The sequence below is a fragment of the Pedobacter psychroterrae genome (assembly GCF_004331695.1).
GTDB classification, from domain to species: Bacteria; Bacteroidota; Bacteroidia; order Sphingobacteriales; family Sphingobacteriaceae; genus Pedobacter; species Pedobacter psychroterrae.
Genome location: NZ_SJSL01000001.1, coordinates 230685 through 346027, shown reverse-complemented (window position 1 = coordinate 346027; position 115343 = coordinate 230685). Strand labels below are relative to the sequence as shown.

98 protein-coding genes and 1 riboswitch (2 of these 99 cut by a window edge) are annotated in these 115343 nt (G+C 41.7%); of the genes, 62 read left to right on the top strand and 36 right to left on the bottom strand.

Annotation, left to right across the window (positions count from 1 at the left end):
* The 18 genes from EZ437_RS01485 to EZ437_RS01400 form a co-directional block, all read left to right on the top strand.
* Positions 1–36, top strand: the 3' end of a protein-coding gene (locus EZ437_RS01485; protein ID WP_131592535.1) for a GumC family protein. It extends 2301 nt beyond the left edge of the window; 36 of the gene's 2337 nt are visible here — the last part of the coding sequence; its start codon lies off the left edge, out of view; it ends in the stop codon at positions 34–36.
* Positions 37–115: 79 nt separating this feature from the next.
* Positions 116–1141, top strand: a complete 1026-nt coding sequence (locus tag EZ437_RS01480) for a polysaccharide pyruvyl transferase family protein (RefSeq protein WP_165500317.1) — start codon at positions 116–118, stop codon at positions 1139–1141.
* Between the two features lie 2 nt (positions 1142–1143).
* Complete coding sequence (locus EZ437_RS01475) at positions 1144–2934, top strand: ABC transporter ATP-binding protein (protein WP_131592530.1); 1791 nt, start codon at positions 1144–1146, stop codon at positions 2932–2934.
* 37 nt (positions 2935–2971) lie between these two features.
* Positions 2972–4252: a UDP-N-acetylglucosamine 1-carboxyvinyltransferase gene (locus EZ437_RS01470; RefSeq protein WP_131592528.1), complete on the top strand. Its 1281-nt coding sequence runs from the start codon at positions 2972–2974 to the stop codon at positions 4250–4252.
* Between the two features lie 19 nt (positions 4253–4271).
* On the top strand, positions 4272–5129 hold the full coding sequence (gene murB, locus EZ437_RS01465) for a UDP-N-acetylmuramate dehydrogenase (protein WP_131592526.1): 858 nt from the start codon (positions 4272–4274) through the stop codon (positions 5127–5129).
* 6 nt (positions 5130–5135) lie between these two features.
* A complete protein-coding gene (locus EZ437_RS01460; RefSeq protein ID WP_131592524.1) occupies positions 5136–6131 on the top strand; it encodes a glycosyltransferase family 2 protein in 996 nt (331 codons plus the stop codon).
* 32 nt (positions 6132–6163) lie between these two features.
* The gene (locus tag EZ437_RS01455; RefSeq protein ID WP_131592522.1) at positions 6164–7159 is read left to right on the top strand and encodes a glycosyltransferase family 2 protein; all 996 of its coding nucleotides are present in this window, start codon (positions 6164–6166) and stop codon (positions 7157–7159) included.
* Between the two features lie 15 nt (positions 7160–7174).
* Positions 7175–7714, top strand: a complete 540-nt coding sequence (locus tag EZ437_RS22000; RefSeq protein ID WP_131592520.1) for an acyltransferase — start codon at positions 7175–7177, stop codon at positions 7712–7714.
* A gap of 123 nt (positions 7715–7837) precedes the next feature.
* Positions 7838–8317: an acyltransferase gene (locus tag EZ437_RS01445; protein WP_225869467.1), complete on the top strand. Its 480-nt coding sequence runs from the start codon at positions 7838–7840 to the stop codon at positions 8315–8317.
* On the top strand, positions 8314–9444 hold the full coding sequence (locus EZ437_RS01440) for a glycosyltransferase (RefSeq protein WP_131592516.1): 1131 nt from the start codon (positions 8314–8316) through the stop codon (positions 9442–9444). Before EZ437_RS01445 ends, EZ437_RS01440 begins: the two co-directional genes overlap by 4 nt.
* 10 nt (positions 9445–9454) lie before the next feature.
* Complete coding sequence (locus EZ437_RS01435; protein ID WP_131592514.1) at positions 9455–10495, top strand: glycosyltransferase family 4 protein; 1041 nt, start codon at positions 9455–9457, stop codon at positions 10493–10495.
* Complete coding sequence (locus EZ437_RS01430) at positions 10492–11742, top strand: glycosyltransferase family 4 protein (protein ID WP_131592512.1); 1251 nt, start codon at positions 10492–10494, stop codon at positions 11740–11742. Before EZ437_RS01435 ends, EZ437_RS01430 begins: the two co-directional genes overlap by 4 nt.
* A gap of 16 nt (positions 11743–11758) precedes the next feature.
* Positions 11759–12844 carry an acyltransferase family protein gene (locus EZ437_RS01425; protein WP_131592510.1) on the top strand — a complete coding sequence of 362 codons (1086 nt, stop codon included), beginning with the start codon at positions 11759–11761 and terminating at the stop codon, positions 12842–12844.
* Complete coding sequence (locus tag EZ437_RS01420; protein WP_131592508.1) at positions 12841–14133, top strand: hypothetical protein; 1293 nt, start codon at positions 12841–12843, stop codon at positions 14131–14133. Before EZ437_RS01425 ends, EZ437_RS01420 begins: the two co-directional genes overlap by 4 nt.
* A 49-nt stretch (positions 14134–14182) precedes the next feature.
* Entirely contained in the window at positions 14183–15304 is a 1122-nt protein-coding gene (locus EZ437_RS01415; RefSeq protein ID WP_225869466.1) for a glycosyltransferase family 4 protein, read from the top strand.
* A complete protein-coding gene (locus tag EZ437_RS01410; protein WP_131592504.1) occupies positions 15301–16449 on the top strand; it encodes an XrtY-associated glycosyltransferase XYAG1 in 1149 nt (382 codons plus the stop codon). The genes EZ437_RS01415 and EZ437_RS01410 overlap by 4 nt, the downstream gene beginning before the upstream one ends.
* 3 nt (positions 16450–16452) lie before the next feature.
* The gene (locus EZ437_RS01405; protein WP_131592502.1) at positions 16453–17019 is read left to right on the top strand and encodes a WcaF family extracellular polysaccharide biosynthesis acetyltransferase; all 567 of its coding nucleotides are present in this window, start codon (positions 16453–16455) and stop codon (positions 17017–17019) included.
* Positions 17010–18230: a WcaI family glycosyltransferase gene (locus EZ437_RS01400; protein ID WP_131592500.1), complete on the top strand. Its 1221-nt coding sequence runs from the start codon at positions 17010–17012 to the stop codon at positions 18228–18230. Before EZ437_RS01405 ends, EZ437_RS01400 begins: the two co-directional genes overlap by 10 nt.
* Here EZ437_RS01400 and EZ437_RS22030 read toward each other — a convergent pair whose 3' ends face one another.
* From EZ437_RS22030 to gmd, 6 genes are read right to left on the bottom strand one after another with little or no spacing between them, the layout of a single operon-like run.
* Positions 18231–19331 carry an acyltransferase family protein gene (locus EZ437_RS22030; RefSeq protein WP_225869526.1) on the bottom strand — a complete coding sequence of 367 codons (1101 nt, stop codon included), beginning with the start codon at positions 19329–19331 and terminating at the stop codon, positions 18231–18233.
* 42 nt (positions 19332–19373) lie between these two features.
* Positions 19374–20312, bottom strand: coding sequence for a hypothetical protein (locus EZ437_RS01390; protein WP_131592496.1), 939 nt, complete (start codon positions 20310–20312; stop codon positions 19374–19376).
* A gap of 3 nt (positions 20313–20315) precedes the next feature.
* The gene (locus tag EZ437_RS01385) at positions 20316–21770 is read right to left on the bottom strand and encodes an MBOAT family O-acyltransferase (protein WP_131592430.1); all 1455 of its coding nucleotides are present in this window, start codon (positions 21768–21770) and stop codon (positions 20316–20318) included.
* 31 nt (positions 21771–21801) lie between these two features.
* Positions 21802–22881 (bottom strand): mannose-1-phosphate guanylyltransferase, encoded by a 1080-nt coding sequence (locus EZ437_RS01380; RefSeq protein ID WP_131592428.1) that lies wholly within the window; start codon positions 22879–22881, stop codon positions 21802–21804.
* Positions 22881–23813 (bottom strand): GDP-L-fucose synthase family protein, encoded by a 933-nt coding sequence (locus tag EZ437_RS01375; protein WP_131592426.1) that lies wholly within the window; start codon positions 23811–23813, stop codon positions 22881–22883. Before EZ437_RS01375 ends, EZ437_RS01380 begins: the two co-directional genes overlap by 1 nt.
* Positions 23813–24925: a GDP-mannose 4,6-dehydratase gene (gene gmd, locus EZ437_RS01370; protein ID WP_131592424.1), complete on the bottom strand. Its 1113-nt coding sequence runs from the start codon at positions 24923–24925 to the stop codon at positions 23813–23815. Before gmd ends, EZ437_RS01375 begins: the two co-directional genes overlap by 1 nt.
* A 333-nt stretch (positions 24926–25258) precedes the next feature.
* On the opposite strand from gmd, the gene EZ437_RS01365 reads away from it, so the two are divergent.
* The 7 genes from EZ437_RS01365 (at position 25259) to EZ437_RS01335 (ending at position 34417) form a co-directional block, all read left to right on the top strand.
* Complete coding sequence (locus EZ437_RS01365) at positions 25259–26680, top strand: UDP-glucose 6-dehydrogenase (RefSeq protein WP_131592422.1); 1422 nt, start codon at positions 25259–25261, stop codon at positions 26678–26680.
* A 9-nt stretch (positions 26681–26689) separates the two neighbouring features.
* A complete protein-coding gene (locus EZ437_RS01360) occupies positions 26690–28084 on the top strand; it encodes an undecaprenyl-phosphate glucose phosphotransferase (RefSeq protein ID WP_131592420.1) in 1395 nt (464 codons plus the stop codon).
* Positions 28085–28385: 301 nt separating this feature from the next.
* Entirely contained in the window at positions 28386–30320 is a 1935-nt protein-coding gene (locus tag EZ437_RS01355; RefSeq protein ID WP_131592418.1) for a polysaccharide biosynthesis protein, read from the top strand.
* A 3-nt stretch (positions 30321–30323) separates the two neighbouring features.
* Positions 30324–30860, top strand: a complete 537-nt coding sequence (rfbC, locus tag EZ437_RS01350; protein WP_131592416.1) for a dTDP-4-dehydrorhamnose 3,5-epimerase — start codon at positions 30324–30326, stop codon at positions 30858–30860.
* Between the two features lie 13 nt (positions 30861–30873).
* Positions 30874–31734 (top strand): glucose-1-phosphate thymidylyltransferase RfbA, encoded by an 861-nt coding sequence (gene rfbA / locus EZ437_RS01345; protein ID WP_131592414.1) that lies wholly within the window; start codon positions 30874–30876, stop codon positions 31732–31734.
* 21 nt (positions 31735–31755) lie between these two features.
* Positions 31756–33594 carry a glutamine--fructose-6-phosphate transaminase (isomerizing) gene (glmS, locus tag EZ437_RS01340; RefSeq protein WP_131592412.1) on the top strand — a complete coding sequence of 613 codons (1839 nt, stop codon included), beginning with the start codon at positions 31756–31758 and terminating at the stop codon, positions 33592–33594.
* A 97-nt stretch (positions 33595–33691) separates the two neighbouring features.
* Positions 33692–34417: an outer membrane beta-barrel protein gene (locus EZ437_RS01335; protein WP_131592410.1), complete on the top strand. Its 726-nt coding sequence runs from the start codon at positions 33692–33694 to the stop codon at positions 34415–34417.
* Positions 34418–34423: 6 nt separating this feature from the next.
* Here the strand turns inward: EZ437_RS01335 and EZ437_RS01330 are convergent, their stop codons facing one another.
* The gene (locus EZ437_RS01330) at positions 34424–34888 is read right to left on the bottom strand and encodes an Lrp/AsnC family transcriptional regulator (RefSeq protein WP_131592408.1); all 465 of its coding nucleotides are present in this window, start codon (positions 34886–34888) and stop codon (positions 34424–34426) included.
* Positions 34889–35059: 171 nt separating this feature from the next.
* On the opposite strand from EZ437_RS01330, the gene EZ437_RS01325 reads away from it, so the two are divergent.
* Positions 35060–36112: a PLP-dependent cysteine synthase family protein gene (locus EZ437_RS01325; RefSeq protein ID WP_131592406.1), complete on the top strand. Its 1053-nt coding sequence runs from the start codon at positions 35060–35062 to the stop codon at positions 36110–36112.
* Positions 36112–37764 (top strand): protein-disulfide reductase DsbD family protein, encoded by a 1653-nt coding sequence (locus EZ437_RS01320; RefSeq protein ID WP_131592404.1) that lies wholly within the window; start codon positions 36112–36114, stop codon positions 37762–37764. The genes EZ437_RS01325 and EZ437_RS01320 overlap by 1 nt, the downstream gene beginning before the upstream one ends.
* A gap of 420 nt (positions 37765–38184) precedes the next feature.
* Here the strand turns inward: EZ437_RS01320 and EZ437_RS01315 are convergent, their stop codons facing one another.
* Entirely contained in the window at positions 38185–39159 is a 975-nt protein-coding gene (locus tag EZ437_RS01315) for a Crp/Fnr family transcriptional regulator (RefSeq protein WP_131592403.1), read from the bottom strand.
* A 20-nt stretch (positions 39160–39179) separates the two neighbouring features.
* Positions 39180–41111: a 1-deoxy-D-xylulose-5-phosphate synthase gene (gene dxs, locus EZ437_RS01310; protein ID WP_131592401.1), complete on the bottom strand. Its 1932-nt coding sequence runs from the start codon at positions 41109–41111 to the stop codon at positions 39180–39182.
* A 92-nt stretch (positions 41112–41203) separates the two neighbouring features.
* Here dxs and glyA point away from each other — a divergent pair, with 92 nt between their 5' ends.
* Positions 41204–42475 (top strand): serine hydroxymethyltransferase, encoded by a 1272-nt coding sequence (glyA, locus tag EZ437_RS01305; protein ID WP_131592399.1) that lies wholly within the window; start codon positions 41204–41206, stop codon positions 42473–42475.
* 18 nt (positions 42476–42493) lie between these two features.
* On the top strand, positions 42494–44893 hold the full coding sequence (locus EZ437_RS01300) for a PAS domain S-box protein (protein WP_131592397.1): 2400 nt from the start codon (positions 42494–42496) through the stop codon (positions 44891–44893).
* A gap of 363 nt (positions 44894–45256) precedes the next feature.
* On the opposite strand, the gene EZ437_RS01295 is transcribed toward EZ437_RS01300, so the two are convergent.
* The 5 genes from EZ437_RS01295 to EZ437_RS01275 all read right to left on the bottom strand — a co-directional run bounded on the left by EZ437_RS01295 (position 45257) and on the right by EZ437_RS01275 (position 51029).
* Positions 45257–46681: a hypothetical protein gene (locus tag EZ437_RS01295; RefSeq protein ID WP_131592395.1), complete on the bottom strand. Its 1425-nt coding sequence runs from the start codon at positions 46679–46681 to the stop codon at positions 45257–45259.
* Entirely contained in the window at positions 46656–47375 is a 720-nt protein-coding gene (locus tag EZ437_RS01290; RefSeq protein WP_131592393.1) for a ComF family protein, read from the bottom strand. Before EZ437_RS01290 ends, EZ437_RS01295 begins: the two co-directional genes overlap by 26 nt.
* A gap of 40 nt (positions 47376–47415) precedes the next feature.
* Positions 47416–48462 carry a 23S rRNA (adenine(2503)-C(2))-methyltransferase RlmN gene (gene rlmN, locus EZ437_RS01285; RefSeq protein ID WP_131592391.1) on the bottom strand — a complete coding sequence of 349 codons (1047 nt, stop codon included), beginning with the start codon at positions 48460–48462 and terminating at the stop codon, positions 47416–47418.
* Between the two features lie 75 nt (positions 48463–48537).
* A complete protein-coding gene (gene rluF, locus EZ437_RS01280) occupies positions 48538–49605 on the bottom strand; it encodes a 23S rRNA pseudouridine(2604) synthase RluF (RefSeq protein WP_131592388.1) in 1068 nt (355 codons plus the stop codon).
* Positions 49606–49766: 161 nt separating this feature from the next.
* On the bottom strand, positions 49767–51029 hold the full coding sequence (locus EZ437_RS01275; protein ID WP_131592386.1) for a sensor histidine kinase: 1263 nt from the start codon (positions 51027–51029) through the stop codon (positions 49767–49769).
* A gap of 109 nt (positions 51030–51138) precedes the next feature.
* On the opposite strand from EZ437_RS01275, the gene EZ437_RS01270 reads away from it, so the two are divergent.
* From EZ437_RS01270 to EZ437_RS01155, 24 genes are all read left to right on the top strand, one after another.
* Positions 51139–52821 (top strand): alpha-L-rhamnosidase-related protein, encoded by a 1683-nt coding sequence (locus EZ437_RS01270; protein ID WP_225869465.1) that lies wholly within the window; start codon positions 51139–51141, stop codon positions 52819–52821.
* Positions 52822–52944: 123 nt separating this feature from the next.
* Positions 52945–53985, top strand: coding sequence for an Atu2307/SP_0267 family LLM class monooxygenase (locus EZ437_RS01265; RefSeq protein ID WP_131592384.1), 1041 nt, complete (start codon positions 52945–52947; stop codon positions 53983–53985).
* Between the two features lie 98 nt (positions 53986–54083).
* Complete coding sequence (locus tag EZ437_RS01260) at positions 54084–55190, top strand: PQQ-dependent sugar dehydrogenase (RefSeq protein WP_131592382.1); 1107 nt, start codon at positions 54084–54086, stop codon at positions 55188–55190.
* A gap of 24 nt (positions 55191–55214) precedes the next feature.
* Positions 55215–56432 carry an alpha/beta hydrolase family protein gene (locus tag EZ437_RS01255; protein WP_131592380.1) on the top strand — a complete coding sequence of 406 codons (1218 nt, stop codon included), beginning with the start codon at positions 55215–55217 and terminating at the stop codon, positions 56430–56432.
* Positions 56433–57611, top strand: a complete 1179-nt coding sequence (locus EZ437_RS01250; protein ID WP_131592378.1) for an amidohydrolase family protein — start codon at positions 56433–56435, stop codon at positions 57609–57611.
* A gap of 7 nt (positions 57612–57618) precedes the next feature.
* Positions 57619–58566: an NAD(P)H-dependent flavin oxidoreductase gene (locus EZ437_RS01245; RefSeq protein WP_131592376.1), complete on the top strand. Its 948-nt coding sequence runs from the start codon at positions 57619–57621 to the stop codon at positions 58564–58566.
* The gene (locus tag EZ437_RS01240; protein ID WP_205942625.1) at positions 58563–58841 is read left to right on the top strand and encodes an acylphosphatase; all 279 of its coding nucleotides are present in this window, start codon (positions 58563–58565) and stop codon (positions 58839–58841) included. The genes EZ437_RS01245 and EZ437_RS01240 overlap by 4 nt, the downstream gene beginning before the upstream one ends.
* Position 58842: 1 nt before the next feature.
* Positions 58843–60342 (top strand): lipopolysaccharide biosynthesis protein, encoded by a 1500-nt coding sequence (locus EZ437_RS01235; RefSeq protein ID WP_131592374.1) that lies wholly within the window; start codon positions 58843–58845, stop codon positions 60340–60342.
* An 8-nt stretch (positions 60343–60350) separates the two neighbouring features.
* Positions 60351–60782: a dUTP diphosphatase gene (gene dut / locus EZ437_RS01230; RefSeq protein ID WP_131592372.1), complete on the top strand. Its 432-nt coding sequence runs from the start codon at positions 60351–60353 to the stop codon at positions 60780–60782.
* Positions 60783–60788: 6 nt separating this feature from the next.
* Positions 60789–62156, top strand: coding sequence for a tetratricopeptide repeat protein (locus tag EZ437_RS01225; RefSeq protein ID WP_131592370.1), 1368 nt, complete (start codon positions 60789–60791; stop codon positions 62154–62156).
* Positions 62134–62928, top strand: coding sequence for a DUF4292 domain-containing protein (locus EZ437_RS01220; protein ID WP_131592368.1), 795 nt, complete (start codon positions 62134–62136; stop codon positions 62926–62928). The genes EZ437_RS01225 and EZ437_RS01220 overlap by 23 nt, the downstream gene beginning before the upstream one ends.
* Before the next feature lie 22 nt (positions 62929–62950).
* Positions 62951–64204, top strand: a complete 1254-nt coding sequence (locus EZ437_RS01215; protein WP_131592366.1) for a murein hydrolase activator EnvC family protein — start codon at positions 62951–62953, stop codon at positions 64202–64204.
* An 82-nt stretch (positions 64205–64286) separates the two neighbouring features.
* Positions 64287–64679 carry a Sec-independent protein translocase subunit TatA/TatB gene (locus EZ437_RS21995; RefSeq protein ID WP_131592364.1) on the top strand — a complete coding sequence of 131 codons (393 nt, stop codon included), beginning with the start codon at positions 64287–64289 and terminating at the stop codon, positions 64677–64679.
* 10 nt (positions 64680–64689) lie between these two features.
* Positions 64690–64902: a Sec-independent protein translocase subunit TatA/TatB gene (locus EZ437_RS01205; protein ID WP_131592362.1), complete on the top strand. Its 213-nt coding sequence runs from the start codon at positions 64690–64692 to the stop codon at positions 64900–64902.
* 38 nt (positions 64903–64940) lie between these two features.
* Positions 64941–66383: an Asp-tRNA(Asn)/Glu-tRNA(Gln) amidotransferase subunit GatA gene (gene gatA, locus EZ437_RS01200; RefSeq protein WP_317126410.1), complete on the top strand. Its 1443-nt coding sequence runs from the start codon at positions 64941–64943 to the stop codon at positions 66381–66383.
* 11 nt (positions 66384–66394) lie between these two features.
* The gene (locus EZ437_RS01195; RefSeq protein WP_131592360.1) at positions 66395–67606 is read left to right on the top strand and encodes a lytic transglycosylase domain-containing protein; all 1212 of its coding nucleotides are present in this window, start codon (positions 66395–66397) and stop codon (positions 67604–67606) included.
* Between the two features lie 136 nt (positions 67607–67742).
* The gene (locus EZ437_RS01190; RefSeq protein WP_131592358.1) at positions 67743–70058 is read left to right on the top strand and encodes an NADP-dependent malic enzyme; all 2316 of its coding nucleotides are present in this window, start codon (positions 67743–67745) and stop codon (positions 70056–70058) included.
* 4 nt (positions 70059–70062) lie between these two features.
* Positions 70063–70647: a Holliday junction branch migration protein RuvA gene (gene ruvA / locus EZ437_RS01185; RefSeq protein WP_131592356.1), complete on the top strand. Its 585-nt coding sequence runs from the start codon at positions 70063–70065 to the stop codon at positions 70645–70647.
* Positions 70648–70693: 46 nt separating this feature from the next.
* Positions 70694–77839 carry a T9SS outer membrane translocon Sov/SprA gene (gene sov, locus EZ437_RS01180; protein WP_131592354.1) on the top strand — a complete coding sequence of 2382 codons (7146 nt, stop codon included), beginning with the start codon at positions 70694–70696 and terminating at the stop codon, positions 77837–77839.
* 90 nt (positions 77840–77929) lie between these two features.
* A complete protein-coding gene (gene gcvH, locus EZ437_RS01175) occupies positions 77930–78310 on the top strand; it encodes a glycine cleavage system protein GcvH (protein ID WP_131592352.1) in 381 nt (126 codons plus the stop codon).
* A gap of 3 nt (positions 78311–78313) precedes the next feature.
* The gene (locus tag EZ437_RS01170) at positions 78314–78721 is read left to right on the top strand and encodes a VanZ family protein (protein WP_131592350.1); all 408 of its coding nucleotides are present in this window, start codon (positions 78314–78316) and stop codon (positions 78719–78721) included.
* Positions 78722–78921: 200 nt separating this feature from the next.
* Positions 78922–79137 carry a FeoA family protein gene (locus EZ437_RS01165; protein WP_131592348.1) on the top strand — a complete coding sequence of 72 codons (216 nt, stop codon included), beginning with the start codon at positions 78922–78924 and terminating at the stop codon, positions 79135–79137.
* Between the two features lie 4 nt (positions 79138–79141).
* Positions 79142–81256, top strand: coding sequence for a ferrous iron transport protein B (feoB, locus tag EZ437_RS01160; protein WP_131592346.1), 2115 nt, complete (start codon positions 79142–79144; stop codon positions 81254–81256).
* A 19-nt stretch (positions 81257–81275) separates the two neighbouring features.
* Positions 81276–81890, top strand: coding sequence for a SprT-like domain-containing protein (locus EZ437_RS01155; RefSeq protein WP_225869464.1), 615 nt, complete (start codon positions 81276–81278; stop codon positions 81888–81890).
* Here the strand turns inward: EZ437_RS01155 and EZ437_RS01150 are convergent.
* The 13 genes from EZ437_RS01150 to pdxA form a co-directional block, all read right to left on the bottom strand.
* Positions 81839–82645: a hypothetical protein gene (locus tag EZ437_RS01150; RefSeq protein ID WP_131592344.1), complete on the bottom strand. Its 807-nt coding sequence runs from the start codon at positions 82643–82645 to the stop codon at positions 81839–81841. The genes EZ437_RS01155 and EZ437_RS01150 overlap by 52 nt on opposite strands.
* Positions 82646–82696: 51 nt before the next feature.
* Complete coding sequence (locus EZ437_RS01145) at positions 82697–84673, bottom strand: alpha-ketoacid dehydrogenase subunit alpha/beta (RefSeq protein ID WP_131592342.1); 1977 nt, start codon at positions 84671–84673, stop codon at positions 82697–82699.
* A gap of 2 nt (positions 84674–84675) precedes the next feature.
* On the bottom strand, positions 84676–86067 hold the full coding sequence (locus EZ437_RS01140; RefSeq protein WP_205942624.1) for a LutB/LldF family L-lactate oxidation iron-sulfur protein: 1392 nt from the start codon (positions 86065–86067) through the stop codon (positions 84676–84678).
* Positions 86068–86091: 24 nt separating this feature from the next.
* The gene (locus EZ437_RS01135) at positions 86092–87684 is read right to left on the bottom strand and encodes a M28 family peptidase (RefSeq protein WP_131592340.1); all 1593 of its coding nucleotides are present in this window, start codon (positions 87682–87684) and stop codon (positions 86092–86094) included.
* Positions 87685–87698: 14 nt separating this feature from the next.
* A complete protein-coding gene (rpiB, locus tag EZ437_RS01130) occupies positions 87699–88139 on the bottom strand; it encodes a ribose 5-phosphate isomerase B (protein WP_131592338.1) in 441 nt (146 codons plus the stop codon).
* A 32-nt stretch (positions 88140–88171) separates the two neighbouring features.
* Positions 88172–89053, bottom strand: a complete 882-nt coding sequence (gene tatC / locus EZ437_RS01125; RefSeq protein ID WP_131592336.1) for a twin-arginine translocase subunit TatC — start codon at positions 89051–89053, stop codon at positions 88172–88174.
* An 81-nt stretch (positions 89054–89134) separates the two neighbouring features.
* Complete coding sequence (gene accC / locus EZ437_RS01120; RefSeq protein ID WP_131592334.1) at positions 89135–90475, bottom strand: acetyl-CoA carboxylase biotin carboxylase subunit; 1341 nt, start codon at positions 90473–90475, stop codon at positions 89135–89137.
* Between the two features lie 81 nt (positions 90476–90556).
* Positions 90557–91036, bottom strand: coding sequence for an acetyl-CoA carboxylase biotin carboxyl carrier protein (accB, locus tag EZ437_RS01115; RefSeq protein ID WP_131592332.1), 480 nt, complete (start codon positions 91034–91036; stop codon positions 90557–90559).
* 150 nt (positions 91037–91186) lie between these two features.
* Positions 91187–92176 (bottom strand): beta-ketoacyl-ACP synthase III, encoded by a 990-nt coding sequence (locus EZ437_RS01110; protein WP_131592330.1) that lies wholly within the window; start codon positions 92174–92176, stop codon positions 91187–91189.
* Between the two features lie 8 nt (positions 92177–92184).
* Positions 92185–93126, bottom strand: coding sequence for a phosphate acyltransferase PlsX (plsX, locus tag EZ437_RS01105; protein ID WP_131592328.1), 942 nt, complete (start codon positions 93124–93126; stop codon positions 92185–92187).
* A gap of 98 nt (positions 93127–93224) precedes the next feature.
* Positions 93225–93416 carry a 50S ribosomal protein L32 gene (rpmF, locus tag EZ437_RS01100; protein ID WP_131592326.1) on the bottom strand — a complete coding sequence of 64 codons (192 nt, stop codon included), beginning with the start codon at positions 93414–93416 and terminating at the stop codon, positions 93225–93227.
* Positions 93417–93434: 18 nt separating this feature from the next.
* Positions 93435–93974 carry a YceD family protein gene (locus EZ437_RS01095; RefSeq protein ID WP_131592324.1) on the bottom strand — a complete coding sequence of 180 codons (540 nt, stop codon included), beginning with the start codon at positions 93972–93974 and terminating at the stop codon, positions 93435–93437.
* A gap of 66 nt (positions 93975–94040) precedes the next feature.
* On the bottom strand, positions 94041–95120 hold the full coding sequence (pdxA, locus tag EZ437_RS01090) for a 4-hydroxythreonine-4-phosphate dehydrogenase PdxA (protein WP_131592322.1): 1080 nt from the start codon (positions 95118–95120) through the stop codon (positions 94041–94043).
* A 102-nt stretch (positions 95121–95222) separates the two neighbouring features.
* On the opposite strand from pdxA, the gene rsmA reads away from it, so the two are divergent.
* From rsmA to EZ437_RS01070, 4 genes are all read left to right on the top strand, one after another.
* Positions 95223–96005 carry a 16S rRNA (adenine(1518)-N(6)/adenine(1519)-N(6))-dimethyltransferase RsmA gene (gene rsmA, locus EZ437_RS01085; RefSeq protein ID WP_131592320.1) on the top strand — a complete coding sequence of 261 codons (783 nt, stop codon included), beginning with the start codon at positions 95223–95225 and terminating at the stop codon, positions 96003–96005.
* A 6-nt stretch (positions 96006–96011) separates the two neighbouring features.
* The gene (locus tag EZ437_RS01080) at positions 96012–96941 is read left to right on the top strand and encodes a 2-hydroxyacid dehydrogenase (protein WP_131592318.1); all 930 of its coding nucleotides are present in this window, start codon (positions 96012–96014) and stop codon (positions 96939–96941) included.
* A gap of 294 nt (positions 96942–97235) precedes the next feature.
* Positions 97236–97709, top strand: a complete 474-nt coding sequence (gene greA, locus EZ437_RS01075; RefSeq protein WP_131592316.1) for a transcription elongation factor GreA — start codon at positions 97236–97238, stop codon at positions 97707–97709.
* Between the two features lie 11 nt (positions 97710–97720).
* Positions 97721–98122: an HIT family protein gene (locus EZ437_RS01070; protein WP_131592314.1), complete on the top strand. Its 402-nt coding sequence runs from the start codon at positions 97721–97723 to the stop codon at positions 98120–98122.
* 52 nt (positions 98123–98174) lie between these two features.
* Here EZ437_RS01070 and EZ437_RS01065 read toward each other — a convergent pair whose 3' ends face one another.
* The 3 genes from EZ437_RS01065 to rsgA are packed head-to-tail and all read right to left on the bottom strand — an operon-like array spanning position 98175 to position 99923.
* Positions 98175–98501: a nucleotide pyrophosphohydrolase gene (locus tag EZ437_RS01065; RefSeq protein ID WP_068888219.1), complete on the bottom strand. Its 327-nt coding sequence runs from the start codon at positions 98499–98501 to the stop codon at positions 98175–98177.
* Between the two features lie 44 nt (positions 98502–98545).
* A complete protein-coding gene (dtd, locus tag EZ437_RS01060) occupies positions 98546–98998 on the bottom strand; it encodes a D-aminoacyl-tRNA deacylase (protein ID WP_131592312.1) in 453 nt (150 codons plus the stop codon).
* Between the two features lie 4 nt (positions 98999–99002).
* Positions 99003–99923 (bottom strand): ribosome small subunit-dependent GTPase A, encoded by a 921-nt coding sequence (gene rsgA / locus EZ437_RS01055; protein ID WP_131592309.1) that lies wholly within the window; start codon positions 99921–99923, stop codon positions 99003–99005.
* Positions 99924–100463: 540 nt separating this feature from the next.
* Between rsgA and thrA the strand changes: the two genes are divergently transcribed.
* From thrA to thrC, 3 genes are all read left to right on the top strand, one after another.
* Positions 100464–102911 (top strand): bifunctional aspartate kinase/homoserine dehydrogenase I, encoded by a 2448-nt coding sequence (gene thrA, locus EZ437_RS01050; protein ID WP_131592307.1) that lies wholly within the window; start codon positions 100464–100466, stop codon positions 102909–102911.
* 7 nt (positions 102912–102918) lie between these two features.
* On the top strand, positions 102919–103854 hold the full coding sequence (locus tag EZ437_RS01045) for a homoserine kinase (RefSeq protein WP_131592305.1): 936 nt from the start codon (positions 102919–102921) through the stop codon (positions 103852–103854).
* A gap of 136 nt (positions 103855–103990) precedes the next feature.
* Complete coding sequence (gene thrC / locus EZ437_RS01040; RefSeq protein ID WP_131592303.1) at positions 103991–105307, top strand: threonine synthase; 1317 nt, start codon at positions 103991–103993, stop codon at positions 105305–105307.
* An 8-nt stretch (positions 105308–105315) separates the two neighbouring features.
* On the opposite strand, the gene EZ437_RS01035 is transcribed toward thrC, so the two are convergent.
* From EZ437_RS01035 to metH, 3 genes are all read right to left on the bottom strand, one after another.
* Positions 105316–105750: an META domain-containing protein gene (locus EZ437_RS01035; RefSeq protein ID WP_131592301.1), complete on the bottom strand. Its 435-nt coding sequence runs from the start codon at positions 105748–105750 to the stop codon at positions 105316–105318.
* 155 nt (positions 105751–105905) lie between these two features.
* A complete protein-coding gene (metF, locus tag EZ437_RS01030) occupies positions 105906–106862 on the bottom strand; it encodes a methylenetetrahydrofolate reductase [NAD(P)H] (RefSeq protein WP_131592299.1) in 957 nt (318 codons plus the stop codon).
* 41 nt (positions 106863–106903) lie between these two features.
* Positions 106904–110581: a methionine synthase gene (metH, locus tag EZ437_RS01025; RefSeq protein WP_131592297.1), complete on the bottom strand. Its 3678-nt coding sequence runs from the start codon at positions 110579–110581 to the stop codon at positions 106904–106906.
* Between the two features lie 155 nt (positions 110582–110736).
* Positions 110737–110850: riboswitch (SAM riboswitch) on the bottom strand.
* A 183-nt stretch (positions 110851–111033) separates the two neighbouring features.
* On the opposite strand from metH, the gene EZ437_RS01020 reads away from it, so the two are divergent.
* A complete protein-coding gene (locus EZ437_RS01020; protein ID WP_225869463.1) occupies positions 111034–112575 on the top strand; it encodes a L,D-transpeptidase scaffold domain-containing protein in 1542 nt (513 codons plus the stop codon).
* Between the two features lie 79 nt (positions 112576–112654).
* On the opposite strand, the gene EZ437_RS01015 is transcribed toward EZ437_RS01020, so the two are convergent.
* Positions 112655–113446, bottom strand: a complete 792-nt coding sequence (locus EZ437_RS01015; RefSeq protein WP_131592295.1) for a murein L,D-transpeptidase catalytic domain family protein — start codon at positions 113444–113446, stop codon at positions 112655–112657.
* Between the two features lie 185 nt (positions 113447–113631).
* On the opposite strand from EZ437_RS01015, the gene EZ437_RS01010 reads away from it, so the two are divergent.
* Positions 113632–114351 carry a 3-keto-disaccharide hydrolase gene (locus tag EZ437_RS01010; protein ID WP_131592293.1) on the top strand — a complete coding sequence of 240 codons (720 nt, stop codon included), beginning with the start codon at positions 113632–113634 and terminating at the stop codon, positions 114349–114351.
* 93 nt (positions 114352–114444) lie between these two features.
* On the opposite strand, the gene EZ437_RS01005 is transcribed toward EZ437_RS01010, so the two are convergent.
* Positions 114445–115197, bottom strand: coding sequence for a Bax inhibitor-1/YccA family protein (locus tag EZ437_RS01005; RefSeq protein WP_131592291.1), 753 nt, complete (start codon positions 115195–115197; stop codon positions 114445–114447).
* Between the two features lie 49 nt (positions 115198–115246).
* Positions 115247–115343: the final stretch of a hypothetical protein gene (locus tag EZ437_RS01000; RefSeq protein ID WP_131592289.1), read on the bottom strand. It continues 473 nt past the right edge of the window; only the last 97 of its 570 coding nucleotides appear in the window; its start codon lies beyond the right edge, outside the window; it ends in the stop codon at positions 115247–115249.

Sequence of the window (115343 nt, the reverse complement as noted above, 5' to 3'; positions counted from 1 at the left end):
TTCGCAAAGATGGCCGATAAGCTCAGAAAATTATAAACGGTAATCAATTAAAGCTAAGACAATGTTCCTTACAAGCACTCAAATCAAACATCTACTGAGAAATTTGAACCAAAAGATGATCAAGACACCCTTTGGTATTGTGGGAGGCTATCACGGGTATAATCTTGGTGACATGGCTTTGGGGGCATCAATCATCGAAGTGCTGAGTGCACAGGGTAAACCGAGTGGCCTGCAAACCATTTACAATTTAGAAAAATGGCCCACCACACAATTTGCCATAGTGGGAGGAGGTGCAGTAGGATACAATGATTCGCTGGGAAAGGTGGCGGCAAGGTATAAAGATCACTATGGCAAAGTTGCTTTGCTGGGAGTTGATTTTATGGAGGATACTTATGCCGAAGATTGTCTGGAACTAATCAGGGGAGCTGCCTTTGTTAGTGGCAGGAGCAAATCGCAGGCTGAAAAGCTAATGAAGTCTACCGGAAGGGCCGAAATTTTTCATCATCCTGATATCGCATTTTCCTTGTTTTCTGGTGTGCAGCCAACAAAAAGGAATCAGACCGCTAAAAAGAAATTGCTGATAAACGTGCTGCCACTCTATGGGTCTGTTAAAAATGGAAAATTACAGCCATTGGAGAAGTATAAATCGGAACGGCCTGGTTTGTTTGATAATTTTCATCAAATGCACGTGTCTTATAAACAGGGGCTTAGAAGATTGGTAAAGAATGCAGTTGCCGAAGGTTACAGTGTGGAAACCATTCCTTTTACCCTTCAGGATGAAGCCTATGGACATATTTTGCTGGATGATCTTCCGGTAAAACATCATCCTTATCATTCAAATGTATTGAAGATGTATAAAACGATTTCGTCTGCCGACTGGGTAGTGTCTACGCGTCTGCACGCCACCATCTTCGCGCTGAAGGCGGGAATTAAGGTAACGCCAATTGCTTATGCGACAAAAAACGAGCTGATGCTGGAAGAACTTGGAGTGGAACGGTCCAGTTTTTTAACAACACAAGACCTTGCGAATGGGAAAAATGTAATACCACCACCGATTGTGTACAATAAGGAGGTCTTGAAAGCATGGGGAGCTACCAGCAGGGAAGCAATAGAAAAGGCCATAGAATCTGTAATGAAATAAGCATGAACAGGGAAATCGATCATACCATATTGGGTTATTTTAAGTTCTTCTATAGGATCCTTGGCAACAAGCTCTTATTTACCATGTTGCTGGGCCTGGGCGTCAGCTTCCTGGATGGGATAGGACTTGCCATGTTCATTCCCCTGCTGCAGTTCATCGACAATGCTGCCGCTGTATCGAAAGAATCTATGGGGGGACTGCATTATATCATCAATCTGTTTCAATGGTTCAATGTCCCGGTAAATATTTATTCTGTGCTGGGGCTAATGGTTATCACTTTCTCAGTAAAAGGCTTGCTGAATTACTTCCAGCTGATGCAACAGGTGAACCTGAGGCAGCTATTTATGGTGAAGTTAAGAAATGAGCAGACGCTGGATTTGCAGGAGTTGAAGTATTCGGGGTTTTTAAACCTGGATGCCGGTAAGATTCAAAACACACTCACTACAGAAGTAAGCCGGGTACTTCAAGCCGTGATTAGCTTTATGGGTAGTTTTAAGGGCTTGGTAATGCTCCTGAGTTACCTCATTCTTGCGTTTCTTTCCAATTGGCAGTTTGCAATGCTGGTGGTTCTGGGGGGAGGATTGTCAAACCTAGTATTCAGGAAGATCTTTAATTCAGTGAAACAGTCTTCTGTGCAGCTTTCCTTTAAAGGACACGTCTTCAATGCCTACATTATACAGGCGGTCCATTCTTTTAAGTACCTCAAAGCAACCAATTACTTCAGGATATTTTCGCTTAAACTGAATGATATCATCAAACAGATGGAGCAGGTGAACCGTAAGATTGGTTACAACCAGTCCATCACAGCAAGTGTGAGGGAACCTCTGATTATACTTATTGTAGCCATCGTGATCATTTTACAGATCAAATTGCTTGGAAGCAATTTAGGTTCGATCATCTTAAGCATACTGTTGTTTTACAGGGCACTGGTCAGTTTGATATCTGTACAGGCATCATGGCAGTCATTTATGCAAAATGTGGGTTCTTTAAACTCCCTTGAAGACTTGAGAAATCAAATGCAGGAAAATAAAGAAGTTCAGATTGAAGCGGCACTTCCGGACTTTAAAAAGGAAATTTCATTGTCTAAGCTCGACTTCTGGTATGGTAATAACCATGTGTTAAAGAATATCAATATAGACATTGAGAAAAACCAGACCATAGCTTTAGTTGGCGAAAGCGGCTCTGGTAAGACTACGCTGGCAAACCTGATTACAGGTTTGATTAAACCTGTGAATGGTGATATCCTAATAGATGGCAAATCACTCTTTGATTTTAACCTGGATAGTTATCGTAGCCGCATCGGATATATCTCGCAGGAAGCCGTCATTTTTACCGATACGCTATTTAACAACATTACTTTTTGGGCCGAGAAAAATGATCGGAATTTACAGCGTTTTTGGGAGGTAATCGCCCAGACTTCCTTGACAAGCTTTATTGAGGAGCTTGAAAATAAAGAGGATACCCAGCTTGGAGACAACGGAATTTTGATATCAGGCGGACAGAAGCAAAGGATTTCCATTGCCAGGGAACTCTATAAAAATGCTGACATATTAATTTTTGATGAAGCTACATCGGCCCTGGACTCTGAAACTGAGCGGTACATACAAGATAACATTGAAAAATTACATGGAAAGTATACGATGGTAATCATCGCACACCGACTTTCAACGATTAAAAATGCAGATACCATATACCTTCTTGAGAATGGTGAGGTAACAGCGAAGGGCAATTTTAATGAAATGCTTGATTCATCTGTAAGGTTTCAGCGAATGGTGGCTTTACAGGACTTTTAACTATAAATGACAATGATCTCAACTTTATGCTTTTATTATGAAATCTAACTTAACAGCCACCATTAAGGGTGGGCAAATACCTCATGGGAAAGTGAGGGTAAGCGGGGCAAAGAATGCAAGCACACGACTGCTCGCTGCGGCGTTGATAGCAGACGAGCCAGTTACATTGATGAACTTCCCTACAGAGCTGGTCGATGCCAGGTACAAAATGGACTTTATCGAAAAGTGTGGTGGAAAGGTGCAGGTTGATGAAATCGAGCAGACGGTTACGGTAGATTCATCTAACCTGGAAGACAGATTGCTGGATAGTTATGATTTTCCGATAAGAACTACGTATCTGCTGGTAGCGGGACTGATCAAACGCTCAGGTATTGCAAGGATTCCGTACCCGGGTGGCTGCAAGATTGGGGACAGAGGATATGATTTGCACATGATGGTGTGGGAGAAGCTAGGTGCGACGGTGACAGAAAAGCCAGATTATATAGAAATTACTGCACCGAAGGGATTTAGTCCGGGTGAGATAAATTTCCCTATTTCAACGATTGGAGGTACAGAGAATGCACTGATATCTGCAGCAACCATAGATGGTGAAACGATCATAAAAAATGCCTATATCAGTCCTGAGATAGAAAGCCTCATTGAGTTCCTCAGAACATTGGGAGCCAAAATTGATGTAGTAGGGAATAGCTTTGTGAAAGTGACAGGGGCTAGTAAATTAAGGGGGTCATTATTTAATGTAATGCCAGATAGGATTGAGGCAATCACCTGGATTGTGTACGGCATCATTTCAGGAGGAAATATAGTGGTAGAAGATGTTCCATTCGATACGATGGAAATACCCTTGATTCACTTAAGTCACGCGGGAATAGATTTATACAGGAATAAAAACAATGTGATCATTTCACCTGAATGCCTGGTAAACGGAAAAGTACAGCCATTTGAACTCGCATGCGGTACGCATCCGGGAATAATTTCCGATATGCAGCCATTTTATACTTTATTAGGTCTTCATGCAGATGGTACAAGTAGAATTTTCGATTACCGTTATCCAGAAAGATTGAAATACTGTGAACAACTCAGTAAATTTTATCAGGGCGGCCTTAAATGGCAGCCGGGGACTATCACTACCTATGGGAATTCAAATATCATTGGAGCGGAGGCCACCTCGACCGATTTGAGAGGGAGTATGGCGCTTGTACTGGCGGCATTGCTGGCTGAAGGGGAGTCTACCATACACAATGTAGAGATGGCATTGAGAGGGTATAACAATTTAGAGCAAAAACTGAAGGGCCTTAACATCAACATCGAGGTATATTAGTCAGTTAAGAAATTTCACTATGAAAATTGTCAGCGATTTAGATCTTACACCTTATAATTCCTACCGGATTCCCGCAATCTGTAAAAGGGCCTTTTTTCCCGAATCAGAAGCTGAAATTCAGCAGATCTTTCAAGAATATCCTGAAACTAAGAAAATTATAATTGGTAGTGGCCACAACATTATTTTCTCCAGAGACCGCTATGAAGATGATTTTATTATTTTTTCGGGAAATTTTGAAAAGGTAGTATGTGAGGACGATAAAATCTCTGCTGAATCTGGAGTATCAATGTTGGACTTAAGTAATATCGCGCTGAGTTATTCATTGTCAGGCCTGGAACTATTTTATGATATTCCCAGTTCACTTGGGGGAGCCATTGTCATGAATGCTGGTGCCAGCGGGGAAGATATCCAAAGTCTACTTTTAACGGTAAGATATTACGATCCGCAGGCTGATGTCTTTAAAGAGGTAGAAAGAAAGGGACTGGATTTTGAATACAGGAACAGTTTTTTTCAGCAAAATCCACATCTGATCATTACCCATGCTTTCCTGCAATTGCGACATGGCGATAAACAGGAGATAGGGGATAAGATGGAAAATAATAAAAAATTAAGGTGGGCTAAGCAACCTAAAGAGTTTCCAAACGCTGGAAGCGTTTTTAAGCGACCGAAAGGACATTTTGTGGGCGTTATGATGGAAGAGATGGGTTTAAAAGGTTATACGATTGGCGGAGCCCGGATATCAGAAAAACATGGGGGTTTCATTGTGAATTTTGACAATGCTACCGGAAAAGATATCCTGGAAATTATAACCCTTGTTAAAAAACGTGTCCTTGAAACTTATTCATTGGATATAGAGGTTGAACAAAGAATTATTTAATCTGATATGGAAAAAGAAATGCCGCTTGTAAGTATTGTTTCGGGCTATTATAATAGGGTTAACTTTGTTGACGAGTCTGTTTCCAGTCTAATCAACCAAACCTATCAGAATATTGAAATTTTAATATTCGACGATTGTTCCAAGGACGGCACTTACGAAAAACTTAAGGCCTTTGAACAAATTGACTCGAGGTTAAGGGTGATCAGGCATGAAAACAACAAAGGTTTTGTCAGGGGAATGATTGATGCGGTAGCTATTGCTAAAGGTGAGTTCATTGCGGTGCATGGATCGGGAGATATTTCTCTCCAGGACCGCGTAAGTGAGCAAGTGGCTGCTTTGATCAATGATCCAACTCTTGGAGCAGTTGGATGTCATTATGAAAATGTAAAAATTGATGCTGCCAATCCTGTTTCACATGCAAAATCTAAAATTGTGAGAAGGGATTTTTCCGGTAATGCGCAGCAGACACTAACGAAAGAAAATATATTTACGCATGGTGAAGTGATGTTTAGAAAGGCTACCTACGAGCAGGCCGGTGGATATAGAGAACTATTCAAGTTTGCTCAAGACAGGGACCTATGGTGCCGGATGAGTATGATCTCGGATTTTTACATTGTGCCTAAGCAACTTTACAAAAGGTTTTCATTGCCTGATGGGGCTTCAGTAGTTGTAGAAAAAAGGGTGGTCCAGAAAGTTTTAGCGGAATTTGCAGTACAAAATCATGAATTGCGTTTAGCCGGAAAACCTGATCTTATTAAAATTTACGGCAACCAGGCGCTTATTTTCTTTAAGTATACCGACAGGTTCATCAGAAACATTTATCCGGTGATCATTGGCGGTTACATGGAGCACAACAATAAACCAAATCCGATAGTACTGGGGATTGTGAAGCAAGTTACCTCAAGATATTTTCTGAACCGGTTTTCCATCATGCTCTATCTTTTATATTTCGTGTTGCCCGAAAATGTAGGAAAATATATTGGGAGAAAAAGGAACTGGTAAACTTAATTAACAAATCCTGACTGTTTTTTGATATGAAAAAAGAAGATTTAAGCCCGCTGGTTTCCATTATTGTTCCCTGCTTCAATGCTGAAGCTTACCTGGCAGATGCAGTCAATTCTGTACTTCGGCAGAGCTATACGAATTGGGAGTGTCTCTTGATAGATGATAAGTCATCTGACAATACTTTTGGTCTGATTGAAAAATACGAGCGTGATTTTCCAGGCAAAATAAAGGGATTAGTGAATCCGGGAAAAGGGGCTTGCGATGCCAGGAATTTCGGACTAGAGCAAGCTAAAGGGGAATGTGTTAAGTTTCTGGATTCAGACGACGCAATGTTTGATGATGAGACATTGTTTAGTCAGGTTAACTTCTTAGAGGAAAACAAGCTGGATATCGTTTTTGGCGTAGAGCATTATTTTCAGGATAAGTTTGAGGCTGAAAATTTGGTTAAAAAGCGGGGTGCATTGTTGAATGACACGAATGTTAATAGCCAATTTTTTACGCGGTTCCCGATAACGTCGAATTTCTTGTTGCGATCTTCAGTTAGTTCGGAACTAAGATGGAACGGAAAATTGAAGTCGGGCCAGGAATTCCATTTTCTTTTCATGTGTTTGCTAAATAAGTTGAGGTTCGGATTTCAGGATATTCCTGCGGCAAAAATTCGCATACACAATTCTATTCACAGAATCAGTAATAAGACGCCAGAGGTATATGTAGCACAAACGTTTGACTTGATAAAACAGCTGTCCCACGAGTTAGAAAGATATAAGTATAGTAATCAGGAGTTTTTATCAGCATTTAATGTTTGGAAACTGCGGTGGTGTTTCTCTGCTTTAAGAGTTAAAAACTTTCCCGTTTTCAGGTCCATACAAAATCTTCTGCTTAAGCCATCGGCACTAAAGATTGGGAATGCTGAAGTACGGTTTCTATATCGATTGAATTTTTTAAGCCCATATCTGGCTTTCGCATTTTATGAAATATTTAAAAAGACAGTTAAACGTGATGTGCTGCGCGGCAGCCTCCAATAGAAATATATCCGAATTATGAAATTTAAATCAGCACTATCTGAATTTAACTTATTTATATGCAATTACGTAGTGGGTTATTTCCCGTCAAGAAGGGTAAGGCTTTTCTATTATCGAAATGTGATGAAATTTTCACTTGGACCACACACCTCTTTATTTATGGGCGCATGGTTTAATGCTAAAGGGGGATTGAAAATTGCCGGACAGACAATTATAAATGCAAATTGCCATATAGATACGAGGGGAGGCATTGAAATAGGTAAAAATGTTTCGATTTCTTACGGTGCAGCAATAGTAACAGGAGATCATAATGTTCAAGATCCTCATTTCAGAGCCCGTTTTAGAAAAGTTGTGATTGAGGATCATGTATTCATCGGGTTTAAAGCGATCATTTTAGGTGGAGTAACCATTGGATATGGAAGTGTTGTGTCGGCTGGTGCCGTTGTTACAAAAGATGTGCCTCCTCTTACAATCGTGGCCGGTGTGCCAGCCCGGAAAATTGGAGATAGAAAGGATGATTTTAAAAGACAGATGATTTATTCAAGGTTGTTTGCTTAGATAGACAGTTTTATGGGTTTAGTTAATAGTAGATTTTTTCAACACGCTTGTTTTCTTATCCGGTTCAGATACAAAAAGAGATTTTTAAGTAGTTTGAGGAAAGCTAAGTATAAACTTTTGGGAATGAAGGTTGGGGCCGGCACCAAATTGCCTGGGATGTATGTAACCTGGCCGCACCAGGTGTCTATCGGAGCAAATTGTCAACTTGAACATAGCATTTATTTTAAATTCGATGGAATCTGGAAAAAAGGTCAGACTATTCTCGTTGGGGACAACGTGTTTATTGGTGCAGGGTGTGAATTTAATATCAGAAAAGGCATAAGTATTGGAAAGGACTCTTTGATAGCATCAGGTTGCAAATTCATTGATCATGACCACGGAACTCAAGACGGGACAAGGATGCGTTTGCAAAGTGGGGAGGAGCGGGATATCAAAATAGGCAGTGATGTTTGGCTTGGATTTAATGTCATTGTGCTGAAAGGTGTGGAAATAGGTGAGGGAGCTGTAGTCGCTGCGGGAGCAGTTGTTACGAAGCCAATCTTGCCCGGAGAGATCTGGGCAGGCGTGCCTGCCCGTAAAATTGGAAAGAGGGGTATGGCATGAAGGTAGTATTTCTATGTGGTGCAATGGAAGCTGGAAGGGATGGTGTGGGTGACTATGTACGCAGGTTGAGTGCTGAACTCATCAGGCAGGGGCACCATCCTGCCGTAGTGGCGCTAAATGACAGATATATTCAGGATGTTTTTTTTGAGATCCAAAAAACAGAGGGAACAATCATACCCGTATTAAGAATTCCTGAGAACTGGTCAAACAAGAGGAGGTATGGAATAGCAAATAAATTTATAACGGATTTTGGACCTGAAATATTGAGCCTGCAATTCGTGCCTTATTCTTTTCATGTCAAAGGAATTCCTTATCACATGTTGTTTGGCTTGAAACACATCCTTACAGAAAAGCGGTTCAAATTTCACGTAATGTTTCATGAAATGTGGCTGGATACACCTGTTGGGGTGTTACAAAGAATTACAGCAATTGCGCAAAAAATGCTTGTTGCCAGATTGGTAAAAATGCTTAAACCTGCAATAGTCAATGTATCCATACCTTTTAATCAGATAAGATTAAAGAAAATGGGGATTACCTCCGCGATTTTGAATCTTTTTGGGAATATCTATAAGGAAGGGAGAATGGATGTGCCTTTGAAAACAGAATGGAGAAAACATATAGACGGAATCTCTCTGTTATACTTTGGGGCACCTCCTAAGGGTCGTTTTCTTAAGGAACTAACGGATAAACTTGAAGCTTTTTGTGAAGTTAGCAGGTTCAGTTTTACGATTTTTTTAGCCTGTGGGCGCTCTGGTGCTAAAGATAGATTTGTAGAGGAACTTCATGTGAAGCTGGATGTATTTGGTTGTGAGATTGTTGACTGCGGGTTTCTTGAAATAGACATGATCAGCTCCCTTATGACTCAGTGCACGGCTGGTATTTCAAGGTCTAGTGCCAATTTACTTGGAAAAAGCGGAGGTACAGTTGCTATGCTGGAGCATGGCTTGCCCGTATGGATGCCAAAATGGGATGGATCGGATAAGTTGGGACTGGGCTTTAGAGAAGAGTTGATATTTGCGGATTTAAACAGTGCGATTGCAACTATGAAAAAGCATAAATACCAACCAATACTGGAAGATGTTGCCAAAGATTTTTTAAAGCAATTTAATAGCCCGCAGGTAACTTAAAATATAGGACATGAGAATACTATTTATCACACATTATTTTTATCCTCAGATTGGCGGCATCGAAGTGAATTCTGAAATACTGGCCGGCGAATTTCATAAGTATGGCCATGATGTCCGCCTGGTAACCTGGTCTGAAGATCCTTATAAAAAGGTATTTCCTTATGAGGTGATCAGAAAACCAGGGAAAATGAAATTGATAGCTGAACATAAATGGGCTGAGGTAGTATTTGAAAATAACCCTAGTTTAAGGCTTGCCTGGCCGGCATTTTTTCTTGGTAAACCTTCTGTCGTTGCATTGAGGACATGGGTAAGGAGAAATGACGGGAGCATGGGCTGGCAGGACAGACTTAAAACCTTGTGGCTAGCACGGGCAAAACAGGTGATTGCTGTAAGTAAGGCGATCAGGGATGAATGCTGGCCTGCCGCTTCGGTAATAGGAAATCCTTATAGAAATGAAGTTTTCAAGAGCCTTTCAGATGACGATCGCCCGGGCGATTTTATGTTCCTTGGCAGGTTAGTGTCTGATAAAGGGGCCGACCTGGCATTGAAGGCTTTTAATGAGATTGTCAAATTTCAGGGTGCGGGAGTATCTACTAAAAGACAATTCAATTTTACAATCGTAGGCGACGGACCGGAACGAAAGAAGCTAGAAGCGCTAGTAGATAAATTTGGGATTAATACTTCAGTACACTTTACCGGGGCGCTGCGGGGAGATGCGCTTGTCGAGGCCTTGAACAGTCATAAATACCTGATAGTTCCCTCGGTATGGAAGGAGCCATTTGGTAATGTGGCACTGGAGGGATTGGGCTGCGGTTGTTTGCCGATAGTTGCAAATGGCGGAGGTTTGCCTGATGCCATTGGTAATGCCGGGATGGTATTTGAGAGAGGTAACCTGGACGCTCTTGTAAACACCCTGAAGAATTTGTTGCAGGATCCTAGGCTGGAAGCCAGCCTCAGGTCTAATGCAAGTGAACACCTGAAGAACCATGATCCTGGTGTAGTGGCTTCAAAATATCTTAAAGTTATTAATCAAGCACTTATTGAATCATGAAAGTAATCGTATCCCATCCACAAGGTAATAGAAATGTAAGGGCGATCATTTCCGCATTCGATAAAAGACAACAACTGGCGGAATTTGATACTACCATTGCGGTGGACGAGCAATCGGTCTGGCTTCAACTGTTGCCTGCAACATTGCGGACGGAACTCCTGAGGAGGACATTTCCATTGAATCCGGGAATGATCACCAGCCACCCGCTCCGAGAAATAGGTAGGATGGTGTTTCCGAGAATTGGTTTGAAAAGTATAACCAGGCATGAGGAAGGCTGGGCATGTGTAGATCAGGTATACCGTGATCTGGACAGGCGTGTGGCAGGAAGGCTGGCTGATTTGGTGAAAAAACAAAATATAAATGCGGTATATGCTTATGAAGATGGGGCAATGAAGACCTTTTCTGCAGCGAAAAAATTAGGGCTGGCTTGTATTTATGATTTGCCGATTGCCTATTGGGAAACCGGGAGAAAGTTGATGATGGAGGAAGCAGAGAGATTGCCCAAATGGGCGGTGACACTGGGTGGTGGAGTAAAGGATTCGGCTGAAAAACTGGATAGGAAAGTAAAAGAGATGGAGCTGGCAGATATTATTATAGCACCAGGTAGCTTTGTGTCTGATTCAATTCCCGCATGGGCAAAGGATAAAGAAGTGGTGATCTCTCCTTTTGGATCGCCATTGTTGCAGGGAGAAAATAAGAATCAGACCAGCAGCCCTCAAGGTAAACTGAGGGTGTTGTTTGTGGGTTCTATGGGACAGCGTAAAGGTTTGGGTGATCTTATTGAGGCGATAAGATTGTTGGATACTAATATGGTAGAATTAGTGGTGATGGGCTCATTACTCGCTCCCCTGGAGTTTTACAAGGAAGAGTTGCCGGGTCTGATCTACGAACCCGGACGATCACATGATGGGGTGCTGGAATTGATGAGGAGTTGCGATGTATTTTGCCTGCCATCTATTGTGGAAGGGCGTGCACTGGTAATGCAGGAAGCAATGAGTCAGCAGGTGCCTCTGATCATCACTAAAAATACCGGTGGATCTGACCTCATAATAGAAGGAAAGACGGGTTTTTTAGTTCCTATTCAGTCTCCTGAAAGTATAGCTGACAAAATACAATGGTTTGTCGATAACCGGGAAGCCATTCCTGAAATGGGTAGAAAAGCTCAAAAGCATGCCGCAACTTATACCTGGGAAAATTATAGTACCCGCGTAGTGGAGTCAATAAATAACTATCTGGAAAAAATATAATGATGAAGCAATAAATATGAGCAACAGTACGGCTGTAAAAAGTAATTCAGAAAGAAAATTTGGTTTGGACCTGATCAGGGCAATTGCAATTTGCCTGGTCCTGGTGTCGCACTTTTCCAAACAGAGTGAGGCACTGGGATTTTGGGGAGTAGAATTATTTTTTGCCTTGAGTGGATACCTAATCGGTCAGATCCTGTGGCGTAATTTTAATGCTTCAGAAAACTGGAGCCTAAAGAACGTAGTTAATTTCTGGTCGAGGAGATGGTGGAGGACCTTGCCAAATTATTATTTGTTTTTGCTAATTATGCTGCTATATCATTACTATATACGGCCTCCTTTCCCTTCTTTGAAAGAGTTTACCGACTTTCTATGGTTTGGACAGAATCTTTTGAGCCGGAATCACGGATTTTACAGTGTATCCTGGAGCCTTTGTATTGAGGAATGGTTTTATTTAGTTTTTCCGGTATTGCTGTGGCTCTGCACAAAAGCTGGCTTTAAAGATAAACAGTCCTTCAACCTGACATTCGCTTTTTTGATTTTGTTTTCCATTGCGGTCAGGTTTTACCTGCAGTATACGGGCACGAGTTCGATCAGGACGATTAGCCTCGCAAGGCTTGATGCGATTTGCTATGGGGTTGCGGCTGCTTACTTATCTGCTGTTTTCACGCTTAGTTACCGTCTCAAAGTATTGCTCTTTACGCTGGGACTTTCGATGCTTTTACTGTCCGGACTGGTCTTTTACGGAATGGGGTACACAGTTCACTTTCTTAGTAACAGCCAGTTAATGTTGATCGTGGTGCCTCTGGCTGCTGCAGTTTTGCTGCCCTTTAGTTCGTTGATGGAACGACCTGAAAGCAGAGTTTATAGTTGGTTTATCGTGATGGTTGAAAAGCTTAGTCTATGGTCATATTCTATCTATTTAAGCCATATTCCAATTATGTTTACTATTTACCTACTGTTGGACAATATCCGAGATCATATAATAGGTAATTTGTTTTCAAAGATCTTGGGACTTACTATAACCATTTTATTCTCAGGGCTGATATTTAAATTTTTTGAACTGCCCTTTACAAGAATGCGGCCGAAAGAACTTAAACCATGAATAGTACGAATATAGCAATTGAAGATAAGACACTTAAAAATATGGTATGGGCGTACCTCGTCCTGCTTATTTTTGAAGGTGCTTTGAGAAAATGGTTTTTACCGGGCCTTGCTACTCCGCTACTGTTGGTACGCGATCCCATAGCGTTATGGGTGCTTTTTAAACTATGGAATAGAAATATGCTGCCTGCTAACCCTATTATGAATTCTATGTTATTACTAGGGTCGATTGGTATATTAACTACGATGTTAGCGGGACATGGAAATTTACCAGTCGCGCTGTTCGGAGCAAGACCATACCTCATTCATTTTCCCTTAATATTTGCTTTCGGTGTATTGCTAAACAGAGCCGATGTAGAGAAAATGGGCAAGTTCTTATTGTACGTATGTATCGGCATGACAATAGTTATGGGGCTTCAATTTTTTAGCCCGCAATCTGCCTGGATCAACAGAGGAGTAGGTGGCGACACAAGCGGAGCAGGATTTAGCGGAGCACTTGGCTATTTGAGGCCATCCGGAACTTTTTCTTTCGCAAATGGGATAACGCTTTTTTACGGATTAACTTCGTGTTTTATCTTTTATTTTTGGCTAAAACAAGGTACTGTAGATCGAAAACTATTGGTTGCTTCCACTATAGCCTTATTAGCTGCCATTCCTTTCTCGATTAGCCGCGGATTATTTTTCTACGTGGCTGTCACAGGGCTGTTTGTGCTGTTCACAATTGTCCGAAACCCTAAGTTTCTAGGAAAGATACTGATTGCTGTGTTTGCTTGTTTCCTGGTGTTTATACTACTAAACCAAATTGAGACTTTCCAGACGGCAATGCATGTCTTCATGACTAGATTTGAGAATGCAAGTGCGTCAGAAGGAGGGCTTGAAGGCACGCTTGGTGAAAGATATCTTGGAGGATTATTGGGCGCATTTTCATTTAATGAGGAGATGCCTGTATTTGGGTTTGGATTGGGGATACTTTCCAACGTGGGAACGATGCTATTGTCGGGTAACATTGTAAAAGGAGTATCTGAAGGTGAATGGAGTAAGGGTATTTATGAGATGGGGATAGTAATGGGGGTAATATTAATTTTCATTCGTCTTATATTCAGTTTTCAGATGTTCCTGAAATGTTACAAGAAACTAAGCAGCGGCGACATATTACCTTGGATATTGTTGAGCTTTTTCCTGCTCAATATTCCTCAGGGAAATTGGTCGCAACCAACTTCACTAGGTTTCTCAGTAATTATCGGAGTATTCCTGATTGGTTCATTTAATAAGTTGGAGGAGGAAGAATGATATGAAGATTGTTTTATTCACACATCCTTCTTTTTTAACCTCCCAAAGCATGCCCCGTTTTGCTGCAATGCTTTCGGATGGAATGGAAGAAAGAGGGCATACGGTCGACGTGCTTTCTCCGAAACCTCTTTTCTTTAATATACCGGTTCCGGCCCAATTCAAAAAATGGTTTGGTTACATCGATCAATATATAATTTTCCCCGGTACAGTGAAAGCGAAGTTAAGCAGCTATCCGAAGGAGACCTTGTTTGTATTTGCTGACCAGGCTCTTGGTCCCTGGATCCCACTAGTAGCGGATAGACCACATGTAATTCACTGTCATGACTTTCTTGCGCAGCAATCTGCAAAGGGACAGATGCCAGAAAATCCGGTCGGCCGGACTGGAGTCCAATATCAAAAGTATATCAGAAGAGGGTATTTGTCTGGCAAGAATTTCATTGCTGTCTCCAGAAAAACACAGGCAGACCTGCATGACTTTTATGGCTCAGTTCCTACGGTATCTGAAGTCGTATACAATGGCTTGACCGGTGAATTTTCGAAAGGGGGTATGGCAAAGATGCGGGAAAGGTTTTCCCGTCAAACCGGCATTGATTGTAGTAAGGGCTACATACTTCACGTTGGCGGCAATCAGTGGTATAAGAACCGACAGGGAGTATTGGAGATTTATAGTGCCTGGCGAAGTTTGCGTGGGCCGGATATTCCATTGATATTAATTGGCGCAAAGCCAGATGAAAGGCTGATGGCTGCCTTAAAAAAAACAGGATATATGGATGAAATCCATTTTCTGTCGGGCATAGACGATGATCTGCTGAAGACCGCCTATGCCGGAGCTTCGGTTTTTCTTTTTCCTTCCCTGGCTGAAGGATTTGGCTGGCCAATAGCAGAGGCCATGGCGTCCGGAGTTCCGGTGATTACCACAAATGAGGCCCCTATGACTGAAGTAGCAGGAGATGCCGCATTTCTGATCGAAAGAAGGCCTGCAAATGCAGCGTTAAAAGGGCAATGGGCAAAGGATTCGGCCTTGGTACTGGATCAGGTTTTGAAGGCTGAAGAACAAGCGCGGGAAAACAGGATTGACATGGGACTGGAAAATGTTAAAAGGTTTGATAGTAAGAAAACCCTTGATTTAATAGAAAGTATTTATTTAAAGGTTTTAGAAAAGAACATATGAAGGTATTGCATATAGTGCCCTTTTACAAGCCGGCTTTTATTTATGGGGGTCCGATAGCTTCTGTAAGCAAACTGTGCGAGAGCCAGCAGCGCGCAGGTGCTCAGGTCACCGTAATTACAACGAATGCCAATGGTAAGGCATCCGATCTGAAAGTAGACACCGGGAATTTTGTTATGGTGGATGGCGTGAGGGTGAGGTATTTTGACAGCATTACCAATGACAATACGTTCGTTTCGTTCAAACTATGGCGCTATTTGTACACCTGCTGCAGGGACTATGATATCGTACATATCCATACCTGGTGGAATTTTTTGGTTTTGGGAGCTGCACTGATCTGCAGGGCCAGAAAGGTAAAAGTCGTGCTTTCCCCACGGGGTATGCTGAGTGAGTATATTTTTAATTCGACCAATAGCGGGATTAAAAAAGGATTGCACCGGATTTTCGGCCGTTCGCTACTAAAAACAACAATTTTTAATGCTACTTCACAACAGGAATACGATGAGTGTAAAGCGCTGATTCCGGGTTGGGCTGGATTTGTATTACCGAATGTGATCGATTTGCCGGCTATTGAGATTAACAAGCCGCATAAAGAGGTATTTACTTTAAGTTTTTTATCGCGAATTGATCGCAAAAAAGGGCTTGAGTTTGTATTTGAAGCCATAACATTGCTCAACTTTCCTGTGCAGTTCCGCATTGCAGGTAAAGGAGAAGGAAGCTATATCGCAGAATTAAAAGCCCTGACGGAAAAACTAGGTATTGCCGACAAGGTCGAATGGGTAGGCTGGATGGGGCAGGAACAGAAATTTGCCGAGTTGATGCAAGCCGACTTATTTGTATTGGCGTCCTACAATGAGAATTTTGCCAATGTTGTGATTGAGGCCTTATATGCCGGAACTCCAGTTCTGATATCTGAACACGTGGGGTTGGCAAGTTATGTGGCGGATAATGAGTTGGGCTGGGTAACGAGTCTGGATCCCGCTGAGATAGCCCGTGCTATCAATGAATGCCATGATAATCAGAAAAAAACAGCGCTGATAAATGCAGAAGCCCACGATAAGATTATGGGTCATTTTTCGCCAGAGATATTGTCGGTCAACTATTTAGGGAGATATTCCGACATTATTGAAGATCAGTTTAAAGGATAGCATATGGAAAATCACACAACATCGAAAGTAAGGTTAGGAGATTTTGATGCTTCAATAGGGTTAGATAGGGGTGCATCAAAACTTAAGGAGATCGGCTGGTATTTTGTGAAGATGCTTTTTTTTCTGACTTCTTTTCCATTTCCTAATTCACTGAAAAAGCTTTTGCTTAAGCTTTTTGGTGCACAGATAGGCTGCGGTGTGGTGATCAAACCTAGAGTGAACATACATATGCCATGGAAGCTTTCCATAGGCAACGATGTATGGATAGGCGAAGAGGCATTTCTATTGAATTTTGAACAGTTGACTATTGGACATAATGTATGTGTTTCTCAAAGGGCATTTCTTTGCTGTGGAAATCATGATTACCGGGTTCCTTCCATGCCCTACAGGAATGGCCCGATTACATTGATGGACGGCTGCTGGATAGGTGCGGGTAGTTTTGTAGCACCTAATGTGACGGTAGGTACAGACACGATTGTTACAGCCCATTCTGTGGTAACAAAATCCCTGGAAAGCAATGGCGTCTATAGCGGGAATCCTATAATTTATATAAAACCCAGATGGAAATAAAGAAAAGTGTATTGGTTTTAGGTATTAATTGTTTCCCTGAGCTTACGGGCATTGGGAAATATAGCGGAGAGATGGTTAAATGGTTTGCAGAAAACGGCCACCGTACAACTATGGTTACTACCCCTCCCTATTATCCGAATTGGAAGGTTCAGCCTCCCTATTCCGGAAAGTGGTATTTGAAGGAGAAGCCCGCGGATAATCTGACCATTTATAGGTGTCCGCTGTATGTGCCATCGGCTCCTACCGGATTGAAAAGATTGATTCATGAAATGACATTTTTCGTGTCGGCTTTTTTTGTGGTCTTTAAGTTGTTGTTTCATAAGAAGCACGACGTGATTATGGCAATAGCCCCGCCTTTTCACCTCGGATTTTTGGCATTGTTTTACCGGTTTTTTAAAGGAGGAAAAATTGTGTACCACATCCAGGATTTGCAGATAGAAGCGGCAAAGGAACTAAAGATGTTAAAGCCATGGATGTTTGGTCTGCTGTTTTCATTGGAGCGTTTTATTCTTAATAGGGTCAACATCATCAGTACCATATCAGCCGGTATGAAAAAGAAAATACACGCTAAAGTGAACCGTTCAATTACCCTGTTCCCAAACTGGGTAGATACAGATAGTTATTATCCGGTTTCCAGCAGGCATGCGCTAAAAGCAGGTTGGGGTTTTCTCCCGGAAGACCGGTTGGTACTCTATTCTGGCAGTATAGGAGAGAAACAGGGCCTGGATAGCATACTGCGCATAGCAAAAGAGTTGAGCAGCCATGAACGCCTGAAATTTATAATTTGCGGGACGGGGCCGTTTAAGGAAAAGTTACAACAAATGGCTGCACAAATGGAACTCAGGAATCTGAGCTTTCTCCCGTTGCAACCCAATGAAGTCTTTAATGATTTTATGAACATTGCGGATGTACATCTAGTATTACAGAAAAGTGATGCAAGTGATCTGGTAATGCCATCCAAGCTTACCACCATACTTTCCGTGGGAGGGTTGGCTTTGGTTACGGCTAAAGATGGGACTACTTTGTACGAAGTAATTAAAACATATAAAATGGGTGAAGTCATTTTTCCTGAGGATGATCTTTTGCTATCCCGGGCAATATTGAATTGTAGCACTGGTGATTTCTCTGAGGAGCGAATAAACGCCCGGCAATACGCGGAGAGATATCTTAATAAAGATAATATCCTGAGAGAATTGACCAGAAGTTTTTAACTAATACTCAGCTACAGCGTGTCGGGCAGGACTTCTTTTGAAAATTTTCCGCAGCGTCTTTATTGGGAAATCGAAAATGCGATCCCACCATTTACGTTTATTCTCCAAAAATAGTGCTATCGGGACAATTATCACCAAAATGCTGATCATCGCGATCCAAAACTGGATAATGTCGCCAGACCTAACCGGAAAAACAGCCTGCCATAAGGCTAATAATGGAAAGTGAAATAAATATAGGGGAAATGTTAAATTAGCAACTTTACGGAATCTGTCGAGAAATGCAGGTTGAATGTTTGTCTTAGTTGTTTCCGTAACGGAATATAATGCAACCGAAAGGAATAGACCAAGGATTATGTCCTTGATAAATTGATTCGCATAGTTAAATGGAGGCTGACCTAATTGGAAAGGCAGCGCAGGTAAATATTTTAGCAACACTATTGCTATAGCAATTGAGGTGGCAAAGACTAGTCCGTAACTTTTTGGTGGGGCTTTTCTAAGTGATAACTTATACGCAAGACGTCCGAGGAGCCAAATTGGCATCATCGACAATATTGATGGCCCAGCTATCAGACATGCAAAAGCTAGTAAAAGGTAAGATCCCCTGTTTTTCCTATAAAACCATGCTCCAAAAATAACGTAGTACCAGAATTCGTAACTTAATGACCAAAGAGGTGCGTTTAATTTGGGTGACGATGAAAAAAACCAAATGTCGTTTAGACAAAGTATGGAGATAAAGTATCGTACAACAGGAGATGAATTTGAATACTTGCTGTAAACAGAGGGGTTAATGTAATATATGATTATTTGTATGATAGCGGTAAATAGTATCGCGGGTAATAGTACCGAATATAGCCTGCTTAACCGGGCTTGTGCGTAATGGACTGCCCCGCGATTGTTTTTGGTTGTAGTATAAGAGATAACATAACCTGATAATACAAAGAAAGTTACGACACTGAAATGTGCCAAATCGAGATCAGGAAAAAAATTATAGCTTTTATACCAAACGGTATAACCATGCGTGAGGAATACGACGAGTGCTGCTAAAAGTCTAAGTATGTCAAGAATAAAACTGGTTTTCCAACTTAGGTAGTTTTTACTCATATTCCCGTCCATTTCATCGTTTAATTAAGTCACCCATAATTTTTAGTTTTTTGCATATTTAGCCAGAGGTTTTATATCGATTGTTTCCAATAACCTTTGATTAAAAACCACTACCCCGTACTGATTCAGATGATGATCATCATAAAAATAGTTGTCGGTCAGGGTTAGCATCTTGTTGAAATTGTAGTAAGTTCCCAGTTTTGAAATGACTCTGTCCATTTCTACATTGTTTTTAGTCAGGGCGTACTTTTCTTTGGTGACAGGCGACTGGACTAACGTGTATGTTAGATTGTTGCTTTTTATTTTATTGATTATCCGGACCAAGGCGTCCATCTGCATGTCTGATATTTCGACATCAAACTTAATGTCTTTTCCTGCTTTGGCTTTGTACTTTTTGTAGGATTCAGTAAAGCCACCAACTATATATTTGTCCGGACTAGCTATTTTTTTTACAGCTTTAGAGGGTTTTAAGATATTATTTATGGAAGAATAAATGGCAGCATTGATGACGATGATGTTTTTCTGTTTTAAAAACATTGCAGCGAAATTTTTGTCCAGGCAATCATTCGCTATCAGGTCCAGTGAAGATTCAATGCCATTGCTTGCCAGTAGCGCCGGGTACACATCTATAATAATGTGTTTTGGATTGAACTGGCTGAGATACTGATTGAATAGTATTTCTGTCTGGATGGGGGTTTGTGCGCTGGAGCCTAAGTTGAAGACTTTGATGCCTTCTTTTTTGAAGATTCTAGGGTCATACCCTCTATATGCATGTGATGACCCAAGAATAAGTAAATCGATATTTTTAGTGGTGTCTGCATCGCGTAATCTCTGATCAAGCTGACCGGTACTTGCTTCGCGATATTTTAAGTTCTTGCGATACTTGCCCGGAAAAATTTTACCCCAGGAGAACACAATAAGAGGATAAACTATCAGCACAAGGCAGGAAAAATAAAAGAGATTAATCAGGTACTTTTTCATAGCTCAGAATTGAAAATAAATGAATTCCGTTTCCTCAGTATGCATATACATGCCAATTAGAAAAACGATGAATATATAGAAACTCCACCTCAGTGGCCGCTTCCAGTTAAAGCCGATCTTTTCAATAGCATAATTGGTTTCTCTGCCCATCCATTCGACTAAAACAAAGGGAATGATCAGCATAATAATGGTTATAGAAGCCCTTAGTTCTGGATGGTAAAACGGTATTTTAAAAATGTCTTTCGAAAAAATGCCGGTTATATAACTCCATGCATGACCAACTGAACTGGCCCTAAAAAATATCCATGCAAAGACTGTCAACGCGAATGTGGTAGCTATTTGCCACAATTCATAAAGTGTGGGAAAGGTCCTGCCCTGGGCAACGATGTCGATGTTGTTCCTGTTGGTTTTGAATATGATGGATGGCATGATGAACAGCGCATTCAATCCTCCCCAGATGATAAATGTCCAGTTGGCACCATGCCAGAACCCACTCACGAGAAATATGATAAAAGTATTTCTGATCCTCATAGCCATGCCGCCTTTACTTCCGCCCAAAGGGATATATAAATAGTCTTTAAACCAGGTGGAAAGGGAAATGTGCCAGCGCCTCCAGAACTCTGCAATATCTCTGGAGAAATAAGGGAAATTAAAATTCTTTAATAGTTCAAAACCAAAGAGCCTAGCGGTTCCAAGCGCTATGTCTGAATACCCGGAGAAATCTCCATAAATCTGAAATGTGAACAGTATTGCACCCAATATCAATGTGCTTCCCGAATAGTCTGATGAGTTATTAAATATAAGATTGGCGTATTCGGCACAGCCATCTGCTATCACTACCTTTTTAAAGATGCCCCATAAGATCTGCCTTAAGCCATCAACTGCTTGCGCATACCTGAATGTTCTGGGTTTTTCCATTTGCGGAAGTAGATGTGTCGCACGTTCTATGGGGCCAGCTACCAGTAAGGGGAAGAAGCTTACGAATAATGAATACTCTATGAAATTTGTGGTCGGTGTTATTCTCTTATTATATATGTCAAACACATACGACAGACCGTGAAAAGTATAGAAGGATATACCTACAGGAAGTATTATATCCAATGAGGTTATGTTGGCATTGATGCCAATTTGTGACAACGCCTCACCAAAAGAATGGGAGAAAAAATTGTAATATTTAAATATACCTAAAAAGCCAAGATTGATCCCTACGCTAAGGATCAGCCAAATTTTTCTGAGTCTTTTATTGTCAGTACGGTGTATGGCAAGGCCTGAATAAAAGTCAAGAAAGGTGGAGAATGCGAGTAAAAAAAGAAAGCGCCAATCCCAACAGCTATAAAAAAAATAACTCGCGGCCAAGAGCAATATATTCTGATATTTTAGCGATCTGTTGACAACAAACCAGTATAATATAAATACTACCGGTAAAAAGATCAGGAAATTTAGCGAGTTGAAAAGCATAGTGCGGGATTAAGCAGGTGTAATTTTTCTTTTATTGGAATAAATCGCCGTATTCGGTACTCATGGTTTTTACAATTTCTTTGATCGATTGTTCTTCCTTCTTTGGATAGATCAGTAAGGCATTTCCTTCATCTACTACGATAAAGCCATCCAACCCTTTTAGTACAGCCATTTTATCGCTGTTGATATGGATGATGCTGTTGTGTGTGTCCTCTATGTGTATGTTTTTTGCTGAGATTACATTGTTCTGCTTGTCTTTTGGGACTGCTTCATAGAGCGAAGCCCAGGTGCCCAGATCTGACCAACCAAAATCCGAAGGAATGGTATATACATTGTCTGCCTGCTCCATTATCGCATAGTCTATAGAGATATTGGGACTGGTTGGATAGTGCTCATCTATAAAACTACGCTCAGCGTCAGTATTGTATAAGTCTATTCCTTTGGTAAACAGGGTGTGGATTTCGTTCGCGTATTTTTCGAGCGCCTTTAGTATAGAGCCGACTTTCCAGATGAAAATCCCCGCATTCCATACATAATTTCCTTCTGCCAGAAATTCCCTGGCTTTCTCTAAAGTAGGTTTTTCCTTGAACTGGATAACTTTGTGGATTTCGTCCGTATTTTTATGTTCATATTTAATATAACCGTAACCGGTATCAGGTCTCCTGGGTGATATGCCCAGGGTAACCAGCGCTTCTTGTTTTTCAGTGAAGCCAAGCGCTTTATTTATCTTGCTAAGGAAGATGTCTTCGTATAATATAAAATGGTCTGAAGGTGCTACAACGATATTGGCTTTTGGGTTTAATCCTTTAAGCTTAAATGAGGCGTATGCGATACAGGGAGCTGTGTTATTCCTGCTCGGCTCGCAGATAAGTTGAGAAGCAGCAATTCCGGGCAGTTGCTCAAGAATGATGCCCTCATACTGGCTGTTTGTGACGATGAAGATATTTTCAACCGGACATAACTTTAAAAATCTGTGGTAGGTGAGTTGAAGCAGTGACTTGCCGATTCCAAGGATGTCGATGAATTGCTTTGGAAAAGTGTTGCGGCTTTTAGGCCAAAACCGGCTGCCTACTCCGCCAGCCATGATCAATACGTAGTTGTTCTTATTCATTAATTCCATTTAAAGTCTTTTACTTCTTCATATACTTTTTTAATTCCCTCTTCCAGTGAAATGCGGGCCTTCCAGCCTTGCTTGTTTAATTTGCTGACATCCATTAATTTCCTCGGTGTGCCGTCGGGTTTGCTTGTGTCTGTTACTACCTGACCTTCGTAGCCTATAATTTTTACAACCAGTTCAGTTAGTTCCAATATGGATATGTCATCTCCTACACCTATGTTTACGAGGCCAGGTTCGTTGTATGTTTTCATTAAATAAAAGCAGGCATCAGCCAGGTCATCCACATATAAAAATTCCCTGCGGGGTATGCCGGTTCCCCAGATGGTCACCGTATCATCTCCATTGTTTTTTGCGGTAATTACTTTCCGGATCAATGCAGGAAGTACATGCGAATTATTTAAATCGTAGTTGTCATTGGGTCCGTATAAATTGGTAGGCATCACAGAAATGTAATTGCATCCATACTGGGCTCTGTAGGCGTCGCACATTTTGATCCCGGCAATTTTAGCAATGGCATAGGGCTCATTTGTAGGCTCCAGTTCGCCTGTTAACAGGTATTCTTCTTTTAATGGCTGCGGGGCCAGCTTGGGGTAAATACAGGATGAGCCCAGGAACATCAGTTTTTTGACATTATTTAAGTGAGCGGAGTGTATCACATTATTTTGGATCATCAGGTTCTCATAGAGAAATTCGCCGCGATAAATGTTGTTGGCCAATATTCCGCCAACCTTTGCTGCGGCAAGGAAGATGTATTCGGGCTGTTCAGTTTTAAAAAAATTACCTACCTGCTCCTGATTTCGCAGATCCAGCTCCTTTGAAGAACGGGTAATGATATTGCTAAAGCCTTCCATTTCCAATTTTCTGACAATTGCTGACCCAACCATTCCATTGTGGCCAGCTACATAGATCTTATCCGATTTATCCATTATTCAAATTGATTTTTAACAATGTATCCGGCTTCTTTAAGCATACGCTCTTTCTCAAAATATTGGATGTCTGATACCATCATATCGTTTACCAGGGCTGCAAGATCATATTTGGGCTCCCAGTTTAGTTTTGATTTACATTTAGATGGGTCGCCTATTAAAAGTTCAACCTCGGTAGGACGGAAATAGCGTTCGTCAACAGCCACTACTTCTTTTCCAATCTCGATCTGGAACCTTGGGTCACTGCATGAAACTACTACTGCCACTTCTTTGACGCCTTCTCCAAGAAAATCCAGAGAAATGCCAACTTCTGCAAAGGACATTTTTATGAAATCACGCACAGTAGTGGTGATACCTGTGGCGATGACAAAATCTTCAGGAACGTCCTGCTGGAGGATTAACCACATCGCTTTTACATAATCTTTAGCATGTCCCCAATCCCTTCTCGCGTCCAGATTTCCCAAATAAAGCTTGTCCTGCATACCTAAAGCTATTTTAGCGGTTCCCCGGGTAATTTTTCTTGTCACAAAGGTTTCTCCCCGCAAGGGACTCTCATGGTTGAAAAGAATTCCATTGCATGCAAACATTCCGTAAGCCTCCCGGTAGTTGACTGTGATCCAATAGGCGTACATTTTTGCTACTGCATAAGGCGAGCGAGGGTAGAAAGGAGTGGTTTCGGACTGAGGTACGGCCTGTACCAGGCCATATAGCTCAGAGGTAGAAGCCTGGTAGACCTTTGTCTTTTTTATCAGGCCGAGTATCCGAATGGCTTCCAGTATACGCAATGTCCCGATTCCATCTGCATTTGCGGTATATTCGGGAGTTTCAAAGCTCACTTGCACATGACTCATGGCTCCCAGGTTATAAATTTCATCGGGCTGTACCAGTTGGATAATCCGGATCAAGTTTGTAGAATCACTCAGATCACCATAATGTAAAATGAAGCGAACATTACTTTCGTGAGGGTCCTGATAGAGATGATCGATGCGATCGGTATTGAAAAGTGAGCTTCTTCTCTTAATTCCGTGTACTTCATAACCTTTTTTTAATAATAAATCGGCTAAATATGATCCGTCTTGACCAGTTACTCCTGTTATTAATGCTTTTTTCATTATTTTGTTGTGTTTTTTAGAAAACAGTTGCTTTTTTTGGTTAAAAAAAGATTTTATTGACTCTAATTTTGATATCACCACAAAAATATCATTTAAAATTAAATATTTGGTATATAAATTTGAAATATGTTGATTTAGTGCGTCAATAAGTATAATAAATTGATGATTAATTTGAATTTGTAGCTAAATAGCGGCTTATATTGTTATTTTTTGTGTTATTTTTAATAATTATCTTAAATAAATCAATGTAATGCGATATATTTGTAGTGAAATTCTGATTTTTTAGTTTTTCTGGTTATTACTTATTGAGTTTTTGCATTAAAATTTAGATTTATGAAGATCACAAGCATTTGTTGTATAGGCGCAGGATACGTAGGTGGACCCACCATGGCTGTTATAGCCAAACAATGTCCACATATCAAAGTAACCGTTGTAGATTTAAATGAAGTGCGTATTGCGGCATGGAATGACCCGGATGTAGATAAGCTACCGGTATACGAACCCGGGCTGGGTGAAATTGTAAAAGAAGCGCGGGGTAGAAACTTGTTTTTCTCGACCGATGTGGATGGTGCCATTGAAGAAGCACAAATGATATTCATTTCTGTAAATACTCCGACAAAAACCTATGGACTTGGAAAAGGTATGGGTGCAGACCTGAAATGGATAGAGTTATGTGCCAGGCAAATTGCACGTGTTTCTACTTCAAACAAAATTGTCGTGGAAAAATCTACCTTGCCTGTGAGAACTGCTGAAGCGATTAAGGATATCCTTCAGTATACTGGTAGCGGAGTTCAATTTCAGGTTTTGTCTAATCCTGAATTTCTGGCAGAAGGAACCGCGGTGGATGATCTGTTGATGCCAGACCGGGTACTGATAGGTGGTGATCCTTCTCCTGAGGGCGGGGATGCCATACAGTCGCTTGTCGACATTTATGCTACCTGGATTCCAACCGATCGCATTTTAACAACGAATGTGTGGTCTTCAGAGTTGTCTAAATTGGTGGCAAACGCATTTCTTGCGCAGCGGATCTCCTCTATAAATGCCATTTCAGAGCTTTGTGAAAAGACAGAGGCAGATGTGAACGAAGTTTCACGCGCAATAGGTGCCGACAGCCGGATAGGGCCAAAATTTTTAAAGGCATCGGTTGGTTTCGGAGGTTCCTGCTTCCAGAAAGATATTCTTAACCTGGTTTATATATCCCGTTCTTTTGGCCTAACCGAAGTGGCAGATTATTGGGAGCAGGTAATTATTATGAACGATCATCAGAAGCGTCGGTTTGCATTGAACATTGTTCGCAACCTATATAATACTGTATCTGGTAAGAAGATTGCTTTCCTGGGCTGGGCTTTTAAGAAAGATACCAACGATACCCGTGAATCTGCTGCAATATACGTAGCTGACTATTTGCTGAATGAACAGGCGGATGTGAAGGTATTTGATCCCAAGGTAAGTGAAAAGCAAATCTATGCTGATTTGGACTACCTGGGCTCCCGCGATCCTGATCAAAACAGATTGGGACTTTCGGTCATAAATGACCCCTATGAAGTATGCAAAAATGCACATGCTATTGCCGTATTGACTGAATGGGATGAGTTTAAGGATTATGACTGGCAGCGTATTTACGATTCAATGCTTAAGCCAGCGAAAATTTTTGACGGTCGTAACCTGCTAAATGCACAAAGGCTAAGAGATATAGGTTTTATTGTTCAGTCAATTGGCAGTGCGAATGTAAAGTCTCATACTGTCATAGCGTAATAAGAATTTATGGTTCAGACACGATACATTTATTTATTGAGATATGTTTTGCTGGTGTCAGATCTGATTCTTCTGAATGGTGTTTACTATATAGCTTATTTAATGACATTACATCTGGGCAAGTCTGCGCCAGCGCAACTGCATCAACATTTCGTGGTGGTCAGTAACCTGATCTGGCTGTTTAATTCTGCAGTCTGGGGATTGTATACCAGTTATGGGGTTAGAAAACTGGAAAGAATTTACAGGGGTACGTTCAGGAGTTTTGCCATGCATGTAGCGCTGTTTGGGGTTTATCTTGCCATTGCGGGCAACATCGATTTTTCAAAGGTATTCCTGTCTGCCTTTTACATTTCACTTTTTGTATTTTTTATCATGAGCCGCTTTGCCGGTACGGTAATTCAGTATGTATTTCTCAATCGGCTTAACCTCGCTAAAAAAATTGCTGTGATGGGCTCTAACGATACTGCTGTGAGAATTTCTAATTACTTTGACAAGCACCGGAGTGTTCAGTTTTACGGTTCTGTGGGCGATGATGACTCTATCTATGCGCAGGACGGAGATATCTTAACGGAGACTGTCTCTGAGAATCTTGCGCAGGCCGCGGCAAATGGGGTAATGGACGTATATGTGGCGGTGGCGCCTGAGCGGATGGGAGATGTAAAGTCGTTGTTGTCTGAAGCAGAAAAACAATGCGTGCGGTTAAAGTTTATTCCAGATTTTGGAGGTGCAATCGGTTCGCCTTATACAGTTAGTTATCTTGGTGGGGAATTCCCGATCATTACCTTGCGTCAGGAACCATTGGAGGAAATGGGCAGCCGGTTTAAAAAACGGATGTTTGACGTGCTATTTAGTTCCCTCGTGATACTTTTTATATTGAGCTGGCTGTATCCTTTAATTGCATTGATTATCAAGCTGCAAAGTCACGGGCCTGTGCTTTTTAAACAATTAAGAAGTGGTAGAAACGACGAACCATTTTGGTGCTACAAATTCAGGAGCATGACAGTGAACAGGGAAAGTGACAAAAAACAAGCCACCAGAGATGATGCCCGGGTAACTTCCATTGGAAGATTTCTGCGCAGGACCAGTTTAGATGAAATGCCTCAGTTTTTTAATGTTTTTTTAGGAAATATGACTGTGGTGGGGCCGAGACCGCATATGTTAAAGCATACTGAAGAATATAAAGCCATCATTGATCAGTACATGGTGCGCCAGTTTTTAAAGCCGGGAATCACCGGTTGGGCACAAGTAAATGGTTTCAGAGGCGAGACCAAAACCTCATTAGATATGGAAAACAGGGTGAAATGTGATATCTATTACCTCGAGAACTGGAGTACCATGCTGGATGTTAAAATAATTTTTATGACCATTATTAACGTTGTAAGGGGAGAGAAAAATGCTTTTTAGTCAGCCTTATAAATTTTTATTTTTTAAACATGATATGGATGATAATATGCCTTCCGGAATAAAGAAAGACCCGCCAGAAGTGAATAAAAGAAAAAATGATGGTCAATACGATGGTTTTGTATTCGCGACAGAAATCTTCATTACCATAGTTCTTTTGATACTCATTTACTTTTTAACCAGGTAGCAATAGGTCTTCCTGGCTTTAAATGTTTAATTCATAGGTATGCTAAATATACCCAGTATTGGGTATGACTTTATTTAATTTATTGTTAGCTTTGTAACGGAAATAAAACACCGATACATGTTCTCTAAATTAGAAATAGTACCTCGCTGGATTATATTTACAATTGACATTTGCTTAAGTGTCTTCGCTTTATTGCTTGCGGAAATTGTAAGGCATAACTTTTTGATAGACAGCATTGATGCATTGTCTTTGTATAAATCGGTTATTTTAACCATCATAATCAATACCCTTGTATTCTTCAACATCAAAACTTTTGCCGGAATAGTCCGATATACCAGTGCCCAGGATTCATTCCGGATTCTTTTTGCCATAACACTGGCTTCATTAGCAGTTTTCTTTTCAAATGCGCTGGTAGTTGTTTTTTTTGGACAGAGTCTGATCAGTAATGTCACGATTATCATCTACTCACTGTTTAGCTTTCTTTTTTTAATTACTTACCGGGTAATTGTTAAGTATTTTTTCATGTACATTAAGAATGCAAAACTGGACAAAATCCGCATTATTATTTATGGAGCCGGAGAAGCAGGGGTAGCGACAAAAAGAACCTTCGATCATGACAATAAAGTTAATAAGACGATTATAGCCTTTGTAGATGATGATTTACGCAAGGTAGGGAAAGCAATAGACGGAGTGAAAATTCTGGATGCAGCCAGTTTGGAGAATTTAATTATTAAGCATGAGGTGGACGAAATCATTTTTGCTTCTTACACCATTCCTTCCGAAAGGAAAGAGCAGATCGTAGATGTCTGCCTCGAAAATGATGTAAGGATCTTAAACATTCCTCCTCCGGATGTTTGGGCACGTGGTGATGTAAGTACCGCGCAAATACAAAACCTAAACATAGAAGACCTGCTGAACAGAAAATCAATCCAGATTGATATCGATGGAATACAGGATCAGTTGAAAGGAAAAAGGATCTTGATTACCGGTGCTGCAGGTTCCATAGGCAGTGAGATAGTCAGGCAGTTGATGAAATTTGAAACAGGGCTGATCATTATGTGCGACCAAAGTGAAACAGGGCTGCATACCTTGTACCTGGAATTGGAAGAGACCCATAAAAACACCAATTTTCATGCTTTTATCGGGGACGTAAAGGACGAGAAAAGAATGCAATTTCTTTTTGATCTTTTTAAACCCCATTATGTATATCATGCAGCTGCCTATAAGCATGTCCCAATGATGGAGGATAATCCGGCCGAAGCGATTAAGACCAATGTACTTGGAACAAAAACCATAGCGGATCTGTCTGTAAGGCATGGAGTGCAGAAATTCGTGATGATCTCTACCGATAAGGCAGTCAACCCGACTAATATCATGGGGGCTTCCAAAAGGATAGCGGAAATTTATGTGCAATCACTTAATAATTCCCTGAGCAATGATGGGGTGATTTTTTCTAATGGTTTAAGTTATTTGAATGAATCGGATGTGAAGCCTATTACAAAATTCATTACCACAAGATTTGGCAATGTATTGGGATCTAATGGTTCTGTTATACCCAGATTTAAACAGCAGATAGAAAAAGGTGGTCCTGTAACAGTAACGCATCCAGAGATTACCAGGTATTTTATGACCATTCCTGAAGCCTGTCGCTTGGTGCTGGAAGCCGGATGTATGGGAAAAGGAGGGGAAATTTTCGTATTTGATATGGGCAAGTCAGTAAAGATCGTAGAGCTGGCCAAGAAAATGATCCGTTTAGCCGGTTTGGTGCCCAATGAGGACATTAAAATCACCTATTCAGGACTGAGGCCTGGAGAAAAGCTATACGAGGAGCTATTAAATGACAACGAGAATACCATGCCAACCCATCATGAGAAAATTATGATCGGTAAGGTGAGGGAATATGTGTTTAATGAAATTGAAGCTCAGATTTACCAACTGTTGGATCACGCCATAATTAATGACAATAGAAAAGTGGTGATCCAGATGAAAACCATCGTCCCGGAATTTAAGAGCAAAAATTCCAAGTTTGAAGAATTTGACCAGATCGGCTAGCCAATGAAGATAGAGAAAACTAAGCTGGAGGGCTGTTTCATTATACAGCCACAGGTTTTTACCGATTCGAGAGGATATTTTTTTGAGAGTTTCAATCAACAGAAATTTGAATTGGCAACAGGGGCAAATGGATATTTTGTGCAGGATAATCAGTCAGCTTCCACTTACGGAGTTGTGCGTGGCCTTCATTTTCAAAAGGGTGAATTTGCTCAGGCAAAATTGGTCAGGGTAATAGAAGGCAGGGTTTTAGATATTGCAGTTGATTTAAGAGCAGGTTCAAAAACCTTTGGACAGTGGGTGGGAATCGAACTAACAGGTGAGAACAATTGGCAGTTTTATATACCCAGAGGGTTTGCACATGGATTTTCAGTGTTAAGCGAAACAGCAGTCTTTGCTTATAAATGTGATAATGAATACCATAAAGAAGCAGAAAGCGGAATCAGGTATGACGATCCAACATTAAATATTGATTGGGGAATACCTGCTAAGGATATGGTGATTTCAGAAAAGGACGCAATTCAACCCTATTTTAAACCATAAAATTAAATCAAGTATGAAAGGAATCATTTTAGCAGGAGGGAGCGGTACGAGATTGCATCCGCTAACACTGGTGATGAGCAAACAAATGATGCCGGTGTATGATAAACCGATGATCTATTATCCTTTATCTACCTTGATGCTGGCAGGCATTAACGAAATCCTGATCATTTCAACCCCCCATGATTTACCCAATTTTGAAAAGCTTCTGGGAGATGGGAGTAGTTTAGGCTGTAAGTTTTCTTATGCCGTTCAGGAACAACCAAACGGACTGGCCCAGGCATTCGTGATTGGGGCGGATTTTATTGGTAAAGATAAAGTTGCCCTGGTATTAGGAGATAATATATTTTATGGTGATGGGATGGCCAAATTGCTTCAGGCAAGCGCTGACCCGGAGGGTGGTATAGTTTTTGCTTATCGCGTTTCTGATCCTGAACGTTATGGGGTTGTGGAATTTGATGAAAATAAAAAGGCCATGTCAATTGAAGAAAAGCCACTGAACCCAAAATCTGACTATGCGGTACCGGGACTGTATTTTTATGACAATACTGTTGTAGAGATTGCTAAGAACATCAAACCTTCCCCCCGCGGAGAATATGAGATTACCGACGTAAACAAAGTGTACCTGGAACAGGACAAATTGAAAGTTGGTGTACTAAGCCGGGGAACAGCCTGGTTAGATACCGGCACATTTGTCTCCCTGATGCAGGCAGGACAGTTTGTACAAGTGATTGAAGAACGGCAGGGATTAAAGATCGGTTGTATCGAGGAAGTCGCCTATAGAATGGGTTATATTGATAAAGAACAATTACGCATTATCGCCACCCCGCTGGTTAAAAGTGGCTATGGTGCTTACTTATTAAAAATAATTAAATAAAAAAATACTTATACTTTACCTATGTGTGGAATTGTTGGTTATATCGGTCAGAGAGAAGCCTGGCCTATAGTACTTAAAGGTCTGAAAAGACTAGAATATCGTGGATATGACAGTGCCGGGATCGCGCTGATCAATAAAGACGATCTGAACATTTACAAAAAAGCCGGAAAGGTTAAAGAACTGGAAGACTTTGCCGAAGGCAAGGACCTGACTGGCACTGTAGGGATGGGCCATACCAGGTGGGCAACTCATGGTGCGCCTTCGGATAGGAATTCACATCCACATACTTCTGACAACGGAAAATTGAGCATTGTACACAATGGCATCATTGAGAACTACGCTACGCTTAAAGAAGAACTGGAAAGCCGCGGTCATGAATTTAAAAGTGATACCGATACGGAGGTTCTGATTCACCTGATTGAAGAGATCTATAAGAAGGATAATGTTGACCTTCTGGAAGCAGTTAGGCTTTCTTTACATGAAGTAAATGGTGCCTATGCCATTGTAGTGATGGATGAGGATCAGCCAGATCAACTGATTGCGGCAAGAAAAGGAAGCCCTATGGTGATTGGGGTAGGTGAAGGAGAATACTTTATTGCTTCAGATGCCACGCCAATTGTAGAATACACCAAAAATGTTATTTATCTGAACGACAACGAAATTGCCTATGTGACCAGGGAAGAACTGTTGATAAAGCGTTTAGACAATGTGGTACAGACTCCGTATGTTCATGAACTGGAGTTGAAGCTGGAAATGCTGGAAAAGGGTGGCTATGAGCATTTCATGCTTAAAGAGATCTATGAGCAGCCACGTTCGGTGCGCGATTGTTTAAGGGGCCGTATTTATCCCAATGAAGGACGTGTTCAATTAGGAGGTATCAGCGAATACGCCGATAAGTTAAAGAATATAGACCGGATTATCATCGTTGCCTGCGGAACTTCATGGCATGCGGGATTGGTGGGTGAATACCTGATTGAAGAGTATTCAAGAATTCCTGTAGAAGTTGAATATGCTTCAGAGTTTAGGTACAGGAACCCGATCATTACTGAAAAGGATGTGGTAATTGCCATTTCTCAATCTGGAGAAACTGCTGATACCATGGCTGCTATTGAAATGGCTAAGGAAAAAGGAGCTACCATATTTGGTGTTTGTAACGTGGTAGGCGCTTCCATACCCAGACTTACCCATGCGGGTGCATATACCCATGCCGGTCCTGAGATCGGGGTAGCCTCTACCAAAGCATTCACAGCGCAGGTAACGGTGTTGACACTAATTGCATTTCACCTAGCTCAGCAAAGGGGTACCTTAACAAGTTCCAAACTTTCGGAACTGCTGACGGAACTAGACAATATCCCTCAGAAGATTGAGAGAGCTTTAAAATCTGACAATCTGATCAAAGAAATTGCCCATAAATTTAAAGATTCCAGAAACTGCTTGTTCCTGGGAAGAGGAAGTGGTTTCCCTGTTGCTTTGGAAGGCGCTTTGAAATTGAAAGAGATTTCCTATATACATGCAGAAGGTTACCCTGCTGCAGAAATGAAACACGGACCTATTGCCCTGATTGATGAAGAGATGCCGGTAGTGGTTATTGCCACTAAGAACTCTTCTTATGAGAAGGTGATCAGTAATATACAGGAAGTAAAAGCCCGGAAAGGTATCGTATTGGCGATTGTGACTGAGGGCGATACGGAAGTAAAGAAAATGGCTGACTATGTAATAGAGATCCCTGATGCCAGTGAAGCATTTTTGCCCTTGCTTGCAACAATACCTTTACAGTTGCTTTCCTACCATATAGCTGTTTTAAGAGGCTGTAATGTAGACCAGCCACGAAACCTGGCTAAGTCTGTTACCGTAGAATAATATAAAAATCTATTTTCGGCTCTATAATTGTTAAGTTTGTATACTATTAACCAATTATTAATGTTAAGTACATAATAAGAATTATAGAGCCGCTATTTTGAAGTTTAAACATCCCTTATATAACTTTTTAGCCTTTTGCCTTGCCATTACTTTTGTTTTACTAAGTTCGCTGCGTTGTGCTGCACAAGCAGATTTCTATAAAATGAGTGTAGGTGCGGGAGGGGGCCTTACTCATTCCTACGCTGATATTTTTAACAATTCAACTGCTTTTGCGACTAAAGTTGAGTTTTCTTATTATTTGAACCAGTTTATAAATGTTGGCCTGAACTATCAGAAAGGTCAAATTGTGGGTGGAGACGTGTATACTGACAAGTACGAACGGCAGTTCATAAATGATTTTAATTCAATTGATATGAATGTAAAACTTCAGTTGGGCGCATTCGTAGCCTATGAAGAAAGTACGTTCTTAAATATTGTTAAAGGATTGTATGTAGGTACAGGTATAGGCGGAATTCAGAACAGGCATAATAATCCCGTTCGATATCAACGTTCAACGGGCATTAAATTTCCAGGCTATGACCGATCAAAAGAAATGTTTGTTCCATTAATGGCTGGGATAAATATACATATCCCTGATAAACTCGACGTTACCCGCGTAATGATCAATTTAAACTTCCAGGGCAACATTGTTTCTGGCGAAGGATTGGATAGCTATGATTTTAACGGTACATTGGAAAAACAAGGTGTGCCGGACATCTTTACTTTTATGAGTATTGGTGTAAGTTATCACTTTGGACGAACGGGCTGGTTTGGGGAGCAATGACAGTGTTTACAGCGGATAAGCGGTTTCGCTTTTAGTTTCAGACAATACAAAAAAACTTTGTACGGTACTGATGTTAGGCAGTGTTGCCAGTTTATTGCGTAAAAACAGATGATAGGTGTCCATATCACTTGTCGCTATGCGTAAAATGAAATCAAAGGCTCCTGTCATTTGAAAACATTCCATCACCTCACTGAACTTCGCAACCTCATGTTCGAATGCATACAGGGTATCTGCTGTATGCTCTTTTAACAATACCTGAGAAAAAGCAATAAGGCTTTTGTTTATTTTTTTTCTGTCGAGGATTGCTACTACTCGTTTTATATAGCCCTGATCTTTTAGCTTACGTATCCTTTCATGGACAGTAGCGATCGACTTATTGAGTTTAAATGCGAGTTCCTTATTGGTAAGGGTTGCATCAATTTGCAACAGCTTTAAAAGCTCAATGTCAGTAGGATCAAGTTCTGTTTGCATAGTCGAAAAAAAAACGGTAATGGGTAGTATCTAAATAGCCAAAGTGTAAATATGTGTAAAATAACTAATATTTTCCATAAAATTTACGGATTTATAGATAATCATTGTTATTATGAATTGAAATATGGAGTTTTACCGAATAACTAACTTATTATTCATAAATATACAGCCATGTCAACAAGCACGATGGAGTCAGCCTGTTTAACCGTAGATCTGGAGCATAAATTTGAAGACCTATGGCATTTGGTCGGCAATACACCCATGCTGGAATTACAGTACACCTACAAAGGAAGTAAAGGGAAGATCTATGTAAAGTGCGAACATTATAACCTTACCGGAAGTATAAAGGACAGAATAGCATTGTTTACTTTATACAATGCCTATAAGCATTGTAAAATTAAACCCGGCGATGTTGTTATTGAAGCTACCAGTGGTAATACAGGTATTGCATTTGCGGCAATAGGTAAAGCAATGGGCCATCCTGTTAAGATCATTATGCCCAACTGGCTTAGTAAGGAAAGGATTGATATCATTAAGAGCCTGGGAGCAGAGGTCATATTGATCAGCAAGGAGCAGGGAGGTTTTTTAGGTAGCATTCAGCTGGCTGAGGAAATGGCAAAAGAAAACAACCACACTTTTTTACCGCGTCAATTTGAAAATATTGACAACCCGCTGGCACATGAGCAGACTACCGGAGTAGAAATATGGGAACAGCTGAAACTGAATAATCTGATTCCAGATGCGTTTGTTGCCGGAGTAGGTACGGGAGGCACCATTATGGGTGCAGGCAAGTATTTGAAAGATCAGAATCCACACATAAAAATTCACCCTCTGGAGCCCGCTGAATCCCCAACACTTACTACGGGTTATAAAGTAGGCAGTCACAGGATTCAGGGCATCTCTGACGAGTTTATACCGCAGATTGTAAAGCTGGATGAACTGGACAGCGTAATACAGGCTAATGATGGTGATGCCATACTAATGGCCCAAAAACTGGCAAGTCAGCTGGGGTTGGCCGTGGGTATATCTTCCGGAGCCAACGTAATTGGCGCTATCAAGCTGCAGCAGGAGCTTGGATTTGACAGTTGTGTCGTTACGATCTTCTCAGACAGTAATAAAAAGTACCTCAGTACAGACCTGATGAGAGAGGAACCGGTTAAGGATGGTTATCTCACACCATACACAGAGTTTATCAATTATCAACCAATAAGCCGCCTTAAATAATGAAACCAATACTGTTATTTTTCTTTTGTCTGCTGATGTTTGTTGCTGTGCAGCCCTCCTTTGCCATGCAAACAGACACTATTTCAATGGATGACCTCGAGTTTACTGAGATCACTGATGCACCTGCAGACACGGCTGTTAAAACTGCTGTTAAAAAAGACACCACCACAATCACTTCGATCGTTCCTGCTAATGATGTAAATAGCACAAAGACAGAGAGTTCTCTGTGGGGGATCTTTCTTGCCGGATTTATCGGTGGGTTGGCAGCATTGCTGATGCCCTGTATCTTTCCTATGTTGCCACTTACGGTAAGCTATTTTACCAAGGGGGCCAATAAAGGGGGCGCATTCGGTAAGGCCTCTTTGTATGGGTTTTTCATTATTTTGATCTATGTAGTACTTGGACTGCTGGTGACCATAATTTTTGGGGCCGATGCATTAAACAGTTTATCTACAAACGGTATCTTTAATTTCTTTTTCTTCCTGTTGCTTGTTGTTTTCGGTGCTTCTTTTTTAGGAGCCTTTGAGATTACCCTACCATCCTCCTGGGTGAATAAAATGGATGCAAATTCAGATAAGGGAGGTGTAGCAGGATTGTTTTTCATGGCGGGTACACTTGCATTGGTTTCTTTTTCTTGTACAGGCCCTATCATAGGTACCCTCCTTGTTGATGCCGCTACAAGTGGAGCTTTGCTGGGTCCGGCGATAGGAATGTTTGGTTTCTCCTTTGCGCTTGCTATTCCCTTCGCTTTGTTTGCTTTGTTTCCTTCGGCAATGAACGCTTTGCCAAAATCAGGAGGCTGGTTAAATAGCGTAAAAGTGGTACTTGGATTTTTAGAGCTGGCATTCGCCCTAAAGTTTTTAAGTAATGTAGACCTTGCCTACCATTGGGAATGGTTTGACAGGGAGATTTTCCTTGTGTTATGGATCACAATTTTTACCCTTATGGGACTGTATTTACTTGGCAAACTCAGGTTTTCTCATGACAGTCAGCTGGCTTTTATTTCAGTGCCAAGGTTGATGATGGCGATTGTTGTATTGTCTTTTAGCCTTTATATGGTTCCAGGACTGTGGGGAGCGCCCCTGAAAGCAGTTTCTGCTTTTCTGCCTCCCCAGCACACTCAGGATTTTGACCTGTACACTGCATCATTATCGAGTGGAAATTCATCCGCGCAGAGATCATCCGGAACCCACAAATATGCTGATAAATTCCATGCTCCGTTAAAACTGGATGCTTTCTTTGATTATGAAGAAGGAATGGCCTATGCCAAAAAAGTGAATAAACCTGTCATGATCGATTTTACAGGGCATGCATGTGTAAACTGCCGAAAAATGGAGACCACTGTTTGGCCTGATAAGGAAGTATTAAAATTGATCAGCCAGGACTATGTGCTGATACAGCTTTACGTTGACGACAAATCAGAACTGGAAGAAGCTGATAAAATAACGACTCCTGAAGGTAAAATATTAAATACCATAGGGAAAAAATGGAGTGATCTGCAGACCAGGAAGTTTTTGTCCAATTCTCAGCCATTTTATGTGCTGCTGGATCCGGCCACCGGGCAGCAATTAGTAAAAGCCCAGGGAGCAAACTATGACGTTGCTAATTATTTGACATTTTTAAATAGTGGGCTTGTTGCCTATAATAAATAAGAGCTTATCTATATGGTGGATGCTGATAGATGAAATTTAGGTAAATAATAATTATAGAAGGGTTGGCAGGTTTTGCTGGCCCTTTTTAATTTATGCTTCCTGTTGAGTTTTGTTTATCAAATAGACCTTGCGGCCGCAAGAGCTGCAAGAATACCTTTTAAGGTCTAACCAAAACAGAAACGATTTAACAAGCTTGCCTCTTTTTATCCTGGTGTCAAGGTCCCCATTTTTACAGTATGGGCATTTTTTGTATTGCTTGTCAACATTCAAAAAACTGGTTTGTGAATTTGTCATTATGTTAAAGTTAACAGATGATTTTATTATGAAATCAGGGCGTTGATTATGAAGGCAAACTTAAGCTATTAATTAACCCAAAACAAAGATATTCAGAGTTATTGAGTCCCGATTTATAATATTGGACTAGATTGGTTTTTGGACTTTAGCATATTCAGCAGGCGTCATACCCACCAGATTTTTAAATTCTGAAAAGAATGAGCTTCTGGATGAAAAGCCACCTGCTATTCCCAGGGCCTCGATCTTTAAATGCTTCCAGTCAGACTCGTGTTTAAGTTTGTGTTTTATATAATTAACACGGTGCTCATTCACAAACGCGTTGAAGCCTTTTTTATAGTGAATATTTAGAATATGGGAAAGTTCGTGCGCGGGTGTAGATAGTGCTTCTGCAACCATAGAAAGCGTTAAACCCTGTTGTTTGAATGCCTGATGTTCCAGCATATACTTATCAATCAGATCGCATTTATGCTGAATGGTCACCTTGTTCTCCTTCTTCCGGTCTTTCAAGATCTTATTAAGTGTCTGGGGTTTGATGTCCAGGTAATCAGCAATATATTCTAAGGGTATGCGGTTTACATGGTTTGGTGCCATCGAAAGATAATACTGATATTTATCTTCTGCGGTTCCCATTCTTACCAGGGTAGACCGTTCATGTGCAGATTTATAAAAGGATTCCAGAATCTTCCGGATGATCACATTCATGTCAAACGAATTGTTCAGCCAGTAGACCAAATCCTGTGTAGGCAATCCGATCAAGTGTGAATCTTCTACCACATAAATGCTCTCTTCTGATGGACTCTCGCCATACATACCTGAAATTGACGAGACCGAATCTCCATCTGTACAGATATAAGTGGTGAGCTTTTTATTTTCACGGGTGGTATAGCCGATAATGATGCCTTTAATAATGAAATAAAAAAACTCACTTTTTTCACCTTGCTCCAGCAGGTACTCGCCTTTTTTTACCTTGAGGTCAAATAGCTTCTCTGCCAGGCCCGCCTTTAAAGGCTCAGGCATGGGGTAATAATAACTAAGATGATTGATAATGATTTCTATCAGTTGTGGGTCGGGTTTTACAGATGTTTCGTGTTTTAAACTCATCTCATCTAAAACTCATCTTGTTAAGAGGCTATTGTCTTTGTAGTCCGGCTTACCGCAAATTTCTTCACCACATTGATGATGGCATTTGTATCATAATTGCACAAAGCCCAGAGCTCTGCCTGTTCGCCATGCTCTATAAATTCATCCGGGATACCCAGTCGTTTTACCTGTGCGTGGTATTGATTGTCGGCCATAAATTCAAGTATGGCACTCCCTATACCGCCTTGTAAACAGCCGTCTTCAACCGTGACAACATGTTTGTACCGTGTGAAAACCTCATGAAGCATGGCCTCATCCAGGGGCTTTGCAAAACGCATATCATAATGTGCAGGATGCATTCCCTGACTGTTCAGCTCATGACAAGCCTCAACTGCAAAATTACCAACATGTCCTATCGTAAGTATCGCCACATCCTCACCGTCACAAATTTTTCTGCCTTTCCCTTTTTCAATGGTCTTAAGCGGACGTTTCCAGTCCACAAGTACACCATTACCTCTCGGATACCTGATCGAGAAGGGCCCCATGTTTTCCTGCTGTGCAGTATACATCATATTGCGCAGCTCCTCTTCATTCATAGGGGCAGCAACAGTCATATTTGGTATACAGCGCATATAGGCCAGGTCATAAGCGCCATGGTGTGTCGCGCCATCGGCTCCAGCCAGGCCTGCACGGTCCAGGCAGAACACCACATTCAGATTTTGGATCGCTACATCATGGATTACCTGGTCATAAGCCCTTTGCATGAAGCTTGAATAGATATTACAAAACGGAATAAGTCCCTGTGTTGCCAACCCGGCAGAAAAAGTTACTGCATGCTGTTCGGCAATTCCTACGTCAAAAGCACGGTTTGGCATGGCCTTCATCATGATATTCATCGAAGATCCTGAAGGCATGGCCGGTGTTACGCCCACAATTTTTTGATTAGCCTCCGCCAGCTCAACCAATGTATGGCCAAAAACATCCTGGTATTTAGGTGGTTGTGGCTTAACTGCTGTAGATTTCTTAATCTCTCCTGTAATCTTATCAAAAAGGCCCGGGGCATGCCATTTGGTCTGATCTTTTTCGGCAAGGGCAAAGCCTTTACCCTTTACCGTTACGCAATGCAACAGTTTGGGACCGGGAATATCTTTAAGGTCTTTGATCACCTGTGCCAGCCGCACTACATCGTGCCCGTCTACCGGGCCGAAATATCTGAAATTCAATGCCTCAAACAGATTGCTTTGCTTCAGCAAGGTGCCTTTTATACTTTTCTCAATCTTTTTAACAAACTTATGGGCATTCGGACCAAGCTCAGAGAGTTTGATCAGCACATTAGAAATGTCATCCCTAAAGCGGTTGTAAGATTTGGAGGTAGTTATATTGGTTAAGTATTCCTTTAATGCACCTACATTCGGATCAATAGACATGCAGTTGTCATTCAGTACCACCAGCAGATTGGAGTTTTCTATGCCGGCATGGTTCAGGCCTTCAAAAGCAAGTCCTGCTGTCATGGCACCATCGCCGATCACGGCCACATGCTGTCTGCCGGTTTCTCCTTTATAATGAGAAGCCACAGCCATTCCTAATGCTGCCGAAATTGAGGTAGAGGAATGACCTACTCCAAAAGTATCATATTCGCTTTCGCTGATCTTAGGAAAACCGCTGATCCCATTAAGGATCCTATTGGTATGAAATACAGATTTACGTCCAGTGAGGATTTTATGGCCGTAGGCCTGATGCCCAACATCCCAGACAAGCTTGTCATAAGGCGTGTTTAAGGCGTAGTGCAAAGCAACAGTTAGCTCAACAACCCCCAGGCTGGCTCCAAAATGCCCGCCGTTTACGCTCACCACATCAATGATAAACTGGCGTAGTTCCTTGCAGATTTGTTCCAGATCCTGTTCTTTATACTGCTTTAGATCAGCAGGATAATTAATATGTGGTAATAATAAGGGACTGTTAATGTCTTCCATGCAGTAATTATAGAATAGAAACTACAAAGTAAGGTATTTTGTTACCAAACTAAGAAGGAAAATCTTAATTTTACAAAAATATACTTCGATAAATGACAAGAGATACTTTAATTTTTGATTTGATTGACAGGGAATTGAACCGTCAGGAAAATGGACTTGAACTGATAGCTTCAGAAAATTTTGTAAGCAAGCAGGTGATGGAAGCGGCAGGTTCATGTCTAACTAATAAATATGCTGAAGGCCTCCCGGGCAAACGGTATTATGGTGGATGCCAGGTTGTAGATGAGGTAGAGACCATAGCCATCGAGCGTGCAAAGGAGCTTTTTGGTGCAGCATGGGTAAACGTTCAGCCGCATTCAGGAGCTCAGGCCAACGCCGCAGTAATGCTGGCAGTGATACAGCCCGGAGATAAAATACTTGGCTTTGACCTCTCTCATGGCGGTCACCTTACCCACGGTTCACCGGTTAATTTCTCTGGTAAATTATATCATCCGTTATTTTACGGAGTCAAAAAAGAAGACGGAAGGATAGATTATGCTAAATTGGAAGAGGTAGCTTTAGCAGAAAAACCCAAACTAATCATTGTAGGTGCTTCTGCTTATTCAAGGGAATGGGATTATGCTTTTGTACGCAGTGTTGCTGACAAAATAGGCGCGCTGGTTATGGCTGATATTTCTCACCCTGCCGGTCTTATCGCCCGCGGTTTACTGGCCAATCCACTTCCGCATTGCCATATTGTGACTACCACAACGCACAAAACTTTAAGGGGCCCGCGCGGAGGTATGATCATGATGGGCAAAGACTTTGAAAATCCTTTTGGATTAAAAACACCAAAAGGAGAAACCCGTATGATGTCATCAGTATTGGACATGGCAGTTTTTCCGGGTACACAGGGTGGTCCGCTGGAGCACATCATTGCAGCCAAAGCCATTGCTTTTGGCGAAGCCTTAAGCGATGAATACCTAACTTATATCACACAAGTAAAAGCCAATGCACAGGCCATGGCCAAAGCATTTGTGGCCAAAGGTTATGGGATAATTTCAGGTGGTACAGATAACCACTTAATGCTGATCGACTTACGTAATAAAAATATAACCGGAAAGCTTGCTGAAAATGCCCTTGAAAAAGCAGATATTACCGTGAATAAAAACATGGTTCCTTTTGACGACAAATCTCCATTTGTAACATCAGGAATCCGTGTGGGAACAGCCGCCATTACTACAAGGGGTTTTAAAGAAGAAGATATGCAGGTAATTGTTGATCTTATTGATCAGGTACTTACCAATGCCGAGGATGAAAATAATCTCCAGCAAGTAAAAAAACAGGTGCTAGAACTGGTAAGCCGGTTCCCTTTATATAAATAACGGGGTTACCAAAAATAAATGTCAGGAGCGCGCAGTAATTCTTCCTCAATCAATGAACATGACCGCGTAAAGGCGTTGCGCCAATACAATATTCTCGATACTCCGGCAGAGCATGAGTTCGATAATATTACCAGGCTGGCAAGTCTGGTATGCAATGTCCCCAACGCCTTAATTACATTGATTGATGAAGAGCGCCTCTTTTATAAATCCGTGGTGGGTTTGGACCCTCCTGACATGCCGAGAGGCAATTCCTTTTGCGATCATACCATTCGGTCTGAGGGAATATTGGAGGTCCCAGATACTTTAGCAGATGAACGCTTCAAAGGACATCCGGGTGTGACCGGGCCTCCTTATGCCCGCTTTTATGCCGGGGCACCCTTACTCGACGCACAAGGATATAAGCTGGGAGCAATCAGTGTGTTCGACACAAAGCCAAATAAGCTGACAGGAGAACAAGAAGCAGGTCTGCAGATTCTAGCGCGTGAGATCATTACCCACATGACCTTAAGGAAGAAAACCGCTGAACTTAAAGTCAATACCCAGCGTTTTGAAGATCTGTTAAACCTTTCTACTGTTTCTCCCGAAATTCATTGTATCCTCGACCGCAACGGGAAAATCTTATTCATTAATGACGCAGTTACCACAATCCTTGAATATTCTGTTGATGAAGCCATAGGGACAAGTATCTGGACATTTTGCAGTGAGGAAGATATCAGCAGTAGCAGGGGGCTTATTGAAGAGGGGCTGAGGCATGGACAAAAAGAGTTTAAGGTCGACTTCAGAATGACCGCTAAATTGGGTGCCTTACGCTGGATCAGCTGGAGCATGGTCACCAAGTCAGATCGCTGGTATGCCTACGGAAGGGATATTACAGAGGGTAAACGTGTTGAAAATGAGCTCATGAAACTGTCGTTCGTTGCCAGTAAGGTCAACAATGCAGTAGTGATCAATGACGCCAATAACCATGTAACCTGGGTAAACGATGCATTTGAGAATATCACTGGTTATACCCTCGATGATCTGAAAGGCAAAAGACTGGGTGATCTGATTGCCGGACCTCAAACCGATATTGAACTGCTCAATAAAGCCCGTCTGCTGACCAAGCAGAATCAATCCTTCACCGTCGACCTCTTATGCTATAGAAAAAACAATCAGCCAATCTGGCTCTCTATTTACAATACAGTTGTATTGAATAATGAAGGTAATATAGACATCGAAGTAGAGATCATTATTGATATTACAGACAAGAAAAAGGCCGAACAGGAAATGCTGGATGCCAAGGAACAGGCCCTGCAGCTGAGCGAAGCCAAGGAAATGTTTCTGTCCGTAATGAGCCACGAGATCAGGACACCATTAAATGCCGTTATTGGCATGACCCATCTGCTGCTCGAAAACGATCCTAAGGTTTCCCAGATAGAGGATCTGAATATCCTTAAGTTCTCTGGCGAAAACCTGCTGAACATCATCAATGATATCCTCGACTTCACCAAGATCGAAACCGGCAATCTGCAGCTCGAGTCTATTCCCTTCAGCATACACACGCTGACCACTGATATCATAAATTCACTGCAGATCAATGCCATTAAAAAGAGTAACAATATGATACTCGATATTGATGATGCTATTCCTGCAAATGTACTGGGTGATAAAACCAGGTTATACCAGATCCTGATGAACCTGTTGGGAAACGCCATCAAGTTTACAGATTATGGTAAAATAAAGCTCGTAGCAAAACAAATAGCCGAAACAGAAAAGGATGTACTGATAAATTTTGAAATAAAGGATACTGGTATAGGCATTCCGGAAGATAAGCAATCTTACATCTTCGAAGCCTTTACGCAGGCAAAGCCGGATATCTCCAGAAAGTATGGCGGAACAGGCTTAGGCCTTGCTATCACCAAAAAATTATTGAAGCTATACAATTCTGATATACAGGTAAAAAGTAAAGAAGGTAAAGGCACCGCATTTTCCTTCTCTATCTGCTTTAACAAAGTCTCAGATAAGGATAAAACCATCAGACTGCGAGATAAATTGCCTGCATTTATTAATAAAAAGCTATTGGTAGTAGATGATAATGAAATCAATATTTTAATAGCCAAAAGAATACTAAGTAAATGGGGTTTTGATCTGGATTTTGCTGCTGATGGCCGTCAGGCAATTGAAAAGGTAATGAAAAATACCTATGACCTGATCTTTATGGATATTAAAATGCCAGGAATTGATGGTTTTGAGACTGCTGCCATTATCAGGGATCTTCCAGGCAGTCATTTCAAATCTGTTCCCATTATTGCGCTCACAGCCTCCTCCCTGGAGGATGAACATGAAAGATATGAAGCTTCAGGAATAAATGGGCATATACTCAAACCGTTTCAGCCGGATGAAATAAAAGCTATGCTGATGGTCTATTTTTCTGTTTAATTATGGCGGTTTAAAAGCTATAAGGGCTATAAGTCAAATAAAATGAGGTAAAAAATAAAGGGCCGATATCCCATTGGCATGGAAGTATCGACCCTTAAATTAACGCTCTCAAGACAAAGGAACACATTTTTTTTTATTTAGCAAAATATTACTGAATTATTTGTGTGTTTTTATTGAGTTTATTTTACTAATACATTTTAGCATTGCTCAAAACCAATAAAAAAACTAAGAGCTTTTAGGAATAGCGTAATTAAAAGTAAAGGGCCGGTACCTCAATGAAGAAATGCCGGCCCTTACCATCTAAATTAACGCTCTCATCATATAAACGGTAAGGATGTAAAATTGTTTTAAGAATTTAGTTTTTTATTTTTTTTCATAACAACCCAGCGTAGCGGGGAAGATCCTTGGTACATTGTTCAGGTCTCTTGATAACAGGTTTACATGAGGGTCCATACTGAGGTCTGCACCTTTATTAAAGGCCGGGCTGCCTTCCTGAAGCTCAAAATTCCAGACATTTGTATTCGTAAACAGCGGATTGATGTTCAATTGGTTTAGCTGATCATCAAAATGCTGCAACAAAGTTTTCAGGATGTTGTTTCTTACATTGGTTTCCACATTAAAACCGGTCTTTTTATCAATCAATATTTCCTCGGCCAAACTGCCCCAGATAATATTGTTGACCAGTTCCACGCTCAAATCACCAGCTAAATACCCGACCGAAATGTCAGAAAAATACACTGCAGGTGTGCTGCGTGGAAGATGGTAATTATATCCTGCAAATGTGTTCTGCTTCAGGTTATACCTGCCGCCCCCGACCGCGTAAAAAAGATATTGTCCGCAGTTGTAAAATAAGTTATTAAAGGCATTGATCTCTGTTCCAAACCCTGCCAGTCCAGCTGCCTGCATGTTCTTCACAATGCTATTGCTAAGGGTCAGCTTAACGGAACTGTTTAAAGACAAAGAGTCTACTGTAATACCCACAATTGCATTTTTAATCAATGTATTACCAATACTCGAACTGTTACTGCTGCTAAAAAAACGGATCCCCTTCCACTGGCCGGGCTCTTCACTGTAATAAGGTTCCAGCCGGTCACTCGCAAATATTACCGGGCGGTCTTTTGTCCCTTCGGCCTTTAAGCTGCCCATAATATTCATCGCAGCGTTTCCATGAAATAAAACCCTTGTTCCCGGCTTGATGTTTAGTGTAACGCCTGCCGCTACCATTACAGATCTGGAGATGATATAAGGCAAAGTGCTGTTCCAGGTACTGCTTGTGGAAATCACCTGGTTGTCTATGAAAATTGCATTCTGCCCATAAGCTACCAAAGGCACAGACTGCTTGTTGCCGTTCGTATTAAATAATATAGAATCCTGTACAATAAAGGGCTGGTACTGATCGTCCGGATTAATGTTGACTTTTACATAAATGCTGATAGAATCATTTCCATCTATCTGAAGGTCACTTATCTGGTTGGCGGGAGTTCCATTAATAATCAGGCTAAAAAACGAACCTGATTCCCCGCTCAGTTTAATATGGCTCACCTTCACTGCCTTTTGTTCCTTATTATAGATCTTGATCCGTTTATTGGCCGAGCCTACAGAAGTAAATACCGTATCAAAAAACACGGTGTCTGTTGAAAAAAAGAGCTTTACGTTCTTGTCTGTGGTGATATCATTAGCTTTACGGCAAGCCATTAAGCCAATAGAAAGCAATACCATCAATGACACAATCAAACGCATAAATAAAACTACACAAAACTCCTTAGTCTGCCAAAGCTGCGGCTGCAATACTTAGCTTTTTAATACCACATTTATTTAGTTCATTGGCACAGGATTCGATGGTAGCGCCTGTCGTAATCACATCGTCTACCAGCAGCACATGTTTTCCGCGCAATGCACATTCGTCCATAATTTTAAACACATCTTTCATGTTCTCGTATCTTCCAAACCGGTTTTTATTGGTCTGGCTTTCCGTATCCATCTTTCTGATGAGGGCGGTATGAATGACGGGCACTCCAAGTACAGCCGCTATCCCCTCCGCTATGCTTTTACTTTGGTTGTAACCCCGTATTCGTTCCCTTTTTTTATGTAGGGGCACAGGTATGATCAGGTCTATGTGCTCAAAAGCTGCGGCAGTTTGTAGTCTCTCTGCCATCATCATGCCCAGTTTTATTCCGATACCGCTATTGTTTCCGTATTTTAAATGATGGATGATATTTTGGACGCGGCCTCCCTTTTTGAAATGCAGCATGGCCATTGTGGCATTAAACCTTATCCTTCCCCATAGTTTTTTCGCAGCTTTATTCTGCGGGTCAGTGTGGTGATCTGTATAAGGCAGATTGCTTATGCATCCTGTACAGAGATGAGCTTCTCCGCGATATAGCTGCAATCCGCAGGCACAGCATAAATTTGGAAATAGCAGACTGACCAAGTCCCTAATGAGCAGGGACAAGCTTTGGAATAGATGGTTTACAAAATGCATCAGCTAAGGTATATCATTTTAAGGCCCGGGCCCTAAAATTTTATTCCTGTTTTACTGCCAGTTGCCCGCATGCGGCATCAATGTCTTTTCCACGGCTTCGCCTGATATTGGTATTGATGCCCTGACTCTTCAGATAATTAGAAAAAGCGTCTATTTTGTCTTCTTCTGCATTGACAAAATCAGCAAACTGTATTGGGTTGTATTCTATCAGGTTTACCTTGCAGGGCACATGTTTACAAAACCTGGCCAGCTCCATGGCATCCTGAATTTCATCATTAAAATTGTTAAATACAATATACTCGTAAGTAATCGGGTTCTTCGTCTTTGAAAAATAGTACTTTAGTGCTTCTGCAAGTGCCTTTAATGAGTTTTGTTCATTGATTGGCATGATCTCATTCCGCTTGGCATCATTGGCAGCATGCAGTGATACCGCCAGGTTAAATTTAACCCCATCATCCCCAAGCTTTTTGATCATCTTGGCAATACCTGCTGTAGAAACAGTGATCCGCTTATAAGACATATTCAGCCCGTCGGGTGCCGTAATACGCTCTATTGATTTCAAAACATTGGCATAATTCAGCAATGGCTCGCCCATGCCCATATACACAATATTCGTAAGCGGCGCATTGTAGTTTTTCTTAGCCTGCTGATCTATCAGTACCACCTGGTCATAGATCTCATCGGCATTGAGGTTCCTTTTGCGGTCCATGTATCCGGTAGCGCAAAACTTGCAGGTCAGGCTGCATCCTACCTGCGAACTTACGCAGGCAGTCATGCGTTCATCCATCGGGATCAGCACACCCTCTACTATATTGCCGTCATAAAGCCTAAAGGCATTTTTAATGGTATGGTCGTTACTAAACTGTGAATTGTTTACTTCAACAGCATTGATGGTGTATTTCTCGTCCAGCTTGTGCCTCAGTTCTTTAGAGATATTGCTCATTTCCTCAAAGGAACGTGCAGACTTTTCCCAAAGCCATTGGTATACCTGTTTGGCCCTGTAGGCAGGTTCCTGCAACGCAATGAAGTGCGATTGCAGCTGTTCCAGGTTAAGAGAACGTATGTCTGTTTTTTTGATAGTAAGCATTTGTGCCTGCAAAGTTACCTAAAAAAAGATTAAGCAGGAATAGCGATGTTTTTACTGAATAAAGATGGCTATATATTACTTGCGCTTCGGACTTCTGGTCTTGGCACCAGGGGCGCCAGCCCGTCCATTGCCAGGCTTAACAGATCGCTTGCTTGGCCCGCTTCCTTTAAACCAGTCACTGCTACCTGTGGCCGGTTTAGCGTTGGCAGTAGATCTGGCTGCACCTCTAGGGGCGGCTTTGCCTTTCCCACCTGCTGGTCTGTCGGCCCTGCTTACCGATGCAGCAGCCCGGCTGGAAGGTTTTTTAAATCCAGGGGTTCTGGCAGATGACCTTTTTGGCGTTACATTTTCCATCAGGTCTTCCTCTTTTGTTGCCTTAGGTTTTTTAGTGACCCTTTTTGGCGCCGCCGATGCACCTTCCAAAGAGCTTGACTTAGCCACCATGTTATAGATCTCTGTCTGCTCTCCCGGTGTCAGTTCACGCCATTCGCCAAGTGGAATCCCTTTGATGCCGATGTTCATGATGCGCACGCGTTCCAGTTTGGTCACCTCAAATCCAAAATGTTCACACATCCTTCTGATCTGCCTGTTCAGGCCTTGTATCAAAGTGACCTTAAAAACATTGGGCCCTTCTTTGCTGACCTTACACTTTTTGGTCATCACGCCCAGTACTGGTACCCCTTTTGACATACCGGTCAGGAAAGATTCGGTAACAGGTTTATTTACTGTGACAATGTATTCCTTTTCATGGTTGTTGCCCGCACGAAGGATTTTGTTGACCAGGTCCCCATTGTTGGTAAGGAATATCAGTCCCTGGGAATCCTTGTCCAGACGTCCGATAGGGAAGACCCTTTCGCTATGGTTTACATGGTCTACAATATTGCTTTTTACACCGGCTTCAGTGGTACTAGTAATACCGACCGGTTTGTTATAAGCGATCAGTATGGTGTTTTCAACCTCCTTGGGTTCGATGGACTGCCCGTTTACAGTTACAATGTCCCCAAAGAAAACTTTGTCGCCTACTTTGGCTTTTTTCCCGTTAATATATACGTTCCCTTGCTCAATATACCTGTCGGCCGCTCTTCTTGAGCACAGACCGCTTTCACTTATGTATTTATTTAATCGGGTGGTAGAATCAGACATGTAATTGTAAATTGAATTTATTTTTACAAAGGAATCAATTAATATCGAATTTTTATTATTTTTATGTATTCGATCGCGGTGACATCTGCAAGCTGGTAGACCGGACAAGGCATGTAAGATACCTTTAAAGTGGTGGCACTAAGAAGGGATATAGGACTCAATCACTCCGCAAGAGGTACCCTTAGCGTAAAGCAGCTGCCTTCTCCTTCTTTACTTTTCAAATTGATCCGGCCACCGTTCTTTTCTGCAAATTCACTGCAAAACTTTAAGCCGAGGCCCGTTCCCTTTTCATTGAGGGTGCCATAGCTGGAGTAAAAAGAATGGCTTTGAAGGATAATCGCTGCATTTTCCGAACTGATCCCAATTCCAAAATCCTGGATGGAGATCTCCGCACAATTGTCCTTTTGTGCAGCGCTGATCATGATGGTGCCCTTAGGGAAACTAAATTTTATGGCATTGCTCAGTAAGTTTCTAAGGATGATCTCAAGGTGGTCTTCATCAGCATATATTTTAAGATCAGGCAGGTCACTGGTAACCATGGTCAGATCCTTGGATTCCAGTAATATTTCAAACGAAGAGATCAGCTTTAGTACTACAGGTTTCAATGAAATGTTTGCCTTATTTACTTTAATGCCATTGAGCTGGCTTTGGCTCCACATTAGCAGGGTATCTACATTTTCTCTTACATTGCTGATCTGCTGGTTAAGTTTTAAGGAGATCTCCTCAAACTCTTCTTTTGAGATCATCTTATTCTGGACCATGGCAAAAGCGGCTCCTGCACTGTTTATTGGTCCGCGTATGTCGTGGGCCAGAATGGCAAACAGTTTTTCCTTGTTCCTGTTGAGCAGCATTAATTTCTTGTTTTGCGCTTCAATTTGATGCTGATGATTTAATGTTTGTTTTTTAAAATAGTAAAGGAAGAACAGGAACAGCAGAATTCCATTGAGCAGCACGATAAAACGGTGGAGTTCTGAAACGGCAGGGTATCCTGATAAATAATGTGGGTTTGAAAAAATAAATAAAAACAGGACTGCATTTACTACGCTGAATAGAAGCAATGTCAGGAAGTCATTCAGCAAGATAAAATAAATACCCATGAAAAGCAGCAGGTAAAATTCCATATTGTTGTTGTACATCATCGCGCTTGTAGCGCAGCTGAGGGAGTAAATGAGGCCCACTATTACAGCAGGGTAGGTATAATAATGTTTGAAATTAAAATACAGGACACTAAATCCGGCCAGCATGGTAATGCCGTTTAATACAGCAAGGTCATTTAGCCCATTGTTGTAATTTTTAAGCATGAATATCATCGATGAGAAGCCGCCAATAAGTCCTGCGATATTGATTACAGAAATTTTCCGGCGTTCCCGATAAAACATACCGGGTTGGATCCCTATGGATAATAGTTTTTTAAGTGTTTGCATCAATAATTGATAATCCCTGTTCAAATGTAGTAAAATTAACCTTTTACCCGACTGTTTTTCAAAACATTACCCCAATCAGGAAAAGGAAGTATTGTTCAAATAGAAAAAAATGACAACATTTGAAAAAACAGTCATGTCGAAATTAAAATACGCATATATTGCCCTCTTTATCGCTTTCCTGCCTTGGTTGGCTTTTCAGAAAGTCAATGCCCAGGATTATTACGGACCGCAGGCTGCCAGCGAGTGGCTGACCGTCGCAGAAGCATTCAAACCAAAACTAATCGGGCAGGAAATACACCCTGTAGGTGTTGTAAAGCTCATTCCAGACACAAGTGCCTTTCAGGGCTGGAAAACCGGACCTGCAGGGACTTTGGAAGATTTTTATAGTAAGTCTTTTAGAACACAGTCGGGAACGGTAATTGATTTCGGCGCGCATTTGACCGGTTATTATACGTTTACCATCAAGGAGAGTCAGCGCGTTCTGGACGGTCCACTGCGGTTTAAACTTACCTTTGCGGAGGTTCCTGCTGAACTGTCCACGCCCTTCGATCCGTATCCGGGTACTTTGAGCAGGGCATGGCTTCAGGACGAGACCATAACCGTGATGGAACTGCCGGCTACGATCACGCTGCCGAGACGAATGTCTTTCAGGTACCTCAAAATTGATTTACTCGCCAGTCCCCGTGATTTTGATTTTAAGATCACAGAAATGAAATTTAGTGCGGTAAGTTCGGTTAACGTTACGCCGCCGCTGCTTAGTTCTAAGACCAGCGCAGTGATTTCCAAAATTGATGCTGTCGGACTGAATACGTTAAAAGAATGCATGCAGACCATTTATGAGGACGGGCCTAAGCGCGACAGAAGGCTTTGGATAGGAGATCTCTACCTTCAGGCGATGGCAAATAACTATTCTTTTAAAAACCATGACCTCACCAAACGGTGCCTGTATATGATAGCCGGGCTGGCAGATGATAAAGGGTTTCTATATCCCAATGCCTTTGAAACACCGGCGCCGCATCCGCAGCAGGGGGCTTTTTTGTTTGAGTATTCTTTATTTTTTAACACCACACTGAAGGAATATTTAGCCGCTACAGGCGATAAGAAGACGGCTACTGATCTTTGGCCCGTCGCTAAACAGCAACTTGAAAATATTAATAAGCATCTGGACCAGAAAGGATTATTTAATGCTGCTGAGGCCCAAAAGGAATGGTGGCTGTTTGTAGACTGGAGGGAGGGACTGGATAAACAAGCTTCCCTGCAGGGGATCATGATCTTTGCGCTGAAGGAAACATGGTTGCTAGCCAAAGAATTAGGAAAGGAAAAGGAAGTTTCGCATATACCAGCGCTGATCTCAAAGATGACAGCAGCAGCACGAGTGAATTTGTACGACAAGCAAAAAGGAGTGTATGTAAGCGGACCGGAAAAACAGGTTTCCTATGCTTCGCAGGCATGGATGGTGATTAGTGGCGTGGCGACAAAAGCAGAGGGGCAAAAGGCGTTGAAGTCGCTGGTGAATAATAAGAATGCTGTAAGGCCGGGTACGCCTTACTTGTACCATTATTATGTAGCGGCTTTGATCAAATCGGGATTGACGCAGGAGGCCAAAGCTGCATTGGAAAAATACTGGGGCGGCATGGTGCAGAAAGGGGCAGATACATTTTGGGAGGCTTATGATCCCGATAATGAGCTATTGTCACCTTATAATTTTTTTCCGGTTAATAGTTATTGCCATGCCTGGAGCTGCACACCGGTATATTTCATCAGGAAATACCCGGAGATTTTTCAGCAATAAACCTTATTTAAGTGCGTGGAACAGTGCTGATATTTCTTATCCTATATCAATGTGGATCGTGGCGGGTGTCATTAACTTTGAGGTATTAAAAAAAGAGTTTTTGACTTAATAAAAGGAGTGAATATGGAATTAGGTATCGGTATGTTTGGCGATTTGTCGTTTGATGCGGCAACAGGTAAACCAAGAGAAGCAAAGCAGAAGTTACAGGAGATTTTAGAGCAGATCAAACTGGCTGATGAAGTTGGCCTGGATGTATTTGGTCTTGGTGAGCACCACCGGCCGGACTATGCGGTTTCCTCGCCTGAGATCGTGCTGGCTGCTGCCGCGAGCATCACTAAAAATATAAAACTGACCAGTACCGTTACCGTGCTGAGTTCGGCGGAGCCGGTAAAGGTGTACCAGGATTTTTCTACCATCGACCTGATCTCTAACGGGCGGGCAGAAATAGGGGTGGGCCGTGGAAGTTTTATTGAGTCATTTCCCTTGTTTGGGTATAATTTGTCGGACTACGATCAATTGTTTGAAGAAAAGCTTGACCTGTTACTGAACATCAACAACAATGAGGTGGTAAACTGGCAAGGCAAACTGCGGGCACCATTACGTGATCAGCGGGTATATCCCAGGGCTACCAATAATGGTAAACTTCCAATTTGGATTGCCGTAGGGGGAACCCCTGCATCGGTGGCACGTGCGGCAAAGCTGGGCCTGCCGCTGGTGGTAGCCATTATAGGCGGGATGCCGAAGCAGTTTCAGCCATTGATAGAGTTTTATAAAGAGGAATATATCAATCATGGCCATGATCTGGCCGATATGCAGATAGGGATTCATTCTCATGCTTTTTTGAGTGATAATGAGGCGAATATAGACCAGTATTATTACAACTATGCTTCGCAAATGGACAGGGTAGGCGCATCGCGCGGCTGGCCTCCGTATGCTAAGACGCAATACGATGGGGGCCGCTCCAGGGACGGTGCGCTGTTTATGGGCGGGGCAGAGGAAGTGACAGAAAAGATCCTTTACATGCACGAGCTATTTGGCATTACGAGGTTCATAGGGCATATGGATGTAGGTGATCCTTCGCATGCTGAAATGATGAAATCTATCGAGATATTTGGTAACAAAGTTGCGCCACAAGTGAGAAAAGCACTGGATAAGGCAAAATAATCCCAATTATTTTTCGTATCTTAGGGTTTAATTGTAAGTCCGGTATTCTTAGGGGGATTCCGGACTTAATAGTTGTAAATCAATTACTTATATATTTTATGAAAAGAATTTTTCTGCTGTTGACACTCTTGTCGGGTTTCGTATTCTCTGCTTGTCAGGCCCAGGATGGAGTCAAGTCTGAAGTTACCCTTGAGAAATTGTACGATGGGTTAAAAAACCCATGGGGAATGGTGTGGTTGTTTGACGGGCGTCTGTTGGTTACCGACCGTTCGGGAGAGATTTTTGTATTTAAGAATGATAAATTTACAGGAGAAAAGCTGGTTGGCGTTCCTGCGGTAGTAGCTAAGGGACAAGGTGGACTGATGGACATCAAGTTGCATCCTGATTATAAAAAGAATGGCTGGATCTATATTACCTTTTCTAAACCTGTAGGTGACCTGGCAACTACTGCGGTAGTCAGATTTAAACTGAAAGGCAATCAGGTGATTGAAAAACAGGATATTTTTGAAGCAAAGCCGGCAATAAAAGCAGACTTCCATTTTGGCAGCAGGCTGGTATTTGACAAGGATAAATACCTTTTTGTAGGTGTTGGTGAAAGAGGGACACAGCCCAAAGTACAGTTGCTGGATAATGGCCATGGCAAGGTGCACCGTATTTTTGATGATGGAAAGGTGCCGACTGATAATCCTTTTGTAGGGCAGGAGGGTGCACATGGTTCTATCTGGACTTATGGTCACCGCAATCCGCAGGGTATGGTGTATGATGCAGCTACTAACCGGATCTGGTCGGTAGAGCATGGTCCTAAAGGTGGCGATGAGCTGAACCTGATTGAAAAGGGAAAGAACTATGGCTGGCCTAAGACTTCATACGGCATCAACTATGATGGTACAGTATTGACCCCTAACAAAGAACTGGAAGGGATAGAAAATCCTAAGCATTATTGGGTTCCTTCTATTGGGCCTTGTGGTATGACAATCGTGACCAGCAATAAATATCCGGGTTGGAAAGGCAATTTGCTGGTAGGTGCTTTGGCTTTTTCACACCTTAACAGGATCACACTTGATGGTACTACCTATAAATCGGAAGACAGGATGTTTCAGGGAAAAGGGCGTTTCAGATATGTAGCGGAAAGTCCCGATGGCTATATTTATGCTTTAACAGAAGGAGCTACAGGTACACTCTATAAGCTCATCCCTGCTAAGTAATAAAAGCGTATTTATTCTACTGTTATGACGAAACAAAATTGTAGACTCGTGCTTTTTTTCCTGCTAACAGTATCGCTTTCTCTGGGCTGCAAAAAGAAGCAACCAGTAGAAGCTGACCCGCCTGACACTACCGAAAGTAATCTTGTTTCTGCAAGTGTATCGGGATCTTACAGCAGCACCCAGCTTAAATTGCTGGCACAGCTGGGAGGTTATGAAGATGCTGTTCCGCTGGTTAAGTACGATGTGAGTTTTATCAAAATCATCTACAAAACAACTTATAAAGGAAATGAGATCACTGCTTCAGGCTCGCTGGTAATACCAAAGAATATGCCTGTTGTGCCTTCGATTATCAGTGCACAGCATGGTACTACCTTTTTGGCTGCAGCTGCACCTTCCAATGTGCCTGAAATGGCTGCATTTACCGGATATGAATTATTGTCTGCTGCAGGCTTCATTACGGTAATACCAGATTTTATAGGCTACGGAGTATCGAAAAGCATTGTTCATCCATATTACGATAAGCAGCATTCGGCACTTGCGGTAGTGGATATGCTAAAGGCGGCTACTGCTTATTTGAAAAAAGAAAAAACCGCTTTTAATGAGCGATTATTTATGATTGGGTATTCTGAGGGCGGATATGTAACAATGGCTGCACAACAATCTATAGAAGCCAGCCCGATTGCGGGCTTATCGCTAAAGGCGGTTGCTGCAGGAGCAGGAGGCTATGATATTACCAGTATGCTGAGCACCATTATTTCCAATGGAACGTATAGTGATCCGGCATACCTGGCATTTATTTTAAATTCCTATAATGTGACCTATGGCTGGAACCGCCCGCTTACAGATTTCTTTAGAGAACCCTATGCCGGTCGAATTCCTGCTTTGCTGGATGGTACTAAGGATGCAGGTGCAGTCAGTGCACAGTTGAGCGCCAACCCAACTGTGCTGTTGAATCCTGCTTTCTACGCCAATATGCAGCAGGCAAATGAAGAAAAAGTGCTGAAGGCCGCTTTTGTCAGTAACAGTTTTTTAAACTTTGTACCGGTGACCGCTACGAGACTGTATCATGGCACTGCAGATGAGACGGTCTTTTACCAGAGTTCGCAGGCTACATTTGACAAATTTAAGGCAGGTGGGGCTACTAAGGTCGCGCTGGTACCGGTACCGGGAGGTACACATGAATCGACTGTATTGCCGATGATGCTGAGTGCTTTGCCATGGTTTCAATCACTTGATAAATAGATGCTGACGTATATTTCAGCCGATTATGTATATCCTGTTGTTGCGGCACCAATAGCGTGCGGGGTATTAGCAATGGATGAAGAAGGTACAATTGCTGCTGTGTTAACTCCAGAAGAGGCCAGTGCCGGGGGTATTACAGATATTGTCCGTTATGAAGGCCTGCTGGTTCCCGGATTTGTAAATACCCATTGCCACCTCGAATTGTCTAATTTAAAGGGAGAGATTCCCCGGTATACAGGTTTGCCAGCCTTTGTGCAGGAGGTGATAAAGTTGCGTTCATCAGATGAGTATGCGATCAATCTGGCAATGCTGAAGGCGGATGTAGAGATGTTTGATAATGGGATAGTGGCGGTTGGTGATATTTCCAACCAGGCTGTCTCTGCCGGTATAAAAGCCGGAAGCCCGCTCTATTACCATACTTTTCTGGAGTTGCTGGGTTTTAATCCTGATACGGCAAAGCTATCGATGGAACGTGCACTGGAGTTTATAAATAAATTCCTGCCCTTAAAAGCATCTATTGTTCCCCATGCACCCTATTCAGTTTCACCAGAGCTGTTTGCTGAGCTTAAAGCTTATGGTGATGCGGTGCAGGGATTGTCGAGCATGCACAATCAGGAAACAACGGATGAAAATTCCTTTTTTAGAGATAAAACAGGTGCTTTTCTTGACTTGTTTAAGTTTCTGGGCCTAAATATCGAGTTTTTTAAACCATCAGGCAAAACATCGTTGCAGACTGTTTTGCCCCAGCTATCTGCCCGTCAGAAGTTGTTGCTGGTACACAATGTATTTACTTCTGCAGAAGACATTAAATTTGCAGAGGCAGTTCATCCTGATCTGTACTGGTGCCTTTGCCCCAATGCAAATCTGTATATAGAAAACAGGCTGCCGGATGTAGGGCTGCTAAGAGATGCGGGCCTGAAGATCACTTTAGGGACGGATAGTTTAGCCAGTAACGATGTACTGAGTATATTTGCTGAGATGCAGACCTTGCAGCTTCATTTTGATGTTTCTGTAGATGACCTTTTGAAATGGGCCACTTATAACGGGGCAGAGTTTTTAGAGATTACAGACAGGTATGGCAGTTTGGAAGCAGGTAAAAAACCAGGGATAAATCTGCTGGAATATAAAGATGTAGAGGGGGAATTGGTTTTAGGTGACCGCATGAGGCGGTTGTTTTAAACAGTATATGAAGAACAGGATCACAGAGCTATTTGATATTAACTATCCAATTATACAGGCTGGCATGGTGTGGTGCAGTGGCTGGCGACTGGCTTCGGCAGTGTCGAACGCAGGGGGACTGGGCATTATCGGGGCAGGGTCTATGTACCCTGATGTATTGCGCAGGCACATTGTGAAATGTAAAGCAGCTACGACCAAGCCTTTTGCAGTAAATATTCCGCTGTTGTATCCGAATGTGCAGGAGATCATGCAGATCCTGGTAGAAGAGGAGGTACAGATCGTGTTTACTTCAGCAGGCAATCCTGCAAGCTGGACCTCGTTTTTAAAAGAAAAAGGAATTGTAGTAGTGCATGTGATCGCCAATAGCAAATTTGCTTTGAAGGCAGAAGCATGCGGGGTGGATGCTATCGTGGCTGAAGGCTTTGAAGCGGGAGGGCATAATGGAAGAGAAGAAACTACTACGATGTGCCTGCTGCCAATGGTATGCGCGGCAGTTAACATTCCAGTGATCGCTGCGGGCGGCATTGGAAGCGGGGCAGCTATGCTGGCGGCTATTGCTTTGGGTGCTGAGGGGGTACAGATTGGCTCGGCCTTTGCCGTAGCTGAAGAATCATCGGCACACCTGAATTTTAAAGAAAGCATTGTGAATGCCGAGGAAGGAGATACCAGGCTCAGGATGAAGAAGCTGGTTCCGGTAAGGCTGCTGAAAAATGAATTTGCAGATAAGGTGGCAGCCGCAGAGGCTTCTGGAGCAAATGCCGAAACACTGGTAGCGCTTTTGGGGCGTGCAAGGGCAAAATTAGGTATGTTTGAAGGCGATATGGCAGAAGGTGAGCTGGAGATAGGTCAGGTATCGGCTATGTTGAAAGAAATTCGTCCGGCTGCCGTAATACTGGACGAGATATGGAAGGATTTTATCGTGGGAATAGGCAAGGTTAAAACATTTAATATATGAAAATAGTGCATGTAAATATTGTGCTGGTGGGCAGGGTACAGGGTGTGGGATTTAGGGAGACCACAAAGTATGTAGCCGATCAGTCCGGGATAAAAGGATTTGTACGAAATGAGCCGGACGGAACGGTTTATATAGAAGCAGAAGGTGAGCAATGGGAACTGGATTCGTTTATTGACTGGTGTAATGAAGGACCGGACAGGGCGAAAGTAGAGACTTGGAGTGTTAATGCAGGTGAACTGAAGGATTTTAAAAACTTTGTGATCTTAAAAAAATAGGATGTCGGTTTTGAAAAAGTTTATGGGTCAGACTGCGATATATGGTGTCAGCACTGTATTGTCGCGGTTGTTCGGGTTTATCCTGACGCCTATTTATACCCGTGCCTATGGTTCTGCCACCTACGGGATTCTGACCAAGCTTTTTGCGTATGCCTCGCTGATCAATGCTGTGCTTGCCTTTGGAATGGAAAGTACTTATTTCAGGTATTTGAACAAACATGAGGACAAAAAACAGGAGGTATATAACAATTCCTTTCTCTGCATTGCAGGTATAGCAACGTTATTTTTGCTGACGGGTCTCGTCTTTCGCAATTCCATAGCAGCTTATCTAACATCAGATCCCGCGCAACTGAATGATTACAAGAATTATGTAAGCTGTTTTATCTGGATCCTGTTTGTCGATGCGATTTGTGTAATTCCTTTTGCCAGACTGAGAGCTGAAGACAGAGCTGTGAAATACAGCATCATCAAATTTTCAAACATTGGTATTTTTGTAGCATTTAACCTCTTGTTTATTAAGGCGGTTCCTGCTATGGCAGCGAATGACTGGCCGCTGGCCGGATGGATGTCTGCCTGGTACAAGACAGAATGGGTAGGTTACGTTTTCATATCGAACCTGATTGCCAGTCTGGCAACATTTTTAATGCTGCTGCCTGAATTTTTGAAACTGCAGTTGAGGTTTGATAAAGAACTTTTTGCAAAGATGTTCACTTATTCCTGGCCGGTGCTGGTGGCCAATTTATCATTCATCGTCAATGAAAATTTGGATAAAATAGCGCTTAGCGAATTATTGCCGGTCGCCATTGCTGACAGAGACGTAGGGATATACGGAGCGGTCTGCAAGATTGCTATCTTTATGAGTATTTTCATAACGGCATTCAGACTGGGAGCAGAGCCTTTCTTTTTTAGTCACGCAAAGAATGAAAACGCGAAGAATACCTATGCGCTCATCTTGCGTTATTTTGTAATCGCACTTACGCTGATCTTTGTGGGACTGGTAGCGAATATCGAAATTCTAAAGTACTTTATCAGCAGGGATGCTGAGCATATCGCAGAATATTGGGTAGGGCTTCCCGCGGTGCCATACCTGTTATTTGGTTATGTCTGTTTGGGCATATATAGTAATCTGGCCATCTGGTACCGCTTGTCTGACCAGACGCGGTATGGACTTTATATTTCATTGGTAGGTGCTGCGGTGACCATTGGGCTGAACTTTGTCCTGATTCCAAGATATAGCTATATGGGTTCAGCTTGGGTATCTATGCTGGCCTACTTTGTTATGATGGTGATTTCATATGTTCTGGGGCAGCGTCACTACCCGATACCTTATGAACTGAAACGTATTTCTGCTTACCTGTTGGTATCGGTTGTGCTGGTGGTGCTTTCGTTTTGGGTATTTAAAAGGAATATTTATATTGGGAATATACTGCTACTGGTTTTTACGGCAGGTGTGTTCTATTTTGAAAAGGATCAGTTGAAACTTATATTAAAGAAGAAATAAATTTTAAAATGAACATTAACATCATTAATAATTCAGGGCATGCTTTGCCCCAATATGAAACGGCTCATGCTGCGGGCATGGATATGCGTGCTTTTACAGAAAGTGAGATCACGATTAAACCTTTGCAGCGTGTTTTGATTCCAACTGGTTTATATATAGAACTTCCGGTAGGTTATGAGGCGCAGATCAGGCCGCGCAGCGGACTGGCCTATAAACATGGGATCAGTATTGTGAATGCTCCGGGAACAATAGACGCAGATTACCGGGGAGAGATTAAAGTGTTACTTGTGAATCTTTCGGATACGGATTTTGTAGTAAACAATGGCGACAGGATAGCTCAGATGGTCATTGCAAAACATGAGACCATTAGCTGGGAGTCTGTGACTGAACTAAATGATACGGCACGGGGTGCCGGTGGTTACGGGCATACCGGTAAATAATTGAATATGAGAAACAGTTGGTTTTTATTGTTGTTGTTCTTTGTAGAGGTACCTGCTTTTGCACAGCAGCCTGTGCTTTCTGTTCTGGACAGCAACGTGATAAAAACATTGTTTTTTGCAGGGCTGAAAGATAAAATGAATGAGAATTATCCAAAGGCCCTGGAGAGCTTTAATAAGGTACTGGTAATGGATGCCAACAATGCAGCCGTACATTATGAGATCGCCACACTGAATTTCAGACAGAATAAGCTCAATGAATCTGAAATAGCTGTAAAACGTGCAACAGTATTGGACGCCAATAACGTATGGTACTGGAAGTTGCTGGCAGAACTGTACAAGCGAAAAGGTGATATGGAGGATCTTGTGCCGGTTTTTGATCATTTGATCAGGCTTGCTCCTGAAAATGATGCTTATTATTTTGACCGTTGCAATGCCTTGTTGCTTAGTGGTAAAGTGGAAGAGGCGCTAAAGGGCTATGAAGATCTGGAGAAGAAATTTGGTGCTTCTGAAGCGCTCAATCAGGCAAGGCAGCGTGTCAGCATGGAGAAAAAGGATGGACTGAGCAAGCAGGAGGTAAATAAGCTGATTTCAGAAGATGAGGATGTGAAAAGCCTTTTGTATGCGAGCAGTGTTTTATTGGAAAAAGGACAACATGAGGATGCATTAAACGTTCTTAAAAAAGCCAGGTCATTGGATGCAGATGCCTTTGAGGTTGATCTGGCAATTGCCGATGTTTATAAAGGTTTGAAAAAATACGCTGACGTACATGCAGCTTTAATGAATGCTTTTGGAAATCCGGAGATGCCGGCAGACCAAAAGGTAAAAATAGTCATGATGATGCTGAGCGGAACCAGGAGTCAGCAACTGGCGAATGAAGCCGCGGAACTGGCAAAGATTGCTGTAAAGGTACACCCAGGTGAGCCTGGAGTAATGGCACTATATGGTGACATACTATACAGGCAGGGGGATTTGAATGGCGCACTGGCACAGTTTAATGAAGTGTTGAAGCTGACAGATCAGATTTATCAGGTTTGGGAACAGGTTTTGAGTATCCAGACTACTTTGGGTAAGTATAAAGAAACCGTTAAGATAGCCGATGAAGCCTTGTCAATTTATCCAAATCAGGCGATTCTGTATTATTATATGGCATTGGCACTGGAAAATGACAGTAAATATGAAGCAGCATTGACCAATGTTAAAATCGCGTTGGAGCTGGATGCCGAAAACCCGCTTTATCTTGAACTGATGGGAGATATTTTGTATTTGACAGGAGATTCGGCACTGGCAATGACAAACTGGAAAAAAGCTAAAGCTGCAGGGAGAGATACTGAGCTATTAAACAAGAAGATCAATGAAAAGAAATATATTAAATAGCATTTTACTGGTACTACTGATTGTTGCGATAGCTGGGTGTAAAGCAAGAAAGCCAGCCGTTACTGTGACCGTTAGTCCGCCTCCTGTAAATGAGCTGAGCAAAAAAAAGTCTGAGAATATCAAGCTGCTGAAATCCAAGGATGTTTCTTTTAAGACCTTATCTATTAAGGTAAAGGCTAATCTGGATATTAACGGTAATAAGAACAATGCTGCGATGAACATCAGGATGGAAAATGATAAGCAGATCTGGGTCAGTATTACTGCTTTTGCCGGTATAGAAGTAGCGCGGGCTTTAATTACAGCAGACAGTATTAAGGTTAGAAATAATATCCAGGGAGTTTACCTGAAGAAGCCGTTTAGTTATATACATAGATATACCAGCAAGCAGGTAAATTTTCAATGGCTGCAGTCGATACTTGCAGGCAATACAATTACGGAGTTTTTAACCGAGCAGGCAGATATAGCGGAAGAGAACGGGGTATGGAAACTACAGGGAGAAAAAGAAACGCTGGCCTATAAAGTGCTTTTTGATGCGATGATGAAGATTAAAGAAACCAATATAAACGATGCTAAAAGCGGACAGGCTTTAAAGATAGTTTATAGTGGGGCATATCTTAATGTGGGTGGAACAAAGATTCCAAATGGATTAACCATCAATTCGATGGCTGGAACAAGAAGGGTGAATATTGAGTTGGAGTATACGGCTATAGAACGTAACCTTGTGCTGGAGTTTCCGTTTAGTGTTCCGGCTAAGTATGAACTGGTAAACTGATTTTTTTATACTTTTGATAGAGATGAAGCTATATAAATTATTATTTCTTGTGTTGTTTTTACTGTCTGCTTCTATTGCATTTGGGCAGAGCAGTGCAGAACTGAAAAGAAAAAAGGAAGCGTTGCAACGAGAGATCGACCTGTTGCAGAAGAATGCGAATAAGGTGGCAAACAATAAGCGGCTGACGTTAAGTCAGATCAATTCGCTGAATGCTAAGATTCGTTTGATGCAGAATAAGATAGGCGTAATAAATTCGGAAATGAAAAATCTGGATAACCAGATCCATGAGAACACCAATACCGTTCAGGATCTTAAAGGGCAACTGGGTCAGCTTAAAAAGGAGTATGCAAGTATGATCCGGTTTGCTCAGAGAAACAGGAGTTCCTATGATAAAATGATGTTCATTTTTGCTGCCCGGGATTTTAACCAGGCATATATGCGGATAAAATACCTCCAACAATTTGGACAGTATCGTAAAAAGCAGGCCGATTATATACAGGGTAAGCAAAAAGACCTTAACTATAAGATCGTTATCCTGGATAAGAACCTTAAAGAAAAGAGCAGCCTGCTGCATGAGCAGGAGAATGAAAAAAATAAGCTGGGCAAGAATAAGAATGAACAGTCAAAGGTCCTCAATAAATTTAGCAAAGAGGAGCGGCAATACAAACAAGACATCAGTGAACGTAAAAAGCTTCAGGTACAACTGGACAGGAATATACGTGCTGCAATTGCACGTGAGATTGAAATAGCAAGGAAAAAGGCGGAAGATGAAGAACGTTTGGCCGCAGCAAGTGCAAAAGCAGATAATAAACCGGCACCGGTTGCCAAAGCAAAGACAACTGCCGGATACCTGACTGCTACGCCTGAAGCTGCAAAATTGTCGACCGCATTTGAGAGTAACCGGGGGGCTTTGCCATGGCCGGTTGCTACAGGTTCTATTACTGAGCGCTTCGGAAAGCACATGGAAGGACAGGCATCTTATGTAAATGATGGTGTAAATATCGAAACTGCAGAAAATTCCCCTGTAAGAGCGGTATTTAATGGTAAAGTGACCACAGTAATGGATCAGTTTGGTAAATATTTCGTGCTGATCCAGCATGGGCAGTATTTCACGGTTTACCAAAACCTGAAATCGGTTACTGTTGCAAAAGGGGAAGAAGTAAGTACTAAACAAACCATTGGCACCGTTGCAAATTCAGAAGGGACACCGCAGTTACAGTTCCAGATCAGGCGGGGTATGGTAGCCCAAAATCCTGAAGCCTGGATTGCTAAATAAAAAAATTGAACAATAAATACTTAGAGATCGATAAAAATTTTATCTAAGTTTGTACACAATAAAATAAAAACCAGAGAAGAAGATGTATAGAGGAACGTTAATAGATTTCCTGAACATGGGCGGAGGCGAGATAATGCTTATCTTGGCTGTTGTACTTTTGTTATTTGGAGGTAAAAAATTGCCTGAACTGGCAAGGGGACTGGGAAAAGGGATCAGGGATTTCAAAGATGCATCAGAAGGTGTTAAAAGAGAAATCCATCGTAACATAAACTCCGTAGGTATAGTTGAAGAGGTTGATTCGATGATCAGTGATCATAATAATAACAATCGCCACCATCCTTCAGAACCTGAAGTAAGTGAGCATATGTATGCAGGGGATACTGAAAAAAGCGCTATAAATTTTGATAAAACAGAACCTGTGGCGGAAAATGATAACCAGAACACAAGAATAGAAACAGATAAAACTCAACTTTAACTAAAATATCATGTTAAATACAACAATATTAGCCCTGGGCCTTGGAGGCGCAGAAATTGCGATCATCCTTGTAATTGTATTATTGCTTTTCGGAGGTAGAAAAATTCCTGAACTAATGCGTGGTCTTGGTAAAGGGATTAAAGAATTTAAAGATGGTAAGGATGGTTTAGATGGTAATGATCCGGTAGATCGTAAACACACCAATACTGATAAACCTTTGTAGGGTTTTCCGAACAGAATTTTTAATCCTAAAATGTATTCTTGAAATTGAAGAAGTATAGCTCCTTAGCAGAGATACAAGCACTTATTGGTCAAAAAAAACTCAGTTTGCCTGAGTTATTGCAGTATTATTTCAAGCAAATAGAAACTCATCAACACCTCAACGCATTTAATGAGGTGTTTTTTTATTCAGCAGCTGAACGGGCAAGACTTGTTCAGGAAAAGATAGATAAGGGTTCTGCCGGAAGACTTGCTGGTATGGTGATTGGAATCAAGGACAATATTTGTTATAAAGACCATGAAGTTACAGCCTCTTCCAGGATGCTGGAAGGTTTTGTTTCGCCTTATTCTGCAACTGTAGTTGAACGTCTGCTCAATGAAGATGCAGTCATCATAGGGCGGTTGAACTGCGACGAGTTTGCGATGGGCGGTTCTAATGAGACTTCTTTTTATGGGGCAGTAAAAAATGCTGCAAATCCGGAGAAAGTTGCGGGGGGCTCTTCAGGTGGCTCGGCGGTAGCAGTACAGGCAGATATGTGCCTTTCTGCACTTGGGACAGATACTGGAGGGTCAGTAAGGCAGCCAGCTGCTTTTTGTGGCTGTATTGGTTTGAAACCAACCTATGGCCGTATTTCACGTTATGGAGTAATTGCTTACGCCTCATCTTTTGATCAGGTGGGTACCATTACCTCTTCTGTTGGTGATGCTGCATTGTTGCTGGAAGTATTGGCCGGAGCCGACGATCATGATAGCACTGTATCAAGGGAGGCAGTACCTGCTTATACTGCGGGTCTCAGCGCCGGATCAAAAAAGAAAATTGCGGTATTAAAAGAAACCCTGGAAAGTGAGGCGCTTGATAAAGACATTAAAGCGGCTATTTTGGAAGCCATTGAAGTTTTTAAAGCTCAGGGCCATTCCATAGAATATGTTTCATTTGATCTGCTGGATTATTTAGTGCCTGCGTATTATGTGCTTACTACTGCTGAAGCCTCGTCAAACCTGTCAAGATATGACGGGGTGCATTATGGTCACCGTAATCTGGAGGCTACTAATCTTAATGAATTATATAAGAAATCAAGGGCCGAAGGTTTTGGAGATGAGGTTAAGAAACGCATCCTGCTGGGAACATTTGTACTGAGTGCAGGATATTATGATGCTTATTATCAAAAGGCGCAACAGGTGAGAAGGCTGATCAGGGAAAAGATGGAATCCATGCTAATGGACTTTGACGTGATCATCACTCCTGTCACACCTACCCCGGCATTTAAGATCGGAGAAAATATTGATGATCCGCTGGTAATGTATATGGCAGATATATTTACAGTATTGGCTTCCTTGACAGGTATTCCTGCAATTGCGGTACCACTGGGCAATAATTCAGATGGTTTGCCGTTAAGTATTCAATTAATGGCCAAGCACTTCCATGAAAAAGAACTGCTTAGTCTTTCCAACGAATTTTTAAATACGCAAGATCAAGACAACTGATATGATTGCCTATGAAACTAAAAGTACACTTTACAGCCTGCTTATTTCTAATCTTAACCAGCTTCCTGGCAGTAGGACAACCGCATACAATTGAGCTGAATGATACAACTTCCGTGCCGTTAGTGCCGGAAGCAATGATGTTTACGGATTATAATTTCACCTATAAAAACCGGCTGGATTCTATTCAGAAGATCGTACCGCTTAGTTATAATGAACATGTTCAGAGATATATAGCTATTTATAGCAATCGTAAAGACATGATGGGTAAAATGCTTGGACTATCAGACTATTACTTTCCTATTTTTGAAAAAGCGCTGAACAGCTATAATATTCCCGAAGAGATTAAATATCTTCCAATCATTGAATCTTCTATGAACCCTCATGCTGTTTCGCGTGTTGGGGCAACAGGAATATGGCAGTTTATGTTTAGTACAGCAAAGGGCTACGGACTAAACATGGACAATTTTGTTGATGAGCGTAAAGATCCTATCCAGGCAAGCTACGCCGCTGCTGCTTATTTCAGGGATGCTTATGAAGAGCTTGGAGACTGGCTTTTAGCAATAGCCGCTTACAATTGCGGAATGGGTAATGTGAAGCGGGCAATGGAGAAGGCTGATTCGAGGGATTTTTGGGAGTTAAGAAGATTCCTTCCTTTGGAAACCAGAAATTATGTGCCTGCATTTATAGCAGCTATGTATGTAATGAACTGCTCTGATAAGCACCAAATAAAATCGCAGACAGCAACTTATACCAGGATTACTGATACGGTACAGGTAAGCCATTTTGTTTCTATTCCTGAACTGGCAAAAGCATTAGATATGGATGAACAGGAGCTCAGTCTGCTAAACCCATCCTACAAGAAGAAAATAGTAAACGGGACAGATGATAGTCCAAAACGGATCATTATACCAAAAGTAAGCTTTGAGGATTATGCTCAAATCTATGATATACTTAATACTGATATCGGTGGTAATATGAAAGTTGTGCTGGCATCGAATGATGATAGGAGATTGTCTAAAAAAGTTCTAAAAAAGCCATTGTTTTTCTTTCATAAGGTTGGTAAAGGCCAGAATTTGAGTACCATAGCTGATAAGTATAATGTAGAGGTACAGGACCTTAAGGTCTGGAACAAATTAAAGGGCACTACGATCGTACCCGGTCAAAAGCTAAAAGTATTTAGTGCTTCTGGTGAATCTGCAATTTCCGGCAGATTTAAGGGGTAATTTACAAAGCGGTAATTCTTGTTCAACTTGTTCATTAATGCAATTTCCACGCTGTAATTGGATATTTCAAAGGGCTTTTTTTATTTTAGGGCTAACTAAAAGAATTGTAACTTTGGCATTTTACAATTGACCATTTATGAGTAAAATAAACAGGAAACAGGATGCTTTAGATTACCACTCTCAGGGTCGGCCCGGTAAAATTCAGGTTGTACCGACAAAACCAACTAACTCCCAAAGAGACTTAGCGTTAGCTTACTCACCAGGCGTGGCCGAGCCATGTTTAAGGATAGCAGAAAACCCTGACGAAGTTTACAAATATACAGCCAAAGGTAATTTAGTTGCCGTGATCAGTAATGGTACGGCGGTATTAGGCTTAGGTGATATCGGGGCTGCAGCGGGTAAACCCGTGATGGAAGGAAAAGGTCTGTTATTTAAAATATTTGCAGACATTGATGTCTTTGACCTGGAACTGGATACTAAAAATGTAGATGATTTTGTTAAGATAGTAAAGGCCCTTGAGCCTACATTTGGTGGAATAAACCTGGAAGATATTAAAGCTCCCGAGTGCTTTGAAATAGAACGCAGACTGAAGGAAGAGATGAATATTCCGGTGATGCATGACGACCAGCATGGCACCGCTATTATTTCTGCAGCAGCATTGATCAATGCCTGTGAACTGCAGCGTAAGAAAATGGAAAAAATCAGGATTGTAGTGAATGGCGCCGGTGCTGCGGCTATCTCCTGTACCAGATTGTACGTGTCGTTGGGAGCTAAAAAGGAAAATATTGTCATGTGTGACCGCTCTGGTGTGATTAGAAACACCAGGGAAAACCTGGATGAGATAAAGGCTGAGTTTGCTACTTCAAGGAAGCTGGATACACTCGCTGAGGCGATGAAAGATTCGGATGTATTTATCGGCTTGTCGTCTGCCAACTGTGTAACAGAGGAAATGCTGAAGTCTATGGCAAAAAACCCAATTGTGTTTGCCATGTCAAATCCTGATCCGGAAATTGCTTATGAACTGGCCATTAATTCACGCAAAGACCTGATCATGGCTACCGGTCGCTCCGACTATCCAAACCAGGTGAATAATGTGCTGGGTTTTCCATACATCTTTAGAGGAGCCCTGGATGTAAGGGCTACCGGGATCAATGAGCCAATGAAAATAGCTGCGGTAAATGCCATTGCGGAATTGGCAAAAAAATCAGTACCAGAGGCTGTTAACATGGCCTATAATCAGAAAAACATCAAGTTCGGGAAGGAGTACATTATTCCTAAGCCGATGGATACGCGCCTGCTGACCAATGTATCACTGGCGGTTGCCAAAGCGGCAATAGAATCGGGTGTGGCACGTAAGGTGATAACGGATTGGGATGCTTATGAAGAGCAGCTAAAACGCAGATTGGGCGGAGATGATGCGATCATGCGTGCCATTACGAGTAAAGCTAAGTCTGATCCGAAACGTGTAGTATTTGCAGAGGCGGATAACTATAAAATACTGAAAGCTGCCCAGATCGTTAAAGATGAAAACATTGCCATCCCAATATTGCTGGGCAATAAAGAGATCATCAAAAAGATCATCGAAGAGAATGCACTGGATCTGGAAGGTGTAGTGATCATGGATCCTTTTGAAGAACCGGTTCGGATGGCTAAGTATGCAGATGCCCTGTATGAAAAAAGACAGCGAAGAGGGATTACGTCACTTGAAGCTAACAAATTTCTGCGTGACAGAAATTATTTTGGTGCCTCAATGGTAGAATTTGGTGAAGCAGATGCACTGATCTCAGGACTGACAAAAAACTATGCAACTACCATTAAGCCTGCTTTACAGATCATTGGGACTGAAGAAGGCGTGAACCGTGTGGCAGGGATGTATATGATGATGACTAAAAAGGGACCTGTATTTTTTGGAGATACAACGGTAAACGTTGACCCAACGGTAGAGGAACTGGTAGATCTGACTTTACTGCTGGAAAGATCTGTAAGGAAATTCAATATACAGCCAAGAATTGCTTTGCTTTCTTATTCTAATTTTGGCTCAAATGAAGGGACTGTGCCTGAAAAGGTAAGAAAAGCCGTTAAAATATTGCATGAACAACATCCGCATATTGTGGTTGATGGTGAAATGCAGGGTAATTTTGCTATTAATAATGAATTGCTGAAAGACAATTTTCCTTTTAGCAGACTAGTAGAGGCACCGGCAAATACCTTGATATTTCCTAATCTTGAATCGGGGAATATAGCTTACAAATTGTTACAGGAACTTGGAGAGGCCGAGGCAGTAGGCCCAATTTTGCTGGGTTTAAAAAAGCCGGTACATATTGTGCAGCTAGGCAGCTCTGTTAGAGAGATTGTGAATATGGTAACGATCGCAGTTTTAGATGTACAGGGGAAAGAGGAAGAGGCTAATTCCAAAAAAGGTGGTATATTAAAACGAATTTCTAAAAAGTAAACGAATGTATGATTATATTGATGGTAGGCTAACCTTTAAATGCCCTGCGTATATTGTAGTAGAAGCCGGAGGTATAGGCTATCATCTTAATATATCATTAAATACCTATAGCAGCCTGGCTAATGAGGAACGCTGTAAGGTGTACGTCTGGCTTCACATAAAAGAAGATGCACATACCCTTTATGGTTTTGCCGAAGAGGGTGAGCGCAGGTTGTTCCTGCACCTTATTTCTGTATCAGGCATTGGTCCGAATACGGGAAGAATGATGCTTTCCTCCATTACCCCCAATGAAATACAAACAGCCATCGTAAATGCTGATTTACCCTTAATACAGCGTATAAAGGGCATAGGAGTGAAATCTGCACAGCGTTTGGTATTGGAATTACAGGATAAGCTAAAGAAAGAAGGATCAGGATCGCTGATTGCCGCGCCGCTAAATAATACTATAAAAGAAGAAGCTTTATCTGCCTTAATGATGCTGGGATTTGCTAAGCCCGCTTCAGAAAAAGCGATAGAGAACGCATTAAAAACCGGGGGAACAGATTTGTCAATAGAACAAATGATCAAACTGGCTTTAAAAAATTTATAATCTTTTTAAACCCTTGAGAAACGCCTTAAAACTCATTTTCTTTTTAATGTTATCGGTTGTGGCGGGAGAAACTTTTTCGCAGACGATTCCATCAAGATCTGTGGGGGATACCTCAAGGAATTCCTTTGGGATAAAAGAAAAACAGCGATTGGGATTAAGGTCTTTGTCTAATCCCTTTTATCCGATGCCGGACAATATAAAAAGAGATGTTGAATACGATGTAGTCAACAAGAAATATATAGTGAGGCAGTTAATAGGAGACCGTTTGCTGGCACCGCCACAATACCTGACGGTTGAAGAATACCAGCGTCTGATCAGCAGCGAGATTAAAAGGGAAAACTGGCGTTCTCTTTCAAACCTGGAAATAGAGGATGTAAGAAAGACAGGGATTATTCCAAGTTTAAAGATCAACAGTAAAGCTTTTGAGCGGATATTTGGCGGCACAACCATCGACATTCAGCCGAGAGGTGAAGCTGAACTGACATTCCTGGGCAGGATAAATAAGAATGAAAATCCTTTATTTAATGAGCAGCAGCGGGTTCAGGGAAATTTCGATTTTAATCAGCGGATCCAGATGGATGTTATCGGAAATATCGGTACCAAACTGAAGGTTAATATGAATTACAATACTGAGGCTCAGTTTGATTTTGAAAACCAGGTTAAGCTGGACTATACAGGAGGTGAAGATGACATCATTAAAAAGATTGAAGCAGGTAATGTAAGCTTACCGCTCAACACGACGCTGATTAATGGTACCCAAACACTATTTGGTGTAAAAACGCAATTGCAGTTTGGTAAACTGAACGTAAACACTGTTTTTACACAGCAAAAATCCCAATCAAGAGAAATACAGATCAGCAATGGTGCACAGCAAAATGAGTATAGGATCAGTGCCGATAATTATGAAGCTAATAAACATTATTTCTTAGCCCAATATTTCAGGGAAAACTATAATAAGGCACTGTCAAATCCACCGACAATTACCTCTGGTATTATCATTACTAAAATTGAAGTATGGATCACCAATAAAACGGGTAATACCCAGGATTCGAGGGATGTGTTGGGCTTGATAGACCTGGGAGAAAACAGACCTTTTAATACGGTACAGATTGAAGGCGGAAAGTCAGCACTCCCATCAGGATTTAAAAACCCGCTTTTTCCAAGAGCGTCCAACAATTTATTGGATGTTCTGCCTGATGAAGCGCGACAGACCAATTCCAACGCAGTGATTTCATTCTTTCAGGCAAACGCCGGCACGGATAACTTTGCTAAGCTGACCTACGCAAGGAAGCTTGCCGACAGGGAATTTACATTTCACCCTAAACTGGGCTATATTTCTTTAAACAATTCATTGAATACCGATGAGGTGCTGGCTGTTTCTTACCGGTATACTTTTAACGGGGTAGAATACCAGGTAGGTGAGTTTTCTACGGATGTTCCTTTTGATCAGGCCACACCAAAGGTGTTGTTTGCAAAATTGCTGAAGAACGAAACAACAAAGACCAATTTGCCGACCTGGGACCTGATGATGAAGAATATTTATTCTATCGGCGGATATCAGATCAGTCAGCAGAATTTTAAGCTGGATATTCTTAGAATAGATGAGAAATCTGGAATTGAAAGACCTGTGATCACCGAAGGGGAAAAACTGGATGCATTTAAAAGGCCGCTGAAAGATAAATTGTGGATACAGGTGGCCAGCCTGGATCGCTTAAACCAGCAGGATGAACTTAAGCCAGACGGTATATTTGATTTTGAAGCAGAAGAAAACCCATTTGGTACAAACAGTGGTGCAAATTCTTTTGGAAACAGCAATTCTGCCAATAGTTCAGGTAATAGTAATGCTGTGCTGATTACCAATACAAAAAATGGTTACATAACTATTGACCCACTAAATGGAAGGATTGTCTTTCCGTTAGTCGAGCCGTTTGGTAAGGATCTGGCAGATCAGTTTTTGCCCTCTGAACAGGCTTTTATAGATAAATATACTTTTACTGCACTGTATGATTCCACTAAAGTGATTGCTCAGCAATTGTTTACCAGGCAGAACAGGTACGTCATAAAAGGGAGCTATCAGTCTGAGATAGCTTCTGAATTTAGTTTAAACTCCATTAATGTACCGGAAGGGTCAGTAAAAGTGTTTGCCGGAACCATCCCTCTACAGGAAGGAACCGATTTTACAGTCGACTATCAGGGAGGCAGGGTTCAAATATTGAATACGGCATTGCTGGTTTCGGGGCAACCTATAAGAATATCGACCGAGAATAACGAGCTGTTTGGTTTGCAGCAACGTTCATTGTTTGGGACCAGGCTGGATTATAAAGTAAATAATAAGCTGAATTTAGGTGGTACATTTATGAATTTAAGTGAGAAGCCGCTGACCCCTAAGGTGAATATTGGAGAAGAACCAATTTCTAACACTATCTGGGGGCTGGACGTAAACTACAGCTCGGCCTCGAGGTTTTTAACGAAGCTTGTTGACAAGTTGCCATTTATTTCTACCAAAGTTCCTTCAAATATTACTTTCTCCGGGGAGTTTGCGCAACTTGTTCCGGGACATCCAAAGGCGCTGGATTTTGCAGGACAGAAAAGCGGGATCAGTTACCTGGATGATTTTGAGGCTTCGAGATCAGTTATTGACCTTAAAAGTGCAATTGCCTGGCAGTTGTCAGGAACACCACAGCTATTTCCTGAATCTCAGTTGATAGATAATCTTGCTTATGGATTTAACCGTGCAAGAGTCGCATTTTATAACATAGATCCTACATTCTATAACCGGAATGCAAGTAATATACCTGCAAATTTGAGAAACAACCGGAACGAGCTTTCCAATCATTATGTAAGAGAGATCATTGAACAGGAAGTTTTTCCGTTTAAGGAGACAAGTACTGGACAGGCGATTACTTTACCAACGCTTGATATAGCCTTTTATCCTACTTTGAGGGGTCATTACAACTATACTACTACCGGTTTTGGAGCGGATGGATCATTGACAAACCCAAAATCAAGATGGGGGGGATTGTTCAGACGGATTGAAACCAATGATTTTGAAGCGCTGAATATTGAGTTTATCGAGCTCTGGGTAATGGATCCGAATATATATAAGCCAAATTCTGCCGGTGGAGATCTTTATTTTAACCTGGGTAATATTTCAGAAGATATTTTAAAGGATGGCAGGAAGTCATTGGAAAATGGACTGCCGGCCGACGGTGATCCAACAAAATATGATGAAACAAACTGGGGGAGGGTGCCTAAGCTGCAGCCTGTAGTACAGGCTTTTGATAATGATCCTGTGGCAAGAAGAAGTCAGGATGTGGGATTGGATGGCTTAGGTAATGCCGATGAAAAAGGTAAGTTCGCAGCAGTTATCAACCAGATAAAATCTCAACTGAATGCTGAGGCAGCAGCAGCTATTGACAATGATCCGTCATCTGATGATTATTCTTACTACAGAAGTGGTGCATTAGATCAGGCAAATGCCGGGATATTGAAACGCTATGAAAAATATAACGGAACGGAAGGGAATTCTAAAACACCTCAGCAAAGCAGAGAAGATTTTGGCGTAGATAATTCTGCATCCACATCACTTCCTGATGGAGAAGATATCAACAGGGATAACAATATGACGCAATCTGATGAGTATTTTCAGTACCGGGTATCTATGCGTCCGGGAGATCTGATGGTAGGCCAGAACTTTGTTACTGATAAAGTCACTTCAGATGTCAAGCTTGCCAATGGTGAGACCAAACCTGTCACCTGGTATCAGATCCGGATACCGTTGGCACAATACCAGCAAAAGGTGGGAAGTATCCAGGATTTTAAATCTATACGTTTTGTGAGAATGTTCCTTACCAATTTTGCAGATACTACTGTACTAAGATTTGGGAAAATTCAACTGGTAAGAGGTGAATGGCGACAGTACAATGCTAATAATGATGCTTCGCAGGTGATTGTTGACCAGGCCTTACAACCAGCAAATCCCGATAATTCTACCATTGAAGTGGCTACAGTAAATATAGAAGAAAATGGAAAAAGGGTGCCTATTCCATATGTGGTGCCGCCAGGGATTGAAAGGGAACAGGATTTTAGTAACTACAGGGGAGATACGAGACAAAATGAGCAATCACTGGCAGTTACCGTCAAAAATTTAAGGGATGGCTATGGCAGGGCTGCATTTAAAACTGCTATTAATGATTTCAGATCGTATAAACATCTGGAGATGTTTATACACCTTGAAGCACTTCCAAACACTACGATTAATGACAATGAGCTGAGTGCCTTTTTGCGAATAGGGACGGACAATCAGGATAACTATTATGAATATTCGCAGCCATTGAAAGTGACCAACCCCGGCACGAGTGATCCTTATGCGATATGGCCTGAGCAAAACCGGTTGGATATTGAACTGGAAGTATTTCAGAATGCAAAAATTGCGCGGAACAGGGCATTGCTGAATGGGCAGCCATGGCCTGTAAATATTCCTTTTGATTTTGTTGAAAATGGAAGAACGATAACCATAAAGGGGCAGCCCGATATGAGTAAGGTAAGGGTATATATGCTAGGTATTAAAAATCCACTTCGTAAACAAGCCAGTACCGGTGAGGATGATGGCCTGGATAAAAGTGCCCAAGTCTGGTTTAATGAACTTCGGCTTACCGAATTTGATGAACGCGGAGGCTGGGCAGCAACAGCAAGGATGAATGCCCAGCTTGCCGATTTTGCAGATGTTAATATATCAGGTAGTAAATCAACGATAGGCTTTGGTTCGCTGGAGAAGCGGGTGAGTGAACGAAACCGAGCGGATAATGTGTTTTTTGATATTTCATCAAGCATGGAGCTGGGTAAATTCTTACCTAAAAAGGCTGCGATAAAGATCCCTATGTTTGTAAGTTATTCCAATCAGATAAGTACACCTCAATACGATCCAAGGACTCCTGATGTTGAGTTGAAAAATGCACTTGATGGTGCCACAAGAGCTGAAAAGAAAGAGATCTTGAATTATGCTCAAGACTATACATCCAGAAACAGCATCAGCTTTACCAATGTGCGTAAAGAAAGAACAGACCCGGATAAAATACCAAAGCTGTGGGATATAGAGAATTTAAATGCCAGCTATGCGAATACAAAATTTGCACACAGGGATTTTATCAACCAAAATAGTATCCAACAGACTTACAGAGGATCGCTGGCGTATAATTATGCTGCTCAGTCGAGGAGCTATGAGCCTTTTAATAAAATTATAAAATCAAATATGCTGGCTTTATTGAAAGAATTCAATTTTAGCCTGCTCCCTAACTCAATTAATTTCAGAATAGATCTGGACCGTTATTATTCAGAGAATAGCCTTAGAAATAACGATCCTAATAATTCTATTCCAATTAATACCACTTATAATAAGAACTTCCTGGTGACAAGGGTGTATGGAATATCCTGGAATTTAACGAGGTCGCTGACACTGGATTTTGATGCAACAAACTATTCAATTATTGATGAACCTGATGGCCGTATTGAAGGATTAAAAAGAGATACACTTTGGCAAAATCTTAAAAGACTAGGCAGAACAACAGACTATTCCCACAACTTAAACATTACTTACAACTTGCCTATAAATAAGATTCCCGGACTGGACTGGTTGAGCGTTACAACGCGATACGGAACCAATTTTAACTGGCAGACAGAACCATTATCAACATTGAGAGATCCGTTGATTGATATGGGTAATACGATTCAAAATTCAAGAATAATACAGATCAACCCCAATCTGAACCTAAGCAGCCTATATAATAAGTTTGGTTTTGTGAGAAGGGCCAAGGATGCGGGGGATAAAAGTTCAAGTGCTGACTTTTTTGTGGGGTTGCTAACCAGTGTTAAAAATATTGTAGGCTCATATGTTCAGAATAAAGGAATCTTTTTGCCCGGTTACCTGCCAACTACAAATTATTTAGGCATAGATAATATAACGGGAGCACCGGGTCTGGGCTTTGTATTTGGCAGTCAGAAAGATATCAGGGGCATGGCCCTAAATAATGCATGGATTACCAGAGATACACTTCAGTCTCAGCTTTATATAAATACTTTAAGAGAGGACCTGAGTTTTAGCAGTATGGTAGAACCTATCCAGGATCTGGTAATCACCTTGACTGCCAATAAAAATAGGACACTAAATTATTCCACTAATTTTAGGTATGATACAAGCTTAAGCGGATTTGAAAATTTAAGCCCATACACAACCGGAGATTACAGTGTTTCCTTTTTATCATTAGGTACCGCATTTTCAGAGAAAGCAGGAGGTACGGCTTCAAGACTTTTTAGCCAGTTTATGGTCAACAGGCAGGTCATTTCTCAGCGGTTAGGTGCATTGAACTCAAATTCATCGGGCGCTAAGTCTTCAGGATATGCCGATGGATATGACAAAAGCTCACAGGATGTAGTTGTGTCAGCCTTCCTGGCGGCCTATACTGGTAAGGATGCCGCATCTTCTAGCCTAAGCTCTTTTCCTAAAATCCCATTGCCCAACTGGCGTCTGAATTATAGGGGGCTAACACGCTTGGGTTTTCTTGCCGAGCGATTTAGTTCTATCGACATCAGACATTCCTACAGATCAGTTTACAGTGTCAATAGCTTTAATTCTCTAGTAAGATATGAAGAAAGAAACGGAGCTGTAAACAGCCGGGATGTAAATGGCAACTTCCTTCCTTTTTATCAGTATGCCCAGGTTACCATTGCTGAGCAGTTTTCTCCGCTTATAGGAATTGATACACGTTTCAAAAATAATGTGTCGGCTAATTTTGAACTGGGCCGCTCCAGATTATTGGGTTTGAGTATGTCTAATAGTCAGTTAGCCCAACTATCGGAAAATAATATGGTTTTTGGTTTGGGTTATCGGACCAACAAGTTTAGATTTCCATTTGGAATGTTCAAGCAATTAAAGATGGAAAACAACATGGACTTTAAATTGGATATCGCACTCAGGGATAATAAAACGGTGATCTACAGGGCCGATATTGCTGAAGCTGAGGTATCTTCTGGAGCTAAGAACATTACTTTAAGGCCAAGTGTAGATTATGTATTGAACCAGCGGTTCAACATCAGGCTTTTCTACGATTCAAACATTACCAAACCCTACACTTCACAAACATTTAATACTGCATTCACTAATTTCGGATTTAGTTTAAGGATTACCTTGAATTAGCATTGGTATAAAGAGGTAGATTAATTACCTTTGGACACGCGAAGCGATGGGCTTCAAAAAATATTAACTCACGAAAAATAATTTAAACAAATGAATTTTCCATCAGAATTGAAGTACACAAAAGACCATGAATGGCTTAAAATTGAAGGTAATGAGGCATATATCGGCATTACTGATTTTGCGCAGCGTGAGTTAGGTGACATTGTATATATAGATATCAATACCGTGGGCGATGAGGTTACAAAAGATGAGGTTTTTGGTACAGTTGAAGCTGTGAAAACTGTTTCAGATCTTTTTATGCCAGTTACAGCTACTGTATTGGAAACAAATGCTGTACTTAATGACAATCCTGAATTGGTAAATTCTGATCCATACGGACAAGGATGGATGGTTAAGGTTACTTTGTCTGATACGGCAGAATTAGAAGGCTTATTGGATGCTGATGCTTATAAAGCGCTTGTAGGAGCATAATTAATGAATAAAATTAAAGAGTTAAAATATCAAAGTTGGGCCATTTTGTGGACTGTCTTTATTTTTATACTTTGCAATATCAAAATGCCTGATGACAATAATGAATCAGGCATTTTTTTTAAAGGCTTTGATAAGCTGGTACATGTAGGCTTTTTTTTTGTGCTAACGATATTTCTTTTCTACGGCAAAATCAGGCATCAGCATAATTATAGTTTCCGGTCTTTAACCATTTTTAAGATCATCATTTTTACAGGTGCCCTTGGGGGGTTGATAGAGTTGGCACAATGGAAGTTTTTTACCTACAGATCCGCGGAATGGTGGGATTTTGGCTGTGATATGATTGGTGTTTTTATGGGTGTTTTTAGTTATATTTTACTTCATAAATCAAACTATAATGAAAGAACGGATTAGTTTATTACTCTTATTGTTATTTATGGTGCTATTTGCTGGTTGTCGCATTTTCAAACCAGGCTGTCAATGTCCAAAAGTTAGCTATTCGAGCTATCCAAGAGGGATGTAAGCCGTTTTATTCCATAAATTTACATTTCTCTTATTTGGATTTATTATAAATTAAGGCTACCTTGCGACTTGATAATACTAACAATATATAAATGAAACTTTCACAGTTAAACCCCGGAGAACAAGGAACTATAGTAGCATTTACAGATCTTGAAATGTCCGTTAAATTAATGGAGATGGGTTGCCTGCCAGGTGAAACTGTGGAAATTGAACGTTTTGCGCCCCTTGGAGATCCTATCGCAATTCGTGTTGCGGGTTATCAGCTTTGTTTACGTAAAAATGAAGCATCCATTATTATAATTCAGTAGTAATTTGGCAAAGGATATTAAAATTGCCCTTGTTGGTAATCCAAATACAGGAAAATCAACCCTTTTTAATCTGCTTACAGGATTAAATCAGAAAATTGGAAACTTTCCCGGGATAACTGTTGATAAGAAAACAGGCTATTGTAAGCTAAGTGATAGTAAGCAAGCTGAAATCATAGATTTACCTGGCACATATAGTTTATATCCAAAAAGCAAAGATGAAAGCATTGTTTTTCAGGTACTGGCTGATAGCAAGAACTCCAGTCATCCTGATCTTGTAATTCTGGTAGTAGACGCAACAAATCTTCGCAGAAATTTATTGCTTTATACACAGGTTGCCGATTTGGGCCTGCCGATTATATTGGTGTTGAATATGACCGATATGGCTAAAAAGGAAGGAATCGATATTGATGTTGATAAACTTTCTGAACGGCTGGGGATACAGGTTGTAGCTATTTCTGCCAGAAATAATTCTGGTCTTTCAGAACTAAAAGAAGCGATTAGGAATACAACTGTTATAGCTACGCAGACAGAAGGTGCAGATATGCATGTTTTGGCTCCGGAAGCCATTGATTTTGTCAAATCGCACATAAAAACAGACAATAACTATTTAGCCCTGCAGTTGCTGCACCAGCATTTGCCGCTAAATATTTTTTCTTCAGCAGACCATGAGATCTTTGAACAGATAAAAAAGGACCATCATTTCGAATCTTCCAAGTTGCAGGCTGCAGAGACAATATCCAGATACCGGTATCTTGGGACAGTCCTCAGCGGCGTTGTAGAAGATACAGGAGCTGCCAGAAAATTTATTTTTAGTGATAAGCTTGATGCAGTATTAACGCACAGGGTATGGGGATTTACCATATTCATCGCCATATTGTTTTTTATATTCAATTCTATTTTTTCGTGGTCTTCCTATCCAATGGAGCTCATTGAATATTCTTTTGTATGGCTTACGGAATTCGGGCATCAGCATCTTCCTGCAGGTATGCTTACCGATCTGCTTCTGGACGGGGTGGTTGCCGGATTGGGTGGAGTGGTTATATTTATTCCTCAGATTGCTATATTGTTTGCTTTCATATCCATCCTTGAAGATACAGGCTATATGTCGAGAGTGACGTTTATGATGGATAAAATAATGCGTAAATTCGGGTTAAGCGGTAAGTCAGTAGTACCAATGATTGGTAGTTTGGCCTGTGCTGTTCCTTCCATTATGAGTGCTCGGAATATAGAGAGCTGGAAAGACCGGATCATCACCATTATGGTTGCCCCCTTGGTTAGTTGTTCTGCCAGGCTGCCTGTTTACACATTACTGATCTCATTGGTTGTACCGGAAAAAATGATTTGGGGATTCATCAATTTGCAAGGCCTTACTTTAATGGGGATGTATCTGATTAGCATTTTTGCGGCAGTGATTGTAGCTTTTATCATGAAGTTTCTTATAAAAGCGAAAGAGAAATCATACTTTATCATGGAACTGCCAGTGTATAGAATGCCCAGGTGGTCGAATGTACTGTATACGATGTATGAAAAATCCAAAACTTTTGTCTTTGAAGCAGGTAAAGTGATTATTGCAATTTCGATCATCCTCTGGGTATTGGCCACTTTTGGGCCATCAGATAAGTTCGAGGCAATTGATAAAAAATATGCAGCTATAGAAGCCCAAAAAGACAGCACGCAAATTAGTACGCTGGAGCGTGACAGATCGGCTGAGAAGCTTGAAAATTCTTATGCAGGGATTCTGGGGCACGTGATAGAACCGGCAATAAAACCCTTAGGTTTTGACTGGAAAATAGGAATCGCTTTGATTACCTCATTTGCTGCAAGAGAAGCGTTTGTGGGTACGATGGCCACAATTTATAGTGTAGATAACGATGGAGAAGTAGCTACCATTAGAAATAAGATGAGAGGTGCGAGAAACCCGGACACCGGATTGCCTGTATTTACATTTGCAACTGCTTTTTCATTAATGCTATTCTATGCCTTTGCCATGCAATGTATGAGCACGGTAGCTGTTGTATACAGAGAAACCAAGTCATGGAAATGGCCGGTGATACAACTCGTTTATATGACGGCTATGGCCTATGTGGCAAGTTTAATTGCCTATCAACTATTAAAGTAAATTCATTATCTTGGACAGTGTGGAAAAGGAGCATGTCTTATCACAATATATGCCTGTCGGGGCTGCACCGGTAATTGCAAGATGGATCGATTACTTTCAGTGCGAATTCAAAATTTCAAAGAACAGAACTACTAAACTTGGCGATTACAGGCATCCATATAATGGAACCGGGCATAAAATATCTGTCAACAATAATCTAAATGCTTATGCCTTCCTAGTTACTACTGTACATGAATTTGCACATTTACTTACCTGGAATGATCATAGAAATAAGGTAAAACCCCATGGAGACGAATGGAAACGTAATTTTAAACGAATGATGGTTCCTTTTATTGAAAAGAACATCTTTCCGGATGATGTCCATAAAGCAATAATCAATTACCTTGACAATCCTACGGCAGCAAGTTGTACAGATTTAAAATTGTCCAGAACGCTAAAGAAGTATGACAACGCTATTGGCCTTCTCCGTTTGGAAGAATTGCCAGTCAATACGTTATTTACAATTAAAGATGGCCGAAGGTTTAAGAAGGGTGAAAGGTTGCGAAAACGCTACAGATGCTTATGTCTTGATAATGGGAATCTTTATCTTTTTAATCCGTTAGCAGAAGTGACCCTGGCCGCTACCGGAACGTAAACAGCTTCCTTGTTCTCTATCTTCCAGTTAATATTAAGCTTTGTACCCTTAAAGAGCATAGGGTCAATCATAAGACTGTCCGTAAATGAATCGCTTTGGGTCACCAGGATGTTTGCATTATATCCATTTGGGATTTTACTTTTTAGCAAGATATATTTCTCATCGGGAGCGGATAGAAAGCTATCGAACACAAGGTCAAATTTTTCATTTCCCTCAATTGCATCATTGAATGTTTTGATATCCGAAGCATAGTTATCAGCAGAGAGATTAGTATGCTTTAGAGGGGAAAATTGTTTGTCTTTGAGCGTGGAAGATGATAATGCAGTACGTATATCTTTCCTGAATGCAATATTATTTCTAAAAAAAGTGCGTATTTCCTCTAAAACTTCAGTATTTGGTTTAAGCTGTTTTTTGCTTTCCCTTACTAATATCAAGCTGTCATTATTGAAGTAAAAATTATTCACAAGACTGCTGATGCCTTCATTGTCAATAAAAGTTTTGTATAAAACAGGAATACCGTTCATGCTATATTTTTCAACGTACATTGAGGTTTCATCGAGATGATAAACCAGACTGCTGCGTTTTTCCATCGTGATCAAGCTGGCGTCAACGGAATCTGCAAAATGCACAATTGACTGTTCCGTTACTGCTACAGGTATATTTCTATTGATCAGGTCTGCCTGAGGATGCTTAGAATTCTGAGTACAGCTACAGAGAATCGGTAAAAGTAAGAGAATTAAGTATGAGAATTTCATATGGCCAACTAGGTATCTGTAACAGATAGAGGCTATTATCGTGCCAAGTAACTAGTATTCCAGTAATCTTTTGGCAACGTCAGCCAACCTGCTTTTAGCAAGGAAATCATTTTCCAGCACCTTATTCATTGGGATGGCAGTATCCAGACTGGCACAGCGCATAACAGGGGCATCCAGAAATTCAAAGCAATGCTCAGCAATCCATGCAGCTAGTTCTGCTCCAAATCCGCACGTGAGCGTGTCTTCGTGGAGGATCAATACCCTGCCTGTTGATTGAACTGCTCCGGCAACCGCATCCTTATCCCATGGCTGCAGGCTTCGCAGATCTATTAAAGTTACAGAGCGTTCCGGATTATCGTTTAAATAGGACAATGCCCAGTGAACTCCGAGTCCGTAAGTAATGATACTGAACTGGGTGCCGGTTTTTAATATGTTTGCTTTTCCTATTTCCTGATTATAGTATCCTTTAGGTACAAAGCCACTTAGGCTTCTATACAAATATTTGTGTTCAAAATATATCACAGGATTCGGATCATCAATGGCCCCCAGCAGCAAACCTTTTGCATCATCAGGAAAGGCTGGATATACTATTTTTAAACCCGGTGTTTTAGTGAACCAGGCTTCGTTGCTTTGCGAATGAAACGGACCTGCCCCGGTACCGGCCCCAGTTGGCATACGGATTACAACATCAGCCTTTTCGCCCCATCTGTAGTGGGTCTTTGCCAGATTATTTATAATCTGGTTAAATCCACAGGTTACAAAATCAGCAAACTGCATTTCTACAATTGCTTTATAACCATTTATTGAAAGGCCTAGTCCGGCACCGACAATAGCCGATTCACAGATGGGTGTATTTCTAACTCTTGCTTTCCCAAATTCATTCACAAAACCTTCGGTGATCTTAAATGCTCCGCCATATTCCGCTATATCCTGACCCATCAAAACTAGGTTCTGGTATTTTTGCATACCAATTCTAAGCCCATCAGTAATGGCATCTATATAGCGCATTTCTACTAAGGGCTGAGACGGCCTTACAGGGTTTATTGCATCCGGATGGTACATGTCCAATAATTCTGTATTCGCATCTGCTATAGGCTCATCCTGTTCAAATGCACTTTCTATTTCACTTTCAATGGTTTTTTTAAAGTCCGCTTTTATTTGATGGATCATTTCAACATCAAGTACCCCCTGTTTAATTAAGTAGGCTTCGAAATTCTTAACAGGATCTTTTTTTGACCACTCATTGATCAGTTCTTCCGGTACATATTTAATGCCTGATGCTTCCTCATGTCCCCTCATCCTGAAAGTCAAGCATTCAACAAGTACGGGCCTGGGGTCTTTTCTGATCTTAACAGCAAGATCGACCAGGGTATCATAAACCTCCAGAATATTATTTCCATCTATCTGTATACCTTCAATGCCATATCCAATAGCCTTGTCGACAAGATGTTCACATTTAAATTGTTCGTTAACAGGAGTGGAAAGGCCATATCCATTGTTTTCTATCAGAAAGATAACGGGTAAGTTCCATACGGCCGCCACATTTACGGCCTCATGAAAATCTCCTTCGCTGGTGGCACCTTCACCGGTGAAAACCAGAGTTGCGGCTTCTTTATTTTCAATCAGATCTGCAAGAGCAATGCCATCTGCCAGCGCCATTTGCGGGCCCAGATGAGAGATCATACCGATGATTTTGTAGTCTTGTGTACCAAAATGAAAGGATCTGTCCCTGCCTTTGGTAAATCCGTTAACTTTCCCCTGCCATTGGGACATGAGTTTACTCAGTGGAATATCACGTGATGTGAATACACCCAGATTTCGGTGCATTGGCAGAATATATTCGGAAGCGTGCATAGCCAGCGTACTGCCCACTGCAATTGCTTCCTGACCAATTCCTGAAAACCACTTGCCAATACGCCCCTGACGAAGCAAGATCAACATTTTTTCCTCTATCAATCTTGGATAAAGCAACCTTTTATAAAGGTCTAATAAAATGCTATTGCTCTTGTCTTTTCTGTCAAAGATCATAATTATTCGCCTGTAGCATCCTTGTTTTTCTCTTCCCAAAGTTTAGCAAAAGATTTTGGGGCTATTTCGGGCATAGACCGATATTTACCCCATATTTTTCTAAACAGGTTTTTAAGGAAAAAGTTCTTGATCTTTCCGCTCAGCATATCCATCCTAGATCTTTTCAGCATTCCGGTACGCCAGATCGTCCATCCCAGTTTTTCTGTCCTTGTATTTTCATGCTGTTCAGCCGCATCTCTTCTGTTTAGCAGCAGCATTTTATGAATGTCAATTTTAACAGGGCATACTTCAGAGCATTTTCCACACAGACTTGATGCATAGCTTAAATGCTTGAAGTCTTTCATGCCCTTCAGATGGGGGGTAATTATAGAACCAATAGGGCCGCTGTAAGTAGTATTATAAGTATGTCCGCCAATGTTCTTGTAAACAGGGCAGGCATTTAAGCAGGCACCGCATCTAATGCAATACAGGCCCTGGCGTTGCTCTTTTTGCGCCAGCAGATTAGTGCGGCCGTTATCAAGCAAAATTACATACATTTCTTCCGGTCCGTCAGTTTCTTCTCCACGTCTGGGGCCACTAAGGATGGTATTGTAGACGGTTAAGTTCTGACCTGTACCATGGCTGGCCAGCAATGGCCAGAACAGATCCAGATCTGCCATAGATGGGATTATTTTCTCTATGCCTACTATAGCGATATGTATTTTAGGAAAAGTTGTGCAGAGCCGCGCATTACCTTCATTTTCTGTCAGGGCAATACTTCCTGTATCGGCAATTAAGAAATTGCCCCCACTGATGCCTATGTCGGCATTCAGGTATTTATCTCTTAAAAGTTCCCTTGCTTTTTGGGTTAGCTGTTCAGGAGTGAAATCCAAAGGAGTGCCAAATTTCTCATGAAAGACTTTTGCGATTTCCTCTTTGCTCAAATGCATGGCCGGTGTCACAATGTGATAAGGATGCTGGCCCAGCAACTGAACAATGAATTCACCAAGATCACTTTCCAACGATTCTATATCATTTTTCTGAAGAAATTCATTAAGATGAATCTCTTCGGTGGTCATAGATTTTGCCTTAATAACTGTTTTACCGTTATTTTTTTTGATGATGTTCAGGATTTCCTGCTGGGCTTCATTAATGTCATTAGCCCAGATTACCTTTCCCCCTTTGCGCTGAAAATTAGCTTCAAACTCGGGCAAAAACTTATCAAGGTTTTCCATCACCCTCCATTTGATCACATGAGCTTTCTTCTTGGAGTTTTCTAAGTTTTCAAATTTTGAAAGGCCCCGCTCCACGGCAACATTATATTTGCCGATGTTATGGTTAATTGTTTTACGGTGTCCCAGATCGAATGCCTTTTCATCCGCCTTCACTAAAAATTCTTCAGCAATCTTCGTCATAATCAAACTTAGCTAAAATTGTAGCTATTTCTTTATTGAGCCATCATCGTTTTTATCTACACGGGGTCTTTTGAGACCATTTGCAAGCTCCCAGGCGGTAAAGTATACCAATTTTCCTCTTTTTGCAAGCATTGGAAAATCTATTTTGCTAACCTCATCGCCTGGCTGGTGATAATCTTCATGCACCCCGTTAAAATAAAAAATAACCGGAATACCATGCTTTGCAAAGTTATAATGATCAGACCTGTAGTAAAATCTGTTGGGGTCCGTACGGTTATTATACCTTTCGTCCAGGTTGATATTTACATAATCCTTATTGGCTTTTTTGCCAATCCTGTCCAGATCAGTACTCAGCATGTCAGATCCAATAATGTATACAAAATTGTTGTCGCTGGCGTGCTCTTTATCACCCCTCCCTATCATATCAATATTCAGATTGGTGATGGTATTTTCCAGTGGAAATACCGGATGTTCAGCGTACCATTCAGAACCTAACAAGCCTTTTTCTTCACCGGCAACTGTCATGAATAATATACTTCTTTTTGGGCCTCTGCCTGCTTTCTTCGCTTTCGCAAATGCTTCCGCAATCATCAGTACCCCTGTTGTACCAGATCCATCATCATCAGCGCCATTGTTTATCTTATCATCACCTGGCGCATTAGGATTTACACCAATGTGGTCGTAATGTGCAGTAATGACCAAAACCTCTTTTTTCAACTTCGGATCAGAACCTTCCAGGAAGCCGAGTACATTGTCTGTCTTTACCTTTGTTTCGATTTTATTAGCGCTTGCGCTCAGGCTGATTTTCAGTTCCTGCGAGGCAGGCTTTCCACTCTCGGCTATTTTCTTTTTCAGCGCATCGGCGTTGGTACCTGCAGCAACAAAAAGTTTATTGGCAATAGCAGTGCTGATATTGATCACCGGCATAGGCTGAGGTTTATTCATTCTCTCCAGGTTTTCCTTCGTCTTCATCACCATTTGTTCAGATAGCAGGTAATTCTTCAGGTTTGCAGACATTTTGTCTACTGCAGCATCAATTAGCAGTACAGCAGATGCTTTATGGTCATTAAAGTATTTCAACTTTGCATTTAGTGCACTTGATGCATTTCCCGAAACTGTGCCGCCTGATGGATTCCCCTCTTTAAAGATCATCACCACCTTTCCTGTCACGTCTAGTCCGGAAAAATCATCGTAACCATCTGTCGCTAATCCGTACCCGGCAAATACAATGCTATTGGTATTAAAAGCAAAGCCACTTCCAGAAACAACCTGCTGGGCAACATAAAAATCCTGTAAGACTTCAGCTGGCTGCCCATCAATGGTCAGTACCTGTGAAAGACTTATGGTCACCATATCAATAGGCTGAAAGTAATCGCCCGCTACGGGCCCTTTTAATCCAAGACCCTTAAAATGATTTTTAATATAATCTGCAGCCATCCACCCACCTTTTTTGCCAGTTTCCCTGCCCTCATACGCGTCAGATGCGAGGACGGATAAGTGCTTGTGAGCATTGTCTTTTGTGATACTTTGGCCATACTTTATGGCATCTTTATTTTGCGCAGTCGCACTGCAGCCCATCAGCAGGACCAAGCCCAGATGTAGTAATTGCTTTTTCATCAGCGGAACAAATTTTAACATGATATTTTTTCAACCCTGCCCTCATGTCTTCCGCCTTCAAAAGCAGTGGTCAAAAATGTTGTAGCCATTTCATTTGCCAGGTCCTCAGAGACAAACCTTGCCGGGATGCACAAGATATTTGCATTATTATGTCGTCTTGCAAGTGAGGCAAGTTCATTCAGCCAGCAAATAGCAGCCCTGATGTGCTGGTGCTTATTAGCTGTGATGGCTACACCATTTGCACTTCCGCAAACCAGAATCCCAAATGTAAATTCTTTACTTTCCACTGCTAAAGCTACAGGATGCGCAAAATCAGGATAGTCAACAGAATCTGTACTGTATGTGCCAAAATCCTTAAGCTCATATCCTGTTAGATAAGACTTCAAAAGCTCTTTATATTCAAAGCCGGCATGATCAGCACCAATGGCTATTTTAATTTTTTTCTCTGTTGACATTTTTTAAATATTAATGAATCAAACTTATTAGTTTATGAAGCTGAACTGTTAAGCAGTCGGTTTCGCTTCCTTTCAATACTTGCTGAGATAAAGATACTTACTTCATATAATATTACAAGCGGAAAGGCAACTACAAGCATCGTAATAACATCAGGAGTTGGCGTTACCACAGCTGCTATAACCAATATCAATACAAACGCATATCTTCTGCTGGACCGCATAAATGCCGGTGTCATTATACCAAATTTTGACAAAATATAAATTACTACGGGCAACTGAAAAATTATTCCAGAGCCTATGGTAAGTGTGGCCACGGACGAAAGATAAGAAGTGATCGTAAAAGTATTTTCTATCTCAGGACTCACTGTAAAGTTTGTCAGGAAGTTAATCGATAAAGGACAGATGAGGTAATAGCCAAACATAATCCCGATAAAGAAGAGGGTAGAGGCAAACAATACAAATCCACTGGCCGACTTGCGTTCTTTTTCATGCAAGGCAGGTTTTACAAACAGCCATAGTTCAAATAGCAGGTATGGAATACCTAAGATAATCCCTACCATTACACAGGAGTTGATCTGTAGGGTAAACTGTCCGGCCATTTCCGTATTGATGATTTTTGCATCAATATGCGTGATACAGAAATCCTGCCCAACGAGATTTGGAAAAGCTACAACCATTTTACACATCATTCTGTAGGTCCAGAAGTCAGGGTTCTTAGGACCCATAATGATCTCATTGAAAATGAAATCAGAAAACCAAAAGGCTCCGGCAGTTAATAGCACGACCACCAGTAATCCGCGCAACAGGTGTTTTCTCAATACATCAATGTGGTCGAAGAAAGACATCTCTGCCTCTAAAGTTTTTCCTTTTTCTCTTATAGCACCAATAAGGTCCCTTTTTTTAGTATCACTCATGCATATTATTTGTAAACAAAAATACCATTCTATTTTATTCAGAATGGTATTTACGTTTTAAATCTTATAAATAGTTTTTCATTACTCCGAAAACTCAAAAGTTTCCATGAATTTAGTTGTAAAATTTCCTGCCCTAAAGTTAGGATCTTTCATCAACTTTAAATGAAAAGGTATCGTCGTTTTTATACCTTCAATCACAAATTCACTCAAAGCACGTTCCATGGTACTAATCGCTTCCTCACGTGTTTGGGCCACACAGATCAGCTTCGCAATCATAGAATCATAATTAGAAGGAATCTGATAACCAGCATAAACATGCGTATCAACTCTTACACCATGCCCTCCAGGAGAGTGGAAGTTGGTTATCTTACCTGGGCAAGGCCTAAAGTTATTAAATGGATCTTCTGCATTTATCCGGCATTCAATGGCATGCATGTCAGGTAAATAGTTCTTTCCTGATATTGGAACTCCCGATGCCACTTTAATCTGTTCTTTAATTAAATCGTAGTTGATCACTTCTTCTGTTACCGGATGTTCTACTTGAATACGTGTATTCATCTCCATAAAATAGAAATTACGGTGTTTGTCAACCAGAAATTCTATTGTTCCGGCACCTTCATACTGCACAGCCATTGCTCCTTTAATAGCAGCATCACCCATTCTTTCTCTCAATTCCGGAGTCATAAAAGGAGAAGGGGCTTCTTCAACTAGTTTTTGGTGACGACGTTGTATTGAACAGTCGCGTTCTGATAAATGGCATGCTTTACCATATTGGTCCCCAATGATCTGGATTTCAATGTGGCGTGGGTCTTCAATATATTTTTCCAGATACAAACCATCATTTCCAAACGCAGCACCTGATTCCTGACGGGCACTGTCCCATGCATTTTCAAAGTCTTCATCTTTCCATACTACGCGCATACCACGGCCACCACCACCTGCAGTAGCCTTTAATATAATCGGATATCCAATTTCATTGGCAAGTTTGATGCCTTCTTTTACACTTTCCAATAAGCCTTCCGAACCAGGAATGGTCGGAACTCCTGATCGCTTCATCGTTTCCTTAGCCGAAGCTTTATCTCCCATTGAATTAATCTGTTCAGGTGTTGCCCCTATAAATTTAATTCCGTAATCACGACAAACAGAAGAGAATTTAGCATTTTCAGATAAGAATCCATATCCAGGATGTATCGCATCTGCATTGGTAAGCTCAGCTGCCGAAATGATGTTAGGGATACTCAGGTAAGAATCCTTGCTGGGCGGCGGCCCAATACAAACAGCTTCATCTGCAAAACGCACATGCAAACTTTCCCTGTCTGCAGTAGAGTAAACAGCTACCGTTTTAATCCCCATTTCCTTACAGGTACGGATAATACGCAAAGCGATTTCGCCCCGGTTGGCAATTAATATTTTCTTAAACATATATTTTTTCTTTTCGTCACCCCAAACATACTTCAGGGCCTATTTAAGTAACAAGATGCTGAAATAAATCAGCACAACGGTCTAAACTGGTTCTACTAAATACAGTGGCTGATCGTATTCTACAGGTGATGAATTGTCAACAAGGACTTTCACAATCCTGCCAGAAACTTCACTCTCTATTTCATTAAATAGTTTCATTGCTTCAATGATACAGATCACTTTACCAACAGAAACCTCATCACCAACATTTACAAACGACGGCTTATCCGGACTTGCGGAACGATAAAATGTGCCTATCATTGGAGATTTTATAGTAATGTATTTTGAGGTATCTTCAACAGCAGCGTCAGCAGCTTTAGTTTCAGTGGCAGACACTGGTAAAGGAGCTGCGGCAGCCGGTATTGCAGAAATCGCAACAGGAGCTGGAACAGTAGCATTCACAACAGTTTGGGTCTGATTTGTTTTAATAGTTATCTTGAAGTCTTTTTGCTCTATAGCGACTTCATTTACGCCCGAACGAGAAACAAATTTAATAAGTTCCTGAATTTGTTTGATATCCATTTTTTGGTGTTATTTTAAGAAAACAATCTTGTTTTTAGATTAACTAAGGTAATATTAATTATTATAAAACCATCATGACTTTGAATGTGCCGTAGCAACAATAGAACTCAGGATAGTTTAAAAATGTTTAAAATATATTGATTATAAGCACTAATAAGCCCATTTTAAATAAACTGAACCCCAGGTAAAACCACCTCCAAAAGCAGCAAGAATAATGTTGTCTCCTTTTTTTAACTGACTTTCCCATTCCCATAAACATAAAGGGATCGTACCATTTGTAGTATTGCCATAACGCTCGATGTTGATCATGACTTTTTCAGAGCCAAGGCCCATTCTTGAAGCAGTCGCATCAATAATACGTTTGTTGGCCTGATGGGGCACCAGCCATTTTACATCATCAGAAGTTAACTGATTACGGTCCATGATTTCTGCAGCTACATCAGCCATATTGGTCACTGCAAATTTAAATACAGTCTGGCCCTCCTGATAAACGACATGTTCATTATTGTCTACTGTTTCGTGGCTTGCCGGCCGGACTGAGCCTCCTGCTTTCTGATGCAGGAACGCTTTTCCCGCTCCATCACTTTTTAGGATAGAATCCATTAGCCCCAGACCCTCTTCATTTGGTTCCAGTAATACAGCTCCACAGCCATCTCCAAAAATAATACAGGTAGTGCGGTCCTGATAGTTGATGATAGAAGACATTTTATCACCCCCTACTACCAATACTTTTTTATGTTTGCCTGATTCAATAAATTGGGCCCCGGTAGAAAGCCCGTATATAAAACCCGAACAAGCCGCCTGAAGGTCGTAGCCCCAGGCATTTTTAGCCCCAATTTTATCTCCCAGGATATTAGCTGAGGCCGGAAAAGGGAGATCAGGTGTCGTCGTACAAAATATAATGAGTTCAATTTCCTCCGCACCGATTCCACGTTTTTTGAGTAATCCGTTTACCGCATGAACCGCCATATCTGACGTGCCCAGTCCCTCACCTTTTAATATTCTTCGCTCTTTTATGCCTGTTCTGGAAGTAATCCATTCATCAGTCGTATCAACAATCGATTCCAGTTCTTTATTGGTCATTACATATTCTGGAACGTAACCATTAACAGCAGTAATCGCAGCGTGAATTTTGCTCATCTTTTAAATTAATTATTAAATGCGGCCTGTATCTTTTCTACCAAGCCAGTAGTAATCATATCCCTCGACTGTAAAATCATGTTTTTTACTGCTGTCGGACTGGATATCCCATGTCCGATAACTACCGGTGCATTCACTCCCAATACCGGACTGCCGCCATAATTTTCATAGTTAAACCTGTCAAAGAATTCATCTTTCATTCCTCTTTTAAGGGTCAGTACATAAAACGACTCGGCCAGTTTAAGCATCACATTTCCGGTAAATCCATCACAAACAATCACGTCGGCTTTGTCGTTAAACAAATCCCGGCCTTCTACGTTCCCAACAAAATTAAATAACTTGGTATCCTTCATTAATGGGAAAGTCGCCATGCTCAGCATATTGCCTTTTTCGTCTTCTTCGCCAATATTCATTAAGGCAACTTTAGGATCTGATATCTGCATCACATTCTCTGCATATAAGCTTCCAAGTATACCAAACTGTAATAAAGTGTCGGGTTTGCAATCGGCATTTGCGCCTACATCCAGCATCAGTCCAACGCCGCCACTCAGCTTTGGCAGAAAAGTAGAAAGACAAGGCCTGATGATACCGGGAATAGTTTTTACACTAAAAACAGCGCCAACAAGCATAGCCCCGGAATTTCCGGCACTGGCAAATGAATCTAATTTCCCTTCTTTAAGTAACTTAAAACCAATAGATATACTGGAATTTGGCTTTTGAACTATAGCCTTAGTGGGATGTTCGCCCATACCTATTACCTCCTTGGTGTGAACATACTCAAAGAGATCCGGATCAAATCCATTTTCGGCAAGTAAGGGCTTAATCTGCTGAGTATCCCCGATCAGAACGATTTGCTCATGCGGAGATAACAATGGATGGGCAGCTATTGCTCCTAAAACGTTTGCTTTAGGAGCATAGTCTCCGCCCATTATATCGAGACCTATTTTCATAGTAAAAAATCAGTTTGTGTATAAGGCAAAATCGCCCTTGTTTCCAATCTCTAAGTTAAACTTTCAAAGACTTAAAACACAAACTATTTTTCAGAAAATTAACCTATTGAAGTGCTTTCAATAACCAATTTGCCGTTGTAGTATAAGTTACCATCAACGTTATAAGCGCGGTGTGGAGTATGTATTGCGCCTGTTGTTTGACAAGTAGATAAAGAAGGAGCTTCTGCCTTATAGTGAGTTCTTCTTTTATCTCTTCTACTTTTAGAAATCTTGCGTTTTGGATGTGCCATTGCTGATTTATTTAATTATTATTTTAATTTTTTTAATGCTGCCCAACGCGGGTCGTCATCTTGTTGTTGTTCTTCTTCTTCTTTTTGTGTGCCTACAGCTAAACTTTCCAGTCTTGCTATCATTTCCTGGTCACATTGCTGGCCGTCCCCGTTCTCCTGACAGATTTTTATGTAAGGAACCGAAACAGTGATGAATTCATAAATAAGTCCCGATATATCAATTTCGCTCTCCCTCTTATTTACTACGATGATCTCCAGGTCATCACTTTCCAATTCATCTTCGGCAAATTTTACAATCTGCCTTTCCTGTATACTTATTGGTGAATTAAATTCCGCCAGACACTTATCACAATCCAATACTATAGTCCCGTCAATCCGGAACTGTAAGATCAGCATCGTTTCCTGCTTGTCTAATTCAACTACTGCTTTTAAATCCCCTTTCTTAACCAAAGAATATTCAAAGGCATCAAAAAAGCTGTTATCAATGTCAAAATCAAACTGATGTTTGCCAATTTTTAAGCCTGTAAAGGGGATTGAAAATTGTTTTAATGGTTTCAATTGTAACAAAATTTTAGCCCGCAAATGTAGGAATTAATTTCATCTATTACAAATAGTTTTTAATTCCTAATTTGCATCATCTTTCAAATCAAATGCTGTCTCTATTAGTTTACCGCCGCCCCGCAGCTGGTTTTTCAGTAATTCTTCCTGTTCTCTTCTGTTCTTAACGATATGGGTAGCCGCAAAAATAGCCTCTATAAAGGAAGCATGATCTGCAATGTTTTTCCCTGCTATATCATATCCTGTCCCATGATCAGGTGAAGTACGTACATACTTTAGGCCTGCACTATAATTTACGCCCCTGCCAAAGGCAATTGTTTTAAAAGGGATCAGGCCCTGGTCGTGATACATGGCCAGCACAGCATCAAACTGCTTGTATGTGCCATTGCCAAAAAAGCCATCAGCCGGATAAGGGCCAAAACAGATGATGCCTTTATCAAATGCCTCATGGATAGCAGGACTGATAATATCCAGGTCTTCTTTGCCCAGCAGGCCATTGTCTCCGGCATGAGGATTTAAACCCAGAACAGCAATTTTTGGTTTCTCGATCCAAAAATCTTTTTTCAGGCTTTCATTCATCATGATCAGCTTCTTTACTATCTTTTCCTTCGTAATGGCCGAGGGTACCTCCTGCACCGGAATGTGACCTGTCACTACACCAATCCGTATATCTTCACTGATCATGAACATCAATACATCATTTCCACCAGTTCTCTGCTGCAGGTATTCCGTATGCCCCGGAAACTTAAAGGCCTCAGACTGTATATTGTGTTTATTAATAGGGGCGGTAACCAGCGCATCTATATTACCGTTTATCAAATCTTCAGTCGCTTTTTCTAAGGATAATAAAGCATACTTGCCGCCTGTTTCATTGGCTTCGCCCAAATCAATCTTTACGTCTTCCTCCCAACAATTGATCAGGTTTGCCTTCTTTGGGTTTGCCGCATCAGCATTGCTGATCACGTTAAATTGGAAATCGGTCAGGCCGAGGGCCTTGCGATGGTAAGAAGCAACCTTTGTATGGCCGTAGACTATAGGTGTACAGTACTCAAGAATGCTTACTTCCGACAAAGTTTTTAGTATTACTTCCATCCCGATTCCGTTTACATCACCAATACTAATCCCTATTTTGATTTTATTGCTCATATCCAATTAGAAAATTTGGCGCAAATTACAGAATTTCACTTGAATGTTGGCCGGATAATGGTAAAACTTTAATAATTTAGCAGCTTTTTAATAGCAGAGGTTATGAGTTTGGTAAGGGCAAAAAAACATTTAGGGCAGCATTTTTTAACTGATAAAAACATCGCGGCACGGATTGTTAACGGCCTGGTACATACAGATAAATACAAACAGGTACTTGAAGTAGGGCCTGGTATGGGTATTTTATCTGATATTCTGCTGGAACGTACCGATCTGGAGACTTTTCTCATCGACATTGATGTCGAATCCTATGAATTTCTTAAACAAAAATATCCTCAACTGGGTGCAAGACTCATCAATGGGGATTTCCTCGCACTTAATCTGTCAGAGATCTTTCCGGAAAAATATGCCATCATTGGCAATTTCCCGTACAACATATCTTCCCAGATTCTTTTCAAGATTCTTGAAAACCGCGAAAAAGTAGTGGAGATGGTAGGCATGTTCCAAAAGGAAGTAGCAGAACGATGTGCTTCCAAAGCAGGTACTAAAGAATATGGCATATTGAGCGTACTGATCCAGGCTTATTATGACATAGAATACCTCTTTACGGTCAAACCCGGAACCTTCAATCCTCCCCCTAAGGTCAATTCAGGAGTGATCAGGTTGAGCAGGAATGATGTAGACACACTTCCCTGTGATGAGAAACTATTCTGGCGTACCGTAAAGGCAGGGTTCAATCAGCGAAGAAAGACGCTTCGCAATGCACTTTCGGGTGTAGTGCCTAAAGATAAAATGGACCAGCATCCTTTTTTTGATAAACGGGCTGAACAGTTAACCGTTCAGGATTTCATTACCCTTACACAGCATCTTGCCCAACTCTCCCAGTAATAAATTATGAGCAAAGGAAAAATTTTAATAGTAGACGACCTCCATCCTATATTTAAAGAGAGAGCTATAGAAATGGAATATCAGGTAGATGATCAGCCGCTCATCACCAGAGACCAAACGCTTGACATTATTAAAGACTATGAAGGCATAGCTGTACGCACGAAATTTCTGATAGATAAAGAATTGATCGAAGCTGCGCCACAGTTGAAGTTCGTAGCCAGGGCAGGGGCAGGGCTCGATAACATAGATGAGGCAACAGCTAAATCAAAAAACATTAAATTACTCAATGCCTCAGAAGGAAACATGGATGCCGTAGGCGAACATGCTACCGGTTTATTGCTCTCGTTGATGAACAATTTCCGCAAGGCAGACCAGGAAATAAGAAATGGCAAATGGGACAGGGAAGGAAACCGCGGCTACGAATTAAAAGGTAAAACAGTCGGTATCATCGGCTATGGCTATATGGGCAGGAGCTTCGCTAAAAAGCTTTCAGGTTTTGAAGTCAATGTCATTGCGTACGACAAATATAAAACTGGGTTTTCTGACAACTATGCCCGGGAAGTAAGCATGGAAGAGATCGTTAAGCACAGCGATGTCCTGAGCCTGCACATTCCGCTCACTTCAGAAACCCGGCAGATGGTAGATGAGGAATACTTTTTCCATTTCCGTAAACCCATATTTTTTATCAATACCGCAAGGGGTGAAATAGTAAGTGTCAAAGCTGTGCTAAATGCTATTAAACAGAATATGATTCTCGGGGCCGGACTAGATGTACTGCAAACTGAGAAATCCCCTGCATTAAATGAGCAGGACTGGTATGCAGAATTAATCGCATCAGATAAAGTTTTGCTTACCCCTCATGTCGGGGGCTGGACATTCGATTCTTATAGAAGGATATCAGAAGTGCTTGCTGAGAAACTAAAAAATCTGCGCTAAAAAAAGTTCTTCTTCTCAGACTCGCACATTTTCTGAAGGGAAAATCTGCACATGTCTTCGAAAAAGAACTTTTTCCCCAGAGGCAGAAGCATAGCGGTTATATTAGGAAAATTCTGTGAGGAGGCGAATAATATATAATTTTAATTTTGTGGATATTATCTCATTTTGGCAGAATAATTTGGTTTTATGCTATTACCCTATTATCTTCGTTACAATTGAAGCAAGACTATGTAGGTTAAATCCCCGTGTAGTCTTGTTTTGTTTTTTAGAGTAATTAAACATAATAATTGAGCTATGACAGAGGTAACATATTATACCCAAGATGGTTTAGAGAAACTAAAGGAAGAAGTACATTATTTAAAAACTACCGGAAGGCAATTGATATCTAAAGCAATTGCAGAGGCGAGAGACAAAGGTGACCTTTCTGAGAACGCAGAATACGATGCAGCAAAGGAAGCCCAGGGATTACATGAGGCCAAAATCTCCAAACTGCAGAATACCCTCTCTACCGCAAGGCTGATTGATGAATCTAAGTTGGATACATCAAAAGTATTGGCGTTATCTATTGTAAAGATAAAGAATGTTAAAAACGGTGCTACCATGTCTTATCAGTTAGTAGCAGAATCCGAAGCAGACCTTAAAACCGGAAAGATATCTGTAAAATCGCCCATTGCACAAGGTTTGCTGGGCAAGTCGGTTGGCGACACCACAGAGATCCTGGTTCCTGCCGGAAAAATGGAATTTGAAATATTAGAAATCAGCAGATAAACCCCAAAATCATGTCAAGCATATTCTCAAAAATAGTCAATGGCGATATTCCGGCGCACGTAGTTGCTGAAACCAGCGAATTCCTTGCGTTTTTAGATGTGAACCCTCTGGTGATGGGACATGTGCTGGTAATTCCAAAAAAGGAGATCGACTATATCTTTGACATGGATGACGAAAGTTATTTCGGACTCACCTTATTCGCTAAAATAGTAGCCAATGGTTTGAAGGAAGCCTTCCCTTGTAAAAAAGTAGGCATAGCAGTAATCGGGCTTGAAGTACCACATGTACATATTCACCTGATCCCTATGAATGCCGTAAACGATATGAATTTTAGTAAACAAAAGCTGACACCTACCAACGAAGACTTAGTAGCAGCAGCCGCTAAAATTAAAGCGGCACTAGTCAGCGATTAAACATTATTTTTTCAATACCTGAAAGGCAGCAACCAAAATTGCTGCCTTTTTATTATTTTAACTTCTCGTTGTTTTTATGGCGTTCCGCATCGCGTATGTTCTTTTTAACCAGGTTTTTCTCTAATGCAGCGGTCAGGTCAATGCCCGTCTGATTGGCTAGACAAATCAATACAAAAAGCACATCAGCCATTTCATCACCCAGGTCAACTGCTTCATCGCTTTTTTTAAAGGACTGTTCGCCATATTTTCTGGACATGATTCTGGCTACCTCACCGACTTCTTCCATCAGGATAGCCGTATTGGTCAATTCGTTAAAGTACCTGATACCTGTAGTATTAATCCATTGGTCAACCGTTTTTTGTGCTTCCTCTATTGTCATGTTTGAGTTGTAAGTAATAGGTTTTAAGTATGCAGATCGGCTATTTAATCTTTGTTTTTAGTGTCCATCAGGATCGTTACCGGTCCGTCATTTACCAGGCTTATCTTCATATCGGCGCCAAATATGCCTGTCTGTATTTCTTTGCCAAGCAGCAATGACAGCCGCTTTATCATTTCCTCATAAAGAGGAATGGCCTTATCCGATCTCGCTGCCCGGGTAAAGCCCGGTCTGTTGCCTTTCTTTGTAGAAGCAAATAGGGTAAACTGACTAATTAATAAGATATTACCTCCTACATCAGCCAGTGCTTTGTTCATTAATCCGTTTTCGTCGCCAAACACGCGCATACCCACAATTTTCTGTGCCAGCCATTCCAGGTCTTCAGCAATATCCGCATCTTCTATACCCAGTAATACCAAAAATCCAGTTGCTATTGATCCTGTTATTACCCCATCTACTGTGCAATTCGCTTCACTTACTCTTTGTAATACTGCCCGCATCTAATTAAGCCCTCGTCTCATTTCCGTGGTAAATACTCAGATAGCTTTCATACCTGCTCAATGCTATATCATCATTTTCTACCGCCTTCATCACCGCACATCCAGGTTCATTCACATGTCTGCAATTGTTAAACCTGCATTCATTCATCAAATCCCGGATTTCTCTAAAGTAATGGCCCAGTTCTTCCGGACGGATATCAAATATCCCCAGTTCCCTGATACCAGGCGTATCGATCAGGTATCCTCCAAAAGGCAGGGTATGCATCTCTGCAAAAGTGGTGGTATGCTGCCCTTTATCAGTGGCCTCAGAAACATCACCTGTTTTAATTTCCATCCAAGGCAGCAATGCATTGATCAGGCTTGATTTGCCTACACCCGAATGCCCCGAAAACAAAGTAGTTTTATCTTTTAGCAGCTCTTTTACCAGTGGGAGACTTGTTCCTTTCAATGCTGAAACGGCATAGCAGGGATAGCCTATGTTTTCATAGATAGCTGCATAATCAGCCAGTACAGCCAGTCCCTCTTCATGAAAAAGGTCGAGCTTATTGAAGATCAGCACGGCAGGAATACAATAAGCTTCCGCTGTAGCCAAAAACCTGTCTATAAATCCAAGGGAGGTACGCGGTGAAGCAAGGGTTACTACCAAAAATGCCTGATCCATATTGGCTGCGATGATCTGGGCCTGCTTAGATAAATTGATCGACTTCCTGATGATATAATTCTTACGTTCGTAAAGTTTATCTATGATGCCCTTGTCAGAATTGGGCTCCAGCTCAAACTCAACCTCATCACCAACCGCGATGGGATTAGTGGTCTGTATCCCCTGTATCCTAAATTTACCCTTGATCCTGCAGTCATAATTTACTCCGTCGGCTGCATGAACCTGGTACCAGCTTCCTGTTGATTTTATTATTAGTCCGCGCATATTAGGATGTAAAGTTAAGAAATAGTATTAAGTATAGTAAGTATTTGAGGTCAAACAGGTCAATATGGGCCGGTCGATTAAAACGCATATGACACAGTTCGCTATGCGTTCGCTATTGACAGGGGGGTGGCAGAGGGTATCCAGGGGGTTGCTTCGACCGCTTAGCCGTCAACCCTTAATGTGATGTTTACATACCCCCTGTAAAGGCCCTGTCAATAGCGAACAAATAGCAAACTGTCTTATACTGTTCTATAATCCCAAACCCTGCAATAATGCTACGTATTCTTTTGTTGACAGTCACTGCTGCAAAATAAATTTGCTAATTAAAAAAATATACCCTTACTTTACGCCATCGCACAATTAGTGTAAAAGATACAATGTATAACAACTCAAATATTACCATTACCACCACCACAACCACCGGCAATGCCCGGAGGAAGGTAAGCTAGTGGAGTAAATGAAGCACATAAAGACCACAAAAAGCGCCTTCCTCTAATTGGGGAAGGCGCTTTTTTTTTAAAAACGAATTATTAGAGAACTATGAATATCTTAAAATTTGGAGGCACCTCAGTCGGTTCTGTTGACAGCATCAGCGCCCTGATAGAAATCCTCAAACCATTGCAGGGCCAGGAGAATCCTGTAGTAGTGTTGTCAGCAATGGGCGGGGTTACCAATACCTTACTGGAAATGGCAGAAAGCGCCAAAGATCTGCAGGATTATACCGAAAGGTTAAAACTGGTAGAGGAGAAGCACTTTAAAGTCATCAGAACGCTCCTTCCAGCAAGCGCACAAAATCCGGTGCTTACCAAATTAAAGATCTGTTTCAATGAACTGGAAGACATCTTGCAATCAGTATATAACCTTCGGGAACTGAGTCCGCAAACCAAAGACCTCATATTGAGCTATGGAGAACGCTGCGCTACCATCATGGTGAGCCACATTGCCAAACAGCAATTTCCAGAAGCCCTGTATGTAGACGGATCTGAACTGATCAAAACAGACAGCAACTTCGGACAGGCAAAGGTAAATACCCAGATCACAGAAATGCTGATCAGGGATTTCTACAAAGACCATCAGGATAAGTTGCTATTTGTTACCGGATTTATTTCCAGCAATGATGAGGGCAGGGTTACTACACTTGGCCGTGGTGGCAGCGACTATACTGCAGCCATCTGGGGTGCAGCGCTAAATGCCGATCAGATAGAGATCTGGACCGATGTAGACGGTATGCTTACTGCCGACCCCCGCATGGTAAAAAAAGCATTCTCCCTGCCGGAACTCAGTTATACTGAAGCGATGGAGCTTTCTTATTTTGGCGCGAAAGTGATCTATCCGCCTACCATGATCCCTGCTTTTTTAAAGCGCATCCCGATCGTCATTAAAAATACTTTCAATACTGACTTTGCCGGCACCTATATAAAGCATGGCATAAGTCCCTCACCTTTACCTATCAAAGGGATCTCTTCCATCGATGAGATCAGCGTGCTTAACCTTTCCGGTAGCGGAATGGTGGGCAAAGCCGGCTTTAGCGGCCGTTTGTTCTCTATGCTCTCCAGAGAGCAGGTAAATGTGGTGCTGATTACCCAGTCTTCGTCTGAACACAGCATCACCTTTGCGGTAAAACCTGCTGACTCTCTTAAAGCGCTTTCGCTGATCAACAAAGAGTTTGAACTGGAGTTGCAGGCAAGGAAGCTGGAATACCCTGAAGTCGAGAACGGGCTTTCCGTACTTGCCATTGTAGGGGAGAATATGAAGCGCACGCCGGGTATGTCGGGCAAGCTTTTCAGTGCGCTCGGCAGAAATGGGGTAAACGTCAGGGCCATTGCCCAAGGCTCGTCAGAGTACAATATTTCAGTCATCATCTCCAAAACTGACCTTTCAAAGGCGGTCAATGCAGTGCATGATGCCTTTTACGCTGATCTTAAAAAGACCCTCCATATCTTTTGCCTGGGTACAGGCAATATCGGCAAAACACTGTTCAGACAACTACAGGAGCAGATGCCTTTTCTGGCCGCAAACAATGATCTTCAGGTAAAGGTAATGGGTATCAGCAATACCCGTACAATGCTTTTAAATCCCGATGGAATAGACCTTGCTACCTGGGAAGAAGAACTGGATGCTCAGGAAACGAAGGCCAGTCTGCCGGATTTCATTAAGCGCATGAAGTCTATGAACCTGCCCAACTGTGTGTTTGTAGACAATACCGCCAGTCACAATCCCATTGAGTATTACCTCGATATCCTGCAGTCAAGTATTTCTGTGGTGACTTGTAATAAGCTGGGCAACTCGGCCGACTATGAGCAGTACGCTGCATTTAAGCAGGCAGCCCGGACTTATGGTGTGGACTTCTTTTATGAAACCAATGTTGGTGCCGGACTACCGATCATCCGTACCCTAAGGGACTTAATGTTAAGTGGTGATCAGGTGGGCAGAATAGAAGCCATATTATCAGGGACTATTTCTTACATTTTTAACAATTATAAAAATGGGGTGCTTTTTCACGAAGTGGTAAAAGAAGCACAGGACAAGGGGTATACAGAGCCTGATCCGCGTGATGACCTCAACGGTAAGGATTTTATGCGCAAAATGCTCATCCTTGCCCGTGATGCCGGATATGCATTGGAAGAAAAAGACATTGACCTTCAAAATATGCTACCTGCATCCTGCATGGCTGCGGAAAGTGTGGCAGACTTCTACCAGGAACTGGAAAACAATACGGCTTACTTTGAAAATCTTAAAAGTGAAGCTACCAACAACAATAAAGTACTCAGGTATATCGGCAAACTGGAAGATGGCAAGGTGTCTATCAATCTTCAGATGGTAGATGAAAACCACCCTTTCTTTACCCTGTCTGGAAGTGACAACATCATTTCCTTTACCACCAACCGCTATAAAGACCGGCCATTGGTAGTAAAAGGCCCGGGTGCAGGAGCTGAAGTAACCGCCGCAGGCGTATTTGCAGATATTATAAACGTAGGTAAACGATAAGTCCCCAATGAACAGATCAGTTAAAGTTTTCGCTCCAGCTACCGTTGCCAATGTGGTTTGCGGTTACGATGTCCTCGGTTTTGCCGTCAACCAGCCCGGTGATGAAGTCATCATGCGGTTCACAGATACCAAAGGGATCACCATTTCAAAGATTACCGGTGATGATGGTAAATTACCCTTAAACCCAGCCAAAAATACAGTGAGTGCCAGTGTGCAGCATTATTTAAATCACATAGGTAAGCCTGATACGGGTATTGATATCGAGCTTCATAAAAAGATGCCTATTGGTAGTGGTCTTGGCTCTAGTTCCGCTAGTACCGTTGCCGGTTTATTTGCCATTAATACCCTTTTTGATAACCTGCTGACCAATAGAGCGCTCGTTCCCTTTGCTATGAAGGGGGAGGAGCTTGCTTGCGGATATGGCCATGCCGACAATGTGGCGCCGGCACTGATGGGCGGTTTTGTGCTCATCAGAAGTTATGAGCCGCTTGACATCATTAGTCTTCCTTTTCCGGAAGACCTGCATGCCGCTATTGTATATCCAGAAGTAGATGTACCGACTAAAGATGCCCGCCAGATGATCAGATCCAAAGTGTTTTTGAAAGATGCAGTGACCCAATGGGGCAATGTGGCCGGACTGGTAAGTGGTCTCTTTATGAAAGATTATGACTTGATAGGACGGAGTATGACGGATATCCTGGTCGAACCTACCAGGTCTATTCTGATCCCGGATTTTTCAGTGATGAAGTCCATAGCGATGGAAAATGGTGCCATAGGCTTTGGTATTTCAGGCTCAGGGCCATCGGTATTCTCCCTTACCAGGGATGCTGATACCGCCACAAAGATCACACAAAAACTGCAGCAGCACCTTAAAGGCATTGCCATAAACAGCCTTGCTTTTGTGTCAGAGGTAAATAAAAAAGGACCGATAATATTGGATTAATAGCCCACTCGTCAGGCTATAACATTGCCGGGGTCCTGAAATAAATGCGGAGCATTCTTGAAGACAAATATCAATGAGTACTACTGAAAAATTCAGGATGACGAGCGCTTGAACTTAAGATAATAAGACAATTACAATGAAACTATACAGCACCCAGAACCACGATTTAAAAGTAGACTTCGCAACTGCGGTCTTCAACAGCATGCCGCTGGATAAAGGCTTGTACATGCCTGTTCACATACCCGATCTTGACCAGGAATTTATAAACAATCTTGACAAGTTTACACTTTCCCAGATTGCTTATAAAGTAGCCTCTCTATTGCTCAGAGATGCCATCCCATTGGAAGACCTCCAGCACATCATCGATGATGCCATCAACTTTGAGGCACCTTTAGTGCCTTTGCAGGAAGGCGGGGACACCTATGTGCTCGAACTCTTTCACGGCCCATCACTTGCCTTTAAAGATTTTGGTGCCAGGTTTATGAGCCGCATCATGGCCTATTTCCTTAAAGACAACGAAAAGATGCTGGATGTATTGGTTGCCACTTCAGGAGATACCGGAGGCGCAGTAGCGCTTGGCTTTTTGGGTGTCCCAAATACCCGTGTTACTATTCTATACCCTAAAGGAAAGGTGAGCGAGATACAGGAATTGCAGTTATGTACCAATGGGCAGAACATTCATGCCATTGAAGTAGATGGTACTTTTGATGATTGCCAAAGCTTGGTTAAGCAAGCTTTCGCTGATGAAGAACTAAACAAAAAGCTCAGACTTACTTCAGCTAATTCCATCAATATTTCCCGCCTGATCCCGCAGACATTTTACTATTTCAATGCGTTTGCGCAATTAAAAAGACAAGGAAAAGAAAACGTGGTATTTTCTGTTCCAAGTGGCAATTTTGGCAATATCGCTGCGGGCTTGCTGGCTTATAAAATGGGGCTTCCGGTAAAGCAGTTCATCGCTGCTACCAATATCAATGATACCGTTCCCCGCTTTTTAGAAACGGGTGTCTATGAAACCAAATCCTCCATACAAACATATGCGAACGCAATGGATGTAGGCGCACCGAGCAATTGGGTGCGCATCATGGATCTCTTCGGTAATGACCAGGAAGCTATAAAAGACATTGTAAAAAGCTATAGTTTTACTGATGAAGATACCCTGCAGGCGATAAAAGACATCTATGAAAAGTTCAGCTATGTGGCTTGTCCGCACACCGCTATTGCCTGGCTGGCCTTGCAGACATACAGCACAGATGCAAAGGTAGAAAGCAAAGAAGCAAAAGTCTTTTTATCTACTGCCCATGCTTGTAAGTTTCCTGACATTTTCCCTGAGGAAATCAAAGCTAAAATAGAGATCCCTGCACAGGTCAACAGCTTGTTTAGCAAAGAGAAGAAAGCGACTGCCATGGATACAAGCTTTGAGTCGTTTAAAGAATATTTGAATGGTTATTAACTATAGTCTTACTTTTTGGTAAACCGCATTACTGCGATGTCACCCATTGTAAAGTTCAGCGTAGTATCATTGGTAATAGTATAGTTACTCACTTTTTTGAGCATTTCGACAAAAATCGCTTCTCCCTCACCGGGACAAGCCATTTTTGTCATCATAAAGGGCTCAGTAAAATTAATGGTCGTGTCATCTGCTGCCAAAGTCCCCGAAAAGGAATTGCAGCTGGTATTGCCACCAAACCTTTTTTCCGCGATCTCAAATTTAATATTAGGTTTCTTTGCAGGATACAAACCATTAAACGCTATTCTAGGCCCGGATATATAATTAAGCTCCCAGGTGCCGCTCAATTGAGACAGCCCACCATTTCCCATCGTACCCGGCTTCATTGTAGTGCAGGATGTACTGGAAATTACCAAGGCTATAGCTAATACTAAAAATCTCTTCATATTAGCTAAATATACAAAGACTATTCCAAAAACGAAGCACTGTCGTCATGCTGAATTTTGATTCCTGTCTTCAAGAATGCTACACAGTTTATTTTGCTACGCAACTTCTTTGTATTTCTAATGCTTAGCGCTCAGTATCAGGTGATGTATAAATACTAAAATATCGCTTGTGCGATGCGTTTAGTCGGTTCTGGATTGCCCATCGTGTAGAAGTGCAATACAGGAGCGCCCATCTCCTTAAGTTCTTTACACTGGTTGATCATCCATTCAATCCCTACTTCTTTTACCTCTTTTTCTGATTTGCAGGCCTGTACTGCCTCGCTCAGTTCCAATGGGATGTCCAGGTGGAATATTTTTGGCAAACTGATCAGCTGCTTGGAAGAAGTGATCGGCTTCAATCCCGGAATGATGGGTACATTAATCCCGTTTTGACGGCATTTGTCCACAAATTCTTTGTATTTCTTATTGTCAAAAAACATCTGTGTTACAATGAAATCCGCGCCACAGTCTACCTTATGTTTCAGATATTTAAAGTCGGTATCCAGGTTTGGGGATTCAAAATGTTTCTCCGGATAACCCGCCACACCGATACAGAAATCGGTTTTTTCAGGGCTCTCCATGTCGTCGTGCAGGTATTTGCCTTTGTTCATGTCGGCCACATGCTGCAAAAGCTCTGAAGCATAGGCGTGTCCATTTGGGGTGGGGATGAAAGAACTATCGCTTTTGCGTGCATCACCTCTCAAAACCAGTACGTTGTCGATTCCCAAAAACTGCAGGTCGATCAGTGCATTTTCTGTTTCATCTTTGGTAAAGCCCCCGCAGATCAGGTGGGGCACCGCGTCCACCCTGTATTTGTTCATGATCGCCGCGCAGGTCGCCACTGTACTTGGGCGTTTGCGGTACGCCACTTTTTCCAGCAGTCCATTGGCGTGCTGCTTATATATGTAGTCTTCCCGGAGGTAAGTTACATCTATAAACGGAGGATTAAACTCCATCAGGGGGTCTATGGCATTAAAAATTCCCTGTATGCTCTGCCCTTTGATGGGTGGCAGGAGCTCAAAAGAAAACAAGGTTTTGCCTTGTGCGTTTTTTATATGGTCTACAATCTTCATTGTCTGGGTTGTTTAATTTATGTTATTCGACGGGAATGTGTTTAATACGCTAAATTCGGGCTCAGCCATCTTTCCACTTCTTCCACCGGCATGTTTTTACGTACGGCATAGTCGTCAATCTGGTCTTTGGTGATTTTACCCAACCCAAAATAGCGCGACTGTGGGTGCGCGAAATAAAACCCGCTTACCGCTGCGGTTGGATGCATCGCATAGTTTTCCGTTAGTTTCAGTCCGATTTTTGCTTCCGCATCCAGCAATGCAAACAAAGTGCCTTTTTCGGTATGTTCAGGACAGGCAGGATAACCTGGTGCAGGCCTGATACCAGCGTACTCTTCCTTGATCAGCGCTTCGTTGCTCAAAGATTCATCATTAGCATACCCCCAGTATTCCTTGCGCACCAGCTCATGCATTTTTTCTGCAAAAGCCTCGGCTAGTCTGTCTGCTAATGCCTTGGTCATGATGCTGTTATAGTCGTCATACACCGCTTCAAATTCTGCTACCAGTTCATCGCAGCCAATTCCCGCGGTCAGCGCAAAGCCCCCAAAATAGTCAGGGATGCCTGTTTCTTTTTGCGCTATAAAATCAGACAATGCATAGTAAGGCTGATCCGCCGTTTTCTCTGCCTGCTGGCGCAATGTATGGATCACCACCTCTTTAGTCTCCTTACCGGTTCCATCTTGCACATCCAGCACAATGTCGTCGCCCACAGCCTGTGCAGGCCAGAAACCGATCACAGCTTTTGCTGTCAGCAATTTCTCATCCACAATCCTTTTAAGCAATGCCTGCGCATCTTCAAATAACTTGCGGGCCTCATCACCCACCACTTTATCTTCCAGTATCCTAGGGTAACTTCCTCTAAGCTCCCATGTCTGAAAAAATGGTGTCCAGTCAATATACGGTACCAGTTCCTCAAGGGGGAAACTTTCAAAAACCTTAGTGCCCGTAAACGATGGGGCAGGGGCTACCAGCGAAGCATCTATTTTAAAGCCGTTTTCACGTGCCTCATCAAGCGTTTTGTAACGTTTGTCAGACCGCTTATTTAAATGCGCTTCTCTCGCTTTATCATATTCAGCCCTTATTCCTGCTACATAATCGCTTTTCAATTCCTTGTTCATCAGGGTGCTGCATACCGTTACACTTCTCGATGCATCCAGTACATGGATGGCCGGACCGGAATAGTTAGGTGCTACCTTTACCGCAGCATGAATCCTTGAAGTGGTCGCGCCGCCTATGATCAGTGGAATGGTAAAGCCCTCACGCTCCATTTCCTTCGCAAAATGAACCATTTCATCCAGTGAAGGCGTGATCAGTCCGCTCAACCCAATGATATCGGCATTGATCTCTTTGGCTTTTTTAATGATCTCCTGAGCGGGAACCATCACACCCATATCTACGATCTCAAAGTTATTACATGCCAGTACCACACCTACAATGTTCTTTCCGATATCGTGTACATCACCTTTTACCGTAGCCATAAGCACCCTTCCGGCCGACGAGCTCTGGTCCTGATCCGGATTGTCCAGTTTTTCCTGTTCAATGAAAGGCAGTAAATAAGCTACCGCCTTTTTCATTACCCGGGCAGATTTTACCACCTGCGGCAGGAACATCTTGCCCGCGCCAAACAGATCACCTACAATATTCATCCCGTCCATTAGCGGACCTTCTATCACCTGTATCGGCCTTGCATATTTCTGCCTGGCTTCTTCCACATCGGCATCCAGGTATTCGATGATCCCTTTTACCAGGGCATGAGATAATCTGGATTCTACCGGCTCTTTTCTCCATTCCTCATTGCGAACAATCTCTTTGCCTTTAGACTTGATGGTATCCGCAAATTCAACCAATCTTTCCGTAGCATCATCCCTGCGGTTGAGCAATACATCTTCTACAAGTACCAATAGTTCAGGCGGAATCTCCTGGTATACCTCCAGCATTCCCGCATTTACAATTCCCATATCCAGACCTGCCTGTATGGCATGGTATAGAAAGGCCGAGTGCATCGCTTCACGAACCGTATTATTTCCTCTGAAAGAGAAGGAAATATTGGATACGCCACCACTTACTTTGGCATAGGGTAGGTTTTCTTTGATCCAGCGGGTAGCGTTGATAAAATCCACCGCATAGTTGTTGTGTTCTTCCAGTCCTGTCGCTACTGTCAGGATATTCGGGTCAAATATGATGTCCTGAGGCGGAAAACCGATCTCATCCACCAATATGTCATACGATCTTTTACAGATCTCTTTTCTTCTTTCAAAATTGTCAGCCTGTCCCTGTTCATCAAAGGCCATCACCACTATGGCAGCACCATAGGTCATGATTTTGCGTGCACTTTCCCTGAACTTATCTTCACCCTCTTTCAATGAGATGGAGTTTACGATACCCTTTCCCTGCAGGCATTTCAGTCCGGCCTCTATCACCGTCCACTTGGATGAATCCACCATGATCGGCAGTTTGGATATATCCGGTTCAGAAGCAATCAGGTTCAGGAACTTCGTCATTGAAGCTTCCGAATCGATCATGCCCTCGTCCATGTTCACGTCAATCACCTGCGCCCCGCCTTCTACCTGCTGACGTGCAACGGTTAGCGCGGCTTCAAAATCACCACCCAATATCAGTTTCGAAAACTTAGGAGATCCGGTGATATTGGTACGCTCACCTATGTTCACAAAAATACTTTCCGGAGTGATCGTTACCGGCTCCAGTCCGCTCAGTCTCATGTGCGGTTCCAGTACGGGTATTTTTCGTGGTGCTACATTCTTTGCCTTCTCGGCTATACAGCCGATGTGTTCAGGTGTAGTACCGCAGCAGCCGCCTACTATGTTTACAAATCCATGCTGGATAAAATCTTCTACCAGGTGAGCTGTTTCATGCGGCATCTCATCATAAGCACCAAATTCATTTGGCAAACCCGCATTCGGATAGGCCGATACATAGCAGCCCGCTTTGGCCGAAAGCTCCTCGATGTGAGGCCTCATGTCTTTAGCCCCAAGGGCACAGTTAAATCCGATGCTCAGCGGATTGGCATGGATCACTGAGTTTAAGAAAGCTTCAGCGGTTTGTCCGCTTAAGGTCCTCCCCGAAGCATCGGTAATGGTACCGGAGATCATGATCTCGATCTTGCGACCGATAACTTCTTCGTATTTTTTTATAGAGAATATCGCCGCTTTGGCATTTAGGGTGTCAAAAATGGTTTCTATCAGCAACAGATCAGAACCGCCATCTACCAAACCCCTTACCTGCTGATAGTACGCGTCAACCAGTTCATCAAAAGTCAATGCCCTAAATCCGGGATCATTTACATCCGGAGAAATGGACAATGTTCTGTTGGTCGGCCCAACTGCACCTGCCACAAAGCATTTGCGGTCCGGATTTTCGGCCATAAATTCATTGACGGCCTCCTTGGCGATCTTAGCCCCTTCATAGCTCATTTCATAGTCAAGCGCTTCCATCTGGTAATCTGCCAGTGAAATACGCTGCGTGCTGAAGGTATTGGTTTCAATAATGTCCGTACCGGCCTTTAAGTATTCGGTATGAATGGCCTTAATGATGTCCGGCCTGGTTAAGTTGAGCAAATCGTTGTTGCCCTTCACATCACAGGGGTGGTCTTTAAATCTCTCCCCTCTAAAATCTTCTTCAGATAACACGTACCGCTGGATCATGGTGCCCATTGCACCGTCGATGATCAGGATACGTTTTTCTAACTCTTCTCTAATGTTCATTTGTTAAAAAAATCATATGAGCATGCTATAAGCTATTTTTGATAGAGGCCTGAAGCCAAAACAAGTGCCGAACCTATCGCATGCAAAGCTTAAGGGGAAGATAAGGGAAGATCGGCCGAGGTCTAGTTACACGTTATGGGCTAAAGCCAATAACCAACTTATCTTTCGGAAACCAGTACTGTGTTGGTTTCCTGTAGAATGTAGCACCTTGTAAGCACAGGTTGCTAAGACTTCGCAGGGTCTAATCCCTCCGTCTTTCTCTATAAGCATTGCAAAAATGCAACAAAGAAAAATCATTTCCAAAAAATCGGCGATTAAACCAGATAATATTACAGAATAAGGCCATTTCCTACAAGTTGGGGTACAGAGCCGATGCGGATCGGTCCGTCTATGTTCAACCTTTATGGTCGTGGCCTAAAACAAAACTGGCTTGATTTTTATTAGATATGGGTATGATGAAATCTATAAAATCAAAGACCTTATTGTTGAGCGGTATTATAGCCGCTTTTTTTACGGTAATTACCTTACAGTCATGTAAGAAGAGCCGTTCGGATATTGGTAAGATGTTGTTCGAAGAAACGAAGAACAGAGTGTTTAAAAAAGTGGAGGCTGATCCATTTATTACAGTCTTCAAACAGACACTAGAAGAACAACGGACTAAGTTGCGTAATCCCAAACTGATCACCGCCTTTTATGAAGGGAATGACTATGATCCCATTTTGGTAATGCAACATGTGCCTAAGGAGGAATTGAAAGTGCTTGCAGAGCGTCTTAGCAAATCTGGCACGCACGGTCTGGCCCCTGAAATGTTTGATGCTCCGAGATTTTCTGAACTGGTGGACAAGGTGTATGATAGAAAGGCGATAAAAACGGTAGAGGATGCTTATAAGACGATAGCAGAACTGGAGATCCTAACAGCTAATTCCCTGATCAATTATAGCAATGCGATGCAGTATGGGGTGATTAGTCCGAGGAGAATCTACGCCAGGTACTTTACCGAGACCAAGCGACCTGATAGCGTAAGCATGATGGCAGTATTTTCTATAAAGGATCTTAAAACCTATTTGGATAGTATACAACCTTCCGGTGCGAATTATAAAAAATTGCAGCAAGCACTAGCCACTAACGCAGTTGCGCCAGGTATGACTGCAGACGAAACAAAACGCGTGCTGGAGGTAAATCTGGAACGTCTAAGGTGGCAGAACATAAAGGATGCGGAGAAGATGGTGGTAGTAAATATCCCTGATTTCAGGTTAGATGTTTTGCAAAATGGTAAGTCCGTTTTAAACATGAAGGTTTGTGTGGGAGAGGGTAGAGAAGTGAATATGGATGAGCTGAAAGAATATGATGAAGATGACCTGAAGAAAGACAGGCCTTTTACCCGGGAGACACCGCAGTTAGGCAGCTTGATCCACAGTGTACAGGTAAACCCAATATGGAATATTCCGGAAAGTATTGCTACAAATGAGATTTCTAAGCATGCAGCGGCAGACAGGTATTATCTATCGAATAATAATATTGACGTATATAAAGACGGACAGTTGGTGGAGGATACGGAGCTGATAGACTGGAGCGCGGGTGACGCAGGGAAGATATATAGCTTTAAACAGCGTCCCGGTGACGACAACTCTTTGGGTAAGATCAAATTTTTGTTTAATAATGAGAGCTCGGTTTATTTACATGATACACCTGCTAAAGCGGCATTTAAATTGAACAACAGGGCGGTAAGTCATGGCTGCGTGCGCGTAGAAAAGCCACTGGAACTGGCTCATGCGCTGTTTGGCAATGGTGATAAATATGAAACCATAAAAACGCAGATGGCAGTAACGGAAAACCAGCAGGCTAAAGATCTTTCTTTACCTAAAAAGGTGCCTGTTTACCTTACGTATTTTACTGTCTGGGCTGACGAGGCTGGGACTGTTCAATTTAGAAAGGATGTATATGGGCAGGACGTGGTACTGTATTCGTACCTGGAAAAATTGAAGGGAAGTTAGTGCCCGGTTGACTAAATAAAAACCCGGATTCGCAATGTTGCGAATCCGGGTTTTTTCTTGTGTAAATAGCTAAATATCTCTATATACTTAAAGCGGTGTCTGGTTTTGATTGCTGTACTGGTCCACTGGCAAACATCGCTGCCATATGGTGATCAAGATATTTGGAGGTATACTTGTGGTCATTTACATTAATGAACATAACTGTTTTACCTTCAATCGTATTGATAATCTCATCTGTAAGTTCCGGTGCTACGGCAGGACATCCATGACTGCGGCCCAGTCGGCCTAATGCATTAATGGTGCCCTGGCCGACATATTCGGCGCCGTGAACTACAATGGCCCTTTTTCGGGCATTGGAATTAAAGCCTTGGTCCATGCCATCAAGTCGCAGGGAACGTCCATGCTGACCACGATAGATCTCGCCGGTTACATAAAAGCCCATGCTACTCTGGTGTGAGTCGCTGGTATTAGAAAATCGCGTAGCTTTATCGTCGCCGCTACCTCTGCCATGAGCTACCCAGGTATTCAGGATGATTGCTTTTTTGTCCAGATCCACGATCCATAGGCGCTTTTTAGTACTGCTTTGGTTGAAGTCTGCAATGGTCAAGATGGACTTATCCGCAGCAATTTTTCCTGAACTTTTAAGGTTGTAAAATCCGGTTACCGCTTTTTCAAATACGTCTATCGACAAGCCCGATCCGGCAAGGCCAACAGTATCGTAAAGGCGATTGATATATGCATTGTATAAAGTATCAGGTGATGCAGGAGATACTGAATATTTAATGTTTTTTGTAGCAGGTGTCCAGCTTATGGTAGTTAAAGCAAAAAGAATTACGACAAGTCCGGCTACTCCTAAAATGTATTTTCTCATAGAATTTGGGTTTAAACTAGGGATATTGTTTAATTGTTTTCTAATGATTGTTATACAAATATACGCAATTATTGTATAATCAAATGACTAATATCTAACGTATTACGTTAAGATGACTTATAGAATAATAGCTAAAATACGATTATTTCTTTACTATTGCTATATTCGGATATAAATTTAAAAGCATGAAAAGAATATTGACTGTTGTTACAGTATTGACATTATTGGTTACTGCAGTGATGGCCCAGGAGGCAAATACACTGACCAAAAAGGAGAAAAAAGAAGGCTGGAAGTTACTGTTTGACGGCAAGACTACCAAGGGCTGGCATACCTATCTAAAGGATACTGTGGGTTCGAAATGGCAGGTAGTAAAGGGTACACTGGTCTTTGATGAGACGAAACCCAACAGCGGGGGTGGTGATATCGTTACCGATGGAATATATGAAAATTATGAACTTAACCTGGAATGGAAAGTTGCTAAAGGAAGCAACAGTGGTATTATATTCAATATCCAGGAAGATCCTAAATATGGCGCTACTTATTTGACCGGCCCGGAAATGCAGGTGCTGGACAATATTGACGCAGCGGACAACAAGAAGGAAAACCACCTTGCAGGTTGTTTGTACGATATGTCTGGCGATGCTACAGTTTCTAAGCCTATGCCAGTTGGGGAATGGAATAAAGTAAGGCTAATCCAAAATAAAGGACACCTGACGTTTTATCTGAACGGTATCAAAACTTTTGAAGGACAGATTGGGAGTGAGGAATGGAATAAACTGGTGGCTAACAGTAAATTTAAGAGCGCTGCTTTTGCAGATTTTGCCAAGGTTGCAAAAGGAAAGATTGCTTTGCAGGAACACCCGGGTTCCAGCCAGTGGAGAAATATTAAGGTCAAAGCCTTGTAGGGTCTGAGATATAAACAAGCTGGTTGCCAGCTAAGCCAATAACAAAAAGGGAGGGTCATAAAACCCTCCCTTTTTGTTTCTTTTTAACAGGTGTTACCTTCTGTCTCCGAAGATCCTTAAGAGGTATAAGAAGATATTGATGAAAGTAACGTATAATGACATTGCGCCAATAATGGCTAGTTTTTTAGAATCAGCATCGAGCATTCTCGCTCCGCTTTCTTCGATTCCTGCACCAATTCTTTTCAGCATCTGTACATGATAAGCAGTAAGTGCTGTAAATATTGCAATACCAATGAAGGCCATTACCAAACTAAAGCTCTCACTTTGGATGAATATATTGGCAACGCTGGCGATGATCAATCCTACAACACCGATCATTAGAATAGGGCCAAACTTGCTCAGGTCTACATCTGTGGTATAACCCAACACGGCCATGATTCCGAAGATGCCAGCAGCTCCTACAAAGCAACTCATGATTGAGGCCGAAGTATAAACAAGTAACACTGAGCTTAAACTGATTCCTAATAGGGCTGCGAACAATATAAACAGGCTGACGATCACGCCATAAGAAAAACGGCTAAGTCCTGCATTCATAGCCAGGGAAATGGCAAGGGGTGAAAACATCACAATCCAACCTAACACGTTAGGTTTGCCTGTTTCACGGCTGAAAAAGTTAAAGAGCAACTCTGTGTTGGCTGATAAGTAAAAAGCTACTGCTGTAGAAACGCTAAGTGCTACAAACATCCATAAAAATACGCTTGCAAAAAATTTCTTGGCAACTAATCCGGTTTGGTCCTGCACATATACTGATTTTTGTGCCCAATTGTAATTATTGTTATTATCCATGTTGTTTAAAATTTATTTAAAGATACGAATTCTTTGAATGATGCAAATGTTATGCCCCGAGTCTTTTTGTCAGGATTTCTTCAACTTTCTTGTAAAATTGCAGGGGTTTTAAGGTCCTCCATGCCAAATCGTCAAGTTGACCGCCA

Bases quoted from the DNA above. Each gene is read 5' to 3' on its own strand.
- thrA (WP_131592307.1), top strand. From the start codon at position 100,464: ATGAATATCTTAAAATTTGGAGGCACCTCAGTCGGTTCTGTTGACAGC.
- EZ437_RS01140 (WP_205942624.1), bottom strand. From the start codon at position 86,067: ATGACGAAGATTGCTGAAGAATTTTTAGTGAAGGCGGATGAAAAGGCA.
- EZ437_RS01415 (WP_225869466.1), top strand. From the start codon at position 14,183: ATGCCCCGTTTTGCTGCAATGCTTTCGGATGGAATGGAAGAAAGAGGG.
- EZ437_RS01020 (WP_225869463.1), top strand. From the start codon at position 111,034: ATGATGAAATCTATAAAATCAAAGACCTTATTGTTGAGCGGTATTATA.
- murB (WP_131592526.1), top strand. From the start codon at position 4,272: ATGAAAATTGTCAGCGATTTAGATCTTACACCTTATAATTCCTACCGG.
- EZ437_RS01470 (WP_131592528.1), top strand. From the start codon at position 2,972: ATGAAATCTAACTTAACAGCCACCATTAAGGGTGGGCAAATACCTCAT.
- EZ437_RS01480 (WP_165500317.1), top strand. From the start codon at position 116: ATGATCAAGACACCCTTTGGTATTGTGGGAGGCTATCACGGGTATAAT.
- rlmN (WP_131592391.1), bottom strand. From the start codon at position 48,462: ATGCTTACTATCAAAAAAACAGACATACGTTCTCTTAACCTGGAACAG.
- EZ437_RS01320 (WP_131592404.1), top strand. From the start codon at position 36,112: ATGAAACCAATACTGTTATTTTTCTTTTGTCTGCTGATGTTTGTTGCT.
- EZ437_RS01265 (WP_131592384.1), top strand. From the start codon at position 52,945: ATGGAATTAGGTATCGGTATGTTTGGCGATTTGTCGTTTGATGCGGCA.
- thrC (WP_131592303.1), top strand. From the start codon at position 103,991: ATGAAACTATACAGCACCCAGAACCACGATTTAAAAGTAGACTTCGCA.
- EZ437_RS01110 (WP_131592330.1), bottom strand. From the start codon at position 92,176: ATGAGCAAAATTCACGCTGCGATTACTGCTGTTAATGGTTACGTTCCA.
- accC (WP_131592334.1), bottom strand. From the start codon at position 90,475: ATGTTTAAGAAAATATTAATTGCCAACCGGGGCGAAATCGCTTTGCGT.
- EZ437_RS01425 (WP_131592510.1), top strand. From the start codon at position 11,759: ATGAGCAACAGTACGGCTGTAAAAAGTAATTCAGAAAGAAAATTTGGT.
- EZ437_RS01190 (WP_131592358.1), top strand. From the start codon at position 67,743: ATGAGTAAAATAAACAGGAAACAGGATGCTTTAGATTACCACTCTCAG.
- rpmF (WP_131592326.1), bottom strand. From the start codon at position 93,416: ATGGCACATCCAAAACGCAAGATTTCTAAAAGTAGAAGAGATAAAAGA.
- EZ437_RS01460 (WP_131592524.1), top strand. From the start codon at position 5,136: ATGGAAAAAGAAATGCCGCTTGTAAGTATTGTTTCGGGCTATTATAAT.
- EZ437_RS01035 (WP_131592301.1), bottom strand. From the start codon at position 105,750: ATGAAGAGATTTTTAGTATTAGCTATAGCCTTGGTAATTTCCAGTACA.
- dxs (WP_131592401.1), bottom strand. From the start codon at position 41,111: ATGGAAGACATTAACAGTCCCTTATTATTACCACATATTAATTATCCT.
- EZ437_RS01220 (WP_131592368.1), top strand. From the start codon at position 62,134: ATGAAAAGAAATATATTAAATAGCATTTTACTGGTACTACTGATTGTT.
- EZ437_RS01475 (WP_131592530.1), top strand. From the start codon at position 1,144: ATGAACAGGGAAATCGATCATACCATATTGGGTTATTTTAAGTTCTTC.
- plsX (WP_131592328.1), bottom strand. From the start codon at position 93,126: ATGAAAATAGGTCTCGATATAATGGGCGGAGACTATGCTCCTAAAGCA.
- EZ437_RS01245 (WP_131592376.1), top strand. From the start codon at position 57,619: ATGAAGAACAGGATCACAGAGCTATTTGATATTAACTATCCAATTATA.
- EZ437_RS21995 (WP_131592364.1), top strand. From the start codon at position 64,287: ATGTATAGAGGAACGTTAATAGATTTCCTGAACATGGGCGGAGGCGAG.
- EZ437_RS01435 (WP_131592514.1), top strand. From the start codon at position 9,455: ATGAGAATACTATTTATCACACATTATTTTTATCCTCAGATTGGCGGC.
- EZ437_RS01360 (WP_131592420.1), top strand. From the start codon at position 26,690: ATGGTTCAGACACGATACATTTATTTATTGAGATATGTTTTGCTGGTG.
- metH (WP_131592297.1), bottom strand. From the start codon at position 110,581: ATGAACATTAGAGAAGAGTTAGAAAAACGTATCCTGATCATCGACGGT.
- rfbC (WP_131592416.1), top strand. From the start codon at position 30,324: ATGAAGATAGAGAAAACTAAGCTGGAGGGCTGTTTCATTATACAGCCA.
- EZ437_RS01045 (WP_131592305.1), top strand. From the start codon at position 102,919: ATGAACAGATCAGTTAAAGTTTTCGCTCCAGCTACCGTTGCCAATGTG.
- EZ437_RS01065 (WP_068888219.1), bottom strand. From the start codon at position 98,501: ATGACAATAGAGGAAGCACAAAAAACGGTTGACCAATGGATTAATACT.
- EZ437_RS01080 (WP_131592318.1), top strand. From the start codon at position 96,012: ATGAGCAAAGGAAAAATTTTAATAGTAGACGACCTCCATCCTATATTT.
- greA (WP_131592316.1), top strand. From the start codon at position 97,236: ATGACAGAGGTAACATATTATACCCAAGATGGTTTAGAGAAACTAAAG.
- EZ437_RS01005 (WP_131592291.1), bottom strand. From the start codon at position 115,197: ATGGATAATAACAATAATTACAATTGGGCACAAAAATCAGTATATGTG.
- sov (WP_131592354.1), top strand. From the start codon at position 70,694: ATGTTATCGGTTGTGGCGGGAGAAACTTTTTCGCAGACGATTCCATCA.
- EZ437_RS01380 (WP_131592428.1), bottom strand. From the start codon at position 22,881: ATGAATAAGAACAACTACGTATTGATCATGGCTGGCGGAGTAGGCAGC.
- EZ437_RS01355 (WP_131592418.1), top strand. From the start codon at position 28,386: ATGTTCTCTAAATTAGAAATAGTACCTCGCTGGATTATATTTACAATT.
- EZ437_RS22000 (WP_131592520.1), top strand. From the start codon at position 7,175: ATGAAATTTAAATCAGCACTATCTGAATTTAACTTATTTATATGCAAT.
- metF (WP_131592299.1), bottom strand. From the start codon at position 106,862: ATGAAGATTGTAGACCATATAAAAAACGCACAAGGCAAAACCTTGTTT.
- EZ437_RS01255 (WP_131592380.1), top strand. From the start codon at position 55,215: ATGACGAAACAAAATTGTAGACTCGTGCTTTTTTTCCTGCTAACAGTA.
- EZ437_RS01445 (WP_225869467.1), top strand. From the start codon at position 7,838: ATGAAGGTTGGGGCCGGCACCAAATTGCCTGGGATGTATGTAACCTGG.
- dut (WP_131592372.1), top strand. From the start codon at position 60,351: ATGAACATTAACATCATTAATAATTCAGGGCATGCTTTGCCCCAATAT.
- EZ437_RS01440 (WP_131592516.1), top strand. From the start codon at position 8,314: ATGAAGGTAGTATTTCTATGTGGTGCAATGGAAGCTGGAAGGGATGGT.
- tatC (WP_131592336.1), bottom strand. From the start codon at position 89,053: ATGAGTGATACTAAAAAAAGGGACCTTATTGGTGCTATAAGAGAAAAA.
- EZ437_RS01275 (WP_131592386.1), bottom strand. From the start codon at position 51,029: ATGCAAACACTTAAAAAACTATTATCCATAGGGATCCAACCCGGTATG.
- EZ437_RS01150 (WP_131592344.1), bottom strand. From the start codon at position 82,645: ATGAAATTCTCATACTTAATTCTCTTACTTTTACCGATTCTCTGTAGC.
- EZ437_RS01325 (WP_131592406.1), top strand. From the start codon at position 35,060: ATGTCAACAAGCACGATGGAGTCAGCCTGTTTAACCGTAGATCTGGAG.
- EZ437_RS01215 (WP_131592366.1), top strand. From the start codon at position 62,951: ATGAAGCTATATAAATTATTATTTCTTGTGTTGTTTTTACTGTCTGCT.
- EZ437_RS01145 (WP_131592342.1), bottom strand. From the start codon at position 84,673: ATGATCTTTGACAGAAAAGACAAGAGCAATAGCATTTTATTAGACCTT.
- glmS (WP_131592412.1), top strand. From the start codon at position 31,756: ATGTGTGGAATTGTTGGTTATATCGGTCAGAGAGAAGCCTGGCCTATA.
- rsgA (WP_131592309.1), bottom strand. From the start codon at position 99,923: ATGCGCGGACTAATAATAAAATCAACAGGAAGCTGGTACCAGGTTCAT.
- EZ437_RS01455 (WP_131592522.1), top strand. From the start codon at position 6,164: ATGAAAAAAGAAGATTTAAGCCCGCTGGTTTCCATTATTGTTCCCTGC.
- EZ437_RS01300 (WP_131592397.1), top strand. From the start codon at position 42,494: ATGTCAGGAGCGCGCAGTAATTCTTCCTCAATCAATGAACATGACCGC.
- EZ437_RS01385 (WP_131592430.1), bottom strand. From the start codon at position 21,770: ATGCTTTTCAACTCGCTAAATTTCCTGATCTTTTTACCGGTAGTATTT.
- EZ437_RS01070 (WP_131592314.1), top strand. From the start codon at position 97,721: ATGTCAAGCATATTCTCAAAAATAGTCAATGGCGATATTCCGGCGCAC.
- EZ437_RS01315 (WP_131592403.1), bottom strand. From the start codon at position 39,159: ATGAGTTTAAAACACGAAACATCTGTAAAACCCGACCCACAACTGATA.
- EZ437_RS01010 (WP_131592293.1), top strand. From the start codon at position 113,632: ATGAAAAGAATATTGACTGTTGTTACAGTATTGACATTATTGGTTACT.
- accB (WP_131592332.1), bottom strand. From the start codon at position 91,036: ATGGATATCAAACAAATTCAGGAACTTATTAAATTTGTTTCTCGTTCG.
- rfbA (WP_131592414.1), top strand. From the start codon at position 30,874: ATGAAAGGAATCATTTTAGCAGGAGGGAGCGGTACGAGATTGCATCCG.
- EZ437_RS01330 (WP_131592408.1), bottom strand. From the start codon at position 34,888: ATGCAAACAGAACTTGATCCTACTGACATTGAGCTTTTAAAGCTGTTG.
- EZ437_RS01260 (WP_131592382.1), top strand. From the start codon at position 54,084: ATGAAAAGAATTTTTCTGCTGTTGACACTCTTGTCGGGTTTCGTATTC.
- glyA (WP_131592399.1), top strand. From the start codon at position 41,204: ATGACAAGAGATACTTTAATTTTTGATTTGATTGACAGGGAATTGAAC.
- EZ437_RS01170 (WP_131592350.1), top strand. From the start codon at position 78,314: ATGAATAAAATTAAAGAGTTAAAATATCAAAGTTGGGCCATTTTGTGG.
- EZ437_RS01405 (WP_131592502.1), top strand. From the start codon at position 16,453: ATGGAAAATCACACAACATCGAAAGTAAGGTTAGGAGATTTTGATGCT.
- EZ437_RS01410 (WP_131592504.1), top strand. From the start codon at position 15,301: ATGAAGGTATTGCATATAGTGCCCTTTTACAAGCCGGCTTTTATTTAT.
- EZ437_RS01015 (WP_131592295.1), bottom strand. From the start codon at position 113,446: ATGAGAAAATACATTTTAGGAGTAGCCGGACTTGTCGTAATTCTTTTT.
- EZ437_RS01430 (WP_131592512.1), top strand. From the start codon at position 10,492: ATGAAAGTAATCGTATCCCATCCACAAGGTAATAGAAATGTAAGGGCG.
- EZ437_RS01390 (WP_131592496.1), bottom strand. From the start codon at position 20,312: ATGAAAAAGTACCTGATTAATCTCTTTTATTTTTCCTGCCTTGTGCTG.
- EZ437_RS01165 (WP_131592348.1), top strand. From the start codon at position 78,922: ATGAAACTTTCACAGTTAAACCCCGGAGAACAAGGAACTATAGTAGCA.
- ruvA (WP_131592356.1), top strand. From the start codon at position 70,063: ATGTATGATTATATTGATGGTAGGCTAACCTTTAAATGCCCTGCGTAT.
- EZ437_RS01375 (WP_131592426.1), bottom strand. From the start codon at position 23,813: ATGGATAAATCGGATAAGATCTATGTAGCTGGCCACAATGGAATGGTT.
- pdxA (WP_131592322.1), bottom strand. From the start codon at position 95,120: ATGAGCAATAAAATCAAAATAGGGATTAGTATTGGTGATGTAAACGGA.
- dtd (WP_131592312.1), bottom strand. From the start codon at position 98,998: ATGCGGGCAGTATTACAAAGAGTAAGTGAAGCGAATTGCACAGTAGAT.
- gmd (WP_131592424.1), bottom strand. From the start codon at position 24,925: ATGAAAAAAGCATTAATAACAGGAGTAACTGGTCAAGACGGATCATAT.
- rsmA (WP_131592320.1), top strand. From the start codon at position 95,223: ATGAGTTTGGTAAGGGCAAAAAAACATTTAGGGCAGCATTTTTTAACT.
- EZ437_RS01135 (WP_131592340.1), bottom strand. From the start codon at position 87,684: ATGAAAAAGCAATTACTACATCTGGGCTTGGTCCTGCTGATGGGCTGC.
- EZ437_RS01250 (WP_131592378.1), top strand. From the start codon at position 56,433: ATGCTGACGTATATTTCAGCCGATTATGTATATCCTGTTGTTGCGGCA.
- EZ437_RS01240 (WP_205942625.1), top strand. From the start codon at position 58,563: ATGAAAATAGTGCATGTAAATATTGTGCTGGTGGGCAGGGTACAGGGT.
- EZ437_RS01290 (WP_131592393.1), bottom strand. From the start codon at position 47,375: ATGCATTTTGTAAACCATCTATTCCAAAGCTTGTCCCTGCTCATTAGG.
- EZ437_RS01195 (WP_131592360.1), top strand. From the start codon at position 66,395: ATGAAACTAAAAGTACACTTTACAGCCTGCTTATTTCTAATCTTAACC.
- gcvH (WP_131592352.1), top strand. From the start codon at position 77,930: ATGAATTTTCCATCAGAATTGAAGTACACAAAAGACCATGAATGGCTT.
- rluF (WP_131592388.1), bottom strand. From the start codon at position 49,605: ATGTCTGATTCTACCACCCGATTAAATAAATACATAAGTGAAAGCGGT.
- EZ437_RS22030 (WP_225869526.1), bottom strand. From the start codon at position 19,331: ATGAGTAAAAACTACCTAAGTTGGAAAACCAGTTTTATTCTTGACATA.
- rpiB (WP_131592338.1), bottom strand. From the start codon at position 88,139: ATGTCAACAGAGAAAAAAATTAAAATAGCCATTGGTGCTGATCATGCC.
- EZ437_RS01235 (WP_131592374.1), top strand. From the start codon at position 58,843: ATGTCGGTTTTGAAAAAGTTTATGGGTCAGACTGCGATATATGGTGTC.
- EZ437_RS01270 (WP_225869465.1), top strand. From the start codon at position 51,139: ATGACAACATTTGAAAAAACAGTCATGTCGAAATTAAAATACGCATAT.
- EZ437_RS01400 (WP_131592500.1), top strand. From the start codon at position 17,010: ATGGAAATAAAGAAAAGTGTATTGGTTTTAGGTATTAATTGTTTCCCT.
- EZ437_RS01225 (WP_131592370.1), top strand. From the start codon at position 60,789: ATGAGAAACAGTTGGTTTTTATTGTTGTTGTTCTTTGTAGAGGTACCT.
- EZ437_RS01205 (WP_131592362.1), top strand. From the start codon at position 64,690: ATGTTAAATACAACAATATTAGCCCTGGGCCTTGGAGGCGCAGAAATT.
- EZ437_RS01365 (WP_131592422.1), top strand. From the start codon at position 25,259: ATGAAGATCACAAGCATTTGTTGTATAGGCGCAGGATACGTAGGTGGA.
- EZ437_RS01420 (WP_131592508.1), top strand. From the start codon at position 12,841: ATGAATAGTACGAATATAGCAATTGAAGATAAGACACTTAAAAATATG.